Source organism: Gemmatimonadota bacterium (assembly GCA_016704275.1).
GTDB lineage: Bacteria > Gemmatimonadota > Gemmatimonadetes > Gemmatimonadales > GWC2-71-9 > Palsa-1233.
Genome location: JADJAK010000003.1, coordinates 57672 through 171751, shown reverse-complemented (window position 1 = coordinate 171751; position 114080 = coordinate 57672). Strand labels below are relative to the sequence as shown.

Genomic DNA, 114080 nt, shown 5'->3' with positions numbered 1-114080 from the left:
CAGCGGGTTGAGCGTCGTGTTGCCGAGCGGCGAGCAGATCGAGATCTCGCGGACACGGCTCGAGAAGAACACCGTCGGCTACGCCGCCATCCATGACCCGATCGACTGGTTCATCGGCAGCGAAGGAACGCTTGGTGTCGTGGTCGCCGCCGAGCTGTCGCTCCTGCCGCTGCCCGAACGGGTCACGGGCATCGGCTTTCCCTTCCCCGGCGATCGCGAGGCCCTGGCGTTCGTGGTGGCCGCGCGCGAGGCGATGGCGCTCGGTACGATCGCGCCGCGCTGCCTCGAGTTTCTCGACGTCGAGGCGCTGCGGATCATCCGCAACGAGGACGGCGGCCAGGGACACGCTGGCAACGCCTTCGTCTACACCGAGGAGGAATCGCGCGGCGACGCGACCCCCGACTTCGACGAGTGGCTCTCGCTTGCCGAGCTGCACGGGGCGCTGGTCAACGACGTCCTCGTCTTCGACGACGACGCCAAGATCCGCACGGCGCGGCTACTCCGCCACGCCGTGCCCGCCACGATGCTCGAGCGCGGCAACGCCTTCGCCGCGCAGGGTGGCCGGCGCATCGCGACCGACTGGGCCGTCCCCTATCCGCGGCTCGCCGAGGCGATCGGGATCGCTCGCGCCGCGGTGGCCGAGCATGGCGTGACCGTGCCGACGATCTACGGGCACGCCGGCAACGGCCATCCGCACATGGACTTCGTGGCGCGGAACGGCGAGCAGGTGCACGCCATCGAAGAGACCATCGCGGCAATCCTCCGCCCGATCCTCGCGATGGGCGGGACGGTGGCCGCCGAGCATGGCATCGGGAAGATCAAGCATCGCTGGATGGGGATGCAGCTCAGCGCACAACAGCGGGCGGTGATGCAGGGGATCAAGCAGGCGCTGGATCCGCAGGGGTTGATGGCGCCGGGGAATATTTTCTAGTTGTTGGACATGAGTCGTTGGTCGTTAGAGAGTGTCATCCTGAGCGAGGCGCCGTAGGTCGCGAAGTCGAAGGACCTCTTTCCGCAACGCACGGCGAAGGTCCTTCGACTGCGCCCGCTTCGCGGGCTTCGCTCAGGATGACATGCCTAACGACCAACGACTAACGACCTAACGACCCCCAGCAACCTCACCCACTCCTCCACCCCCACCACCTCAGGCCGCACATCCGGCGAGATCCCGGCGGCCTCCAGTTGCGCGGCGGCCGTCTCGGCGTCCACGCCCGTCGCCTCGCGCAGGGCGCGCTGCATCCGCTTCCGCCGGTAGGAGAAGAGCGAAGTCACCAGCCTCCGGAAGGCGGGGACCTGGTCGCCGGCGACAAGCGGGACGGCGCGCGGTATGAGGTGGAGCACCGCCGAGTCCACCTTGGGAGGCGGCGTGAAGGCGCCGCGACCGACGACGAAGCCGCGGTGGGCGGCGGCGACAGCCTGGATGCCGATCGAGAGCGCGCCGAAGTCGTCGTGGCCGGCCGGCGCCACGACACGGTCGGCGACTTCCTTCTGCACCAGGTACGTGACCGACGCGGGAAACGGCGCGGTGAGCGCCTTCTCGAGCAGCGGCGAGGTGATGTAGTACGGGATGTTGCCGACCACACGCCACCGCCGGCCGAGTGCCACCCACGGCGCCACCAGCGCGTGCCAGTCCATCTCGAGCGCATCGCCATTCACGACGATGAAGTCGCGGCCGGCGAACTGCCGCTCGAGGCCGGTGAGCATCCGGGCGTCGCGCTCGATCGCGACCACCGTCGCCCCCGTGTCGAGCAGCGCCGTCGTGAGCGCCCCGGGACCTGGCCCGATTTCGAGCACCACGTCGCCCGCCCCCGACTCACTCGCCGCGGCAATCTTGGCGAGCAGCTCGGGATTGGTGAGGAAGTGCTGCCCCAGTGACTTGTCGGCGCGTACTCTCACATGCGCAACACAAGGAGGGTGCAGTCGTCGGTCGGTGCCCCGCCCCACTCCATGACGTCATCCATCACCGCGCGCACCAACTGCTCCGGCGTCCGGCCACGGCCCTCCTCGAGCTGCGCGATGATCCGCGCCTCGCCGTAGCGTTCCCCCTCGGCGTTGGGCTGATCGATCAAGCCGTCGGTGAAGAGCACCAGCGTGTCGGCGGCGAAGTGCCACGGCACCACGCGCCGACCGAAGCGGGATTCGTCCACCAACCCGAGCGGCGGCGCCGTCGGCGCGAGCCGTTCGGCCGGGCCGAAGCGCGGCAGGCGATACGCGTAGGGATGGCCGGCGTTGGTGTACGTCAGTCGACCCGCGGTCGGATCGAGCACCCCGTAGAAGGTGGTCAGGTACATCTCGGTGGTCGCGAGCTCGTCGGCGAGCGAGTCGCGCAACAGCCCGAGGGTCTCATCGGGCGGCGTCGTCGCGTTAGCGTAGATGCCCGCGGCGGCCATCACCTGCGCCGCGATCAGCGCCGCGGAGAAGCCGTGCGACGAGACGTCGCCGAGCATGACGCCGATGCGCCCGACGCCGAGACGCGAGAAGGTGTAGAAGTCGCCACCGAGCGACTCTGCGGCCCGCGACTCCACGGCGACATCGGCCTCGCCACGCAGCACGGCCGGTGTCGGCATCAGCTTGAGCTGGAGGTCGTGGGCCAGTTCGAGTTCCCGCTCGAGGCGCTGGCGCCCGTGCTCGGAGGCCACGAGGCGTGCATTCTCCAGCGCGGCCCCGATCTGCGTGGCCACGGCGGCGACGAGCTTGGTTTCCTCGCGCGTGAACGCGCCGCCGCCGCTCCGCTCTGCCAGGGCCAGCGTGCCGATGACGCGGCTCGCCTCGCCCGACGTGGCGTAGGTGATCGGCACGGCGAGGACCTCGCCCGGGACCCAGGTCGGTTGCACCCCGGTCTCGATCCGGCCCGAGCGGAACGCGCGGCAGACGATGATGTCCTGCTCGTCCACCGAGACCGCCGGCGGGACGGTCTCGTCCGTCACGCCGAGGGAGGCGACGGTGCTCAACATCCGCGTCTCGGCGTCGTAGATGCGCAGCGCCGCGCGGCGCGCGCCCACGACGGCGGTCACCTCGCGCAGAATCAGCGCGGCCACGTCGTCCACCGACCGCGCACGCCCCAGCAATTCGCCGATGGTGTAGAGGAGGTCAATCTCCTCGTATCGCGCCGCGAGCTCCCCGGTGAGCTCGACGGCATTCCGCTCGGCGTCCAGGATGACCTGGACGATCGGGAGCAGTCGCGCCGGGAGGTCGTCGTCGCGGTGCCCTTCCAGTGGCACCACTTCGAGGAACATCCCCGGCGACTCGGGCAGCGCCAGCCAGGCCGCCGCATCCTGCCCGGCGGTGCGGGGCGCACGCGGGGCCGTGGCGCCGGCGGCGGGACCCGCCAGCAGGCGCCATCGCTCACCGTCGAGTTGCCAGAGTCGCAGGGTGGCACCGGCCAGCGCGCCGAGCGGCGCGAGGGCCCCGCCGAGGTGGTTCAGCAGCGGGGCAGCGTCATCCAGATGGTGTTTCCTCGATCGTTGAAGGCGACGTGATCGGCGAGATGCCGGATCATGTAGAGGCCGCGGCCGGTGGTGCGCTCCAGCGCCTCGGGCGTGGTGGGGTCGGGGAGCGCCTCGGGATCGAAGCCGTCGCCCTCATCGGTGACGCCGATGATGACCTGCGTGGCGTGCAGCTCGATCTCGACGATGACACGGAGCGCGGGGTCGTTGCGGTTGCCGTAGAGCATCGCATTGGCAACGGCCTCGGCGACGACGGTGCAGACGCGAAAGTGTGCGCGGCCCGCCACCGGGTCGGGGCCGAAGCAGCACTCGGCAACGACCTCGACGAGGTGCCCCACCTGCGACACGTCGCTCGGCAGGACGACGCGATACCGCTCGCGATCGTCCGGTTCGGGACTGGGAAGGCGCGCAGCGATCAGCATCGGCCGATCAGAAGCCGACGAGCGCCCCGGCCGGCGTGTCGGCGATGGTGAACAAGGTGTCGAGCTTGGTCAACTCGAAGAGGGCCCGCAGGTCCTCGTTGAGTCCGGCCAGGCGGAGCTCGCCGCCGGCCTCACGCACCTTGCGATTCACCGAGACCAGCGCACCGAGACCGGACGAGTCGATATAGGCCGTGGGGGTGAAGTCGAGCACGAAGCGACGATCGCCGCGATCGAGGGCGTCCTGCAGCAGCTGCTTGAGCTCCTGCCGGTTGGCCACGATCAGCTGTCCCTCCACGGCCACCACCACGACGCCGCCTGCATCACGCGTTTCAGTGAACGCCATCAGTTCCTGCTCCTTGAGTCGAGTGCATCCGCAGGGTGGCCTGCAACACCACCATCGCGGCAACGTCCACAATATCGTCCGGTGTGGCCCCGCGCGACAGGTCGGACATCGGGCGGGCGAGTCCCTGCAGCAGCGGGCCGGCCGCCGACGCACCAGCCAGCCGCTCGGTCAGCTTGTAGGCGATGTTCCCCGCCTCGAGCGAGGGAAAGACCAGGATATTGGCCCGCCCCCCGACCGGCGACGCTGGACACTTCCGGGCGGCCACCGAGGCGTCGAGGGCGGCATCGGCCTGCAGTTCGCCATCGGCCGGCACGTCGGGCGCAATGGCGCGAAAGAGCTCCAGCGCGGCCCGCACCCGGTCGATCTCCGGCCCGGCGGCGCTCCCGAGGGTGCTGTAGGAGAGGAAGGCCACGACCGGCTCGTCGCCCACGAGCGCCCGTCGGTCGGCGGCGGCGGCGACCGCGGCCGCCGCCATCTGCTCGGGGGTAGGCACCGGGATCACCGCGATGTCGGTGTAGGTCAGGACGCGATCGTCCGGAAGGCCGAGGTACATCGCCGAGGTGACGGCCGTGATGCCATCGGCGAGCCCGATCGCCCAGAGCGCGGCGCGGAGGACGTCGGCCGTCGGCGCGAGGGACCCCGCGATGCAGCCGTCGGCCAACCCGAGCCCGACCAGGCCGGCGCCGAAGCGCAGCGGGTCCGCCGCCAGATCCAGCGCGTGCACGCCATCGCGCACCGACGCGGGCCGGCGATGGCGCAGCCAATTGGCGACCTCGGGCAGCCGCTCATCCTGTGCGGGGTCGATCTGGCCCGCGCCCAGCAGGATCGAGTCCGCGATGCCCAGGGCGGCGAGCGTGGCCGCGGCCGCCTGCACGCGCGGGTCCTCGCCCTCGGGAAAGACGAGCGTCGCGCCGGCTCCAGCGGCCCGCGCGCGCAGTGACTCGCGGAAGCTCACCGCCCGAACCGGGTCGCGAGGGCCTTCGCCACCGCCGGATGGATCAGTCCATCGAGATTGCCGCCGAAGCGAGCCGCGGTGCGCACCAGGGAGGACGAGAGGTAGGTCAGGTCGACCGCCGGGACGAGGAAGACGGTCTCGAGCGAGCCGTGCAGCTTGCGATTCATCATCGCCATCTGGAATTCATATTCGAAGTCACTGACGGCGCGCAGGCCGCGCACGACGATCGTGGCGTTCCGCTTGCGCGCAAAGTCGGCCAGCAGTCCCGAGAAGGAGGCATACTCGATCCGCGGATCGCGATCGGTCACTTCCTCGAGCATGGCCAGTCGCTCCTCGACCGTGAAGAGCGGTTCCTTCGCGGGGTTGATGGCGACGGCGACGATGAGGCGGTCGACCATCGTCAGCGCACGGCGGATGAGATCCTCGTGCCCTCGGGTCGGCGGGTCGAACGAGCCAGGGTAGATCGCGATGCGAGTCATGGGGCCCGAAAGAAGGAGACGGCGATGTCGCCCCAGCGGCGCGTGTCGGCACCAGGGAGTGTGACCGTCGGTGGATGTTCGACAGCAAGAATCCGTGCAAAGGGGCGTTCGCGCCAGAGGTCGGCGAGCCGGACGGCATAGTCCACCGAGAAGGGCGGGTCCGCCAACGCCAGATCGAAGGCACCGGGCTCGAGCGCGCCGGCGATGCGCATGGCATCCCCGCGACGAATGGTGGTGACGGTCTCCGCCCCGAGCGCGGCGATGTTGGCCTTGATCGCGGCGAGCGAGGGCGCGTTCAACTCGACGAAGGTGGCGTGGCGCGCCCCGCGTGACAGCGCTTCGAGCCCAAGCGCGCCGCTCCCCGCAAAGAGGTCGAGGACGTTGGCATCGGCGAGCTCCGGGCCGAGGATCGCGAGCCACGCTTCGCGGACGCGTTCGGCGGTCGGACGCACGCGGTCGTCCTTCGGCACCTGGAGTCGGCGTCCGCCCCAGCGTCCACTCACGATGCGCGTCATCCGCCGCGTGCCGGCGCGAGCGAGAGGACCCGCGCCTGCAGCGAGGAGACGCCGCGGAATTCGTTGCGCTCCAGCCGGAAGGCGACGTCCACGAATCCCTCCGCGAGTCCCGCGGCCCGATCGGCCCAGCCAAAGGCGATCGCGTCGACGACACGGCCATCCGCCGCGAGGCTCGCCTTCAGGTGCTTCTCGCCCACGGTGCGGCTGCCCTGCAGGCGGACGTGACGCGCGCCCAACACCGGTGCGGCGTTGCCCATGCCACACGGCTCGAGGTGCCGGCCCATCCGCTCGAGCTCATCGGTGACGTCGGCGAGGGGGAGCTCCAGGTCGACGCGCTGCGAGGGGCCCAGGTCGTCGGGCGTCAACTGGGCACGCGCCACGCTGACGAAGCGCGCACGAAACGCCTCGACCTGCTCGCCGGCGATCGTCAGGCCAGCCGCCATCCGGTGCCCGCCGTAGCGGGTGAGGAGATCGCCGCACGCCGTCAGCGCCGCGTGCAAGTCGAAGCCCTCGATGCTGCGCCCGCTCCCCTTCCCCACGCCGCCCTCGAGACCGATCAGGAAGGTCGGCCGACCGTAGCGCTCGACCACCCGCGAGGCCACGATGCCGATGACACCGGGGTGCCATCCCTCGCCCGCGAGCACGATCGCGGGATGCTCGGCCGCGTCGGCGTAGTGCTGCTCGACCAGCGCCATCGCGTCGTCCTGGATCTGCTGGTCGAGCGCCTGCCGTTCGCGATTCAGCCGTTCCAACTGTGCCGCCAGCGTGGCCGCTTCACGTTCGTCATCGGCGAGCAGCAGACGCACCCCGTCCTTCGCATCGGCGATCCGCCCGACGGCGTTGAGACGCGGCGCCAACGTGAAGCCGACCTGCCCGGCCCGGACCGGCTTCCCCGCCAGGTCACACTGCGCCAGCAACGCCTGCAGCCCCGGCCAGCGCGAGTCCTGGAGCAGCCGGAGGCCGTGCTTGACGAGGATGCGGTTCTCGCCGATCAGGGGCACGACGTCGGCCACGGTGGCGATGGCGACATAGTCCAGCAGGTGCATCGGGAACGAGGCGGGCAACCCCAGCGGTTCGACCAGTGCCTGCACCAGCTTGAAGGCGATGCCGGTCCCGCACATCATCCCGAGCCCGGCCTGGTCGTCGGCGCGCTGCGGGTTCACGATGGCGTCGGCGTCGGGAAGCCTCGGCCCGGGCAAGTGGTGATCGGTGATGATCACCTGGCGGCCAGCGGCCTTGGCGGCGGTGACCGCCTCGAGGGCGTTGGTGCCGCAATCGCAGGTGAGGATCAGCCCCGCCCCGACGCGCGCCGCCTCGGCGAGCCCGGCCGCACCAAAATCGTAGCCATCGGTGGTGCGGTGTGGCACGAAGGGAAAGACCGTCGCACCAGCCTGACGGAGCGCGCGCGTGAGCAGCGCGGTGGCGCATTGGCCATCGACATCGTAGTCGCCGTGCACGAGGATCGGCGTCCTGGCCGCAACCGCGCGCGTGATGATCGCGACGGCGTCGGCCATGCCGGCCAGCGCGTAGGGATCGGCGAGGGCATCAAGGGTGGGGCGCAGGAAGGCGCGGGCCCGCGCCTCCTCAGCAAACCCCCGCTGCACCAGCAATTTGGCGAGCGGGAGCGGGAGAGAGAGCGCCGCCGCCAGCGACGCGGCGGCCTCGGGATCCGGGGCCGGCGCGACGCGCCAGCGGGGCGCCGTGGTCAGACGACGGATTCCTGCAGGTAGATGATCGCCCCGCACATCTCGCACCCTTCCAGCAACAGCCCTTCGGCCTCGAGCCGACCAATGCGCGACGACGGGATCGCCGTATAGCACGCGGTGCAGATCGACTTGGTCGAGGGGACGAGAATCTCCGTCTTCCGCGAGCTGCGCAGGCGATCGTAGCGGACCCGGAGCGTGCGGTCGAGGGCAGAGGCCGACAACTCGCGCTCGGCCTTGGCCGCATCGAGTTCGGCCTGCAGTCCGGCGAGCCGCTCGGCGAACGAAGCGCGCGCCTCGGACTGCTCGGCGTGCAGCGCCGCGAGCCGTGCTTCGATCTCCGTCACCGCGTTGCCGCGGGTCGTGGCATCGTCGGCCAGGCGCATCCACTCGCTCTCTTCCTGCGCCAGAATGCTGCGCGCGAGTTCGACATCGGCCATCAGCTGGGCGGCGAGGCGCGGGTTCCGCTCCTGTTCGAGGCGAACGCGGCGCTTCTCCTGGTTGCTCTTCTGCGTATCGAGTTTCGTCGCGGTTTCGTCGCGGCGCCGCGCGAAGTCGGTGGCGGTGCGCGTCGCCGAGTGGATCTCGTTCTTGATCCGGTCGACGGCGACATCGAGGAGGGCGCGCTCGCTCTCCAGGGCCTCCAGCCGTTCGGCCAGTTCGGCGAGACGGCGATCCTTCGCTTGGACATCGAGCAGCTTCGGCAAGTCAGGATGCATCAGGAATCATTCCTCTGTTGGCGGATCGTCGCGGCTCGCGCGCGAGCGCGGCGCAGTGGCAAGATACATCCGGAATCGGGCCTGTCCCTCTTTGCTGAGCGCACGCCACCGGCGGCTGCGCTCCTGCGAGTCGGGTTCGGCCGCGATTTCGGGGAACTGGTGGATCTCCTCCAGGGCCTCCAGCGCCCCGGCGTACTCCTGATCGACATGGTACCCCTCCCCGGGCGGGGGCGACTCCATGAGGGCCTGCCAGGCCTCCTGGGCGCGCGGATCCAGCCCCAGCAGGGCATCACCGACCGGTGCCCCGTCCGGCAGCGCCACCAACGCCCCATAGATGCGGGCAAAGGTGGGGACCGTGAAGCGGTCGGGCGGCAATTCCCCACTCGCCCGGGCCAGCCAGGCCGGAGACGTCAACAGCAGCCGGAGCAGCTTTCGCTCGATCTCGGCGCCGGGGGTCCGCACTGCCGCCCGCCGTGGCGCGACCCGCTCCCCCCGCCCCTGGGCCTCGCGGTGCCACTCAGGCGGGCCCTCCTGCTCCGGAACGGCCGCCGGGCGAGAGGGCAACATCGCGGCGCGCGGTTTCGCCGCGGCTTCCGTCGCCACCACCTCACGCGGAATCCCCAGACGCTCTGCGACCCGCGAGATATAGAGCTCCCGAGTCACCGGATCGCTCGCGGCCCGCAGCGTCGAGAGCAGTTTGTCGAGCGCCTCGCGCGACTTGCGCACATCGGCGAACCACCCCTTCCGCTCCAGGAGCTGCAGCTTCCGCTCGAGCAGATCGACCGCATCCTCGAGTATCGGCGTCAACGCGCCTGCCCCACCATGCTGCACCACGGTGTCGGGATCGTCGCCCGGCGGCATCGTCGCGACGCGCACGCGGACCCCATGCGCCAGCAGGACGTCGCCGGCCCGGAAGGTCGACTTGAGTCCGGCGGCATCGCTGTCGTAGAGGATCACGACCTCGCTCGTGAAGCGCTTGAGGAGCGTGGCCTGCGCCTCGGTGAAGGCGGTGCCGAGCGGCGCCACGACATGATCAATGCCGGCAAGCGCGAGGCGCTGGGTGTCGAAGTAGCCTTCCACCAGGATCGCGAAACCGCTCTTCCGGATCGCGTGCTTGGCGAGGTGCATGTGATAGAGCTGCTCGCCCTTGTGGAAGATCGGCGTCTCGGGCGAGTTGAGATACTTCGGCTCGCCCCGGCCCAGGATGCGTCCCCCGAAGCCCACGACCCGTCCACGCAGGTCGTGAATCGGAAAGAGCAGCCGACCCCGGAAGCGCGGCGCGAGGGTGCCGTCGTCGCGGCGGACCACCAACGCGGCCTCGAGCATCGCCTCGTCGCCGAGGCCGAGCTGCTTCATCGCGGCCACGAACTCGGCACCGCGTGGGGCGTAGCCGAGGCCGAGCTCCGCGGCGGCGTCGAGGGCGAACTGGCGATCCAGGAGATAGCGGCGCGCGGGCTCGGCTTCGGTCGATTCGCGGAGCTGCGTGGCAAACCACCCCTGCGCCACCTCGCACGCCTGATACAATGGCTCGCGCGGGTCGGGGCCGATGCGCTCCGTGGCATCGGGGATCACGACGCCCACCCGGCGCGCGACCTCGCGCACCGCCGAGGGATAGTCGAGGCCGAAGCGCTTCTGGTACCAGGTGAAGACGTCGCCTGCCTCGTGGCAAACGAAGCAGTAGTAGAGGTTCTTCTTCGGGATGACGGCGAAGTTGCGATTGGTCCCGCCGTGGAACGGACAGGGGCCGCGCCAGTCGCTGCCGTTCCGCTTGAGCTGGATCGACTCCTGCACGATCTCCAGCAAGTCCGCGCTGTCGCGCACCTGCTCGATGAGTTCATCCGGGATCCGCGCCATCAGCGCAGCACCGCGATCGTCACGCCGGTGCCGCCCTGCTGGCGCTGGGCAAAGTCGAACGACGCGATCCGCTTGTCGTGGGTGAGCAGGCGGCGCACCATGTCGCGCAAGGCGCCGGTCCCCATGCCGTGGATGATGGCGAGATGCGGCTGCTCGGCGAGGACGGCACCATCGATCGCCCCGATCACCACCGCCTCCGCTTCGTCGGCGCGCATCCCGCGCAGGTCGAGCTCGTACGCGGCCTCGCGCGTCGGCTCGTCGACCGGGCGCAGCATCGCCTTCGCCTTCGGTGCGGCCTCGGCCTTGTTGAGCGGCGTGAGCGATGCCGCCGTCACCACGAGGCGCATCGTCCCGACCAGCACCACCACCTTGCCGTCGCTCCGCATCTCGGCGACGTCGCCCACCGTCCCGGTGGAGAGCCGCACGCGCCGGCCGACGGCGATCGCGCCGGTGCCGGCAGGTTCGAGCGTGTCGCGCTCATCGAGACGCCGCGACTCGGAGCGCACGCCGTCCTCGACCAGGCGGCGCGCTTCCTTGGCGGATGCCTCGTCGACGGCACCCTTCGCCAACGCGAGCGCGTCCTCGACCAACTTCCGCGCCTGCAGGAGGTACGCCTTGGCCTGCTTGGCGCGCTCGCGTTCGGCCTCCTTCTCCTGCCGCTTCAACTCCGCCTCGCGCGCGGCCTGCAGCTCGGCCGTCATGGCGGCCACGGCTTCGCGCCGTTCAACGTCGCCGACGCGTTCGCGCACGGCCGACTCCTCGGCACGCAACGATTGCTCGCGCGCTTCGACCTGCGCCAGCAATCGGTCGAGATCACGCTCCGCTTCCGGCACCAGCGCCTCGGCGGCCTCGAGCACCGCCGGATCGACGCCGAGGCGCCGCGCGATCGCCAGACCATACGATCGCCCGGGAATCCCCTTGGTGAAGCGATACGTCGGCGAGAGCGTGGCGGCGTCGAATTGCAACGAGCCGTTCACCACGCCCGGCACGCGCGTGGCCAGATCCTTGAGCGCGCCCAGGTGGGTCGTGGCCAGCGTGAGCACGCCGCGCCGCGTGAGCGTCTCGAGGATCGCCATCGCGAGGGCGCCGCCTTCCGCCGGGTCGGTGCCGGACCCGACCTCGTCGAGGATCACGATCGTCCCGGCGTCGGACGATTCGAGGATGCGCCGCAACTCGGCGACGTGCGCCGAGAAGGTGGAGAGATCGGCCGCGAGCGACTGGTGGTCCCCGATGTCGACGAAGAAGCGACGGACGATCGGCAACACGCATTCGGCACCGATCGGCGGGACGACGCCGGCCTGCGCCAGCGCCAGCATCAAGCCGGTCGCCTTGAGCAGCACCGTCTTGCCGCCGGTGTTCGGCCCGGAGATCAGCAGGGTGCGCTCTGCGCCATCGAGGACGAGGTCGAACGGAACGACGGTGATCCCGCGGGCGAGCAACAACGGGTGCCGCGCCCCGAGCAGACGGAGCGGCGTGCCGACCTCGCCGACGGCCGGCACTTCGCCGTTGGTGTCGCGCGCCCAGCGCGCACGTGCGAGGATGGTGTCCACTTCGACGGCGACGGCGTGCAAGGCGGCGATCGTCTCGCGGAGAGGACGCAACTTCTCCGTGAGCTCGCGGAGCACGACGAGCGTCTCGCGCTCCTCGGCGATGATCGCGGCGCGCACGGCGTTGCCGAGTTCGATCGCGGCCGACGGTTCGAGAAAGAGCGTACCGGCCGACCCCGACTCGTCGTGGATGATCCCCTCGGGGCGCGCCCGGGCATCGCGCCGCACCGGGATCACGTAGCGACCGCCGCGCATCGTCACCGTTGCGCCGGCGGGGACGGCGGCCGTGTCGAGATCGCGCAGCAACGATTCGAGGCGACGCACCAGCCGCTCGCGCGCCGCATGCACCTCGCGGCGGGCGGCGGCGAGCGCGGGCGACGCCGTGTCGAGGAGTTCGCCGTCGTCGCCGACGGAGAGTTCGAGCAGCCGTTCGATCGTGCGGTCGGCCGGCGGCGCTCGCAATGCGGCGACCATGGGGCAGGCCTCGGCCAGCCGCTCGAGTTCCTGCGCCACGGTGCGCCCGGCCGCCAGCGTGACCCGGACGGCGGCGAGTTCGTGGATCTCGAGGACGCTCCCTTCCATGCGCAGCCGGCCCAGGGCGCCCTTCAACTCCGGGACCGGCGGCACTTCGAGTCGGTCGCCACGGCGCAACACGGCGAGGAGTTCGCCCACGAGGGCGAGCTCCCAGCGGATCCATCCGGCATCGGCGGTTGGTCGGCGTGCACGCAATTGCCCCGCGCCGAGGGGCCCGGCGGCGTAGCCCGCGACGACGTCGAGCACGGCCTGAAATTCCAACGCCGCGAGCGCATCGGCCGAGGTCGCAGGGTCCAATGGCAACGGGGTGCCGTTCCCCCGATGGGACGGCACCCCGGTCGTTCCTGCTTCTGGTGCGGTCATCCCTGCGACAGCGCCTCGCGGGCGACCTGGTTGATCACCTTCCCGTCGGTGCGTCCCTTGAACTGCCCCATGAGCACCCCCATCAGCTTGCCGAGATCGGTGGTGCCAGCCGCGACAGCAGCACGGGCCGCAATGCGGATCTCTTCCGGATCGATCTCCGGCGGGAGATAGCCCTTCAGGACACCGATCTCGTACTCCTCGCGCGCAGCGAGTTCCGGACGATCGGCCTTGGTGTACTGCTCGAACGAGTCGAGACGCTGCTTGATCTGCTTCCGCAGCACCTCGACCGTCTCGACATCCGTGGGCTCGTGTCCGAGCTCGAGCTCACGGTTCTTCAACGAGGCAAGGACCGTCCCCAGCAACAGGGTCCGGTCCTTGTCGGCAGCCTTGCGCGCCACGATCTGGTCAGCGCGTAGGCGAGCGGTGATCTCAGGCATACGTACGGCCGCGACGCGTCTTGCGCTGGGCGGCATTTTCCTTCCGCTTCCGCTTCTCGCTCGGCTTTTCGTAATGCCGATGCTTCCGCAGATCGGAGAGGATGCCCGCCTTTTCACACTTCTTCTTGAAGCGCTTGAGCGCCCGCTCGAAGCTCTCATCCTCGTGGATGACGACTTCTGACATGAACTAAATCACCCCTCTCGGACCCCCGATCAGGGGGCGGTTAAGACATAGAAGGCCAAAGCTAGTCCCGAGTTGGGGTTGCGGCAACTGGAGGGGGGTGACCTGTGACCTGTGACCTGTGACCTGTGACCTGTGACCTGTGACCTGGGCTGGAGCCCCTGGTCACTGGTTACGGGTCACTGGTCACCTGCCCATCAGCCCGGCGGCCACCGCATCTGCCTCCCCCCCAGCACGTGCAGGTGCAGGTGGTGCACCGTCTGCCCCCCTTCCCGGCCGGTATTCATCACGAACCGGTAGCCGGCCTCCGCCAGGCCCAGCTCGGCGGCGACCCGCACTCCAAGGGCCATGACCTCCCCCAGGAGGGCCGCGCCGGCCTCTCCGTTGGCCTCGGCGGCCGAGGCGAGGTGGCTGGTGGGGATGACCAGGACGTGGGTCGGAGCCTGGGGGGAGAGGTCGCGGAAGGCGACGGCGTGGTCACTGCGGGCCACGATCTGGGCCGGAATCTCGCCGGTGGCGATTCGGCAGAAGATGCAATCGGGGGCGTTCATGGTCCGTCCGGCTGAGGTTGCCGGAATCTCACCCCGCCGACTGCGCCTGTCACCCGCCCGTGGGGACCATCTCGGCCACCAGCGACACCGGGGTCACATGGCAGCGCCCATCCTCGACCCTCACGTCGCTGCGCGTCCACGGCTGGTATCCGGTGGCGACGAGGTCGACGCGATAGGTGCCCGGACGCTCTACCGCGCCGGCGAGGGAATAAATCCGTCCCTCGATGTCGGTGAAGACGTGCAGCGAATCGAGGTACGCGCCATCCCTGAGCGCACCACGCACCCCTTCGGGGATCAGCTGACCCGTGGTGGCATCCTTGACGGAGAGGTTGACGCCGAAGCGAGCCTCGGTGGTGCAGATGATGGACTCGTCGCCATCACAACCGGCGACCAGCATGCACAGCGGGAGGAGGAGCAACGCGGTTCGCATGACAGCCCCGTCAGGTGGAGGGTGGTTCAGTCTCTACGCCGATCGGCGGTCAACACCGCCGCCGCGATCGCTGCGGTTTCGAAGCGAAGGACGTGCGATCCAAGCGTAACACGCACAGGGGCGAGCTCGCGTTCGCAAATCGTCAGGTCCTCCGCGACGAATCCACCCTCCGGGCCGATCAACCACCCGACCGCAGCATCGGCCGCGATGGACGGCAACGCCGCAGCGCCCGCTTCGCCGAGCCACCACTGCCCCGCCGGCAGCCACGACCGCAACGCCTCGATCGGCGTGAGGTCCGCGATCACCGGGGCCCAGCGATTCCCCGACTGTTTGCACGCCTCGCGTGCGCGCCGGCGTCCCTTGTCGATGGTGCCCTCGCGCAGTCGATTCTCGACGTGACGCGACCGCGCCGTTTCGAGCGGCACAAGGGTCGTGACCCCGAGCTCCGCCGACTTCTCGGCGAGCCAGAGAAAACGGTCCTTGTCGCCGCCACCCACGGCGAGGAGCAGCGGCGCCGGGCGGGGGTCCCGGGCGACGTTGTCCACGCGGAAGTACCACCGCTTTCCCTCGCGGTGGATCGTTCCGATGGCCGCGCCGCCCACCCCGTCCAGGCCTTCGACCTCGCTCCCTTCGGCGACACGGCGCACGTCGAGGTGATGGGCCTCATCCTCGTCGAGCCGGATCGACGCACCGACGACCAGGGCGTCGGCCGGGACGAGGAGCCGGATCACCCGAAGCGCGCCGCCACGCCCCACCACCCGGCGTCGTGCACATCATCGACGACGGTCCACCCCTCGCGCGCCAGCACGGGGCGGAAGAGCTCCTCCTCCATGTCTTCCATCCCGGCGAAGATCGCGAGGCCGCCCGGCACCAGCGAGCGCTGGATCGCGGGGAGCAGCAAGGTGTTCACGGTGCGGAGGATGTTCGAGCAGACGACTTCGGCCGGGCCGGCAAGGATGCCGAGGTCGCCGGCATCTCCGACCAGGAAGGTGACCCGATCGCTCACGCCGTTCTTCTCGGCGTTCGCCTCGGCGATCGGATGCGATTCGTCGTCGACCTCGATGCCGATCGCGCTCACCGCGCCGAGCTTCGCCGCGGCGATCGCGAGGATCCCCGAGCCGCTGCCGAAGTCGAGCACCCGATCCCCTGGGACAAGATGCCGCTCGAGCAGCGTCATCGCCGCGCGCGTCGAGCCGTGCTCGCCACTGCCGAACGCCGACTCCGGATCGAGGGACACGACGACTTCGTTCGTCGTGGGCACGACCGGCAGCCACGACGCCGTGACGACGAGCCGACCGAAGCGGCGCGTGATGATCCCGTCGCGCCACTTCACCGACCAGTCGACCGGGTCGAGGGGCGTGACACTCCCCTCGAGTTCGGGGAAGCACGCCACCAACGAGCCGACCAACTGCGCCGCGGCGTCCTCGGACGTCTCGACGGTCAGCAACACGCCGGGCGATGGCTCCTCGACACCCTGTCCCGTCGCTGCGATGAGCATCGCGGCCACGGCGTCGGTGTCGTCGGGCCGGCACTCGATACTGATGCGCCACCAGGTCTTGGTCATGCGCCGAGCGCTTCCTTGAGCTTGGACCAGAAGCCGCCCTTGCGTCCGGGACCCTCGCCCTCGTGCTTCGCGAGCTCGACGAAGAGCTGGCGCTGCTCGTCACTCAGCTCGTCGGGCGTCCAGACATGCAGGCGCACATTGAGGTCGCCGACCCCGGCGCCGCCGAGGCGCGGGATCCCCTTCCCGCGCAGTCGCAGCACGGTGCCCGACTGCGATCCGGCGGGCACGTCCAAAGCCTCGTCCCCGTAGGGCGTCGGGATCGTTGCGACGGTGCCGAGCGCCGCCTGCGAGAACGAGATCGGGAGATCGAGGAGCAGGTCGTCGCCCTGACGCTGGAACCGCTCGTCGTCGACGATCTCGATCATCACCTGCAGGTCGCCCGCCGGGCCGCCTCGCGGACCGGTCGCCCCGACACCACGCATCGTGAGGTAGTTCTGGTCCGACACGCCCGCCGGGATGTCGACCGCGACGGTGCGCTCGCCCTTCATCCGCCCCTCGCCCCGACAGACTTCGCACGGGGTGCGGATCACGTGGCCCTCGCCGCGGCACGCCGGGCACGGCCCGACCTGCACGAACTGGCCGAACATCGAGCGGGCGGCGCGGCGCACCTCGCCCGACCCTTCGCAAGTCCCGCACTTCACCGGCTTGGTGCCCTTCGCCGCACCCGTGCCGCCGCACGGCTCGCACGGCGTGAGCGTCTTGATCTTGATGTTGCGCTTGGCGCCGAGGGCCACCTCCGTCAGTGTGAGCTTGACGGTCACGCGGATGTCCTGGCCCCGATTCGCCTCGCCCTGCGCGCGCCCGCCGCCGAAGAGACTCTCGAGTCCGCCGAACCCGCCGAAGTCGCGCATGAAGATGTTGAGCGCTTCGGAGAGATCGATGTGCTGGAAGCCGGGCCCGCCCCCGAAGCCGCCGCCACCGCCGGGGGCCGCACCGGTGCGATCGTAGTAGGCGCGCTTGTCCGGATCCGAGAGGATCTGGTACGCCTCGGAGATCTCCTTGAACTTGGCCTCGGCATCGGGCGAGGAATTCCGGTCCGGATGGAATTCCATCGCCTGCTTGCGGTAGGCCTTCTTGATCTCATCGTCGGAGGCACCGCGCGCGATGCCCAGCATTTCGTACAGATCGCTCACTGCAAGAGTCCCTCGACCAGTCGTCCGGTATGTTCGACGAGGCCGATGATTTTGTCGTAAGGCATCCGCGTCGGTCCCAGCACGCCGATGACACCGGTCGCGCCGCCGCGCCGGTACGTGGAGGTGACGAGGGTGAACCCGGCCAGGCCGGGATCGCCGTGTTCGCCACCAATGGTAATGGTCATGCCATCCTGCTTCCGCTGCGCCAGCGCCGCCTGCAGCACGTCGCGTCGATCAGTGAGCGAGAGCAGCGAACGCATCCGCTCGCTCGACGCGAACTCGGGCTGGTCGACGAGCACCGACGCGCTGCCCAGCAGCACCGCGCCACCGGCATCCGACGGATCGAAGAGGCCGTCGCCCTCGGCGAGAATGATGTCGAGGAGTTCCGCCGCCTCCGGTGAGGACGCCGCGTCGCGCAGCCGATCGCCGAGGGTCGCACGCACCTCGCGCAGCGTGAGCCCACCGAGCCGCTCGTTCAACAACCGCTGCACCTCGTCCACCTGGTCCCGCGTCAGCGCACTCGGCAGGCGCACGTAGATCGTCCGCACCGTCCCGCTGCGCAGGTTGAGCACCATCAACAGCCGCTCGACCGACACCGCCACGAGGTCGACCCGCTCGAGGACGATCTCATCGAGCGCCGGTCCCACCGCAACGCCAAGCTCCTGCGTCAGGATCCCGAGCACCTGAGCCGCGCGCTTCAGCAGCTCCTCGCTGGCGTTGGCGGCGACCAACTCGACCTCGAGCTGCTCGCGCAGCTGGGCGTCGGGCGGCGTGCCCCGCACCATCCGATCGACATACACCCGATAGGCCTGATCGGTCGGGATCCGGCCGGCCGAGGTGTGGGGGTGAAAGAGGAACCCCTTGGCCTCGAGATCGGACATCGTGCTGCGGATCGACGCGGGCGAAATCCCCAGCGCCGAACGACGGGCCACGGTCTGGCTCCCGGCCGGTTCCGCGGTCGCGATATAGGTCTCGATGACCGCTTCGAGCACCCGGCGCTCGCGGTCGGACAGGGATTCGGGATCGGCCATCCGGGAAAGCTAGGAATCCGAGATCGCGGATACCAGCGCATCGAGCCGGAGCCACCCTTCGGCGGTCAGCCGAATCTGGCCGTTGGCCAGCGCCGCCCACCCCGTGCGAATCCAGTTGGCGCGGGCTCCCTCGGGCACTTCCCACTCGGCCAGCCCCTCGGTGGTCCGGAGGCCAAGGTAGAGGCGTTCGAGGCGCCGGGCGTCCCCGTCAAGCGCCTCGTCACCCGCCATCAGGGGTTCCCCGCGGCTGGCGAGCCGGGCGTACTCGGCCCACTCGCGGACGTTCCAGGAGCGAATGCCATGCAGCAGGGAGTGCGCCGAGGGGCCGAGGCCGATGTAGTCGGCCCCACGCCAATACGCCGAATTGTGCCGCGAGCGGTAGCCGGGCTTGGCGGCGTTCGAGACCTCGTAATGCTCGAAGCCCTGGTTCACCAGGAGGTCGTGCGCCTGGAGGAACTCGGTGGCGTAGCGATCGTCGCCGATGGCGGCGGCCTCTCCGCGCGAGGTCCAGTGCGCCAGCGGCGTGTGCGGCTCCACGGTGAGGCCGTAGAGCGAGATGTGCGTCGGCTCGAGCTCGAGGGTCAAGTCAAAGTCGCGGAGCCAGTCACGACGCAGCGCGACCGGCACCCCGAAGATGAGGTCCATCGAGATGTTGTCGAAGCCGGCATTGCGAAGGATCGAAACGGCGAACGGAACCTGCTGGGCCGTGTGCGTCCGGTGCATCCACTCGAGCACGGCGGGTTCGTGACTCTGCACGCCGAGCGAGATCCGGTTCACGCCCGCCTCGCGCCAGGCGATCGCGCGGTCAGGCGTCACGTCGTCCGGATTGGCCTCCAGTGTCACCTCGGCATCGGAGGCAAGCGGCCGGTCGGCCGTGATCATCTGGATCAGTCGACCGATGGTGTCGCCCTCGAGCCGCGACGGCGTCCCACCGCCGAAGTACAAGGTGCTGATGCTGGGCCAGACATCCCACGCCGCCACGCTGCGGCGCAGGCGCCACTCGGCGCGCAGCGCCTCAAGAAAATCGGCATCGGGAGAGGCCTTCCGCACGGCGATCGCGAAGTCGCAGTAGGAACAGCGGCGCGCGCAGAACGGGACGTGGACATAGACATGCATACCCGAATGGTAACGTCGACATCGACTCCCTGCCCTTCACGCACGGGCGGCCCGTCGATACTGGGCGCCCGGCAGCGACTGCGCCAACCCGCCGATTTCGAGCCCCAGCAGGGTCGCCAGCAACTCCCCCACCGGCAACCCGACAACGAGCGCCAGCTCATCGACGTGCATGCCGACCGGGCCGAGTGCGGCGAAGACCCGCGCCTCCGTGGGCGAGAGGGTGCAGGGCGGCACCTCTCGCGCGGCGGCGGCCGGGGCGGAAACCCTCGCGCCAAAGAGCCTCAGCAGCTCGGTCGGTTCCAGGAGCGGGGTCGCGCCGTCCCGCAGGAGTCGGTTGGTCCCGCGCGAGGTCCGCGAATTCACCGGCCCGGGCACGACCAGCACCTCTCGTCCCTGCTCGAGCGCGGAGTTGACCGTCAGCATCGTCCCCGAACCCTCGGCGGCCTCCACGACCACCGTCACCTGCGCGAGCCCGCTGATGAGACGATTCCGTCGCGGGAAGGCACCGGGGGAATCGGGACGCTGCCCCGGCGAATGTTCGCTGACCAACAATCCCTCGAGGTACATCCGCCGGAAGAGCTCGGCGTTCTGTCGTGGATACATCACGTCAACGCCGCAGCCGAGCACGCCGATGGTCGGTCCGCCGACGTCGAGCGCCCCCTGATGCGCGACGGCATCGAGCCCGCGCGCCATCCCGCTCACGACTGCGATTCCGGCCCGCGCGGCCACAATGGCCAACTCGCGCGCGATCTCCTCGCCGTAGCGCGAATGATCGCGACTCCCGACGATCGCCACGGCCGGCGCGTCGAGGAGATGCAGTGCACCGCGTGCCCAGAGCAGCACGGGCGGATCGGGGATGGAGCGGAGGGCCGCCGGAAAATCTGGTGATGGTGGCACCAGCAACATCTGCCCCGCCGCTGCCGCCTCGTCGAGGAACGCGGGGATGGCCTCGGCGTTGGTGGAACGGATGGCGCTGATGACGGCGGTGGGAATGCCGCCTACGCTCTGCAATTGCGCGGAGGAGGCCGAGAGCACGGCCTGCGCGGAACCGAAATGCGAAAAGAGGGCGGCGAGGCGGTGGGGACCCAACTGCTCGAGGAGCGCCAACGCCAGGTAGGCGTGGCGCTCCGCGAGGTCATTCGTCGTCGGAGGCGGCGGACTCGTCGGTGAAGGGATCGGGAATGTCGGCGGCTTCTGCGGCATCGTCCTCATCGCTTGGTGACCACGGTTCTTCCTCGGCATCCTCGGCGCGAATCTCCTGCACCGCACTCCAGAGCGACTCCTTCAACGGCTCGAGCCCATGGCCCGAGACCGAGGAAATCGTCACCACCATCCGGGCGTCCGGCGCCACCAGCTCCGGGACGGGATCGCCCTCGGGGAGCAGGTCACCCTTGCTGAGGATGACCAGATACGGCTTGGTCGCCAGCACGTCACTGTAGAGCGCGACCTCGCGCCGGAGCTGGTCGAACACCGCCTGCGGATCGGGCGAATCGAGCGGCACGAGGAAGGCGAGCAATCGGGTCCGCTCCACGTGTTGCAGGAAGCGGAGGCCGAGCCCCTTGCCGGCGTGTGCGCCTTCGATGATCCCCGGAATGTCGGCGACGACGAAGGAGCGCGATCCCGAGAGCCCGGCCACGCCGAGGTTCGGTTCCAGTGTCGTGAAGGGATAGTCCGCGATCTTGGGACGCGCGGCACTGATCACCGACAGCAGGGTACTCTTTCCCGCGTTCGGTTCGCCGACCAGACCGACATCGGCGATCAACTTCAGCACGAACGCCAGCCGCCGTTCTTCGCCGGGGGTTCCCTCTTCCCACTCCCGTGGTGCCTGGTGCGTCGCCGAGGTGAAGCGCGCATTGCCGCGGCCGCCGCGACCGCCCTTCGCCACCAGGACCTGATCGCCGGCGCGCATCACTTCACCGAGCGTCTCGCCGGTCGCGTCGTCGATGATGAGGGTACCCGGGGGCACCGGCATGATGACGTCGTCACGGGACGGCCCGGTCATGTTCTTTCCCTTGCCGTGCCCGCCGCGCTCCGCCTTCCACGAGGTCCGATAGCGATAGTCGAGCAGCGTCGCGAAGTTGGCCTCCGCGCGCACATAGACCGAACCGCCGTTGCCGCCGTCGCCGCCGTCGGGGCCACCCTTCGCCTTGAACTTGAAGCGGGCAAAGGACGAGGCACCGTCGCCACCACCACCACCGTGTACTTCCACCACCACGCGATCGACGAAGCTCATGCCAGGGGACTCCAGTTGTCGCGCACCCCTTCCCACAAGTCCTTGACGCGCTTGAAGTCGTCATAGGAGAGGAAGGGATTGACCAGCGTGAGCGCCGCGTCGACCTGCGCGATGGTGGCTCCCGCATTCAGGGCACCGCGCAGGTGCGAATGCAACTGGCGCGGCGTATCGAGGACGGCGGTCTGCGCAATCACGCAGAGTTCCCGCCGCCAGGGTTCAAGACCGGGACGCGAGAGGGTGCGACCATATCCCTCGGTGACCATCCACTGGTCGAGCGCCGGGTGCAGCTTCGCCACGTTCTCGCGGAGCTTGCGATAGTTGTCGCCATAGATCATCCGACAGGTCGCTTCGCCACGGGCCTGCCAGTCGGGGTAGGCGGCGTAATCGAGGTCGGCGGTGTCGTTGGTCGCCGGCGTGCCGATGGCCTGCCGCCAGAGCGTCGCGGCAACCAGCGTGCGTGGCCAGCCCACCATGAGCACGGACTGGAGCAACAGCTCGTCCACCCAGAGCGGGTCGACACCACGCGCGACCGTGTCGGCGACGCGGTCCCGGACGGTCGGTTCCTCACCCTGCGCGATGGCCGCGGCCAGGGTCACAAGGGAACGGGTGGATTCGTCCAGGGCGGAGGTGGTATCAGGGGTCATGGGGAGATCGTCTCAGGCGAAGCGCAGCGTGAGGCGGGGCTCGTAGGACCCCGTGACCACGCCGCGCGTGTTGCGAATCTTTGGCGAGCGCCACCGCGCCAGCTCGTCCATCGGCCAGTCGCCGGAGGGATCGAAGCGCGCCACCACGGCGTCCAGCAAGGCGATCAGCGCGTACCCGGCACAGCGCATGTCGCCGTCGTGCACCTTGAGGCTCAGCCCGAGCCCCAGCGTCGGGAGCGCCGCACTGAACACCCCCTCGGCGCCGATCTTTGCCACGACCCGACCGGGCCAGGCCGCCATCAGGAGCGTATCCAGGCGCTCGCTACCGGCCACCATCATCGGCCAGGCCATCATGGCGTCGCGGAGCACCGCCAGGGCCGGGGTCTCCCCTGCGCCGAGCGCGGCGTAGCCGCGGGCCATGGCGACCAGGGGCAGCGCGACGGCGGCGGCGGTGCAGCCGTCGACGCCCCACACTTGCTGCTCGACCGGCACTCCGGCGTATCGAGCAATCGACTGGGCGACGCGGTCCTGGACCGGGTGGCCCGTCGCCTCATAGCCATCGGTGGGCCAGTCGTGCAGCCGAGCGAGGGCCAACAGCCCGGCATGCTTCCCGGAGCAGTTGCTCCAGAGCGGGGTCGGCGTGACGCCCTCGCGGATCATCCGATCGGCCTGCTCCGGCCAGAGTGATGGGTGTCCGCCGCAGGAGAGTTGGTCCTCAGTCAGCCCAACCGCCTCAAGCCACCGCGCGCCAACCACCCGGTGCTCCGACTCGGCGTTGTGGGAACCACAGGCCAACGCCAGCATCTCCTGATCGAGGCCGAAGCGCTCGATCCCGCCATCCTCGACGAGCGGGGCGAGCTGGAACGGCTTGGAGGCCGATCGCCAGTAGGTGACCAGTTCCGGGTCCCCGGCGTGGGCCACCAGGGTGCCCTCGGTGGTCACCACCGCCGCTGAGACGTGGTGGACCGATTCATCCAGGGGCCGCGGACGGCCACGATCGCAAAGTCCGACATGGGGCCAAGATACCCGCCCTCGCCCGAGATCGGGTAGTTTTCCTCGATGACTCAGACCCTGCATCCGCTCAGTCGCGAGCGCCTCGAGGCGCTCCTCGACGCCATCTCCGAAACGGTGGTCCTGGTGGTCGGGGACGTCATGCTTGACCGCTACCTCATGGGCGATGTGGAAAGAATCTCTCCCGAGGCGCCGGTCCCGATCGTGACCGTCGTGGACGAGCACGCCGTCCCGGGTGGCGCCGCCAACGTCGCGGCCAACCTGGCCGCTCTCGGCGCCTCCCCCATGCTGCATGGCGTGGTGGGCGACGACGCGGCTGGCGAGGCCCTGCTTCAAGCGTTGGCGGACCGCGCCATCCCGACGGACGGCGTCCAGACCCAGAGCGGCCGGCCAACCACGACCAAGACGCGCATTGTGGCCCGCGGCCAGCAGGTGGTGCGGATCGACCTCGAGGTCACCACTCCCCTGCCGGACCGGACCCGCGAGGCGTTGCTCCAGGCTGCCCTTGCCGCGATGCCGGCCTGCGGCGCTGTGGTCCTGGAGGACTACGACAAGGGGGTCATGGACCCCGGGCTGGCGGCCGCCGTGATAGCCGCCGCGACGGCCCAGGGGATCCCGGTCGTCGTCGACCCCAAGCAACGCAACTTCTTCGGCTACGCCGGCGCGACCGTCTTCAAGCCGAACCGCCGCGAGCTGGAGCAAGCCTTGGGCACTCACTTCGCCGGGGACGACCGCGACCTGGCCGATGCCCGAACCCGCCTCGGGGCGGACCACCTCCTCCTCACCCTCGGCGCAGAGGGGATGGTCCTGGTCTCGGCCGACGCCCCGCTCCGGCGGACGCCCTCGATCGCCCGGGAGGTCTTCGACGTCTCGGGGGCAGGTGACACGGTCACGGCGTGGCTCGCGGCCGCCCTCGCGGCCGGGGCGGAGGTCACCGACGCGGTCTGGCTGGCGAACCTCGCCGCCGGAGTCGAGGTCGGGAAGCAAGGGACGGCGACGGTGTCGGCGGATGAGGTGATGGAGGCGTGGGAGGAGGAAGTAGGCGATGATCGATGATCGATGGGCGATGATCGATCATCGATCATCGATCATCGATCATCCTACTGTTCAATGACTTACCCTGTGGAAAACTCAACTTATCAACATCGGCGTTTTCCACATTTGTGATGTTCTGGCATACAAGAACGGCGGCCGCGATCCTGGGATCGCAGCCGCCTTCTTGTTGTCCTGCCGTTCCGAGCCAGCCCGGGAGGCTCCACTCACTGACTGACTCGGCGGTCCTACGCCACCTAGCGAGGTGGTTCGGACCGAGTGGGCGATGAGGGGATCGAACCCCCGACCTCGCGCATGTGAGGCGCGCGCTCTAACCAGCTGAGCTAATCGCCCGAACCGAGCCCGGGGATATTACCACGCTTCGAACGACCTGACAACCCAGTGGCCCCGGGGGGATTCGAACCCCCGACCGTCAGATTATGAGTCCGCTGCTCTAACCACCTGAGCTACGGGGCCGAAAACATTGTGGACAAATAAGTTACAGCGCAGCGTTCACGTGAATTCTTTTCCACGTCCCCTTCCGCCGATACCCCCCACCCCATCCAAAATACGACAGTTGGGCACCGAAAACTGCAAACGAAGGCAGTTATCCACAGGCGAAATGGCCTTCCTGACCTGCCCGCCGGCCCCCCCTGACGCCGCTCCCTACCCCTTCGGTCCCCGCACCCTACGGTACAGCTCAATGTGGGAATCCACCATCCGGGCGACCGTGAAGCGCTCCTGCACCCTTCCCCGCCCCGCGATGCCCATCCGCTCCCGCAGATCATGGTCGTCCACCAGGGTCCGCATCGCCTCGGCCAGCGCCCCGGCGTCCCGGATTGGCACCTCGAGTCCGGTGACCCCCGCCTCGTTGACCTCCCGAACGCCTGAGGGGACCGCGGTGGTAATGACGGGGCGACGGGCCGCCATCGCCTCGAGGAGCACCATCCCGAACATCTCCTCTGTACCGACCGATGGCAGCACCAGGAAGTCGGCGTCCGCCATCCGCCGGGGGAGGTCCTCGTCGGGGTATTCGCCCCACCACTTGACCCGGTCCGAGACGGCCAGGGCCTGCGCCAGCGTCTGGAGGCGGTTCCGCTCGGGGCCGCTGCCGACGATGTCGAGCCGCAGATCGGGGACCATGGCCAGGGCACGAAGGAGGAAATCCACCCCCTTGTAGGCGGCCAGCCGGCCGATGAAGAGTGCCCTCGGCGGGTTCCCCGGCGGCGGCGGCGGGACCAGCTCCCAGCGACGCTCGTCGATTCCGAACGGGATGACGTGGACCTTCTCCTCGAAGCCCCGCAGCTCTCGCGAAAGGGCGATGTGGGCGGTGGACGGGACGACGATCGCCTCGGCGCGGTGCAGCACGTACTTCGACGGCAGCCGGTACTGGAAGGAGGGGTAGTCGGCGTGCTGGGTCACCACGAGCGGCGCGAGCGACGGTCGCAGCGCGTAGGCGACGTCGGCCAGCGAGTTCGGATGGTGCAGGTGGATGATGTCGGCACGCCGCCACGCGGCGGCGAGATAGGTAGGTGCCAGTTCCTGCGACCCCACGGGGGCGAACGACCAGGCGCGCGTCACGGCCGCCCGACGACGCTGGCCGGGCGGCGCATCACCGAACGCCGTCACCGAAATTACCTCGGCTTCGTGGCCGCGTTCGGCCGCGCCTTCGGCCAATCCCTGGACCACGCGTTCCATGCCGCCGGAGCGGGGCCAGTAGTACTTCGCGAGATGGAGAATCCGCATGGGGTGGAAAGTAAGCCCGACTCCCCCATCTTTGTCCCCGTGAGAGTCTTCCTGCTTGCCCCGGAGTCCCCCGCGCGCGATGTCCTGCGCGCCCTCGTCGCCTTGGGGATCGCCCCAGTCGTCGCACGTTCAACCGGTGACACCTCCGCTGACGGGCAGATCCAATACCTGCGCGTGGCGACCCGGGGTGATGTGCGCGACCCGATGGACCTGCGGTGGTCACGCAAGGCACTGCGCGCCGCGGTGCGCGACACCGGCCCGTCGCTGCTGCACATCGTCGGTGACCCGTGGACACCCACCGCCGAGGTCGGCGCGGCCGCCGCGCGCGATCTCAAGGTGCCCTACGTCCTCGTGGGCACCTCGTCCCTCGGCGGACCCACAAGCTTCACGGCCCGGTGGCAGGCGCGCCGCGTCCGCGATGGTGCCGGCGGATTCGCCGGTATCTCGCGTCCGGCGCTCGACCACCTGATCGGGGGAAGCACGCCGTTGCCCACCGCGGTGATTCCGCCGAGTGGATTGGTGATTCCGCCGACCACGCCGCCGCGCCTCGATCCCCCGCCCGTTGTCTTCGGCGTGATCGGGCGGCTGACCCGCGAACGGGGGGTCGACCTCCTGCTCGACGCGCTGGCGGAGACGTACGGCGATTGGCGCCTCCGGATCCTCGGGACCGGACCCGCCCAGGAGGCACTGGAGGCCCAGGCCCAGCGCCTCGGGCTCTCGTCCCGCCTGGAGTGGCTCGGCGCCCTCCCCCGCGAGGAGCTGGCGGCCTTCTTCGCGTCGGTGGACGTCCTGGTTGCCCCATCGCGCTCGACACCGCAGTGGGTGGAGCCGACCGGAATGGTCGTCCTCGAGGGGATGGCCCAGGGGTGCGGGGCGATCGTGACGCGCTGCGGCGCGCTACCGGACGTGGTCGGCGAGGCGGGGATGATCGTGAACGAGGACGACCGCCCTGCCCTCACCCGCGCCCTGCAGGGGCTGGTCAGCGAACCGGCGCGCTGCCGCCCCCTCGGGGCCGCCGCGCGCCAGCGGGCACTCGAACGCTACAGCGACGGACCGATCGCCGAGGCGATGGTGGCGATGTGGCGGCGGGTGGCGAGGTAGCTAGACCCCGTAAAACTCCTTGTACCATTCCACGAATCGCTTGACGCCGACCTCGACGGACGTCCCCGGATGGAAGCCGGTATCGCGGACCAGATCGCTCACGTCGGCGCTGGTCTCGGGGACGTCGCCCATCTGCATCGGCGCGTAGATCTTCTCGGCGGTCATCCCGAGTTCCTTCTCAAGTGCCGAGATGAAGTCCATCAGCGGCGTCGGGTGGTTGTTGCCGATGTTGTAGAGTCGGTACGGCGCCGAGCTCGAGGCCGGATCGGGGTTGGCCGAATCCCAGTCGGGATTTGGCGCGGCCGGTCGATCGGAGACCCGCACCACCCCTTCGACGATGTCACCCACGTAGGTGAAGTCGCGGCGCATCTGGCCGTGGTTGAACACCTCGATCGGGCGTCCCTCGAGGATCGCCTTGGCGAAGAGGAAGAGCGCCATGTCGGGGCGTCCCCACGGACCGTACACCGTGAAGAAGCGAAGCCCCGTACAGGGCAGGCCGTAGAGGTGGGCATAGGAGTGCGCCATCAACTCGTTGGCCTTCTTGGTCGCGGCATAGAGCGAGACGGGGTGGTCGACGCCCTGGTGCACCGAGAACGGCATCGCGGTGTCGAGCCCGTACACCGACGACGTCGACGCGAAGGTGAAGTGCTCCGCGCCGTGGTGCCGAGCGCCCTCGATGGCGTGGAGGAAGCCGGTGATGTTGCTGTCGACGTAGGCGTGCGGATGGGTGACGGAGTAGCGAACCCCCGCCTGCGCGGCGAGGTGGATGATCCGGGGAAAGCGCTCGACGCGAAAGAGCTCTTCCATCGCGGTCCGGTCGGTCAAATCCAGGCGCACAAACCGGAAATTGGGAAAGCGGCGCAGGCGTTCGAGCCGTGCCTCCTTGAGGGTCGGGTCGTAGTAGGCGTTCACATTGTCGAGGCCCACCACCTCATCGCCCCGCTCCAGCAGCTTTTCGCTGACGTGGGAGCCGATGAATCCCGCCGCGCCCGTCACCAAGTGCTTCATGCCCACTCCCCGAAATGTGTTAGCGCACCGTGACGCCGTCGCGCCGCAGCTGCTCGGCCCGCCAGGGCTCGAGGCGGACCATCACCGCCAACTGCCCCTCCTCCAACGACTGCCGCAGGACATCGCCGATCCGGTGCAACTGGCCCAGCCGCTTCCCGTCCGACGGATCCAGCAGGACCCGTACCACGGGGCGGATCGCCTCTGCCCGGCCCCGCAGCGCCGATTTCAGCGACTGGAGGCCGTCAATCCGCATCGTGCTCGTGAAGATCGCGTCGGGGTAACGCTCGTGGGCCAGGGTCGCGAAGGCGTTCGGGTCCGCCAGAGCGTCCAGCTTGTTGAAGACGACCTGGACCGGCTTCTCCTCCAGCCCCAGTTCGGTCAGCACTTCCTCGACGGTGTGCATCTGGTCCTCCCACTCATCGTGGGAGGCATCGACGACGTGGAGGAGGATGTCGGCCTCGCCGGCCTCCTCGAGGGTGGCGCGGAACGACGCGACGAGATGGTGCGGCAGCTTGCGAATGAAGCCGACGGTGTCGCTCAGGCGGACCCGGAGGTTGTCACCGAGGTCGACTTCGCGGGTGAGCGTGTCGAGTGTCGCGAAGAGCCGATCCTCGACGAAGATCTCGTGCTCGCCGGAGAGTCCGCGCAGGATGCTCGACTTGCCCGCGTTGGTGTACCCCACCAGCGCCGCGCCGAGCATCACGCTCCGGCCCGAGCGGATCGTCTCGCGGTGCCGCTGCACGTCGCGCAACTTCTCGCGGAGCAGGGCGATCTTGGTACGGATCATCCGACGGTCCGTCTCGAGCTGCGTCTCGCCCGGACCCCGAAGGCCGATGCCGCCGCGCGTCCGCGACAAGTGCGTCCACATCCGTGTGAGTCGCGGCAGCATGTACTGCAATTGGGCCAGTTCGACCTGCAGCTTCGCCTCGTGGCTGCGTGCCCGCGTCGCGAAGATGTCGAGAATGATCTCGGCGCGGTCCATGACGCGCGTGCGCGTCTGCTCCTCGATCCCCTGCCCCTGCGCCGGCGACAGCTCTTCGTCGAACACCACCAGCGTCGCCTTGGTGTCGAAGACGAGCTTGGCGAGTTCCTCGACCTTGCCCTCGCCGATGAGGGTGGCCGCGGACGCGGAGGCGATCTGCTGTGTCAGCCGACCAACGATCTCCCCGCCGGCGGTATCGACCAGGCGCGACAGTTCGCCGAGGTGTTCCTCGAGCTTCTGCGCGTCGCTGCTCCCCTTGCGGGGGGCGGCAACGAGGATGACACGCTCCCGCGGGGGGACGACTTCAATTGGCGCGCGCATGCTCGACTCCGACAGGGATGATTCTCAAGATAGTGACGCCGTGCCCGGGGTCGGCCGCACTCAGTCCTTCGATGGGGGGCGCGGGGGGTCGGCAGCGCCGCGCTCCTGCCACCACTTCATCCGCTCGGCGATCCGCTGCTCCTGCCCGAACGGTCCCGGCCGATAGAACTCGGCGTCCTTGAGGGCATCGGGGAGGTACTGCTGGGCGACGAAGCCGGAGGGATCATCGAAGGCATACTTGTAGCCCGCCCCGTAGCCGAGCTCCTCCATCAAGCCGGTCGGCGCGTTGCGAATGTGCAGCGGCACCGGGGCGGCGGGCGAGTCGGCGGCGGCCGCCTGTGCGGCGCCCCACGCCACGTAGACGCGGTTGCTCTTCGGCGCCGTCGCGAGATAGACCGCCACCTCCGCCAGGGCCAGCTCGCCTTCGGGGCTGCCAAGAAAATGGAAGGCATCGCGTCCGGCGATGGCGACTTCCAGTGCGCGAGGATCAGCGAGACCGATGTCCTCCGTGGCCATGCGCACCAACCGTCGCGCCAGGAACATCGGGTCCTCACCACCCTGCAGGATCCGGGCGAGCCAGTACAAGGCGCCCTGTGGATCGCTGCCACGCACCGCCTTGTGGAGCGCGGAGATGAGGTCGTAGTGCTGCTCACCCGCCTTGTCATGCGACGCGAGGCGACGGGCCATCGTCGCTTCGATCACTTCGGGGGTGATCGTGCCACCGCTGCCCACATGCTGCGCCGCGGCCTCCAGAATGGTGAGCGCCCGCCGCGCATCGCCATCGGCGACGCGGGCCAGGAGGTCGCGCGCGTCGGCGGGGATCGTCACGCCGTTGCGGAGTCCGTCATCACTGGCCACCGCGCGGTCCACGACCGCGGCGATCTCCTCTGGCGCCAACGGCTGGAGCACCCACACCCGCGCGCGCGACAGCAGCGCGGCGTTCAACTCGAAGGATGGGTTCTCGGTGGTGGCACCAATCAGCGTGACGATCCCCTGCTCCACCGCCGGAAGAAAGGCATCCTGTTGGCCGCGATTGAGACGGTGAATCTCATCGACGAAGAGGATGGTGCCACGGCCGAGGCGGCGGCGCTCCTCCGCTTCCTTGATGATCTCCCGGACACGCGGGATCCCTTCGCTGACCGCCGAGAACGGGACGAAGGCCCGTTCCGTGTGCCGCGCCACCAAGCGGGCCAGTGTGGTCTTGCCGGTGCCGGGCGGCCCCCAGAGCACGATGCTCCCGACATCACCACGACGGATGGCATCGCCAAGCGGCTTGCCGACGGCGAGGAGATGCTGCTGACCGGCGTAGTCATCGAGGGTGCGCGGCCGCATCCGGGCCGCGAGCGGTTCCGGCGGGGCGAAGAGCGAGTCGGTCACCGGTCCAGCTCGTGCGCGAGGTCGCGGGCACGGGCCAGCAGCTGCTCCCGGCTGTTGCGCGCGGGGTCGGTCAACACGGCATCGAGGAGCTGGTCAAGCAGTAGCCCCAGCGCGGGTCCGGGGTTCACAATCCCAGCCGCGATCAGGTCATTGCCGGTGATGGCGAGCTGCCCGCGCGTGGTGGGGTCGCCGCGCAACGTGGTGGCGGCGACCTCATCATCCCAACCATCCGCCACCTCGCCGCCCCACTGCGCCAATCGGACGAGATCGCTGACGGCATCGCCAACGCGGTGCATCCAGCGCCGCACCGACTCGCCGTCGGCCGCCGCCGGCGCCGGTGGCCCGGCGTCGATCGCCGCGGCCCGGCGGATCTCGGCCGTGGAGCCCTTGAGCCGGCGCCAGACGCTCGCTGAGGGCGCGCAGTAGTACGCCGTCAGCAGTGGTGGATCGCGGTCGTCGCTCGTCGGCGCCGGCTGGGCCACGCGCGCGGCATCCAATTCGGGGACCCAGCTTGCGGCCGCCCCGGAACTGAGCCAGAGCCGCAGCAGCGAGGCGGGGTCGCGGGCGGTGCGCAGCCCCTTCACCCATTCGTCCCGTACGCGCTCCGCCGAGAGATGCGCGATGTCGCCCGACTGCGCAACAGCGGCCTCCCACGTGGCGGGGTCGATCGTGAAATCGAGCCGTGCCGCGAAGCGGAGTGCCCGCAGGATCCTCAGGCGATCTTCGCGAAACCGCTGGACCGGATCGCCGACGGCGCGGACCACGCGTCGTTGCAGGTCGGCGCGGCCGTCAAAGGGATCGGCCCACCGGTCGTGGACCGGATGATACGCGATCGCATTGATGGTGAAATCGCGGCGGGCAAGATCCTCTTCCAGCGAGGCGCCGAAGGCCACGACGGCATGCCGTCCATCCGTCACGACGTCGTGCCGGAAGGTGGTCACCTCGTGGAGGATGCCCTGCTCATCGAGGACACCAACGGTGCCGTGCTCGATCCCGACGGCGATCGTCCGCCGGAAGAGCGAGCGCACCACGGTCGGTGGTGCCGCCGTCGCGAGATCGACGTCGCTGCCCGCGCCACCGAGCAACGCGTCGCGAATCGCGCCGCCAACGCACCACGTTTCGTACCCCGCCTCTTCGAGGCGGCGCACGATGCCGATGACCTGCTCGGGAATCCGAATCGCGTCGGGACCTGGCGTGGACGCCTCCGACATCAGCCGCAGAGTACGCTGCCGCCGTTCACGTTGAGGATCTCGCCGGTCAGATGCCGGGCGAGATCGGAGAGCAGAAAGAGCACGGGCCCGGCGATGTCGTCGGCAGTGGCCACGCGGCCCACCGGAATCGTCGCCGCGATGGCGTCGCGCGCCTGCGGATCGCCGAGCGCGGTGGTGGTCATCTCGGTGTCGACCCACCCCGGCGCGACCGCGTTGACGGCAACCCCCGGCGCGCATTCAATCGCGAGGGACTTTACCAGGGCGATCATCGCCCCCTTCGACGCGGCGTAGTCGGCGTGGAACGCTTCGCCGCGCTGCCCCGCCGTCGAGGCAATCATCACGATGCGCCCGCTGCCCCGCATCAAGCCGATGGCGGCGCGCGTGGTGAGGAAGAGAGAATCGAGATTGACACGCAGTGTCTCGCGCCACCGCTCCGGCGCCATCGCGGAAAGAGGCGTCTCGGCCGCCGGCCAGATGCCGTGGTTCGCCACGAAGCCATCCAGCCCGCCGAAGGCGGCCTGCACTTCGGCGAAGCACTGCGCCACGCGCTTCGGATCGCCGAGGTCGCCGCCGCCCACATACGCCCGGCGTCCCATCGCCCGCACCGCCTTGGCCACCGCATCGGCGTCGGCTCGACGGGTGTGGTAGGTGATGCCAACGTCGGCCCCGGCCTTGGCACAGAGCAACGCCGTGGCACGCCCGATCCCTCGCGAGCCACCGGTCACCAGGATGCGCTTCCCCTGCAGCGAGATCATCCGCCGAATTCGGTCGTCAGAATGGCGGCGATCTGGTGCTGCACGGCGAGGTGTACCTCTTGCACGTGGTTCACGCGGCGGTCCGGAACCACGAACGCATGATCCACCAACCCAAGCAGCGCCCCACCGTCGCCGCCGAGCATCGCCACGGTCGTGACCTGCAGCTCGCGGGCCCGCCGTGCCGCCACGAGGCAGTTGGGCGAATTCCCCGACGTGCTGTGCAGCACCAGCACGTCGCCGGGTCGGGCAAGCGCCTCGAGTTGCCGCGCGAAGAGCGCATCGGCGCCGAGGTCGTTGGCGGACGCGGTGAGGATCGACGTGTCGGTGGTGAGCGCCAGGGCGCGCAACGCCTTCCGCTGGGTCGCGTGATACTTCACGACGTATTCCGCCGCGAGGTGCTGCGCGTCGGCGGCGGAACCGCCATTGCCCGCGAAGAAAAGCGTGCCGCCCTCGGCCAGGCAGCGACGCATCGCCGCGACGATGGCGTCGAGACCATCGGGGTGGGCGGCCACGAGCTCGGTGAGGAGGGCGAGCTCGCGGAGGCCGGCGCTGATCCGGGAGGCGTCACTCATCGGAGGCGAACATCCGCTGCATCTTGCGCCAGAGGGAATCGCGCACGGGGAGCGGATCCACCTCGTAGGTCGCCTGGTCATCGAGAATGGCGCGCGGATTGGCATCGAGCAGGAGCAACGCCTGCTCGGCGCCCTCATGCTCGCCCAGCCACTCCAGCGCGGTGGCCACATTGCGTTCGTCGCCGTGATTGTCGGCCGCGAGAATGTCGGCCAGCCCGTGCCGGACGATGTCGCGCGCGCGGTCTCCCCGACTCCGCGGCAGCGTCAGCGTGGTCGCGTCGACCTGCATCACGGCGCCGAGTTCGCGCCAGGCGCGCACACTCGGCACGGTGCACGACGTGTAGCGCTCCGGGTGCGCGAGGATCGGCACCAGCCCGAGCTGAATCACCTCGTACAGGGCGCGCCCGACGATCTCCGCCGGGACCATCCGCGGAAACTCCACCAGCAGGTAACGCGAGTTCCGGATGGTCACCACCCGCTCCGCCGCCGCAGCCGGCACCGGACGGTCCAGCATCACCTCGGCGCCGCGGTGCAGGCGGACCTCGGGCGGGGCCACTGCCGTGAGCGCCGCCCATGCAGCATCGTAGGCGGGCGGAAAGCCGGCGGCGAGCTGCGACGAGAGGAGGTGCGGCGTGCAGGCGACGTCGGTGATGCCCTTCATCGCGAAGGTGCGGAGGACGCGCACCGACTGCTCGACGCTTCGTGATCCGTCGTCGACGCCAGGGAGGACATGCGAGTGGAGGTCGATCATGCCGATGTCACCGCCGCCCGGATGGCGACGGCGCGTTCCCGCAGCGCCATCGGGTCGTCCTCGGCCCCGGCCAGCAGCGCCAAGGTGATGAGGGCATCGGCCGCCAGCAGGTCGAGCGCCGCGTCCCGCGTGGCCCCGGCCGCGATGGCCGCGCCGAGTGCGCGGTGTCCGGCGTCGGTGAGCCGATCGCCCACGGTCGCCCCCGCACTCCCGTGCAACCATCCGGCGCTCGCTGCCACGAGCCGCGCCGGTGCGCCCTCGGTCCGCGCGGCGAACCAGGCCGCCGAGGTATCACTCACGCGCCGATCCACTCCGCCACCAACGGCACGATGCGATCAACGACCACGGCCTCGACGTTGTCGACGCCGAGCGAGCCGCTCGCGAAGGTCGGCCGCCCGCCACCGCGCCCACCAAACGCGCCGGTGAGGAGCTTCATCGCGGCGTTGGCATCCTTGCCGGCGGCGATGAGGTCATCCGACACCGCCAGCGTGATCGCGGCGGGCAAGGTCGGGTTGACCAGCATCAGCATCGCCTGCGCCTTCTCCGCGCCGCGGAAGGCATCGGCCAATTCACCCAGTTGTGCCCGATCCTCCGTGACCGTGCTGCGCAGGTGAATCGTGACCGGACCGGCCGAGAGCAACGTGGCCTCTGCCGTGCCGCCACCCTTGAGCGCCTCGGCGAGTCGGGCCTCGAGCTTCTCGCGCTCGGCGAGCATCGCCTCCAGCTTCCGCTCGATCTGGTCGGGCTGTGCCTTGAGGCTCTGCGCCAAGGCGGCGATCCGCCCCTCGGCCGCACGCACCGCCGCGTAGGCGCCGTGACCGGTGATCGCCTCGATCCGACGCACACCCGCCGCCACGCCACCCTGCGCGGTGAAGCGGAAGAGACCGATCTGCCCGGTGGTCCGCACATGCGTGCCGCCGCAGAGTTCGATCGAGTCGCCCATCGTCACCACCCGCACCACGTCGCCGTACTTGTCGGCGAAGAACGCCATCGCTCCCTTGGCGAGCGCGTCGGGATACGACATCTCGCGGATGTCGACCGGCGCATTGGCAAGCACGAGGTCGTTCACTTCGGCCTCGATGTCGGCGAGCTGCGCTGCGTCGACCGGACCACCGTGCGAGAAGTCGAAACGGAGCCGCGTGGGCTCGACGAGCGACCCCTGCTGCCGCACGTGCCCACCGAGGTGACGGCGGAGCACCATGTGCGCGAGGTGGGTCGCGGAGTGGTTGCGCTCGATCTCCGCGCGACGCGCGGCGTCGACCGTGGCGTGCACCGCGCCGGGCGCGAAGCTCCCCTCGAGCGTGCCCAGCAACCGCTGCCCAAGTTCGGCGTCCTTGACGACGTCGGTCACGCGGAAGCGCCACCCCTCGCCCTCGACGATGCCATGGTCGGCCTGCTGGCCGCCGCTGGTGGCGTAGAAGGGCGACTCGCGCAGGACGAGGATGCCGTTCGCGGCGGCCTCGACATTGCTTAGCACTTCGGTCTCGGCGGCGAGTTCGGTGTAGCCGACGAACTTTGACACTCGCCCGTGAACGAGCGATGCATCGCCACCGACTATCGTGAATGTTCCGGATTCGGCCTGGAGCTTCTGGCCCTTCCCGGCCGCGGCACGACTCCGCTCGCGCTGCTCCGTCATCGCGACGTCGAAGCCGGCGGTGTCGACGCTGATCCCCATCTCCTCGGCGATCAGCACCGTGAGGTCAAGCGGGAAGCCGAAGGTGTCGAACAGCTTGAAGGCCTCGTCGCCGGCGATGCGCGTGGTGCCGGCGGCGCGAATCTCTTCGAGCCGCGAGAGTCCCGCCTCGATCGTCTCGAGGAAGCGGGCTTCTTCCTGACGAATCGTCTCGGCGACGAACGCCTGCTTCTCCACGAGCACCGGATAGGCCTCGCCCATCAGGGCGACGACGGTCGGCACCAGCTCGACCAGCGTCGGCTCGCGGCGGCCGAGCAGCCAGGCATGGCGCACCGCGCGGCGGAGGATGCGGCGCAGCACGTAGCCGCGTCCCTCGTTGCTCGGATAGACACCATCGAGCAGCAGGAACGACACCGCGCGCGCGTGGTCGGCGAGCACGCGGTACGAAATACCGGTCCCCTCGGGCCCACCCGGATACGGCGCGCCGACGAGCCGCTCCACATCGGCGATCAGCGGACGGAAGAGGTCGGTGTGGAAGTTGTCGTCCTGCCCCTGCAGCACGGCGGTGATCCGCTCCAGGCCGGCCCCGGTGTCGACGCTGGGCTTTGGCAGCGGCGTGAGCGTCCCGTCGGCGGAGCGATCGAACTGCATGAAGACCAGGTTCCAGATCTCGAGGAACCGGCCTGCTTCGGCTTCCACTTCGAAATCGGCCTGCGACATCGCGACGGGCGTGCTCCCCGGCGTCCACTTCAGGTCGACGTAGATCTCCGAGCAGGGGCCGCACGGACCGGTATCGCCCATCTGCCAGAAGTTGTCCTTGTCGCCGAGGCCGTAGATCCGGTCGGCGGGGAGCGTCGAGTGCTCGAGCCAGAGCGCGCGCGCCTCGTCATCGGTGTGGTGCACCGTGACGCGCAGGCGATCGGCCGGGATGCCGAGGTACTCGGGCGAGGTGACGAACTCCCAGGCGAACTTGATGGCGTCGCGCTTGAAGTAGTCGCCGAACGAGAAATTGCCGAGCATCTCGAAGAAGGTGTGGTGACGGCGGGTCAGCCCGACCTGTTCGAGGTCGTTGTGCTTCCCGCCAGCGCGCACGCACTTCTGGCAGGTGACCGCGCGGACATAGCTGCGCGGGTCCTGCCCGAGGAAGGTGCGCTTGAACTGCACCATGCCGGCGTTGGTGAAGAGGAGCGTCGGGTCGTCGGCGGGAACGAGGGTCGACGAGGCGACCTCGGTGTGACCCTGGGCGACGAAATAGTCGAGGAATCGGCGGCGAATCTGGGCGGCATTCATGGGGCGGAATCTAACCAACCCCGGCCCGTCAGCCCTCCCCCACCAACCGCCGGACATGGCCGTTGGCCACGGCCCCGGCCCACCCCCGGCGTGCGAAGAAGGCCAGCAACCGACGCCGCTTGGCGTCACGGGTGAGTCCCTTCATGCCGGCCACGCGACGCTCGGCCTGTGCCAGCGTCTTGGCCATCGGGTCGGGGGCTTCCTCGTCCTGGAGCGTGACCAGGGCGGCAGCCACCAGCTCATTCGGGACGCCCAGCCGCGCGAGGTCGTGCCGGATGCGCATCGGGCCGCTGCCCCGACGCGCTCGCACTTCGACATAGCCGCGGGCAAACGCCGCGTCGTCGAGCAACCCCAACGTGGTCAGCCGAGCCACGGCGCCCGCCACCGCGTCGGGGCCATGACTCCGTCGGCCCAACTTCCGGGTCAACTCGACGGTGCCGTGGGCCCGTTGCTCGATCGCCTTGATGGCGGCGCGGAATGCGGCTTCTTCATCGGCCGCGGCATCGAGTGCCGCCACCCCACCGGCCGGGAGCGGCCGAGCCGGGGCGAGCCCGAGGGCTGCCACGACATCGGCCGGCACGGTCCAGGCGGGCCGCCCATCCACGATGACCCGGGTGCTCCCGGGACGCCGTGGATCGGGGACCAGTGCTTCGATGATCACTCGCCGTCTTCCTCATCGGGGACGCCCGGACCCGCGGCGGCCAGCATGCCCAGCGACTCCTTCACCTTGGCCTCGACCTCGGCCATCAGAGCGGCGTTGTCCTTGAGGAAGAGCTTGGCGTTCTCGCGCCCCTGCCCGATGCGCTGCTCGCCGTAGGAGTACCACGCGCCCGACTTCTGGATGATCCCCGCCTCGGAGGCGATGTCGACCAGCAGGCCGGTGTGCGAGATCCCTTCGTCGAACATGACGTCGAACTCCGCCTGCTTGAACGGCGGCGCCACCTTGTTCTTCACCACCTTCACGCGGACGTGCGACCCGATGACGGCCTCGCGTTCCTTGACCGGCCCGATGCGGCGGATGTCCATGCGGAGCGAGGCGTAGAACTTGAGCGCCTTGCCGCCGGTGGTGGTCTCCGGGTTGCCGAACATCACGCCGATCTTCTCGCGCAGCTGGTTGATGAAGACCACCGAGCAGTGGGTCCGGTTGATCGCGCCGGCCAGCTTGCGGAGGGCCTGGCTCATGAGGCGCGCCTGGAGGCCCATGTGGGAATCGCCCATCTCGCCTTCGATTTCGGCCTTCGGCACCAGCGCGGCGACCGAGTCGATCACCACCAGGTCGACAGCGCCGGAGCGGACCAGGATCTCGACGATCTCGAGGGCCTGTTCGCCGGTGTCGGGCTGCGAGACCAGCAGGTTCTCGATGTCGACGCCGAGCTTCTTGGCGTACTCGATGTCGAGGGCGTGTTCGGCGTCGACGTAAGCCGCCACCCCGCCGGACTTCTGCACGTTGGCGACGAGATGCAAGCAGAGCGTCGTCTTGCCTGACGACTCGGGGCCGTAGATCTCGGTGATCCGGCCGCGAGGGACGCCGCCGATGCCGGTGGCCGCATCGAGGTTGATGGCGCCGGTGGAGATGGCGTCGATCTTCACGCGGGGCCGGTCCGCCCCCATCCGCATGATCGAGCCCTTCCCCAGCTGCTTCTCGATCTGGGAGATGGCAAGGTTGAGGGCCTTCTTCTTCTCGGTGTCGACGCGGGATTCGGTGACGGACATGGCGTTGGGATCCTGGCGAATGGTGATTGAAGGGCGACACGGGATGATCGATCATCGATGATCGATCATCGATCATCGCGCAGTGGAGCATTTCACTCCACCAATCTAGCTTCTACCAAGCTACAACCGAAACTACTCCGAAGCAAGAGTCTCAATGTGTAGTATTTTGCGCCATATGTGACATTTCAACGCCAATCGGGACGCCAAGCGTCCTCGATGTGGGTCAGCTGGGCCGCTGGCCCCATCCCGTCGAGGGTCAGGACGTCGAAGCGGTACTGGTCGCCGGTCTGGCCGTGACGGAGGAGCCAGGCCCAGGCGAGGCGCTCGATCGTGGCCCGCTTGCGGGGGCCGACCGCCTCGGCCCCCATGCCGCATGTCGCCGAACGGCGGCACTTGACCTCGACGAAGGCGACCAGCGAACCGCGGCGGGCGACGAGATCGAGGTCGTGGCGGCCGAGGCGGAAGCGGTGGGCCTCGACGCGCCAGCCGTGCTTGGTGAGCCACCGGCCGGCCACGAGCTCCGCCTCCCAGCCATCACGATGGCGGGGGTCAGTCCAGAGGTCGGGAGGGCGGCGGGGAGTGGACACGCGAGGAACATCGCGTGTGCGGAAGGAGCGGCGTGGTACGGGGGAGTGCGGAGCGGTACGAGAAACTGGATGATCGATGATCGATCATCGATGGTCGATCATCGTTTACGTATACTCATCCAACTGATGCATTCCGATCATCACATCTCTTGGCTTGCTGCCGTTCGGCGGGCCGAGGATGCCGGCGTCGTGGAGCTGGTCGATGATCCGCGCGGCGCGGCCGTAGCCGATGCCGAGGCGGCGCTGGAGGAGCGAGGTGCTGCCACCCTGATGCTGCAGGCAGAGTTCGGCGGCCTGCTTGAAGAGCGCGTCGCGGTCACCCTCGTCGACGCCACCGCCGTCCTCCCCTTCCCCGGACTGCGCGCGCACCAGCTCGAGGATGTCGTGCTCCTCACCGCCATGCGCGGCGACGTCGCGCTGGGCCGCATACCACGCCATCGCGCGTTCGGTCTCGTCGGTGCTGATGTAGGCGCCCTGGATCCGCTGCGGTTCGTTGCGCCCCGGCGGCAGGAAGAGCATGTCGCCGTTGCCAAGCAGCGCCTCGGCGCCGTTCTGGTCGAGGATGGTGCGCGAGTCGACCTTGCTCGCCACGCGGAAGGCGATGCGCGACGGGAAGTTCGCCTTGATCAGGCCGGTGAGGACGTTCACGCTCGGTCGCTGCGTCGCGAGGATCAAGTGGATGCCGATCGCGCGCGCCTTCTGCGCCAGCATCGCGAGCGGCCGCTCCACTTCCGCCTGCACCGTCATCATCAGGTCCGCCAGCTCGTCGACGATCAGCACGATCATCGGGAGCTCGCCTTCGCTGTACGTGTCGTTCCAGGGCTCGCCCGGCGGCGTATCGGGCGCTTCCTTCGCGATGGTCGTCAGCGACGGCTTGGCGGACGCCGGATTCTTCAGCGGCTTGCCGTCGCGCACTTTCTTGTTGAAATCGAGCAGCTGGCGCGCGCCATTGGCGTGCAACAGCGCATAGCGACGGTTCATCTCGTACACGGCCCACTTGAGCAAGGTCGCCGCGTCGTTGTTGTCGGTCACGACCCGGTGGCGCAGGTGCGGCAGGTCGTTGTACATCGAGAGCTCGACCATCTTCGGGTCGACCATCAGCAGCCGCAGCTCGCGCGGCGTGTAGCGATAGATCAGCGAGGTGACGATGGTGTTGATCGCCACCGACTTGCCCGAGCCCGTCGCGCCGGCGACCAGCAAGTGCGGCATCTTCGCGAGGTCGGCGACGACCGGCTTCCCCTCGACGTCGCGTCCGATCGCGATCGGCAACAGCGCCGTCGAGCTGCGCCAGGTGTCGCTCGCGAGCAGTTCGCGCAACGTGACCATGCGCGGCTTCGGGTTCGGGATCTCGACGCCGACGGCGCCACGCCCGGGAATCGGGGCGACGCGCAACGACTGCGCGCGCATGGTGATCGCGAGGTCATCGGCAAGCGCCACGATGCGCCCGGCCTTCACACCCGACGCGGGGACCACCTCGAACTGCGAGACCGTCGGCCCGCTGGTGATGCCGGCGAGCGTCCCCTCGACCTTGAACGTCTTCAGCGTGGCGAGCAGCAACTCGCCCAGCCGTTGCAACTCCGCCTCATCGGCCTCGACGTTGCCGCCCTTGGGGAGGTCGAGAAGGTCGAGTGGGGGCAGCGCCTCGTCGACGGGCCGCGGCGGCGGCAGTGGCAGCTCCAGCTCCTCCGCCATCGTGCGCTTTTTCGGCTTCGCCTTCGAGGGTTGGAAGAGTTCCTCCTGCGAGACCTCCTCCTCCTCGTCGGCGGCGACCGGCTCGGGCTCGACGACGCGCTTCACCGGCACGGCACGCCCCACCTTGAGCGGCGCCGGCTCGGCGGGGCGTTCGAGGCGCTGCAGCGGATGCCAGGCGAGGGTGCCGAGCGTGGTGGCCGTCAGGACGACGAAGCCGACCAGCAGCCCGCCGGCGGTGCCGATCGAATCCAGAGCGCTGCGTGCCAGGAAGCCGGGGAACCAGCCCGTCACCCGCGCCGCCCAGCTCCACTCCGCTGGCGGCACGAGATAGAACGACTGCTCGGCCCGCACCAGCACGGCGATGACGTACGGAATCAGGATCGCGCCACCGAGCGTGAGAATCGCGGCGCGCTTCATGTCGAGGCGCGGCAGCCGATCAAAGCCGGCGAGTCCCAGCAACAACCCGAGGAGCGGGGCACCGACGGCACCGAGCCCGAGCGCCTGCCAGAGCGCCGGCCCGATGGCGGAGCCGAGCGGACCGGTGATGTTGAATGGCAGCAGGGCGAGCGCGAGGAACGCGCCGGCCACGAGCGCGAGCACCGCCCAGAGCTTGCGACGATTCTCGCCGCTCATGCGGCTGCCGCCAGCGTGACGCGGCGATCGTGGTAGGTCGGGAGCACCGGATGGGTGTCGATCTGACCGGCAGCCTCGACATCGGCGCCGAAGCCGAGGCGAATCAGCTCGCGGCCCGCGGCCGAGAGCGCCAGGGCGCGGTCGATGCGATGGCCATAGCGGCGCACCAGGTCGACCGAAACGATCGCGGCGTCGTTGAGTCCCTTCCGCGTGCGACGCCCGCCGAGTGCTTCGGTCACGAAGCGGCCGGCGAGGTACGCGTCATCCATGCCGAAGCCCGATTCGCGGCCGGCGCAGAGCACCAACACGTCCCGCCCCGCGGCCACGGCGTCCCGCAGTCGTGCGCCGACGACGCTCAGGTTCACCGCCGCACCCACCAGCACTTCGTGCGCGCCGGCAGTGGCGAGGAGGGCGCGGGTGCCATTGGTGGTGGTCATGACGAGGGTCCTGCCGCGCACGGTCTCGGGCAGCATCTCGCCCGGCGAGTTGCCCAGCTGGAAGCCGGGGATGCGCACGCAGTGGCGCTCGCCGGCGAGGAGGACGTCGGTGCGGTCCAGCGACTGCGCCAGCGTGATCGCCTCGTCCGTCTCGGCCGCGACGATCACGGCGCGCGCACCATGATGGAGCGCCGCCGTCATGGTGGTGGTGGCACGCAGGATGTCGATCACGACGACCGTGCGCCCCGCCACGTCCGCTGTCGGGAGCCCGAGCGGCGTGAAGGCGACGTGGACGGTCATCCCTCGCGCGACTCGCTGGGCGCGGGCTCCGGACGGAGCAGTTGGGCCTCGCGCTCGAGAAACTTGGTGTCGACGTTGCCGGCGACGAAGTCCGGGTGGCGGATGACGCGCGCCAGGAAGGGAATCGTGGTGGTGACCCCTTCGAGGATGAACGAGTCGAGCGCCTGCCCGAGCCGCGCCAGCGCCTCGGTCCGGTCGCGGCCCCAGACGATCAGCTTGGCGAGCAGCGAGTCGTAGTACGGCGGCACGGTGTAGCCGGCGTAGACGTGCGTGTCGACGCGGACGCCGGGGCCGCCGGGCGGATGGTAGGCGGTGATGAGCCCCGGGCACGGCTGGAAGTTCCGGTAGGGATCTTCGGCGTTGATGCGCACCTCGATCGCGTGCCCGACCAGCGGCGTGATCCCGAACGAGAGCGGCTCGCCGGCCGCCACGCGGATCTGTTCCTTCACCAGGTCATGCCCGGTGACCATCTCGGTCACGGGATGCTCGACCTGAATCCGCGTGTTCATCTCCATGAAGTAGAACGAGCCGTCCTCGTCGAGGAGGAACTCGATCGTCCCCGCGCCGGCGTAGTCGATTGCGGAGGCGAGCTGCACCGCCGCCTCGCCCATCCGCGCCCGCAACTCGGGCGTGAGCGCCGGCGACGGCGATTCCTCGATCAGCTTCTGGTGGCGGCGCTGCACCGAGCAGTCACGTTCACCAAGGTGGATCACGGTGCCGTGCAAGTCGCCGAGCACCTGGATCTCGACGTGGCGCGGCCGTGCGAGGTACTTCTCGACGTAGACATCGCCGTTGCCGAAGGCGGAGAGCGCCTCGTTCTGCGCCAGCGAGAAGAGCTGCGGGAACGAGTCGGCATCGTGCGCGATCCGCATCCCCTTCCCGCCGCCGCCGGCCGTCGCCTTGATGATCACGGGGAAGCCGATCCCCTCGGCCACCGGCAGCGCTTCCTCGACGTCGCGCATGATCCCCGGCGAGCCCGGCACCGTCGGCACGCCGGCTTCGGCGGCGAGGCGTCGTGCCGACGCCTTGTCGCCCATCGAGCGGATCTGGTCGCCCGTCGGACCGATGAAGGCGATGTTCGACGCGCGACAGGTGTCGGCGAATTCGGCGTTCTCGGCGAGGAAGCCGTAGCCCGGGTGGATCGCGTCGGCGCCGGTCACTTCGGCGGCGGCGATCAGGTTCGGGATCCGGAGATAGGAGAGCCGCCCCGGCGGCGGCCCGATGCAGACGTCGTCGTCGGCAAACCGCACGTGCAGCGATTCTCGATCGGCCTCGCTGTACACGGCGACGGTCCGGATGCCGAGTTCCCGACAGGCGCGAATCACGCGGAGCGCGATCTCACCGCGATTGGCCACCATCACCTTGCGAAACATCAGCGTCCCAGGTCGTTGAAGGTGCGATCGGAGGCGGCGCTGATGCCCGACACCCGCAGCGCGAATTCGCTCGGGTTGGTGGCGTTCCGCACGGCCTCGTCGTACGCGATGGTCCCCTCCTGCAGCCAGCGCATCAGCGACTGGTCGAAGGACTGCATCCCGTAGGAGACGCCGCCCTCGGCGATCAGGTCGGGGATGTTCAGCGCCTTGTTCATGTCGCGGATGTTGTCGGCGACGGCGGCGGAGTTGACGAGGATTTCGATCGCCGGCACGCGGCCACGACCATCGGCCCGCGGCACCAGGCGCATCGAGATCACCGCGGCGAGCGCGGTGGAGAGGAGCATCCGGATCTCGCCGTGCTGGAACGGCGGATAGAACGACAGGATGCGCGAGATGGTCTGCGTGGCATCCGTGGTGTGAATCGTCGAGAGCACCAGGTGGCCGGTGTCGGCCGCCTTGAGGGCGGTGTCCATCGTCTCGGAGTCGCGGATTTCGCCGATGAGGATGACATCGGGGTCCTGTCGCAGGACGTGGCGGAGCGCGCCGCCGAACGACATCGTGTCGGAACCGACCTCACGCTGCGACACGCTCGAGAGCTGGTCGCGGTGGAGGAACTCGATCGGGTCCTCGACCGTGATGATGTTCACGCGACGGGTGCGATTGATGTGTTCGATCATCGCCGCGAGCGTGGTCGACTTGCCGGAGCCGGTGACGCCGGTGACGAGCACCAGGCCGCGCGGACGCGACGCCAGCGCCTCGATGACCGCGGGAAGCTGCAGCTCGCTGATGGTGCGCACTTCGTACGGAATGGCGCGCAACGCGAACGCGACGGTGCCCCGCTGATTGTACAGGTTGGTCCGGAAACGACCGATGCCGGGCACGCCGATGCCGAAGTCCATTTCCTTGGTCTCGGCGAACTCGCGCGCCTGCCGCGGCGTCATCAACTGCTCGCCCAGCTGCTTCAAGTCTTCGGGCTTGAGTGGCGGCATCGGCAAGGCTTCGAGGTTGCCGTTGACGCGGACCGTCGGCGGCCGCCCCGCCTTGAGGAGCAGGTCGGACGCGCCCCGCTGGACCATCTGCACGATGGCCTGGCGGAACTGGAAGCCCCCGCCCGGTGCATCGGTGGCGACGGGGCCGACGCCGACGACTTCCGCCGGGGCCTCGTCAGCCATTCGGGTCCACGCGGAAGAGCACCTGGCCGTATTCCACCGGCGAGGAATCCTCGACGCCGATTTCGCGCACGATGCCCGACACTTCGGCCTCGATCTCGTTCATGATCTTCATCGCCTCGATGATGCAGACGGTCTGCCCCGCCGTCACGCGCGACCCGATGCGGACGTAGGGCTCCGCACCCGGCTCTGGCTGGAGATAGAGAGTCCCCACCATCGGCGAGCGGACCTCCTTGAGTGTCGACGGCAACGCCGCCGGCGCGGAGTCCGACCCGGCGGGTGGCAGCGCGGCCATGGGCGCCGGAGCAGCCACGGGGAGCTGATACATCGGGGCCGCCGGCGCGCTGGACGCGACGCCGTGCGAGGTCCGGGTAATCACCACCCCGGTGCCGAAGAGGCCCTTCAGTTCGATCGAGCCGATCTCGGGCTGCTCCCGGAGGAGCGCGGCGAGCCGACGGACGTCGCGAAGGTCGATCCCCTTGAGACCGGGCATCTTTTCCATCGCGCGGGCGAGTTCCTGCATGTCGTCAGGTGTCATACGCGGGTCAGGTACTTGTCCTCGCGCCGGTCGACGCGAATGAGTGTCCCGGGTTCGATGAAGAGCGGCACCTGCACCACCGCGCCGGTCTCCAGGCGGGCCGGCTTGGTCCCCCCGGTGGCGGTGTCGCCGCGGATCCCCGGGTCGGTCTCCACAATTTGCAGTTCGACGAACATCGGCAGCTCGAGCAGGATCACCTGCTCGTCATGCACCAGCCCGATGCATTCCATCCCTTCCTTCAGGTACTTCAACTGGTCGTCGCCGATCAACGCCGCCGTGAGCGGGATGTCGTCGTACGATTGCAGATCCATGAAATGGAACGAATCGCCATCCTTGTAGGAATAGGTCATCGGCCGACGGTTGAGCTCGACTTCGGTGAAGCGCTCGCCCGACGGGAAGGTCCGCTCGACGACCAGACCGGTCCGGACATTCCGGAGCTTGGTCCGCACGAAGGCGCTTCCCTTCCCCGGCTTCACGTGCTGGAAGTAGACCACCTGCAGCAGCTTGCCGTCCTGCTCCATCACTATCCCGTTGCGGATGTCCGCGGTACTTGCCACGCCGTCTCCTGCCCCTGGCTCTCAGATCGTGAGTAAATCGGTGTGGCCGTTGCTCAGGAGGACCGGACCGTCGGCGGAGAGCCAGACGTCGTCCTCGAGGCGGACCCCACCCCAACCGGGAAGATAGATCCCCGGTTCAATCGTGACCACCGCCCCGACCGGGAGGAGCCCGTCGGAGGTGGCGGCAAGTCGTGGTGATTCATGGACTTCCAATCCGATCCCGTGCCCCAGCGAATGGCCGAACGCCTCGCCGTAGCCCGCTTCGGCGAGTGGCGTCCGGGCCAGGGCATCGGCCTCCCGACCGGTCATCCCGGCCCGGACCGCCTCCCGGGCGATCCGCTGCGCGGACTGCACCAAGCCGTAAATCCGCTGCTGACGCTCATCCGGCGCGGCCCCGACCACCACCGTCCGCGTGATGTCTGAACAGTAGCCGTCGACGATCGCCCCGTAGTCGATCAGGAGGAACTCCCCCCGCCCGATGACCCGCTCCGACGTCCCCGCATGCGGGAGCGCCGAGCGCGGTCCGGAGGCGACGATCGTCTGGAACGGATGCCACTCGCTGCCGCGAACCCGCAGCGCCGCCTCGAGTCGCGCGGCGACGTCGATCTCGCGGTCACCGACCCGGATCGTCGGAAGCACGGCGTCCAGCGCCTCGTGGGCCAGCGCAGCCGCCGCCCGAATCGCCGCGAGCTCCTCGTCGTCCTTCACCTGGCGCTGCCCCTCGACCAACTCGCTGACCGGGCGGAAGCGGCCCCGGGCGGCGCCCTCGAGGCGTTCGGCGTCACGCACCGTGAGGCTGGTGGCCTCGAAGCCGATCGCCTCCAGCTTGCGCCGCTCGACCTCGCGGCGGATCCGCTCCCAGACCGAAGCCCGCTCAATGACGACATCGGCCGCACTCCCCGCTTCCTGCGGCGCCTGCGTGGCGTACCGGAAGTCGGTGAGCAGCAGCGCATGCTCGGCGGTCAGGAGGAGTTGCGCCGCGGAGCCGGTGAAGCCGGTGAGCCATCGGATGTTGGGGAGGTGACTCACCAGCAACGCGTCGAGTCCCTCGGCGACCAGCGCCCGACGCACCGCAGCCTGCCTCGCCTGGCGGCGGTCAACCATCCCGCAGGATGCCGGCGAGTGCGTCGAGGGCGAGCAGGTACCCGCGCGCGCCCAGTCCGCTGATCATCCCGATCGCCTGGTCGGCGGTGAGCGAATGATGCCGCGCGGCTTCGCGACGATAGAGATTGGAGAGGTGCACTTCGATGAACGGGATCGGCGCCGCGAGGAATGCGTCGCGGAGCGCGAGCGAGGTGTGGGTGTAGGCACCGAGGTTGACGATCGCGCCATCGGCATGGGCGCGCAGCCCCTGCACCACGTCCACCAACTCCCCTTCGTGGTTCGATTGGATCCACTCGATGGCCACGTCGAGGGTCGCGGCGCGGGCGCGGACCTGTGCCTCGAGCTCCGCGAGCGTCGTGGCGCCGTAGATCGTCGGCTCGCGCTGGCCGAGGAGATTGAGATTCGGTCCGTTGAGGACAGTGATCCGGATCATCGGCCGAGCCCCTTGAGCCAGTCCTGAAACGCCGTGAAGTCTGCCGTGTCCCGGGCGGCCGGCAGCGGCGCCTCGTAGAAGGCGTCGAAACCCTCGTCCCGCGCGGACACGGCCGGGGCGGCGGCGGCCACCCGGGCGAGCCACTCGCCGAGCGGGGTGCCGCCGCTGACGGCCGAGTCGAAGGGACGCGGGCGACGGGCCTGCAGGTCGCGCTCGATTGCCTCGGCCCGGCTGGCGAACTCGGTGTGCTCGGGGTGACGATCCGCCAGCGTCCGGAAGGCCGCCGCCGCGCGATCGAGGTGTCCCTGGTGGAAGAAGAGGTTGGCCAGCGATTCGGTCACCAGCTCCGGCGCCTCGCTTTCGGCATCGGCCGCATCGTCCTCGGACCAGAGGCCGCCCTCGTTCCAGTCGTCGTCGGCCGCCACCTCCGCCTCGAAGGCCGCAATCGCCTCCGTCTCGACCGTCGACTCGACGAGGTCGGGCGCCGGGAAGACCTCGGGGTCGTCCTCGGCGGCCTCGGCGGCCTCGGCGACCACCAACCACGCCCGGGAGCCCTCGGGGTCGCCGGAGGCCGCTGCGAGGCCGGCGAGGGCCTCCAGCACCACCGGGTGGCTGGGATCCGCCCCGAGGGCGCGCTGGAGGGTCGCGGCGGCCCCGGCGAGGTCCCCTTGGGCTTCGCGGACCTTGGCCAGGGCAATCAGGCCCGGGACCAGTTCGGGGTGCCGCGACAGTCCGACCAGCGCCACGGCCTCCGCCTCGGCGAGCGCCCCGGCCTTGCGGAGCCCATCGGCGAGCGCGGCGAATGCCGTCCCGTCGGGGGCTTCCGCCCAGCGGGCGGCGAGGTGGTCGAGTTCGGGGCTGTGTGACATCCGGTCCTGAGCAACGAGAGGACAAGGGGTGGGAGGCCAACTCTAGCGTCCCCGGTGGCGGTGTCAAGGCGACCCCCGGCTTGAGGTTCCCCCCTCGCCACCCTAGCTTTGCGGGCTGTTTCCTTCTCAGTCCGGAGCTGGTTGACCGCCTATGATGCAAGCCTTCCGCAACGCCGCCAAGCCGGTCGTCCTGCTGATCACGATCACCTTCCTCGTCTGGATGATCGTCGACCTCAGCGGCATCACCGGGTCGGGCGGGTTCATGACGAACACCTCCGTCGGCTCGGTCAACGGCCAGAAGATCGATTCGCGCCTCTACTCCGCCGCGGTCCAGAACGCCGTCACCCAGAAGGGTGGCAGCCTCGGCATGGACGACCTCGAGCAGGTCCGCAACGACGTCTGGGAGCAGCTGATCCAGAACGTCTCGCTGACCAGCGAGATCAAGCGCCGCAACATCACCGTGACCGCCGACGAGGTGGCCGATGTCCTGCGCAACGTCCCGCCGGATGAGGTGCAGACGGCACCGGACTTCCAGACCAACGGCAAGTTCGACATGTCGAAGTACCAGCGGTGGCTGGCGTCGCCGGTCGGGCAGCAGTTCATCCCGCAGCTCGAGGCGCAGTATCGCGAAGAGCTGATGCGGCGGAAGCTGCTGGTGGCGATCACGGCCGATGCCTATCTCTCGGATGCCGCCCTCTGGGAGCGCTACCGGGACCAGAAGGAACTCGCCAAGATCTCGCTCACGGCCATCATCGGCCAGAGCCTGATCTCGGACACGGCGGTCAGCGTCACGCCCGCCGAAGTCGAGGCCTACTACGCCGCGCACAAGAAGGAATTCGAGCGTCCGCGCTCCTCCTTCATGAGCTTCGTGTCGGTGCCGCGCGGCCTGGACGCGTCGGACTCGGCGGCCGCGCTCGCGCGAGTCACCGCGGTCCGCGCCGAGCTGGTCGGCGGCGCGCCGTTCGCCGAAGTGGCGCGACGCGAGTCGAGCGATGGCAGCGCGGCCAATGGCGGCGAGCTGGGCACCTTTGCGAAGGGCGCGATGGTGGCGCCGTTCGACACCGCCGCCTTCTCGTTGCCGCTCAACACGCTGAGCCAGCCGGTCAAGACGTCGTTCGGGTACCACCTGATCGAGGTCACCAAGCGCACCGCCGATTCGGCGACCGCGCGTCACGTCCTGATTCCCTTCGAGCTGGCCGGCACGCACCGCGACCAGGTCGACGCCATGGCCGATTCGCTGGAGCGCCTCGGCGCCGAGCACCTCGATCCGGCCGCGCTCGACACGGTGGCTCGGGTGCTCCGCCTCCCGATCGGGCAGACCGGCGCCGTGCAGCAGGGGGGCCGCGTGCTCCTCGGGCCGTACGTGATTCCGGATGCCGGGGCGTGGTCGATGCGCGCCAAGCAGGGCGAGACCTCTCCGGTCATCGAAGGTGAGACGGCGTTCTACGTCTTCCGCCTCGACTCGATCGCCGAGGCCGGGACGCCGACGCTGCAGCAGATTCGCGGCACGGTGGAGCGGCAGGCCCGCGAGGAGAAGAAGGACGAGAAGGCCAAGGCGATCGCGAACGAGTTGATCGGTCGGGTCAAGGCAGGCACGCCGCTGCCCGAGGCGTCGAAGGCCCTGGGCCTCTCGAATCGCGAGTTCCCGGCCTTCGCCCGCGTCGCACCGCCGATCAGCAACGCCAAGCTCGTCGGCGCCATCTTCGGGCTGCGGGACGGCCAGACCTCCGACGTCATCCAGACCGAGGAAGGCCTCTACGTCGTGCAGATGATCCAGCGTCTGCCGGCGGACTCCCTCGCCTTCGTGACCGGCAAGGACCAGCTGCGCGCCGATGCGATCCAGGGGATGCGCCAGGAGCGGATTCGCCAGTACCTGGCGTCGATCCGCAAGGCGGCGAAGGTCGTCGACAAGCGTGATGCGCTCTTCAAGACCAACGCGCAGATCGAAGCCACGGCGCCGATCGCGCAGCCCGGCGCAACCGGTCCCTGATCGACCGCCTCGCTGAAGGAAACTGAAACGGGCCCCCGAGTCATCGACTCGGGGGCCCGTTTCATTGCTGGGAGTTGCGGCGCTTACTGCGACAGCCGCTTCGGCTCGCCACCAGCGGGGATGTCGTCGGCGGCGTCGATCATCCGCTTCGGGGTCCGGTCGTCGGAGGCGGGCGGCACGTTCAACACCGCGTCCTGCGTGTCCTTGAACGAGCGCTGGAACTCCCGGATGCCGCGTCCCATGGACGACCCGATCTCGGGGAGGCGCTTCGCCCCGAAGAACAGGAGCACGACGCCCATGATGATCATGATCTCCATGAAGCCAAGATTGCCGAACATCGCCTACTCCGGGTCAGAAGAGGGATCGAGCTCCGTAGTACGCCATCGCGACGCCAATCAGGCTCAGAACCGTCACATGCAGCCCCATGGGGCCAATGGTGAACGATACCACGAGGAGATCCACGGACACAGGCCCCAGGGAGGGCGTGACGGCCGTGGTGAAAAAGCTGCGGGCGGCGCTTTCCGGCAGGAACCGCTCCAGCAGCGCCGAAAGCAGGCCGCCGGTGATGAAACCGGCCGCAAGCACACCGAGATAGAACCGAGGCCGACGAGGTCCGGACGCCATCAGCGCCTCCGCTCGAGAACGTAGCCGAGCGAGGCTCGGAGGATGTCGCGCGCGGGCGTATCAGGAAGCAACGCGAGCTCCTCCTCGGCCTCGAGGATGAGTCGCTGGGCGCGATCCCGCGCGTAGTCGAGCCCGCCATGGGCGCGCACCGAGGCCACGACGCTGGCGATCGCGTCCTCGCTGGGGGTCGGATCGCGCATGAGCGCTTCCAATTCGGCCCGCTCGACCGGCGAGAGCCTGGGAATCGCATAGATGAGCGGGAGCGTGACCTTGTGCTCGTGCAGGTCGAGCCCCGACGGCTTGCCGGTCGTGGTCTCGTCGGCGGTGTAGTCGAGCAGGTCGTCGGTGATCTGGAAGATCATCCCGAGCTTCTCCCCGAAGGAGGCCAGCGCACGACGCTGGGCCAGCGGCGCCTCGAGGGCGCCGACTTCGCACGCCCCGGACATGAGCGAGGCGGTCTTTGCCTTGATCAGGAGGTCGTACTCCGGCTCGCCGAACGAGAGCGGGTCGTCTGCCAGCAGCTGCCGCATCTCGCCGACCGTCATCGCGGTGGTGACACGCGAGAGGATCCGCAGGGCGTCGAGGTTCCCCAACCGCACCAGCTCCACGACCGCGCGCGAGTAGAGGAAGTCGCCCATGATCACCGACACCTGATGCGAGAACAGGGCGTTGATCGTCGGCATGCCGCGGCGCAGCGTGGAGTGGTCGACCGAGTCGTCGTGCACCAGCGTCGCGAGGTGGATCACCTCGATCACGGCGGCGAAGGTGGCCGCCCGTTCGGTCGGCCCACCAGTGGCCTGGTCGGCGAGCAGCACCAGCGTCGGGCGGAACATCTTCCCGCGCATCTGCAGCAGGTGCTGGTTGACTTCGCTGATGAGCGGAAAGTCCTCCTCGATCATCCGGCGCATCTCGGCCGAGACGTCGTCGAGGCGACTCCGTACCGACGCCTGCAGATCGGTGAGCGAGGTGGGCCCCAGCTGCGGGATGGTCACGCGGAATGCTCCGCCGCAATCCGGATGATCCGCTCCGTCGCATCCATGAAGCTCACTTCGACCGCGAGCACGCGCTCGTAGAAGCCCCGCGCCACCTCGCCCTTCCCTTGCGCCTCGAGCGCGCGCCCCAGCCAGTAGAGCACGCCGATCTTCTCGGCGTCGTCCTCCGGACCGCGCTCGACGCTGCGCAGCACGGCCTCCGCCACCGGCGGCATCCCCTTCTCGAGGAAGGTGGCGCCCAGGGCTTCCGCCGTGCGCAGCCGCCCCTCGTTGGAGCGCATCGCCTTCTGGAACTCGCCGATGGCCTCCTCGAGCAACCCCATCTCCTTGAAGGCGATGCCGAGGTCGTAGTGCGCCTGATGATCTTCCATCGGGAGGTTCTGGTCGAGCGCGCGCTTGAACTCGGCCAGCGCCTCGCGGAACGTCTCATCCTCGTCGGCGGAGATCCCGGTCGTCTCGGTGCGCATCCGGGTGCTGCGCGGCCCGGCGTCATCGATCACCATCGCGCCGAAGTCGACGAACCCTTCGGGCACCACCGGCGTGCTCCCCTCGGGGACCATGGCGCGCAGTGCGGCGCGTGCGGCCGGGTTCAACTCATCGAGCTCGAGCAGGCGGCGATAGACGGCGATCGCCTTCTCCTCGCTGCCGGCGCGGACGAGGGCTTCGCCGAGCGCCTGGTAAGCCTCGCACAGCTTCGGCGTGTCCTTCATCTTCGCCGCCACTTCGACGCGCGCCTGATAGCGGTTGATCGACTGCGGTTCGGCCTGGATGAGCTCGCCGGACACCTGCCACGCGTGCAGCGGTTCGTCGCGCTCGATGTAGAGCTCAAGCGCGCGCTCGAGTGCCGCGATGCCGCGCGCCCGATCGCCGTACTCGAACAGCGCCGCCGCGGTGACCCGTTGGCCGAGGGGATCATTCGGGTCGGCGTCCGACGGCTCCATCAGCGCGGGGGCGGCAGCCTCGGCGTCCGACGCCGGCACCGCACCCACCCCGCCGATGTCGATGAAGACCACGTCGCTGAGCGCCGCCGCATCGGGCGACGGCGCAATCGCCTCCGTCGGCGCGACGAACTCGCTCTGCTCCAGCCCATCGAGGCGCACGGCGTTGTCCGGCGTGGTCGCGGATTCGGGACGACCGCCGTCGAATCCCTCCACCTGCGCCTGATCCCCCATCTCCGCGGCCATCCGATCGACGTCGAGCAGCCCCGCGATCGCCCCTTCGGGGCCGGGGCGGTGGTCGGCCGCGTCGGCGCTGCTGGACTCGAGGCCATCGAGCACCACACCGTCGCTCGGACGTTCGATCTCCACACCACCGAGCACCGTCGACTCGAGCTGGAGCGGGGTGGTGGGCGCCACCTCGGATGCCCGCTCGAATTCCACCGGTCCGGTATCGATGAAGATCAGGCCCTGGCCACCTTCGCTCCCGCCAGAGGTCCCGGTCCCCTCATCGCCATCCGCCGCGTCGCGTCCGAGCAACTCGTCCATCACCTTGCGCAGTTCGCGCCAGCCACCAAACGTTGCCCCGAAGCGCTCGAGCGCCTCGCGGGATTCATCGCCCTGTCCGACCGTCGTCATCCGATCGCGATACGCCGTCAGGTTGGCGCGCACGTCGAACAGCATCCGCTTCCGCGCCTGATAGGTCGCCAGGTCAAGGTAGGTGCGGATCCGGCTCGGCTCGAGCCGCAGGATCTTGTTGCAGAGGGCGATGGCGTTGTTGGTGAGGCCGTGCTCGCCGTACCGCGAGGCCGCCTGGTCCCACGCCTGACACGCGGCGGCGATGTTGCCGAGGCGATGTTCGAGATCGCCGATGCGATTGAACAGCGACGGGTCCTCGCCCTCGGACTCGCCGGCACCCTCCCGGGCAGCCTGACGGTACAGCTCGATCGCCTCGCGCCATTCCTCGCGCTGTTCGTGCTGGCGCGCAGCGACTTTGAGCTTGTCAAGCGTCATGGTCGACCGGGGTGAGGGAATGGGCCAAGTGGCGACGGGACTTACGCTTGAAGAGTAGGCCCCGCATGGGCTCTGGGCAAGCGCCACGGGCCGCAATCGGGCCGTCCACGGGCTCCGAGGCAGTATCGGTTGCGACGCCCCGAGCGGTAGCGCGCCCGGGGTGCCTCACGGCCGGAGGGTCGTCTGGTTGTAGTCGAACTTCAGGTCCGGCAGGGAGAGCAGGAAGACCGAGAAATAGAGGGCGTAATTCCCGTTGGCGTTCTTCACGAAGTTGAACTGGGCGCGCCAGTCGTGGAGGTCTCGGGTCAACTGGACCTGTTGCGACTCGAACCGCCCCAGGGTGGCGTTGTACTGCGTCGACCAGGTGACGCTCCAAAAGGGGGTCGGCGAGAACGACGTGTTGAGCCCGATGCTGCTCTGGGTCGTGGAGAGCCCCGGCAGAAAGATCGGGATGCTCCCGAAGGGATCGTTCGGATTGACCGGGTCGACGACCGTGGCGCCACCGTTGGGCCGCTGCCGCGAGAGCGACCAGGTGAGCGACGCGGTCAGTCCACGCCCGCCCGTCGGTGCCGCTGCGTCGAAGGAGGAGAACGCCCCGGGCCGGAACCGCCGCGGGCCGGCCGGGGTGAGCGGGGGCGGCGCGTTGGTTCGCGTCGGCTCCCTCGAGGCGAGGCCGAACAGCGCCCCGATCGACCGGAAGGTGGACGACGACAGCGACAGGTTGGCCTGCACGTTCGAGAGGAAGGGTTCGAAGCTCGACGTGTCGTAGCCGACCCGTCCCTTCCAGAGATCGTGCGTCAGCGAAAGCTGGAAGCCCGGCACCAACTGACTCTGCAGCGAGTTCGTCAGCGCCTGCGTGACATAGCCAGTCCGGCCGGGCTCTTTGTTCTGCTCGAAGTCGAAGCCGAACGACGAGGTGGTCAGCGACAGCACCGAGACCGGCTGCCGCTCCGGCGTGGCCGAGGCCGACGGCAGCCTCCCCCCGGTCGTGTCGGCCGCGGCCGAGTCGGCGGCCGACTGCTTCAGCTTCACTTCGATGTTCTGCGACAGCGAGAACGAGGCGAGCGTCGTCGCGGGGGTCTTGGCCCGAAGCCCCGCGATGCCGGCCCCGGTCATCGCATCGATGAACTCCTGCGACAGGTTGGCGGCCGGCGAGTACTGCACCTGGAAGGTTGGCGCGAACTTGTAGCGCGTACGCGCTACCGGCCCGATGCCCTTGTTCAGGAAGCCATAGAAGACCGGGATCGACTGCAAGGCGAACTGCAGCTTCTTCCCCTGCATCACCCACTGGCCGTTGCTTCCCGGCGTCCGCACCAGCAGCGGCCCGGCGGCGATGTTGGTGATGCCAATAGTGGGCGTCAACTTCCACGTGCTCTGGAACAGCGTCTTCAGGTCAATGCCGGTGTCCCAGTCGATGGTCCCGAAGTAATCGCCGCCGCGGATCGTGGTGATCCGAGTCGAGTCGTTCGGGTCGGCCGTCTCGAGGTCGGGCACCAGGACGCTGATGACGCGCCGCGCGCGCGTCACCTTGTCGGAGACCTTGATCGTGTTGCGCCAGTTGAAACCGGCGATGTTGAACGGCGTGGCGATCTGCAAGTCGGTGCTGCGCCCGCTGCTGGTCCGCACCAGCGAATCGAGATTCCCCGGACCGAGCAGTGGCACCGTTGCGATCGGCTGCTTGAAGGTCGTCGCATTCGTGAACGACAGCGTCGGCGACCAGGTCGCCGGCCCCAATCGCAGCTGCGCCGGCGTGATCGCGAGGCTCGGCAGCGTCATCGAGCCGCTGCCGTCGCTGACCGTCTGCCGCCGGGTGGCGCCGATGTTCACGGTGCCCCAGCGAAAGCGGCGGGTGAAGTTCGCATCGCTGCTGATCTGCTGCGTGCTGAGGAGCGGATCGACCGAGTTGTTCTGCAGCACCCGCGAGTCGCTGACGTAGTTGGCGCTCAGATTGAGCGAGGTCGCGGCGCTGAAGTTCTGCTGGTGATCCCAGTGCACCGAGAGCGAGGTCGCGCCATCGCTTTCCCGCTGCTGGTCGAGGCCGAGGCCGCCACGCAAGAAACGATCGAGCCAGCGATAGCTCATCTGACCGCCGTAGCGGATGTACCGATTGGCATACCAGTCGAGCCGCGCCGTGACATCGAGGTAGTCGTTCGGCGCCCAGTAGTAGCCGATGTTGGTGACTTGTCGGTTGTAGCTGCGCGACGGCCGCACGATATCGTTGAGCCCGAATTGCGGAATCAGGATGCCTGAGCGGCGGCCTGCCTTGGTGTCCTGGAAGAGGAACGGCAACCACATCACCGGGACGTCGCGGATGTAGAGCACGGCCGGCCGGGCCACCAGCACCGACTGCGCCACCCACTTCACCTGGCGCGCCTCGAAGTGGTAGTGCGCGATCGGCAGGTCGCAGGTCGTGAACTCGCTACTGCCGGCCCACAATCGTTTCGCCGTGGAGTCGACCTGCAGGTTGCCGCGCACGAACCAGTTGGCGCCAAGTTCATCGAACGACGTCAGCGCATCGCTGAGGATCGCCTTTTCGGCGCCTGTCTCGGTATCGAAAGTGATGGTGCGTCCGATCAGGATGTCGGTGCCCTGGAAGAGCTTCGGCTCCCCCTTCGCGAACACCATCCCCTTCCCATCGTCGTAGCGGATCTCCTCGGCCTCGAGCGTGGCGGAGTCGCGTACCGTCGCCGCCCGGCCGCGCAGGTCGATCCAGTTCGAGTCCGCGACCATCCGGGCCGAGTCGGAGAGATAGCGCGTCACGGCAAAGCCCTCCCGATCGAGGAGGGCCTGCATCAATGAGTCCGGCTCCGGGAACTTGCGCACCGGCCCCGTCGGGAGGCCGAGCCGCTTGGCCGTGGCGGAGTCGACGACTCGACCGCCCGGCGCCCGGCCGCGTGGGATGGTGTCGGGCGGCCGCGCATCGAGCACGCTGCCGCCGATCGGTCGCGGCACCTGCCCGGCGGCCCGCGCCGGCGTCGCCAGCAACCCACCCAACACCAGCAGGAACATCGCCGCCTCGGCGACGCGCTTCCGTCCTTTCCGCTGCGCCACGTACGAGCCGAGCACACCGACTTCATACAGGATCAGGAGCGGCGCGGTGTAGAGCAGCATCGTCAGGACGTCAGCGCCCGGCGAGAGGAACGCCCCGGCGATGAACGCGACCACGACCGCATAGCGCCGCATCGCGTGGTACTTCTTGGCATCCATCACGCCGAAGGCGGCGAGCAGGATCATCACCAGCGGCAACTCGAAGCAGAGCCCGAGCGCCAGCGTCGACTGGACCAGGAAGGAGAAGTAGTAGTCGAAGGTGATCTGGTTGTTGAACGCGTCGTTACCGAGCCAGGTCAGCAGGAACTTGAGCGTCATCGGCACGGCGTAGCGCCAACCGAGCCAGGCGCCGCAGAGGAAGAGGCCCAATCCCGCCACCAGCGTCGGGATGATCGCCTTCTTTTCCTTCTGGTACAGCGCGGGCGAGAGGAATCCCCAGAGCTGCCAGATGATGACCGGCGAGGCGAGCACCAGGCCCAGCGCGATGGCGAGCTTCATCACCACCATCACCGACTCGGTCGGCGAGTGCAGCGTCAGCTTGCCGCCCGGGATGTAGGGGGCGATCGGCTCGGCGAGCTTGATCACCAACTCGAAATGGAGCACCAGCCAGAGGCCGATGCCGACACCGACGACGATCGCGCCGAGCACCCAGAAGATGCGCTGGCGCAGCTCCTCGAGGTGGTCGAGGAACGGCATCTCGCCGGTGGAAGTGGCCATGGTCGGAGTCGGGGGCTGCGGGGCGGCTAGAGCGGCAGGGTCTTGAGACGATCCTGCGCCAGCTCGTACTCGTCGGCCGCCCGGTACCGCGGCGAGACGACTTGCTGGAAGTAGCCGCGGGCCGCGGCCAGGTCGCCGCGGTCCTGCGCCATCACGCCGAGCTTGTAGAGCGCGGCGGCGGCCCGCATCGACGTCGGGTACTCGCGCACCACTCGGCCGAACGAGACCTGCGCCGAGTCGGACCGCTGCTCGCGAAGAAAGGCGTCACCGATGTGGAACGCCGCGTCCGGAGCGTAGCTCGAGGCCGGATACGACTTCAACAACTCGCGGAAGGCGTTCCGAGCCGTCCCGAAGGCGTTGATCCGAAGCGACTGCTGCCCATTGGCGTAGAGCACCGCCGCGCTCGGCGCGCCGGCAACCGGCGTGGTGGTCGGGGCGGTCGTGGCCGGCGTGACAACGGGTGCGGCCGTCGTGTCACCAATGCTGATCGCGGCGGCAGCCATCTCACTGCGTGCGTCGAGCTGGGCGCGCAGTTCGCGCAGGCCCTGCTGACTCTGGTCGATCCGCTGCTGGATCGCGAGGATCTGCTTGCGCGCCTCGAGCAACTCGGCGGTCTGCTCGCGGCTGCCGCGATCGACGCGGTCGAGGGTGCGGGTCAGCGCGACCAGCGAGTCCATGGCCCGGGTCTGCATCGCGATGATGCGGGCAAGCTCCGCGGCGCGCGCCGAATCGGCGCGCTCCTGGTTGCGCTGCATCACGGCGACCTGCGTCTCGACACGCCGCACCTGGCCGGGCGTGGCGCAGGCCGCGGCTCCGAGGAGGCAGAGGGCGGCGTATCGAGTGCGCATCAGTTCGGCTTCACGAGTGACTGGCCACCGGCGGTGATCTCGAATTCATCGCGCCGGTTGCGCGCCCACGCAGCCTCCGTGGAGCCCGCATCGATCGGAACTTCGCGGCCGAGCGACGCGACCTCGACGCGACCCGCGTCGATCCCCTTCCCCGTCAGATACGCCTTGGCCGCCACCGCGCGGCGCATGCCGAGGGCGATGTTGTACTCATCCGAGCCGCGCTCGTCGGCGTGGCCGGTGACGCGGAGCTTGAGCGCCGGGTTGGCGCGGAGAATCGCGGCCTTGCGATCGAGGCGCGCCTGATCGTCGGTCGAGATGACGTCCATGTTGTAGTCGAAGTGGATCGTCTCGGCGATCTCGTTGACCAGCGAGGCGCGCAGCCGCTCGGCCTCGGCAGCGGCGACGCGGAGCTTCTCGGCGGCAGCCGTCTGGGCGGCACGGATCGAGTCGGCGATCTGGCGGGCCCGCGCATCCGAATCGACGGCGGTCGTCGGACGGGTGACCGGCTGCGGCGTCGTGACCGGTTCGGCCTTCTTGCCGCACGCGGTGGTCAGGAGCACCAGGCCCATGAGGGCGGAGACGAAAGTACGCTGAGACATGCGGTCCTCGAGGGTCAGGGAGTCGTCGCGCGGAGCGACGGCGACCAGGCGGGGACGCGGGCGCCCCCTGGGGTGGAAATCTGTCGGGACGCGGAGGTCTCGGTGTCGAGCACCCAGAGTCGATCCCGTCCACTGCGACTGGACTTGAAGACCACGTGGCGCGAATCGGGCGCCCAGCTCGGGTCCTCATTGCGTCCGGTGCTGGTCAGTGCGCGCACGGTGCCGCGCGCCACATCCAGCACGTTGATCTGTCGGCCACCGGCCAGGTCACGGTGGAAGACGATCTTGGTCCCGTCCGGGGACCACTCCGGGGCCTGCGACTCGGCGGTATCGTCGGTGTCGAAGATCAGCGCCTGCTGCCCTGACCCATCCGCGTCCATCACATACAACCCCGGCCGGCCGCCCCGTTGCGAGATGAAGGCGATCCGTTTCCCGTCGGGAGAATAGGTGGGTGAGAGGTTGATCGCCAGCCTCCCGACCGTCGTCAAACGGTGCACGCAGCACATCTGCGCCAGATTGACCTCGTAGATGTCCGACCCCTCCTCACCGCTCCGGGTGAAGGCCATCCGGGAGCCGTCCGGCGAGATCGCCGCGGTGTAGTTCTGGGCGGTGGTCGTGGTCGGAATCGTGACCCGGCTCCCCGATGCCAGCGACTGCAAAATGATGGTCCCGACGTGGTCGCGCATCTCGGTATAGGCCACCCGGGTCGCATCCGGATGCCAGACCGGCGACTGGGTGATGCCTCCCGCCCGCGAGACGCGCACCATGTTCTGCCCGTCGCTGTCGATGCGGAAGATCCCGTCGTCGGTGCCGTCGGCCTTGGCCAGCTTGAAGAGAATCCGTGTCGCCGCGATCCCCTTGGCCCCGGTAATCCACTCCACGACCTCGTCGCTGACCCGGTGGATCGCCATGCGGGACTCCCCGACCCCACCCCGATCCAGCGGCCGGACACCCTGCTGGGTCACCGTGCCGGTTGATGCATCGTACAGCTTGATCTCGATTCCCCCGGGGGCCAACTGCAGTTCCACCACCGCCGCCGCGCCGAGGAGCTTGTAGATCCCCACCTGCAGCGCCCCGGTGATCCGGGTGCTGCTGTCGGGCAGGGCGATGACCTCGAAGCGATCGGAGAAGGTCAGGTCCCGCTCGATGATGACACGCACCGAGTCGAGGCCAGCCGCGGCCGCGACCACGATCCCGGGACGGACGCCCGGCGGGCCGTAGGAAATCCCGGTGCGCACGCCATCCTGCGCGGCGAGGGGCAGCGCGAGCAACGGCACGAGCACAGCCAAGCGGAACGATCGGGTCACTGCGGCCCCTTCGGGGTGAAGAAGAAGGTCACGGGGAGCGCGTCCCCGGGGAAATTCGCGGGCAGCGGCCCGAATGCCTTGGCATTGCCTGCCGCCTCGATCGCGGCCATCGCCGCCGCATCGAAGCCGTAGCTGCCAGACTTCACCACGAGCTCGATCCCGGCGACCGAGCCGTCCTTGAGAATCGTGAAGGCGACTTCGGTCTTGAGCGGGCGCGGCGAGGTCGGTTGCGCCCAGCGGACGCGCACCTGCTCGACGATGTTGTTGACGTACCCCGGGAACGCCCCCTGAAAGCCGGCCTGCTTCACGGTCACCTGGTCGCGCCCGGTGCTCGGCGTCTCGCCCGGTGCCGGCGTGTTGGTCGACCGCACCGGGAGGGGCTTTTCCTCCTTCACGCCGGGCGTCGGCTTCGGTTTCGGCTTCTCGGGCTCGGGCTTCACCTTCTTTGGCGGCTTGACCGATGGGGCCACGTCGGGATCGTTGGTGGGTGTCGCCTCGGTGGCCGCGCGGCGCGGGGCATTAGACGGCAACGGCGCCGCCAGCAGATCCACCGCATAGACGAGCGGCGCGTCCTCGGTTGCACGGCCCACGGTGACGAAGACCAGGCCTGCGAGCAGACCGTGCGCCATCAGCGTGCCCACGAGGCCGGCGCGCTGCGACCCCATCATCGGCCGTCAGGCTCCGCGACGATCCCCACCGAGCTGATGCCGGTCTTCCGGACCAGTCCGAGGACGGTCACAATGTCGCCGCCCCGGCTGTCGACATCGGCGCGAATGTAGATCGCCTTCGGCGCCTTGCGCTGCACGATGCCGGGAATCATCTGCCGGAAGTCGGCCATCGAGAGCACCTGATCCTCGACGGCCACTCGACCATCGCGGGTGATCGACACGGTGAGCGCGTCGCGATTGGCGATCGGCGTGGTGGCCGCCTTCGGCAGGCGCACTTCGATGCCGCCCTGCATCATCGGGGCGGTGACCATGAAGATGATCAGCAGCACCAGCACGACGTCGACGAGGTTGATGATGTTCACCTCGGCGTTGAGCGTGCGGCGCCTGCGCCGGCGCCCGAGGCCACCCAGCCCCGCCATGCTAGAGGAGCCCCTCGCGACCGAGCGCGCCGATGGTCTCCTGCGCCGTCCGCTCGAGCTCACCTTCGACACGCTCGAGGCGCGCCGTGAAGATGTTGTAGAACACCACCGCCGGAATTGCGGCGCCGAGGCCCGCGGCCGTCGCCACGAGCGCGTCGGCGATGCCCGGGCCGACCGAGGCGATGGTGCTCGAGCCGCCAGCCGAGATGCCCTGGAAGGCGTTGATGATGCCGAGGACGGTACCGAAGAGGCCGAGTAGCGGTGCCGTGGCGCCGATGATGGCGAGCCACGGAATGAGCCGGCCTGCACGCTCCGCGGCGCGACGCACCACGCCGTCGAGCGCCATGGTGAGCGCCTCGAGCTGCGTGAGCGAGAGACCACTGCGGGTGACATTGGTGCGGGCCATCGCCGCCTGGAGGTCGGCCACGTACGACCCGGCCGTGTGCACCACCTCGGCGTAGGGCGAGCGCCCGAGCGCCGTCGCGGCCTGCTCACGATCGGCGACGGTGCGCGCCCGGGCGATCGCATCATCGAAGGCCACGCGCTGTGCACCCAGCCGACGGAACTCCCACCACTTGGCACCGATGACGTACCACGAGACGATCGAGCAGATGCCGCAGATGATCAGCACCACCGTCGTCTCGGGGCTGGCGCTGAGCACCAGATCGAGCAGGCCGCCGGCGGCCGGGGCTGCCTGATCTCCCATCAGCGGACGGTCCCTTCGAACCAGCCGGCCAGTGCCTTCATCCCTTCGTCGAAGGAGACCTGCGGTGTCCAGCCGAGGACGTGCTCCGCCTTCGAGACGTCGAGGCAGGAGCGTGCCAGCTCGCCCAGGCGCGGATCGGCGTATTCGATCACGGGCGTCACGCCGATGGCGTTGCCGACGAAGTGTGCGAGGTCGTTCACGGAGGTCTCCCGGCCAGTGGCGATGTTGTAGGCGGGGACGTCGAGGCGGTCACCACGGGACACAGGGGCCGACCCCGACCCGGCGAGATAGTTGGCGCGCGCCACGTCGCGAACGAAGACATAGTCGCGGGTCTGCGTGCCGTCGCCGAAGATCGTCAGCGGCTGGCCGGCCAGCAGGCGCGAGACGAAGATCGAGACGACACCGGCCTCGGACTTCGGGTCCTGACGCGGGCCGTAGACGTTGGCATAGCGGAGCGCGACGCCCTCGAAGCCGTGCAGCGTGCCGAGGACGCGGAGGTAGTGCTCACCGGCGAGCTTGCTGACGCCATAGGGGGAAATCGGCAGGTTGGCCGTCGGCTCCGGCGTCGGAATCACCGCCGGGTCGCCGTACACCACGCCACCGCTCGACGCGAACACCACGCGCTTGACCTTCCCCGCGGCAACGCCGGCGAGGATGTTCGCGAAGCCGACGAGATTGATCGAGGCGTCGAGTGCCGGCTCGTGCACCGAGACGCGCACATCGATCTGCGCGGCCTGGTGAATCACGACATCGAAGCCGCCATCGGCGACAAGCTGGAAGGCCTCGGGGGAGCGCACGTCGGCCTTGATGAAGCGTGCTCCGCTCGGCACCTGCTCCTGCTTGCCGCGCGAGAGGTCATCAAGACAGGTGACCGACCACCCGCCAGCGAGATACGCCTCGGCGATGTGGGAGCCGATGAAGCCTGCGCCGCCAGTGATCAGGACTGAACCGCTCATGGAACGCCTCCGCGGCGGGCGCGAAGTGCGCCCGCCGTTGGGGTGGGAAGAATTGACGGGGAAAGATAGCCGTGGCCGGGGGCCACGGCTCAGTTGGGAAGGGTGGCGACCCGCACGACCGGCGTACCCGGGGCAATGCCCGGGGCGACGACGCGGAGCAGCTTGATCGTGCTGCTGCGGGCGTTGACGCGGAGCACCTGGCCGGTGGCCATCAGCTCGTCGATCGTGTCGCTGGTGTTCTGCCGCGGCGCAGGCCGGCGGCGGACTTCGACGAAGTCCCCGGGCCGAAGGCCCGACTCGCGGCCGAGGTCGGAGAACATGATGCCGCCCGGCTGCTCCAGCTCACGGGTCGACGCGCCCCCGATGATCGTGCCGGCGGGACCGCTCGCCTTGACCGGCTGCACGCGGCCCGGATTCTTGACCGGCTCGATCGGCAGCGTCACCTGACCATCGCGGATCGGGCCGTAGGTGGTGATCACCGTGGCCAAGGTCTGCCGGTCGTTCGAGGTACCCACCCGGGCCAGCCCGGTCGGCGTGATGATCTCTCCCCACCCCTTCGGACCCTGCGAGACGATCGCCAGGACGACGGTGTCGCCCGGAGCGTAGGTGGCGCCCGCCGGTGGCCGGATCCCGATCAGGGTCCCGGTCAGGGCCAGGGAAGCGGTCGAGGAGGAGCGGACCTGCGTCGGGGAGACCGGGCCGAGGACCTTCCCGAAGGGGAGCGCCTGGCCCTCGGTCAGGAAGGCGGACTGGCGCACCTCACCAGGCCGAACCGGCTGGTAGGGCTGCTCCTTGTAAATCGTCAACGCCGCGTCCTGTTCGGCCGCACCGCTCTTCCGCAGGAACGACAGGGGCTGCTGCTGGGCAGCGAGCGGGGTCGAGGCAATCAGGAGCAGCAGGGCGAGCTGTGACCGCATGAAGGTCCTCCGCGTGGGCTGGTAGAGATGCCGCCTATGCACCACGAAGCGTGCCAAACGGTTCCGGAACAAGGAGATGAGTGGAGTATCGTACGATACCTGCCTTGCGGGGAGGGGGGACCGGGGATTCCCCCCGGCCCCCCCTCGCATTGTGCCCGTCTAGAAGGGCAGATCGTCATCCTCGGCGTCCAGCGCCTCGGGGACCTCATCGAAGGAATCGTCCTTCTTGGCGGCCCCCCCGCCCTTCGCCGGCGCCGAGCTGCCGGAGCCCGCGGCCCGGCCGCTCCACCCGCCACCGCCGCCACCACCGCCCCCCTCGCCCTCACCCTTCCCGGAGAGCATGATCAGCTCGCGGACGGTGATCTCGGTGGTGTAGCGCTTGGTGCCGTCCTTGTCGTCCCAGGAGCGGTAGTCGATCTCGCCCTCGATGTAGAGCTTGTCGCCCTTCTTGCAATAGCGCTCGCAGATGTCGGCGAGCTGCTGGCCGTTCTTGTTGTTCCAGGCGATCAGCCGGTGCCAGGCGGTCTTCTCCTGCTTCTGGCCGCTGGCATCCTTCCACTGCCGGCCCGTGGCGAGGGAGAGGGTCGCGACGCGACCACCACCCGTCGTGGATCGGAGCTCGGGCTCAGCGCCGAGATTGCCGATCAGGATCACCTTGTTGAGACTCTTGCTCATGCGTCGCTCCAGCGTCGGACGGAAAGGATTGCACTCCGGTGAACGGTCGCAGGATAGGCGACCAATCCCCGGTCGAAGGTACCGGTCACGGCAGTGGGGGACCGGGTGATGCAGAAAGGGGGAGGTCGCGCCGCAACACGAGGGCGTCCTCCACCGGCTCACGATAATAGCCTCGCCGACGTCCCGCCGGGGTAAAGCCATGTTCACGGTAGAGCGCCTGTGCGGCCTCGTTGGAGGCGCGCACCTCCAGCCAGAGCCGGCCGACCCCCCGCCCCGCCATGATCGTCATCGCCTCGACCAGGAGCCGCGCCGCAATCCCGCGCCGACGCCGCTCTGGCGCCACGGCCAAGGTGAGGATCTCCCCCTCGTCCACGACGGTCCGGCCAATCAGGTGACCGACGATGATGTCGTCGTCTTCCTGCGCCACGAGGCCGACCGCACCCGAGGCCGAGAGTGACTCGACCAACTGCGCTTCGGTCCACGCATCGGTGAAGGCGCGGAGCTCGAGCCGGGCGATCGCCGCGACGTCAGCGAGCGATGCTGGGCGGAGACGGCAGGGGCCGTCCATGCTTCTTCTCCCAGACCGCCTGCGCCTCGGCGGGGCGGCCATACTCCGGCTCCCATCCCGCCACGTCCACCACGCGTTCCGTGCCGCCGGCGAGCATGTCGAGCGCGAGCAGCGCCCGCGCGCTCGGCAGCGACGCCTCGCCTCCGATCAGCGCCCGGCCCGTGGCCGCCTCAACGGCCGCCCGCAACGGCTCCGGCACACTGCCCACCACCACGTCCACCGTGCCGAACTCGGCCAGCGACGCCGGCGTCCGCGCGCGCGGTGGATCGCCCACGCGCTCGACGCGCCCTTCGGCAAACCGCCAGCAACCCGCGTAGAGATCACCACGCAGGGCATCGCTCAGGGCCAGCACCACGCCACCGTTCGCAGGCGCATGGGCCGCCGCGCGCACCAGCAGCGAGGGCGCGGTGTGCCACTCGACCTGCCCTGCCCAGGCGATTCCTTTCGCCACGGAGGCCGCGACGCGCAATCCAGTGAACGACCCCGGCCCGTCGGCGGTCAGGATCCGGTCGATGTCCCGCGGCGCCACACCCAGCTCGGCGAGCAGTTCATCGATCAGTCCGAGCACCGACCGCGCATGCTGCCGTGCGCCGTCGATATGCCGCTCGACCACGCGAGTCTCGTCGGTCGCGGCGACAGTGCAGCGGTCCGTCGCAGTATCCAGCGCGAGGGTGATCAGATGACCTCCAGGGAGCGCGTGTCCTCATCCACATGCGCGAGGTGGATGCGATGCGTCGGCGGCGGCGCCCAGGCGCCCGCCCGCTCGGGCCATTCGATCAGCAGCAGGTCGGCCGTGGCGAGCGATTCCCAGTCGAGGTCGGCCGCCTGATCGGGGTGGCGCAGTCGATAGCAGTCCAGATGATACACCGAGCCGTGCGGTCCCTCGTGATGATGGACCAGCGCGTACGTAGGCGAGGCGCCCGGCGTGGTGACGCCGCGGCCCTCGAGGATCGCGCGGGTGAGTGTGGTCTTGCCGCTACCGAGTTCTCCTTCGAGCCAGACCACGCTCCCGCTCGGCAGCGACGCGCCGAGCGCCGCACCGGCCGCCTGCAGCGCGGCGAGGTCGAGCACCGGTGCTGTCATCGCCGCCCGCCGCGGAAACCGCTGCGCTTGACGTTGGGAGCATCCGCCGCGCGGAGGTCGTTGAGCTGGTCGCGCAGCATCGCCGCGAGTTCAAACTCGAGGTTCGCCGCCGCCTGCCGCATCTGCTGCTCCAGCGCGGCGATCGCCACCGCGCGCTGCGCCGGATCGTGCAGGTCGAGCGGCTCGGCCGGCGCGCCCTTCCGGGCCGCACGCGTGTCGGCGCGGTCGGTGCGCTCGTTCCGCTGATCGGCGACGTGGGTCGAGAGGCGCACCTCGTCGAGCGACTTCACGATCCCCATCGGCGTGATGTTGTGCGCGATGTTGTGGGCGCGCTGGATCTCGCGGCGGCGGCTCATTTCGTTGAGCGCCCGCTCCATCGACCCGGTGATGCGGTCGGCGTAGAGGATCGCCCGGCCGTTGATGTTCCGTGCGGCGCGGCCACAGGTCTGGATCAGCGAGCGGTCGGAGCGGAGGAAGCCCTCCTGGTCGGCGTCGAGAATCGCCACCAGCGAGACTTCGGGGAGGTCGAGCCCTTCGCGGAGCAGGTTGATGCCGATCAGGACGTCGAAGTCGCCGAGGCGGAGGCCGCGCAGGATCTCGACGCGCTCGATGGCGTCGATGTCGGAGTGGAGATAGCGGACGCGCACGCCGGCCTGTTGCAGGTAGTCGGCGAGGTCCTCCGACATCCGCTTGGTGAGCGTGGTGACGAGGACGCGTTCGCCCGCGGCCTCGCGCTTCCGGATCTCGCCGAGGAGGTCGTCGACCTGGCCGCGCACGGGGCGGATGTCGATCTCTGGGTCGATCAGCCCGGTGGGCCGAATGATCTGCTCGACGATCGTGCCGCCGCTCATCTTCAGCTCGAGGTCGCCTGGTGTCGCGGAGACGTTGATGATCTGCGGCGAGAGCGCGAGGAACTCGTCGAACATCAGCGGCCGGTTGTCGAGTGCCGACGGAAGGCGGAAACCGTATTCCACCAGCGTCGTCTTGCGGGCGCGGTCGCCGTTGAACATTCCGTTGATCTGCGACAGCGAGACGTGCGACTCGTCGACCACCACCAGGAACTCGGGCGGGAAGTAGTCGAAGAGGCAGGCGGGGCGCTCGCCGGGCATGCGGCCGGAGAGGAAGCGCGAGTAGTTCTCGATGCCGGCGCAGGTGCCGACTTCGAGCAGCATCTCGATGTCGAAGGTGGTGCGCGACTCGAGCCGCTGGGCCTCGAGCAGCTTCCCTGCCGAGCGGAGTTCCAGCAGCCGCCCCTGCAGTTCGGCGCGGATCAGGCCGACGGCCTTCTCAACCGTGGGTCGCTGGGTCACGAAGTGCTTGGCGGGATAGATGGCGCAGCGGTCGAGCTGGGCAATCGCGTTGCCCGAGATCGGGTGGAAGCGGGTGATCTTCTCGACCTGGTCGCCCCACAGCTCGATCCGCACCGCCTGCTCGTCGTAGGCCGGGAAGATCTCGACGGTGTCGCCGCGCACCCGGAAGGTGCCGGGCTCGAACGAGGCATCGTTGCGCTGGTACTGGATGCCGACCAGGTCGGTGAGGATGGCATCGCGGCCGCGTTCCTCGCCGACACCGATGCTCACCATCAGCGCGCGATACGCCGCCGGGTCGCCGAGGCCGTAGATCGCCGAGACGGTCGAGACGATCACCACGTCCTCGCGCTCCATCAGCGACGACGTGGCACGGAGCCGCAGCGCCTCGAGGTCCTGGTTGATCGAGGCGTCCTTCTCGATGTAGACGTCGGTCGAGGGGACGTACGCTTCCGGCTGGTAGTAGTCGTAGTACGAGACGAAGTACTCCACCGCGTTGCCGGGGAGGAACTGCTTCATCTCGCCGTAGAGCTGCGCGGCGAGCGTCTTGTTGTGCGAGAGGATCAGCGTCGGCTTCCGATAGGCCGCGATCACGTTCGCCAGCGTCATCGTTTTGCCGCTGCCGGTCACCCCCAGCAGGGTCTGGTATTTGTCCCCCCGCACGAGCCCCGCCGTGAGCTCGGCGATGGCGCGCGGCTGGTCGCCGGCAGGCTGGAAGGGGGCTTGGACCTCGAAATCGGGCATGAGACTAATATAACATCGGTTTCGGGGAATGTTCGGGGGAGAAGCCGATGATCGATGATCGATGGTCGATGATCGATCGGGCCCGGGCCCGGTTGATGGGGACGGTGCTGCGAGTTGAGAATCGATCATCGATCATCGATCATCGATCATCGATCATCGGACTCCGAGCCCCCGCAGCAGGGATCGATGTTCCCGACTCACGGACATGCAGCTCAGTCGACTCTGCCTCACCAGCGCCAGGTCGGCCAGCCCCGGGACCGCCTTGATGTCGGCCAGGGTGACCGGGGTCTGGAGCGCCTTCACGGGGGCGATCTCGATCACCAGCCGCTTCGGGTCGGCGAGCTTCGGGTCGGGATAGGCCTTCTTGGTGACCTTGGCGAGGCCGACGATCGCCTTGCCGTCGTTCGAGTGATAGATCAGGACCTCGTCGCCGACCTTGGCGCCGGCGAGGACGATGAGGGCCTGCGCATTGGCGACTCCGTCCCAGACGGCGTGGCCGTCGCGCAGGAGGTCGTCGAAGGAGTAGACGGAGGGTTCGGACTTGAGCAGGAGGGTTGGCATGCCCCGAATATATTCGGGGCGTTGGTTCCCCTCCCCGAGGCCTCGATGACGCTCTCCCGCCGCGACTTCCTCACCGCTGCCGGCGCCGCCGTGCCGCTGCTCTCCGTGCGGCTTCCCGTCGGCGCAGCCCCGCGCGCCGGCGCTCGGCTCGCGCTGATCACCGATCTCCATCACGGCCTCGCCCCCGATGCGCTCGCGCGCTTCGACGCCTTCCTCGCGGCGATTGCCCAGCACCAGGATCTCGACGCCGTCTGGCAGCTCGGCGACTTCTGCTACTCCGACGCCGGCGCCGAGGAGTTGCTGACGAAGTGGAGGAGTATCACGCTGCCCCGCTTCTCCGTCCTCGGCAACCACGACATGGACAAGGTCGACAAGGCGGCGGCGATGGCGGCGTGGGGAATGGCATCACGCTATCACGCCACCGTCATCGGCGGCTGGCGATTCGTGGCGCTCGACCTGAACAACTTCCGAAAGGACGGCAAGGTCCTCCCCTACGCCAACGGGAACTACTTCAATGCCGGCAGCGAGCTCAATCGCGCCGACCCCGAACAGCTCGCCTGGCTCGACCGGCAGCTGCGCACCTCGCGCGAGCCCGTGGTCCTGATCGGGCACCAGCCGCTCGGCATCGGCGGCGCCGACAACGCGCTTCCCGATGAACAGCGCGAGATCTTTGACCTGATCCGTGCCGCGGCACGCGCCAATCCGCGGGGCCGAGTCGCCTGCTGCCTCAGCGGCCACCTCCACGTCGATCGCCTCGAACGCGTCGACGGCATTCCCTGCCTCACGATCAACTCAGCCAGCTACTTCTGGTCAGGCGGGATGCATCCCTACACCAATCCGCTCTTCGCCTTCCTGGACTTCGGCGCCGACGGGATCCTGCGGATCACTGGCCGCGACGGGGGCTTCGTGAAGGCACCGCCGGCGAGTTCGGATGGGGTGGTGGGGAGGAGTGCGGGGATCAGTAGTCGGAGGATGGTGTTAAGGTGAGGGGTGTTGAGGTGAGGGGTGTTGAGGTGAGGGGTGAGGGGTGAGGGGAGCCATCGGGTGTCATCCTGAGCGTAGCAGCCCGAAGGGCTGCGCAGTCGAAGGACCTCTAACCGTGCGCACCGGAAAGAGGTCCTTCGACTTCGCCCGCTGCGCGGGCTTCGCTCAGGATGACAACTTCCCCCTCACTCCTCACCCCTCACCATTCCCCTACGGCCCTTGAGCCTCCCGCCTCTCGACGGTGCTGACCCCCTTCACCCTTCGGATCGCCTTCAGCACCTTCGCCAGGTGCGGCAGGTTGTCGACTTCGACGAAGATCGTGCCGAAGACCGAGCCGTCCTTCGAGTGGAGGTCGGCGCCACGAATGTTGGTGCCGGTCTGCGAGATCGCCTGCATCACGTCGGCGTAGAGGCCGCGACGGTCCTCGCCGGTGACGACGAGCCGCACCGCGAAGGTCTCGCCGCTCTGCTCCTGCCAGTCGATCTCGACCCGGCGTCCCTCGCCGCCCAGCGTGAGGAGGTTGGGGCAGTCGGCGCGGTGGATCGAGATGCCGCGGCCCTGCGTGACGTACCCCACCACTTCGTCGCCCGGGACCGGTTGGCAGCACTGGGCGTAGCGGATCATCAGGCCGTCGACGCCCTGGATCTTGATGCCGCGGCCAAGGCGGAAACGATCGACGACGCGGCCGAAGATCGTCGCCGGCTTCTCCTGCAAGGCATCGGGCGCCAGGTCCGGGAAGAGCGCGCGCATCACCTGACCAATCGCGAGATCGCCGCGACCGAGTGAGACCTCGAGTGCGGTGCCATCCATCAGGTTGAGGGTGATCCCCGCCTGATGCATCGCCTCGGCCGACGGCGCCTCGAGTCGGCGGCGCTTCAGCTCACGCGTGAGGATCTCGCGGCCGAGCTGCGACGACACCGCCTCCTCTTCCTGCCGGATCCACTGCTTGATCTTGCTGCGCGCTCGGCCAGTGCGGACGTGCGCGAGCCAGTCGCGCGACGGCTTGGCCTGCGGCGAGGTGAGGATCTCGACGGTGTCGCCGTTCTTGAGCTCGCGGTGGAGCGGCGCGATCCGGCCGTTGACCTTGGCGCCCTGGGTGCGGAAGCCGACGTCGGTGTGGACGTGGAAGGCGAAGTCGATCGCGGTGGCGCCCTTCGGCAGCTGCTTCACGTCGCCCTGCGGCGTGAAGATGAAGATCTCGTCGTGGTAGAGGTCGACCTTGAGGAACTCGAGGAAGTCCTCGGCCGACGCGCTCTCCTGCTGGAGCTCCATCAGCTGCCGGAACCACCCGAGCTGCTGGTCCAATTCCTCGCCGCTGTTGAGCGTCTTGTAGAGCCAGTGCGCCGCGATGCCGTACTCGGCGGTGCGGTGCATCTCCTGCGTGCGGATCTGGATCTCGAACAGCTGGCCGTTCGGCCCGAAGATGGTGGTGTGCAGCGACTGGTAGCCGTTCGACTTGGGACTCGCGATGTAGTCCTTGATCCGTTCCTGGAGCGGCGTCCAGCGGTGGTGGATCACGCCGAGGACGTGATAGCACTCGGGGACGGTCTGGACGGTGACGCGCATCGCCATGAGGTCGTAGATCTCCTCGAACGGCTTGCCGCGCTTCTTCATCTTCTGGTAAATGGACCAGAGGTGCTTCGGCCGGCCGGAGACGTCGGACCATTGGATCCCGGCGCGGCGGAGTTCCTGTTCGAGCGGGGTGCGGAGGCCGGCGATCATCTCCTCGCGCTGCGCGCGCTTGGCGGCGACCTGCACGGCGAGCGCCTGATATTCGTCGGGCTCGAGGAACTTGAACGCCAGGTCTTCGAGTTCCGCCTTGACGTTCGCCATGCCGAAGCGGTGGGCCAGCGGCGCGTAGATCTCGCGCGTCTCGGTGGCGATCCGTTCGCGACGCGCCTGCTGCAGGTGCTCGAGCGTCCGCATGTTGTGGAGGCGGTCGGCGAGCTTGATGATGATGACGCGCGCGTCCTTCGCCACCGAGAGCAGCAGCTTGCGGTAGTTCTCGGACTGCTCCTCGACGGATGACCTGAACGAGAGCGAGGAGATCTTGGTGAGGCCATCGACCAGGCCGGCGACTTCGGGGCCGAACTCGCGTGCGATGTCATCGGTGCTGATGTCGGAGTCTTCGACGACGTCGTGGAGCAGCGCGGCGCAGATCGAGGTGGTGTCGACCAGGAGGCTGGCGAGGATCGACGCGACGGCGATCGAGTGCTCGACGAAGTCTTCGCCGCTCATCCGCTTCTGTCCCCGGTGGGCGGCGGCCGAATACCGGAGGGCGCGGTCGATCAGGGCAATGTCGAGCCGGTCGGCGTGCTTCTCCAGGGTGGCGAAGAAGCCCGGCGAGAGGTCGGAGAGGTCGGCCGCGGGAGTCGGGGACATGCCTGACAATGGCGGGGCCCGGGCGTGGCGTCAACAACCGTAGCTGTCATCCTGAGCGGAGCCCGCGTAGCGGGCGCAGTCGAAGGACCTCTCGATTCGCCTCTCCCCGCCCCCGCAGGGCGGCGGGGCCTCCGAACTCGCTGTCCTCGGTACCCCAACGGATTGTCATCCTGAGCGGAGCGACGGCGTAGCCGGCCGGAGTCCAGCGTTCGCCGGGTGACCATCCGGTCTCGCCACCGGCCGGCGCGCCCCGGCGTGCGAGGTCGGCCCCAGGGCGTCAGCGGCCCGGAGGGCCCGGGGGGCGCACGGGTCGGGGCTCGCTGACGCTGCGGTCCGACGTCGCACGCCGGTGGGTCGCCGCCCCGTTGGACAGATGGTCGCCCGGCGAGCGACTGGACGGTCCTCGCGTCAACGACCCCGACTCCGCGCGCCCCTTCGATCGATCATCGATCATCGACCATCGATCATCGATCATCGTCCCCTATAGCAATCCCGCCGTCGCAAAGCTCGTAAACCGATCCCCCGCAATGATCACATGGTCATACACCGGCAGGTCGAGCAGCTGCCCCGCCGCCACCAGCTGCCGCGTCACCGCCCGATCCTCGGGGGACGGCGTCGGGTCGCCACTCGGATGGTTGTGCACCAGGATGATCCCTGCCGCCGCCTCGGCGATCGCCGCGCGGAAGACCTCGCGCGGATGCACCAGCGACGAGTCAATCAGTCCACGGGTGACCAGCACGTCGCGGAGCACGCGCGACCGGGTGTCGAGCGCCAGCAGGTGGAACTCCTCGACGGGGAGGTCGCGAAGTCGGTCACCAACGAAGCGGGCAACGTCGGCCGGTTCGCGGATGCGTGGCGCAGCGGGGCGTGCCTCGCGTGCGAGTCGACCGGCGAGTTCAAACGCGGCGAGGAGGCGGGCGGCCTTCGCCTCGCCCACGCCGGCGGTCTTCATCAGTTCGGCGCCGGGCCGTGCTGCGAGTCGGCGCAGCCCGCCATCGGCGGCGTGCAACAACTGTTCGGCGGTGGCGAGCGCGTCCTGTTCACCGGAGCCGGTGCCGAGGAGGATGGCGAGGAGTTCGCGGACATTGAGGGCGGCGGGGCCGAGGCGCCAGAGGCGTTCGCGGGGGCGGTCATGATCGGCGAGGAGGGTGGGCATGCCGCAAGGTGGCGGCGTGGGTGTGCGGGGAACGGCGCGAACGAGCGCACGGGGTGGCGGGATGGGGCGTTAGCGGCGCCCGTCGTTCTTCATGCGACGAAGCTGAGCGTCGGTCAACGGTGGAACATGAAGCTTCGCGCGATGCTCCCGGAGCCGCGATATGAGTGCAGTCGTCTCCACCCACTGCTCGAGGGCGGCGACAGCCTCCTCGCTCAAGCTGCGATTGTTCTCGACAGCGAGGGCGGTCAGTCGTTCGATCAGGGATTCAGGGACTCCGACCAACTCCAGGGTGGCCATCACTCCTCCTCGGGTCGTCGCCGTGGTGTTCGAGTGGCTCGTCACAACGAACGGTAGTTGGCGCTGTTGGATGCCGAGGATTGTGATTCGAGATGCGCGCCCATGCAAGGGATCTGGACGATGGGCCCAGGAATCCCCAGGATCCACGGCGCGGTGCGGTACCGACTAATGCGACCAAGTGCGGTCTGACCAATGCCAACACCGAGTGTCGACCGCCCTGCCCGCCTGCTACCGCCGCAACGCTGCCCGGTGCAGCACCAGGAAGCGATCGCCATCTGGGGTCGACTGCTTTGATGCGATCATGTTGCGCCCCAGCGCGTAGGAGACCTGTTGGGGCACCTGTTGCGAGACGAGCAACTGGCGCTTCTTAAGATCGATCACCTCGATCACGCCTTCGAGGTAGAGCCCAGGGTTGTCTAGGCGGCGCACCTTGCGCCCCCCTTCCCCGGCGGTCGCTTCCTTGCTGAACGCCTGTGCCCATGTTGGCGCGGCGCGCTGGATCAGCAGCCAGAGCAGGTCCTGGTCATCGACCCAGGCATCGTACACGAGTGGCGTTGGCGGCGTGTCGGGAATGCCGGCCACATAACTCTCATAGGGGGAGAACCACTTCGCGACCCGTTCGAATCGCGTGGTAAGCTGGTCGCGACGATCATAGATCTCAGCTGCGAGCTGATAGACGCGCGGAATCACGATCGCGCCGCCCTTGTACGGCAGCACAATGCGATCGAAGCGGAACGGATCCCCGGGATCCTTGGTGGCGTTCGCGCTGCCAAAGCTGCTGAGCACAGAGTCAAGCCGCACGCGGTGCACCGGAAGCGGCGGTGTCTTGCTCCCTGGCGCCGGCTTGACGAGCCTCCCCAGCGCGAAGCCTCCGGTGCCGGAGGTCGGGACGAAAATCGGTACCCCGGCGATCACACGTTCGCTGCGGACGAGGCGGCCGCCTTTGGTCAGCAGCGTCAGCCGGGCGAGTTCCTGATCCCAGATCACGATCGAGTCGCCAGGGAGCACGCCGATCCGATCGGCCCGCTGGAACTCCCCAGGCCCGGACCCTTGCCGCCCGCTCCGCCAGATGATCCGCCCGGAGGGGTGCACACCCCAGACGCCGAGCGGCTTCGCGGGAGTCACGACGATCAGGGTGTCGCTGATCGCCCTGAGCTCGCCGAATCCTTTCGCGTCGTCGAGCGGTCCGCCGTCGCCGCCGAGCTTCCCGACCGAGGTGAGTTCGACGCGGCAGGTGGCGCAGGTGGGGGCGGTGAGGATGACGGGGCGTGGGGCAGTCCCCTGGCCGACCACGGGAGGCGCGGCGAGGAGCGTGACCATCAACCATGAGATTCCGAGAGGGGCGGTGCGCATTGTTGATCCTCAGGGGTACGGTGGATTCGGCACGAAACAATTGAGAAAGGGTGACCTTCGGGCAGCAACACTTGGTGCCTCATGGCCGCGATCGACGTCGCTACCGCACCACCAACCGCGCACTCCGCCGGTCACTCGCGCCCGTGGCGGCGTGCCGCACGGCGACCTCCAGCACGTACTCGCCGGGATCCAGGCGCGAAATGTCGACCTCCTGTTGGAGCTCGTTGAGCCCGGCCGCAAGCGCGCGCTTGAAGCCGACGGTGAGTTCGACCTTTCGCTCCTTTCCGGGAGTTGAGGGCCGGGCAATGACGACCTCAACGGCCACGCCATCGGCTCGGGACACGGCCGACCGCGCCTGGACGTAGAGCGCCACCGGTTCCTTCTGGTTGAATCCCTGCAGTGGCACCAATGGGAGCACGAGTTCCCCATCCTCCCAATTCAGCTTCTGCGACGGGGCGCCGAGGACGACGTCGCTGAGCACCAGCGGCCCTGTCGCGAGCGGGGCGTGCTGCTCCTCGTAGTAGCGGCCGCCGCGATCCGGCCCCTGGGAGAGGACAATGCTCCATGCCGACAATGCTGATGTCCCGGGCAATGCCATCACCCCGGTCAGGTACACATCCCTGCCCGCACCGGAGGGCTTCCGGACTCGACGGGTGATGGTGGAGTCGAAGCGCACCGCGGCAGTGCCGTCCCAGCTCTGCGCCGCCACGCGGAGCGGCTGCAGCAACGAATCGCCCGGCAGCGTCGCCATGTCCGACAACCGGACCGCATACGGGATGACGGTGACGGGTTGCCCGGTGCTCGGCCGCCAGAGCGCATACGCGTTCGCCATCACCCGGAGCTGGTTCGCCGGCTGACTCGAGTTGTTGTCCTTGGTCGTGGCGGTCGCGAGGAACTCGCGGTCCTGACCCCGGATGGTCTCGAGGTTCTCCGGCTTGAGCCTCCCATGCACCGCCTCCGCCGTTTCCTGACAGCGCCGCACATCCACGTCGCAGAGGTAGTCCCCGAGGACGCCGGTGACGAGACGGGTCGCCTCGAGGGTCCCGGTAAAGGCCTCGCTCTCGAAGTGCACCAGCAGTTTCTTGTCATCGATCACGTACAACCACACCTCTCGCATCGTGAACTTCCCGATCCGCGGAATGCGCTGGACCGGCTGCCCATAGCGGAGGTAGACGACCCCACGATCATCGAGATCGACCTGCCACCGTGGGAACTCGCGTAGCGGGCGCGCCGGGACGCTGTGGGGAAACGAATCATTCGGGTTGTACACATCGCCGGGGAGACCATCCTTGATCCGCGCGCCACGCAAGCGGTCGGCGATGCTATCCGGGATGATGACCGTGGCGGGCAGGGTCCGGATGCGCTCGCGTTGGGACTTCGGCATCTGCATCGCGAAGTGCGCCGTGGCATAGTCCAGCCGACGAAAATGCTCCACGGCCCTGGCGCCCGATCGACGACCATCGCGGACATCCCGACTGGCGATCAAATCGGCAACCATTTGCGTCCGCCGATCCCCAGCCGCCGAGTCCACGCGTGCCTGCTCGACGGGCGAGAGGAACCACTGCAACTGCCATCTGAGCAGCTCCCAGTCCTCGGCAGTGCGCACCGCGCGTACGGCCGCACCGAATGCGCGGCTGGTGGTCACGGTGTCTCCTGCCCCGGCGGCGGCACGTGCCACCGCGAGCTGGTGGAAGGTGGAATCCCGACCACTCGCGAGGCCCGCCTCGCCGCAACCGCGAGCCGTCGGCAGATCACCGACCCAAAACGCGGCCGTGCTGCACCCCCTAAGCGCATCACGGTCGAGCACGCCGCCCTCGGCACCCCGCAGCAGCGCCCGGCCGACCGCGCCGAGTGAGTCGGCGTACCAGTCGTCGAGGACGATCTGGCCCAGGAGCGTCAGCGTGAGAGAATCCGTTGGTCCGGTGCGCAGCGCCTGGAGGTAGGCATTGATTGCGCCCTGGTGCCAGCTCGTGCCGGCGATCATCAGCGCCCCTTCGCGACCCTTGTGGCCCAAGAGGTCGAGCGCCTGACGAATGCACCCGAGCTCGCGCCAGAACCCCGCCGTCGATTCGCGCTGCCGGCGGTCGAAGGTGGCGAGGCGTTCGCGCTCGAGCAGTTCGCTCGACGAGAGCGACACGATCGCGGCACAACCCGCCGACGGCGAGGGCGTGAGCGCCTGGGAGGCGAGCGGCCGGGCCGCCCCGACGGCCAAGGCGACGAGGAGCGGCAGCGCGCGCTGGAGGGCGTGACACAGGCTCGTCAGGGGGAGCTCCCGGGTCGGAGGCGAAGCGGACTACCCTCCCAGTATCACCCCATTCCCTGCGTTGCGGAAGCTGGCGGCGCCACGCAACGGATCAGCGCACCCTCCACCGCACCAGCGTCTCCTGACCGTCCGGCGCCACCGCAATCCCCCACGCGAACGCCCCCGCAAAGACATGCATCCTGGAGTGCAGCGGGAGTTGCGCCTCGCCAAGGAAGGTCCCGTCGACCAGGAACGCCGCAAAGACCGGCGACTCGAACCACTCGCGAATCGGCGAGGGTGGGTCTTTGACCCCCGGAAATGCCTCGCGGGGTGTATCGCGCACGGCCGCGACATGGAGCCGCAGCCAGATCGTCCCGTCGTGCGCACGCGCGACAGCAAAGAAGGCTGACTTGGTATTCGCGAAACTCGGCGCCGGCGGAGGAACGGAACCCTGGTACCAGCCTCTGATGGCGGTCCACTCCTTCCGCTCCGCCGCGGTCACCGGGACAGGGTCAGTCGGATGCTCGACAAGCACATCTCGGCCCACGCGCGATCGCAGCAGAAATGCGAGACGGTCGGCACCGGAGATGAAGAGGGTCCCATCCTCGAACGGTAACGTGACATCCCATGGATCGAATTCCCGCGGCACCTGGTAGTCACGCCATGTGCGTTGCGCGTGAACCGTGTCCAACACCGCGCCGGATGGACTCAGGTGCAGGAAACCGAAGGCCGAAAAGTCCGTGTGCCACGGAACGAACTGCCGCCGCGGACGACCCAGGCCGGCGCGGACGTAGATCGACCCGTTCGCGCCCGCGAGAAGGTTCGGCTCCGGGCCGACCGGGATCGCGGAGAGTGGGATGGCGGGCAGCACCTCGCCCTTTGCACCCCAGCGATCGATCCGCGAGTTCCCCGTGTCAAGAAAGAGGATCGTGCCGTCCGCCTGCACAGCGAGACACGTCGTGAGTTGCGTCGCTCGATATTCACCTGGCCCCGCACCAAGGCGGCCCAGCGTGCGTCGGGTGGTCCCGTCCGCATTGATCACGAATAGTGTCGGACCATCGAGACCCTTCGCGTCGTAGACGACCACGCCGCCATCAGGCAACGCGCTGATGCAATCGATGCGACCGAACTCCTCTTGGTCACGTGGGCCCGAGAGCCGTCGGAGCTCGACGGCTCGCTTCGGTGGCCCCCAGCGGCCAGGCCCAGTGGTGCGGAGGACCAACGTGTCGCCGCGCTGAAGCCTGACGACGCCCTGAGCCCAGGAAACACCCGGCAAGAGGGCGATGAGGCTGACTGCCCGGATCCAGACCAAAACGCTCATGGGACCGCCGGCATGAGGAGGCGTGGGTGGACGATCTCGGATAATACCCACAATCGGATTGCGACAACCGGTGGCGGCGCCACTCCCGGAATGCAGCGAAGCCGCCTTGCGGCGGCTTCATTCAGGATCTTTGCGGATGGCGCGGATTGACATCCGCGCCTGAGAACCGCGCCTGAAGACGGCGCCTGAAAGGCTACGCCCCCGCCCCATGACACTTCTTGTACTTCTTCCCGCTCCCGCACGGGCACGGATCGTTCCGGCCGATCGCGGGGTCCGGCGCACCACCCGTCTGATCGCCAAACGCGTGCGACAACCCCTGCCCGCCCGGCGTCGTGATCTTCGGCACCACCGTCGGACCGACGGTCCGCGTGACCGGCCCGTTGAACAAGTCATCCGTCGACGGCGCGTTGAGTACCGGCGGCGCCATCACCGGCGGCGGTGGCGGCGGCGGTCCATCGGCGCTCACCTGGATCTTCAGGTAACGCTCCGAGAAGGTCGCCTGGATGTCGCGGAGGAGATCCTCGAACATGTCGAAGGCCTCCTTCTTGTACTCGACCAGCGGATCCTTCTGGCCGTATGCCCGATACTGAATGGCGTTGCGCAGCTGGTCCAGATCGTACAAGTGGTCCTTCCACTTCTCGTCGAGCACCGAGAGCGTCACCTGCGACAAGACCTGCAGGTCCACTTCCGGAATCCCGATCTTGCCACCGAACTCCTGCAGATAGTCGACCTTCCGCTGGAAGGCCTCCTCGCCCGCCGCCACCGCCGCCTCGATCACCGCCTCGCGCGTCGGCGTCGCGTCGGCATCCTTCACCGCATCGGCCGGCACCAGGAACTGGAGCAGCAACGACTCGTGCAGCCCCACCCGGTCGAACTCCTCCGGACGCTCCGCGTCGGCGAGGTAGTTCTCCGCCGCCTTGGTCAGCGCCGCACGGATCATCTTGAGCGCCTCGGCCTGCAGCTCCGCCCCACGCTCCAGCGCGAAGAGCCGCGTCGAGTAGATCACCTCGCGCTGCTGGTTCATCACGTCGTCGTAGTCGAGCAGCCGCTTCCGCTGCTGGAAGTTCTGCAACTCGACCCGCTTCTGCGCCGACTCGATCGCCGCGGTGATCAGCTTGCCCGTGATCACCTCGCCCTCTTCGGCGCCACCCTTGTCCATCATCCGGGCAATGCGGTCCGACCCGAAGAGCCGCATCAGGTCGTCTTCGAGCGAGAGGAAGAAGAGCGAGACACCGGGGTCGCCCTGACGGCCCGACCGACCACGCAACTGCCGGTCAATACGCCGCGACTCGTGCCGCTCGGTGCCGATGATGTGCAGCCCCGCTTCCGACGCGGTGAGGTCGAGCGCCGGATCGAGTTTGATGTCGGTACCGCGGCCGGCCATGTTGGTCGCGATCGTGATCGCCCCCTTCATGCCTGCCTTCGCGACGATCTCGGCTTCGCGCTGGTGATACTTGGCGTTGAGCACCTCGTGCACCAGCCCGCGCCGCTGCAACTGCCGCGACAACGTCTCCGAGATGTCCACCGACGTGGTGCCGATCAGCACCGGCATCCCCGTCTTGTGGATCCGCTCGACTTCCTCCGCCACCGCGTTGAACTTCTCGCGCCGCGTCTTGTAGATCTGGTCGACATGGTCGGTCCGGCGAATCGGCCGGTTGGTCGGGATCACCGACACCTCGAGGCCGTAGATCGAGTAGAACTCGGTCTCCTCGGTCTCGGCGGTACCAGTCATGCCCGCCAGCTTCTCGAACATCCGGAAGTAGTTCTGGATCGTGATCGTCGCGAAGGTCTGCGTCTCGCCCTTCACCACGACGCCTTCCTTCGCCTCGACGGCCTGGTGCAGCCCGTCCGACCAGCGCCGGCCATGCATGATGCGGCCGGTGAACTCGTCGACGATGAGGACCTGCCCCTCCTGCACGATGTACTCGGTCTCGCGCTCGTAGAGGGCGTGCGCCTGCAGCAGCTTGTGGATCACGTGCAGCTGCTCGCTCTTGGCCGCGTAGTCCGCTTCCATCTGGCGGCGCAGCTCGGCGCGCTCCTCGAGGCTCTTCGACTCATCGTGCTCGAGCTGGTGGATCTCGAGCGAGAGGTCGGGAACGAGGAAGAGATCGGGGTCGTTCGGCGACAACGCCGCCGCGCCGCGATCGGTGAGGTGCACCGAGTGCCCCTTCTCGTCAAGGACGAAGAAAAGCGACTCCTCGATGTTCCGCATCGACTGCTGCTTGGTCGGCAGCTTGCGGTCCGCCAGGTAGTCCAGCTCGGCACGCTGCACCAACTGCTTCACGCCAGTCTCATTCAGCAGCTTGGCGAGCTTCTTGTTCTTCGGGCCACCCATCTGCGCCTGATAGAGGATGACGCCCGCGTCGTGCTTCTTTTTCTCGTCCTCCAGCAGCTTCTCGCCTTCGGCCACCAGCCCCGAGACAACCTCGTTCTGGCGGCGCACCATCTCGGCGACCTTCGGATTGAAGCCGCGGTAGTGCACCGAGTCTTCGTCACCCACCGGCCCGGAGATGATCAGCGGCGTCCGCGCTTCGTCGATGAGGATCGAGTCGACCTCGTCGATCATCGCGTAGACGTACTCGCGCTGCACCCGCTGCTCGAGCGAGAAGACCATGTTGTCGCGCAGGTAGTCGAAGCCGAACTCGTTGTTCGTGCCGTAGGTGATGTCGGCGAGGTAGGCGTCGCGACGCTGCTGCGACGACGGCTCGGTGTCATCGAGGCAGGCGACGGTCAGGCCGAGCCAGCGGTAGAGGTGCCCCATCCACTGCGAGTCGCGGCGGGCGAGGTAGTTGTTGACGGTGACGAGGTGCGCGCCGCGCCCGGTGAGGGCGTTCAGGTAGAGCGGCAGCGTGGCGACGAGCGTCTTGCCTTCGCCGGTCGCCATTTCGGCGATCCGCCCCTGGTGCAGCGCGATGCCGCCGATGAGCTGCACGTCGTACGGCACCATGTTCCACTGGATCGGCTGACCGGTCACGTCGACGGTGGTCCCCACCAGTCGGCGACACGCCTCGCGCACCGCGGCGAACGCCTCGGGGAGGAGATCGTCGAGGGTCTGGTTGACCTCGTTCTTCCAGGTGACTTCGGCCTTCTGCAGCAGCTGGTCGAGCGCGTCGCGCTCCACCGGATCGGGGCAGCCGTGCTTCTCGGCCCGCAGCCGCTCGACCTCGGCGCGCAGGGCGTCGGTCCGCTCGGCGAGGATCGCACGGAAGCGCTGCGTTTCAGCCTGCACCCCGGCATCGTCCAGCGCCTTGAGCCGATCCTCATGACTCTTGATCTGATTGAGGATAGGCTGCAGGCGCTTGACCTCACGCGCCTGCCGCGTGCCGAATACCGATTCCACGAGCCGCTTGATCATCCAGCACTACTCCCCGTGACTGACATAGAGCCCAAACCTTGAAATATAGTCGGCCACCCGGTCAGGGACCCATCCGACCAGCGACAAACCAGCTGCAGCACGGGTACGAACCGCAGTGGAGGAGAGTTCCAATGCCGGGACGGCCACTTCGGCAGAGAAGCCTGCCGGAACGGCCGCGTCACCCCGCCGGAAGACCACCACCCGCGCCAGCGCACGAATGGCCTCGGGCTCACGCCACTCGGCGAAGTGGCTGGCGGTGTCGGCACCGAGGAGCAAAGTGAACTCCGTCCCGGGCGATTCGGCGTGCAGCTCACGGAGGGTATCGACGGTATATGAGGGGCCGCTGCGCCGGAGCTCGCGCCAATCGGCCACCAGCCCTGGGAGGCCGGCGACGGCGAGCTCGACCATCTCCGCGCGTTGTTCGGCGGTGGCTTCATGGCCACCGAGCTTGTGAGGCTGCTGGGCCGCGACCATCAGGCGCACGACATCCAGCCCGAGGGATTCCCGGGCCAGCTGCGCAGCGATCAGGTGGGCGTTGTGGATCGGGTCGAAGGAACCACCGAGGATCCCCACCCGCACGTCAGGGACCCTTCTTGATCTCGGCGGCCGGGGCGGCAACAGAGTCCTTCGACTCCGGGCAGCTCACGGCGAGCTTCGGCGAATCGGGCCACTGCCGGCGGAAGTACGCGCAGGTCTCGTTGGTGTCCTCGACGTAGCCGAGGGTGCGATACGCGGTGACGAGCTTGTCGAGCGCGTCCGGCACCGTTTCCGCGCGCGGCCAGGTGGCGATGATGTTCCGGAGGTAGAGGATCGCCGAGTCGAGGGCCTTGAAGCGGATGTAATAGAGCGCCGCCTTGTACTCCTTGATGGCAAAGCGGTTCTCGATGTCCTTGATGCGCAGGTCGGCGGTCTTGGCCGACTCGGTGCCGGGATAGCGGCTCAGCACTTCCTGGTACGTCGCGTAGGCACTCTGCCCGTAGGTCGGGTCGAGTTCGGGACGGCGCCACATCTTGAGATACGCATCGCCAGCGCGCACGAGCGCGGGGGCGGCGAGGGTGTCGTTCGGGAATTCGTCGGAGACGCGGCGGAATTCGCGGACCGCCTGCAGGTTGCTCTTCTCGCCGAGGCGCGACTCCGCCAGATAGAAACGGGCGACCGGAATGCGCTTGTCGGTGACCGGCATTTCGAGCTGGGCCCGCTCCAGCGCCGTACCGGCCTTCCGCCAATCCCGCTTCTGGTACAGCGCGAGCGCCTGATTCCACATCGAATCGATTTCTTGCGAGGTCAGACGAAGCCGAGCGGCACCCGGCGTGACCGCCGGCGCGCGGTTGCAGCCGGCAAGGGCGACGATGGCAGCAGCGAGCGATGGCAACAGCGTACGACGCATCAGGGACGTCCCGGGACGACGGAAGAGTCTGACTTGCTCCCGAACACCCCCGGATCCCGGAGCCGTTCGAGCGCCATTACTGTAATCGAATCGGGCGAAACTGGCGCGGTCAGGACCTGTTGCCAGAGGAGATTGGCCCCGGCGAGGTCACCCTCGGCGAGCCGCGCATCGCCCAAGGCGACGAGCGCCCGTCGACCAGATGCACCGAGTGGATCGGCCGTCGCGGCCTGCAGCAACCAGAAATCGGCCTCCCCCGGCCGCCCGGCCCCAAGGGCGGCCAGGCCAACGGTAAGCTGACACGACGCCAACTCGGCCCCGGCGGTGTCAGCGGCCGGCCCGCGCTCGCGGCGGCGCAGGGTCTCGAGCGCGGCAATCGCCTCCGGGCAGCGTTTGGCGGCGCGATAGCCGCGGCCCAGCGCCAGCAACCATCGCTCCCCTCCCCCGGCCGAGGCGAGCCCGGCAGGGCCGATGGCACTGACCAGCGACGGATCCCACGGTGCATCGGGGGGAAGCCGAAGTGCCAACCGCCCGAGGGGCCATCCTGGTGCAACCTCGGCAAGCCCGGCAATGCAGGCGGCCACCGCGTGCACATCCCCCACCCGCTGAGCCACTTCTGCCACGCGGACCAGTCCGGCGGCGGCCTCACCGGTCCGGGTCGGGTCCGCCGCGCCCAGTTGCCGGTAGAGCATCGCCGCGCCCATCAACTCTCCACCGAGCAGCGCCGCGTCGGCGCGCTTGGCCAACAGGCGGGGGATGTTGCCCTCGAGTCGGTACTGGGCGGTGGCGACGGCCCACTGCCCGCGATGCCACGCCTCGTCGCCGAGCCGTTCGGGGGTGTTCCGCGCACCACCGCAGCCGAGCAACACGGCCACGAGGAGCACGCGCTTCATTCGGGGATCCGATCCACCATGGCGAGGTAGGCCGCGACGCGATCGAGGCCAGGCGCGTCCTCGAGGCAACGCCGCCACGTCTCCCGCGCCCCGGCGGTGTCGCCGGCAAGATGCCTCGACAGGCCAAGCTGCACCCGAGCCTCGACCCAGTCGGGCCGGGTCACCAGGATGGCGCTCAGTTCGTCGCGCGCCTCCAGCGGATTCCCCGACTCCATCAGCAACCGCGCGAGACGAAGCCGCAGGTCGAGGTATGCCGGGCCAAGTTCGGAGGCGCGCCGGTATTCGCGCACGGCATCCTGCACCGCACCCGCCTCGGCGTAGAGCTCGCCCAGTTTGGCATGCTCATTGGCGAGGCGCGCGGCGATCGGTGCGGAGAGGCCGGCCACATCGGGTCCGACCGATTCACGCGCCGCCGCAAAGGCGGTGGCGGCATCGGCCTCGCGCCCTAACGCCGTGAGCGCCAAGGCACGATGCAGGTGTGCCTCGAGGTAGCGCGGATTGATCGCGATCGCGCGGTCGAAGGCGGCCACCGCTTCGAGATGGCGATCGAGCAGCGAGAAGCAGACGCCGCGGAGGTGAAAGACGTCGGCCCAGCCGTGCTCGCCCGCGGCCTCATCATCGAGGCAGAGCAGCGCCCCGTAATAGTCGCGGTTGGCGAAGCGCTCGCGCGCGCCTTCGAGCAGAGCCGAGGCGCCGCGACTCATCCCGCGACCTCGCCCTGGAAGTACGGCAGCGACTTCTCGAGCCCTTCCCGCAGCGGCACCTTCGGCTCCCAGCCGAGGACCGTGCGCGCGACCGTGATGTCCGGCTGGCGCACCTTCGGGTCATCGCCCGGCAACGGCAGGAACTCGATCTTCGACGACGAGCCGGTCACGGCCAGCACCTGCTGCGCCAGCTCGAGCATCGTGAACTCGATCGGATTGCCGATGTTGGTCGGCAGGGTGCGGTCGGAGTGGAAGAGGCGGAAGATCCCCTCGACTTCATCACTCACGTAGCAGAAGGAGCGCGTCTGCGAGCCGTCACCGTACATGGTCAGCGGCTTCCCTTGCAGCGCCTGCACCAGGAAGTTCGAGACGACGCGGCCGTCCTCGGGCCGCATCCGCGGGCCGTAGGTATTGAAGATCCGGACGATGCGGGTGTCCACGCCGTGCGTGCGGTGATACGCCATCACCATCGCCTCGGCGAAACGCTTCGCCTCATCGTACATGGAGCGCGGACCGATCGAGTTGACGTAACCCCAGTAGGTCTCGGGCTGCGGGTGCACCTGCGGATCGCCGTAGACTTCCGAGGTCGAGGCGAGGAAGAAGCGGGCACCCTTCCGCTTGGCGAGCTCGAGGCCGTAGCGCGTCCCCTCGGAGCCAACCAGCAGCGTCTCGATCGGATACTCCTGGTAGTCCGGCGGCGAGGCGGCCGAGGCGAAGTGGAGCACCCCGTCCACCGGGCCGTCGACATCGTACGGCGTCGAGACATCGTGTTCGATGAATTCGAACTTCGGGTTGCCGGCCAGGTGGGCCAGGTTCTCCGGCCGTCCGGTCAGGAAGTTGTCGATCCCCACGACCGCATCCCCGTTCGCCAGGAAGCGATCGGTCAGGTGCGAGGCGAGGAAGCCGGCGGCCCCCGTGATCACGACGCGCATCAGCTCGTCCTCCGGCCAATGCCGGCATACTGGAAGCCGAGTCGCGCCATGCGCGCAGGCTCGTAGAGATTGCGGCCGTCCACGAGGATCGGACGCCGAAGCGCCGCCTTGATCCGGTCGAAATCTGGCGTGCGGTACACCAGCCATTCGGTCACCACGGCGAGCGCATCGGCACCCTCGAGCGCCTCCCACGGATCGCCGGCGAAGGTGACCCGGTCGCCCCAGATGCCGCGCGCCACCGTCATCGCCTCCGGGTCGTGCGCCCGCACGTTGGCCCCGGCGTCCAGCAGTGCATCGATCAGGGCGCTCGCGGGGCTCTCACGCATGTCGTCGGTGCCGGCCTTGAAGGCCAGCCCCCACACGGCGACGGTCGTCCCGCGCACGTCGCCCAGCAAGGCCTGCAGCTTGGTGAACATCACCTGCTTCTGGCGCGCGTTCACCGCTTCCACCGCCTCGAGCAGGTCCGGCGCCATACCGACGCCGCGCGCCGTGTGTACCAGCGCCTTCACGTCCTTCGGAAAGCAGGAGCCACCGTACCCCGGACCCGGGAAGAGAAACGCCTTGCCAATCCGCGAGTCGCTGCCGATGCCGTTCCGCACCGCGAAGACATCGGCGCCGACGCGTTCGCAGAGGTCGGCGATCTGATTCATGAAGGAGATGCGGGTGGCGAGCATCGCGTTGGCGGCGTACTTGGTCACTTCGGCCGACGGGATGTCCATGAAGAGGATCGGCGCGCCGCTCCGCACGAACGGGGCGTACAACTCGCGCAGCATCTCCTCAGCGCGCGGATCGTCGGTGCCGAGCACCACGCGATCCGGCTTCATGAAGTCGTCGATCGCCGCCCCTTCCTTGAGGAACTCGGGGTTCGACGCCACGGCAAAGTCCTTCGCCCCGGTGGCGGTCAGCGCGCCGCGCACCTTCTCGGCGGTACCGACCGGCACGGTGGACTTCGTCACCACGACCTTGAAGCGGTCGCAGTGGTTGCCGATGGTCGTGGCCACCGCCAGGACGTGCTGCAGGTCGGCGCTGCCGTCCTCGCCGGGGGGCGTGCCGACCGCAATGAAGACGATGTCGCCGTGCCGCACCGCCTCGCCGATCTCGGTGGTGAAGCGGAGCCGCCCCTCGGCGGCATTTCGGACCACCAGCGCATCGAGCCCCGGTTCGTAGATCGGGAGGATGCCGTTCCGCAACCCGTCGATCTTCCTCGCGTCGACGTCGGCGCAGACCACCTCATTGCCGGTCTCCGCGAGACACGCCCCGGCCACGAGCCCGACATACCCCGAGCCGATCACCGTGACCTTCATGCGTCGATCTTTGCCAGCACGTGGCGAGTGTCGACGGCCAGCCGCGCGTTCTGCTTGACCATCTTCCAGTCGATCGAGGTGTGGTCGGTGACCACCAGCACCACGTCGGCCGCGGCGACGGTCGCCGCCGTCAGCGGCACCGACTTGTAGTCATGCCCGGCCTCGGAGAAGCCGGCGACGTACGGATCGTGGTAGCTCACGTCGGCACCGTACTGGTGCAGCAGGCCGAGGATGTCGAGCGCCGGCGACTCGCGGAGGTCGTCGATGTCCTTCTTGTACGCCACCCCGAGCACCAGGACCTTGGCGCCCTTGATCGCCTTGCTGTGACCGTTGAGCTCTTCCATCGTCTTGCGCACCCAGAAGAGCGGCATCTCGCTGTTGAGCTCGCCGGCGAGGTCGATGAAGCGGGTCTTGTAGTTCAGGCCGCGCATCTTCCAGGCGAGGTAGTGCGGGTCGATCGGGATGCAGTGCCCGCCGAGGCCCGGCCCCGGCGTGAACTTCATGAAGCCGAACGGCTTGGTCGCGGCCGCGTCGATCACTTCCCAGACGTCGACGCCGAGCTTGTCACAGACGATCGCCATCTCGTTGACGAGGCCGATGTTGACGCTGCGGAAGGTGTTCTCCAGCAGCTTCACGAGTTCGGCCGCCTCGGTGGTGCTCACCGGGACGAGGGTATCGACCGCCGGGGCGTAGCAGGCGCAGGCGACGCGGTGACAGTCGCGCGTGATGCCGCCGACGACCTTCGGCGTGTTGCGGGTGCCGTACGTCGGATTGCCCGGATCGACCCGCTCCGGCGAGAAGGCGAGGAAGAAGTCCTCGCCGACCTTGAGGCCGGTGCTCTCGAGCGCCGGGAGCATGATCTCGCGGGTGGTGCCCGGGTAAGTGGTGCTCTCGAGGATGATCACCTGGCCGCGCCGCAGCGTCGCCTTGATCGACTCGGTGGCCGCGACGATGAAGGAGACGTCAGGATCCTTGTACTTGGAGAGCGGCGTCGGGACGCAGATCGAGATCGCGTCGGCGAGACCAAGCTCCGAGGCGTCGGTGGTCGCGTGGAAGCGGCCATCCTTGCGCAGCTCGGCGACGTCGGCGTCGGTGATGTCCTTGATGTGCGACTTCCCGGCGTTGAGGGCGTCGCAGACCCGTTCCGAGATGTCGTAACCGATCACCTTGAAGCCGGCACGGCCGAGCTCGACGGCGAGCGGAAGGCCGACGTAGCCGCACCCGACGATGCCGAAGGTGAGGTCGCGGGAGGCCGCGCGGGCAATGAGATCGTTCGCAAGCGACATCGGTCAGTACTCCAGAGGCAGGGCGACTCGCCGGCCATCACGGGCCGCGAGATAGGTGGCGATCAACAACTCCAGCGAATGCAGTCCTTCGCGGCCGTCGGTGTCGGCGTGGGCCGTGCCGCGCAGCGTGGCGAAGACGTTCTCGTAGTATCCCTTGTGGCCGTGGCCGTACACCGACGTCGTGGCGTAGCTCGCCTCGGTGATCTTGCTGTCGTCCGGATGCGGCTCGGCAAATTCCCAATGGTCGATCTGGTTCACCGCGACGCCGCCGAGGCGCACGGTGCCGTGCTCACCCAGGATGGTGATCGATCCCTCGAAGTTCTTCGGATGCGCCAGCATCGTGACGGCCATCGTGCCGAGCGCACCGTTGCGCCAGCGGATCGCCAACACGCCGGAGTCCTCGACCTCGATGGTCCGGGCCAGGGTGGCGGTGTAGGCCTGCACGCTCTCGACGGGGCCGATGAGCCAGTCGAGCAGGTCGACGTAATGACTGGCCTGGTTCATGAACGCGCCGCCGTCGAACTCCCAGGTGCCGCGCCACGCCGCCGAGTCGTAGTACGACTGCGGCCGCTGCCAGAAGACGTTGACCGAGACCATGTAGATCCGGCCGAAGCGGCCGGCCTCGACCGCGCGCTTCACCGCCTGCACGGTGGCATTGCGGCGGTTCTGCTTGACGACGAAGAGGTGGACGTCGGCGCGGTCGCACGCGGTGACCATCGCCTTGCCGTCCTGCCAGCGCGTCGCCATCGGCTTCTCGGTCACCACATGCCGACCCGCTTCGGCGCAGGCGATCGCCTGCGCCGCGTGCAGGCCGCTCGGCGTGGCCAGCACGACCACGTCGGCATCACTGCCGGCGAGGAGCGCGTCGAGGTGGGTGAAGCCGCGGGCGCCAGTGCGCGCGACCGCCTTGGCCAGCGCCTCCGGCTCCGAATCGCAGACCGCGACCACCTCGCACTCGGCGGCGTGCGCCTCGAACGCCTCGAAGTGATTGGCCGAGATGCGGCCGCAGCCGACCAGGGCCACGCGGATCTTCCGCCCGATGATCGGGTCGGCGGAGACGAAGGCCGGTCGGGTGCCGAGACTCACGCGTAGAACTCCCGGACGCCGCCGGCCACTTCGTCGAGCTGGGCCGGCGTCAGTTCCGCGAAGATCGGCAGCGAGAGGACGGAGTCCATCGCCGCCTCGGTCACCGGCAGCGAACCGCGCGTGTAGCCGAGGTGCGCGAAGCAGGGCTGCAGATGGAGCGGCAGCGGGTAGTACACGGCGCAGCCGATGCCGCGCGACTTCAGGTGCGCCATCAGGGCATCGCGGCGCTCGGCGCGGATGGTGTACTGGTGCCAGATATGCTCGTTCGCCGGATCGGTGCGCGGCGGACAGACGCCGGCCAGGCCGGCGAACGCGGCCTCGTAATGCGCCGCGTGCGACTGGCGCTGCGCGTTCCAGGTGGCCAGGTGCGGCAGCTTGGCGAGGAGCACCGCCGCCTGCAGCGAATCGAGGCGCGAGTTGTAGCCGATCTCGTCATGGTGGTACTGCTTGGCGCCACCGTGCAACCGGAGCCGGGCGAGCCGCTCACCGAGCGCCTCGTCATTCGTCAGCATCATGCCGCCGTCGCCCCACGCCCCGAGGTTCTTGGTCGGGAAGAAGGAAAGGGTGGCGACGGTGCCGAGCTGGCCGGGATGCTTCCACTGCCCATCCACCAGGCGACGCGCGCCGATCGTTTGCGCGCCGTCCTCGATGATCGCGAGGCCGTGCTTGGCGGCGACCTGGACGATGCGCTCCATTGGGGCCATCTGCCCGAAGAGGTGCACCACCACGATCGCGCGGGTGCGCGGGGTGATGGCGGCCTCGATCGCTTCCGGGGTGATGTTGAAGGTCACCGGGTCGATGTCGGCGAAGACCGGCACGCCGCCGGCATTGTGGATTGCCCCGGCCGTCGCAAAGAAGGTGAAGGCGGGCGCGATCACTTCGTCGCCCGGCGCCAGGTCCAGCGCGCGGATCGGGAGAAGGAGGGCGTCGGTGCCGCTGGCGCAGCCGATACCCCGGCGCACCCCGGTCAGGGTCGCAATGGCCTGCTCAAGGGCCGGAATCTCGGGCCCCATGATGAATGCTTGACGATCAATGACCGATTGGACTGCCGCTTGGACCTCGTTGCCGATGATTCGGTGCTGGGCAACCAGGTCGAGCATGGGAACAGGCATCGCTGACTCGCGTCAAAGTGGCGTAAGTGACAACAGGAAAGGAAGTTAGCCCGGCGCCACGGGCGGGACAATCGGCCGAAGCCGGTCGCCGTCTTCCTGATAGCTCGAACCGCAGGCCTTGCACGTCGCGTGCCCTGCGTCCAGCGCCAACCGCTCCCCGCACTGGCACATCCATCCGATCCGCCGGGCCGGGACCCCGACCATCAGGGCAAAATCGGGGACGGTACCGGTGACGACGGCCCCGGCACCGATAAATGCGTATTCGCCGAGGGTTGCCCCGCAGACGATGGTGGCATTGGCCCCAATCGAGGCGCCCCGCCGCACCAGGGTGCGCCGGTACTCCTCCTTCCGGGAGACGTGGCTGCGGGGGTTGATCACGTTCGTGAAGACGCAGGAGGGGCCGCAGAAGACGTCGTCTTCGAGCTCCACGCCTTCGTAGATCGAGACGTTGTTCTGGATCTTCACGTTGTGGCCAATCCGGGTCCCCGGCATGACCACGACATTCTGCCCCAGGGAGCAGCGCTCCCCGATGACCGCACCACCCATGACATGGCAGAAATGCCAGATCTTGGTCCCGCTGCCGATTACCGCCCCGGCGTCCACGTAGGAGGATTCGTGGACGAAGAAATCTGCCATCTCCCGGCTCCCTTCACGGAGGAGCCGAAAGATAGTGCGGACCGAGCCCGCGGCGTGCCTGCCTTACTGCCAGGAAATCCGTCGGATTTCGCCCCGTGGCCGCCCCTCGGCGGGGCCGAGGCGCCCCGCCCCGTCGTAGAACGGCCAGAGGGAGCCCGCCACGAAGAGCAGCCCCTCCGGGGTGAGGACACCGAGGGTCGGCTCGCCCTCCCCCGGCGGGTGGTCGAGCGGCCGCAGGGCTCGCACCGCCATCCCGCCGGCGTCCAACTCCAGGGCGACGATCCGGTGCGGCGCGATGCCGTTCTGGATACCGATCAGCTGCCCCGGCCCGCGTCGGTACAGCCCATCGATCCCGAGGAGCGTGCCACCGGAAGGGGCGGCAACCGGCGTGACGACGCCGCGCACGAGGTCGAGGTGGTAGAGGCCGGTGGTCCAGTCGGCGATCCAGGCCTGCAGGCCGTCCGCGCTGAAGGCGAGCCCCTGCAACGACACCCAGTCGCGATGCGAGAACGCCAGCGGCTCGAGTCGCGCGGCCGCTGCGGAAATCGGCACGCGGTAGAGCGCCGGATGCTCGCTGTCGGTGCCCCACACGGTGCCGTCGGGTGCCAGGACCAACTCGCCGATGAGATGCTGATGGCCGTCTTCCGGAAAGCCCCATTGCCGCACGAGCGCGCCGCTGGTGAGCGAGAAGGCGAGGACACTCGACGCCGCGCGCGGTGACGCCACGCCACCATCACGCTCGGGCACATCGGCGCTGCTGACGAAGAGCAGGTTGCGAGCGGTGTCGGCCAGCACGCCCAGGACCGCGCGCATCCCAGCGGTACCCGCCGGCACAAAGGTGGTCACTGTGCTGTCTGCCCCGATCACCACGACGCTCCCGCGATGCACGCTGCCGACGAAGAGGCGTTTCGTGCGCGCGTCCCACGCCACCCCTTCGGGATGGAAGTCGGCGTCGGGCAGGGTGACCACCACCCGGCTCCGCACTTCCGCCGATGGTGGCTGCAGCGCCGCATAGCGTGCCTCGCGCGCGAGCGACGCCAGGCGTGGGTCGTCACGTTGCCACCCCGCACCCAAACCGACGAGGGTGGTCAGTGCATCGAGCGCCACCTCGGGTCGATGCGCCACGGCATTCCAACGCGCGGCCGCAAGCCAGTAACTGCTTTGCGCGGGCCACGCGCGCGCGGCGGCGAGGACGGAATCGGCGGCGGCCGTCGTGTCGCCGCGTTGCAGTACCGCCGCCGCGCCGCGCATGAGACGACGCGCGGTGGCCGCGGAATCGGCCCGTTGGGCGGGGACGGCGTGCACCGTCGTGAACACCAGGAGGAGGGCAAGGATTGATCGCATGCGACAAGCAAACGCCCCGACGCGCTCGGCGCACGGGCCGCACGTCAGCAGGACGTCAGCACTGCCCGAACCGGTTGCATACCGTCCCCTTACACGACCCCCCTGTTCCCGATTCCTCCGCGGGGCCATTCTGATTGCGGAGGGAAGGGCCACGCAGCCTGACCTCCATGTGCGTGCATGTATCCGGTCGTCGGTTCCACTCCCCAGGGGTTGCCGCTCCTTCGGTGGTTCCGGCGGCCGGACGCCGCCCTCACCGGGCGGCGTCAGCGCCGCAGCGGAAGTTCCCCTCCCCAGCCGGAGTCCCCAATGTCGGCCACCACGGTGCTGGCCATCTTGCGCCGAGTGGTGGCCTGCCTCATGGCGGCGCACGGAGCGTATCGCGCGGCGTCGCCAGAGCGCGTGCGCGGCTTCGGGCAATGGCTCGCCTCGCTCCACCTCCCCGTCGGTGAGTTGCTTGCGGCCGCGATCACTGGCGCCGAACTCGCCGGGGCCGTGGCTCTCTGGTTCGGCTGGCGACGACGCCTGGTCTCGCTGCTCTTCGTGGCAGAACTCGCCACCGGCATCGTCCTGATTCACGCGACGGAAGGATGGTTCGTGGTGGGGGGCGGCCGGAACGGGATGGAGTACAGCGTGTTGCTGATCGCGGTCCTCCTCGCCGTCGCCGCCGAGTCTCGGCCACACCGCGACACCGCATGACCCGACCGGCCCGGGAGGCTGGTCAGAGCCCTGTCAGGCCGCCCCCGGAGAGCGGGCCTGGGGAGTACCTTTGACGGGATGCCTTTCTCTCCCCGCTCGCTGCGCGACTGGCGCCGCCGTCCTGAATTCCTGGTCGGCGGCGCCTCGTTGCTGGCTGTCCTGATCATCGGCTGGGGGGCGTGGTTTCTCTGGACGACGATGATGCGCCACCGCGCCACCGCCGACGAGACGCTCCGCGACCACGCCGCCTACCTCGCCGACTCGTACGCCGGTAGCGTGCAGAGCCGGACCTTCATCGACCTGCGCACGCTGCTGCGCGGCGCACAGCGGGCCCTGGTGGCGAAGGGACAGCTGACGTCCGACTCGATTGCCACACTGACCGGTGCCGAGGCGTTCTCACCGTACGTGCTCGAGCTGGCGCCGCATCGCTACTTCGTCTTCGACAGCGTCGCGGCGATCGCCACCTCCAAGGGCGACACCGCCGATGCGATCCTCTCCACGTCGCTGCGCACCCGCCTTGGCAAGCCGCGCGCCAGGGATGCCACCTATTTCGGCACGGTCATCGCACGCGGCGCTGACACGTCGATCGCCTTCGTTGAACGTGAGCGCGGCGGGAAACGCTGGGTCGGGCTCGAGATCCCACTCGCCCGCTTTCGCGACAAGGTGCTCCGCCTGCCGATCACCCCGACGCTGAACGCCTTCATGCGGCTGCGCGACTCGCTGCGCATGGCGCCGACCGACAGCAACTCGCAGCCGATCGCGGTCCGGGTGTTCGGCGATCATGGTGAGGTGCTGCTCGAGTCGGGCAATGTCGCCAACGGCAACTGGAAGAGTGACCGTCTGGTCCTCGGACCGTTGATGGCGCGCATCACCTACGCCATCCTGCCGAGTGCAGTGCCGGTCCTGATGCCGGGAGGATATCCACCGCTGCCCGGTGCGCGGGTCGCGCTGGCCGTCGCGCTGGCCCTGCTGCTGGTGAGCGCCGCCGCCGTCACGGCGTGGCGCGCCGTGGCGCTCAGTCGACTGCGCGAAGAGTTCACATCGAGCATCTCGCACGAGCTCCGCACGCCGCTGGCCAACATCCAGCTCTTCGCCGAGACCCTGCTGCTGGAACGGGCCGGTGGCGAGGCGGCCCAACGCGGTGCACTGGACACGATCGTGCGCGAGACGCGTCACCTGGGGCAGATGGTCGAGAACGTGCTGGCGCTGTCGCGCGTGGGGCGCCCGGCGCATCGACTCTCACCGCGCCCGGAGGATGTCGACCGCCTGGTGCGCGAAGTCGCCGCCCTCTTCGAACCCTTGGCGCGGGCGCATCGGATCGTGCTCGAAACGACCATCACGCCGGGGCCGATGGCGACCCTCGACGGGGATGCGGTTCGCCGCATCCTGATCAACCTGCTCGACAACGCGATCCGTCACGGTGGCAGTGGCGGCACCGTCCACGTGAGTTCACGGCACGACACCACCGTCCTCGAGTTCGCCGTGGCGGATCAGGGACCGGGCATCCCGCCGCAGGATCGGGAGCGGATCTGGGAGCCGTTCGAGCGTGGCGAAGGCAGCGGCAGCGGCATCGGGCTCGCCGTCGTCCGCCAACTGGTCCTGCTGCACCACGGCTCGGTGCAGATCGAGGAGGTGGCTCCACACGGTGCGTGCTTCCGGGTCACGCTCCCCCTGATGGCAGGAGAATGACGATGCGCAGAATCTTGGTGGTCGAGGACAATCCGGGACTGGCCGAAGGGCTGCGACTCAATCTGACCCATGACGGTCATGAGGTACGGATCGCGACCAACGGACTGGAAGGGTTGTCGCAGGCGCGGCGGTGGGACCCCGAGCTGATCCTGCTCGACCTGATGCTGCCGCACATGGACGGCTTCACCGTGCTGCGCACCCTCCGCGAGGAGGGACACGATGTCGCCGTGCTGGTGCTGTCGGCCCGGGCCGCCGAGACCGACCGGTTGCGCGGCTTCCGCCTCGGCGCCGACGACTACGTCATCAAGCCGTTCTCGTTGCCGGAACTGCTGGCCCGGGTCAACGCGATGCTCCGACGCCGCCCAGTGCACCCCAGCGAGCCGAGGGCGGCGAGCGAACGGTGGCAGTTCGGCACGGTCAGCGTCGACACCGGGACGCACGTGGTGCTGCGCGACGGCGAGGCAGTCGCACTGCGGCCCCGCGAATACGACCTGCTGGTCGCGCTGCTGCGCCGGGAAGGACGCGTGGCCACCCGCGCCGAGTTGCTCGACGCGGTGTGGCAGTACGAACCCGACATCGTCTCGCGCACCGTCGACGTTCACATCCTCGAGTTGCGCCGGAAGCTCGAAGCGGACCCCGCCAATCCGGTGCACATCCTGACGGTGCGGAAGACGGGGTATCGGGTGAAGACGGACTGATGGATGATGGATGATGGATTGGGGCGTCCTGCCTGAACTGTTGTCATCCTGAGCGAAGCAGCCCACCGGGCTGCGCAGTCGAAGGACCTCTCTCCGCACGCCGGGAAAGAGGTCCTTCGACTACGCCCGCTTCGCGGGCTCCGCTCAGGATGACAACCACAATCCATCCTCCATCATCCATCCTCCATCATCCGCTACGGCGTCCTCACATCAAACGCCCCATTCGCCACCGTCATCGTCCCGGTCGTCTGGGCATTGGGTGCCAGCGTGCCGGAGAAGGTGCCGGCGATTCGGGTCGGCGTCAGCGTGGTGATGGTGAGCGTCCCGGTATCATTGCCCACGCCGCCCCATGACTGCGCGGTCCCCACCCGGGTGATCATGATCCGCCGCGTCGGCACCGTGAAGCCGGTGAGCGCGCCCGATCCCGTCGCGGTGACCGGACCGACCGTGATGCTGATCGAATAGTCCAGGTTCATCGCGCCCACGACCCGCGTCGTCGAGTTGCCGCCGATGCCGCTCAACGTGGCACCCACCTGCGGCGTGCCGTTGATCGTCGCGGTCATCGTGCTGCCGGCGAGGTCGGCCGTCGGCACGACGTAGCCGGTGGAGAGCGGAACATCGAAGACGCCGTTGGTCACCGTGGTGGTGGCCGAGCCGGTGGTCGCCGTGGCCGTGAAGGTGAACGTCCCCACCACGCGGGTCGATGTGAGTGAGGTGATGGTGACGCTGCCGGCGGCACCCGAGAGCGGGGTCGTGAAGGAACTCACGCCGCTCGTCACCGAGACCGTCCCGCCCGGGGAGGTGCCGATGTTCATCCCCAACGGATAGGTCCCAGGGCCGGGGATGAAGGCGAGGTACACCGCGATCGTCCGAGCCGTGCTGCCGACCACCTGGGTCGCCTGGAAGCCAAGACTCCCCGGCACGGTCGACACCGGCACCGCCAGCACCGTCCCCCCCGTAAAGGCCTGCCCGTCGATCGAGGCGGTGACCTTGTCGGTCCCGTTGCCGCCCCCGCCGGGGCCGGTGGGGGAGCCGCCGCCACAGGCGGTGAGGATGGCCAGGGAGAGCGAGAGAACGAGACGGCGCATGGGGACCTCCATTGGGGAAAAGCTCAGGCTTACTCTCCTTTGCGCTGGAACCCCCGCGATTCCGTCACGATCCGCCCGCCGCCTCTCCCCCGCCCCGCCGGCAGGCGGTAGATTCGGAAGGTCTCCAACCCCAGTCCATCCGACCTTCCCCAGCGCCTCCCCCTTGAGGACGCCCCTGCATGTCCCGAGTCGATCGCGACACCCTCGACGTCCTCTTCACTGCCGCCTACGCCGAATTGCGGGCGCTGGCGGCGCAGGTGCGCCGCGACCATCCCACCGCCACGCTCAATCCGACCGCGCTGGTGCACGAGGCGTGGGCCAAGCTCGCCCGCTCGCCCGGATTCGAAGTCACCTCCGCACTGCACTTTCGCCGCATCGCCGCCCGGGCGATGCGCCAGGTGCTGGTCGAAGCGGCGCGCCAACGCCACGCCGTGAAGCGCGGCGGCCCCGACGCCATCCTGGTCACCTTCGACGAGGAGCTGACCAACCACCTCGGCACGGCCGGCAGTCTGCTCGCGCTCGACGCGTCGCTGGCGGACCTCGCCAAGTTGTCGCCGCGCCAGGCGGCCGTGGTGGAGGCGCGTTACTTCGGCGGACTCAGTGTCGAGGAAATCGCCGAGCTGCTGACCATTTCCGAGGCCACGGTGCTGCGCGACTGGCGCGCGGCCCGGGCGTGGCTCGCCACCGAACTCGGTGCCGCGCCCGCATGACCTCACCGGCGGCACGCCATGCACGCGCCATGGCCCTCTTCCACCGGGCCCTCGAGCTACCCGCCGACCAACGCGAGGCAATGCTCCACACCTGGGCCGGCGACGACCCGGAGGTTGCGACCCGGGTGCGTGCGATGCTCGTCGCCGATGCGGCCGAAGGCGACCTGCTCGGCGTCGGCATCGGCGCGATGGCAGCCGATCTGCTGGCGGCGCCCACCACTCCTGCCGGCGGCTCCTTCGGGCCATACCGCATCGTGCGCCAGCTCGGCGAGGGTGGGATGGGGATCGTCTATCTCGTCACCCGCGATGACCTCGGCACCGAGGCTGCGCTGAAGATCCTCCGCGATGCCTGGCTCTCACCAGCGCGCCGAGCGCGCTTTCGACGGGAGCAGCGGACGTTGGCGCGCCTGGTGCACCCGGGCATCGCGCAGTTGCACGACGCCGGCGCGCTCGAGGATGGGACACCGTGGTTCGTGATGGAGTATGTCGAGGGCGAGCATCTGACGGATTACTGCGAGCGCCGCCAGCTGTCGATCACGGAGCGGCTCCAGCTGTTGCGGGCCGCGTGCGAGGCGGTGCAGTATGCCCACGCGCGGGCCGTCATCCACCGCGACCTGAAGCCGTCCAACATTCTCGTGGGCGCTGATGGGCGCGTGGCCCTTCTCGATTTCGGCATCGCCAAGCAACTCGAGGACACCGAGGACCCGGTGCAGACGCAGACCGGTGCCGGCCTACTCACTCCCGCCTACGCCGCGCCGGAACAGATCGCCGAAGGGATTGTCAGCGCGCAGACTGACGTCCATGCCCTCGGGGTGATCCTCTACGAGTTGCTTGCCGGGCAGCGCCCGTTCGGGGGCGCCGATACCATTGCGCGTCGCCTGACCGAGCCCCCGGTTCGACCCTCCCTTGCCGCCGCACGGCATGGCCGCCGGACCGGGAACGACGCCACCTGGCGCGACCTCGACATCCTCACGCTCACCGCGATCCAGCGCGACCCGATGCTGCGCTATGGCACGGTCGAGGCGTTCGCGCGGGACATTGACCATTTCCTCGCAGGCGAACCACTCGAGGCCCATCCGGCGCGCTGGCGGTATCGCACCGGCAAGTTGCTCCGGCGCCGGTGGCGCGAGGTCTCGGCCGCCACGGCCGTGGCCATCGCGGCGATCGGCATGGTGACCTACTACACGATGCGCCTCGCGGACGCCCGCGACGCGGCGCAACTCGAGGCGCGCCGAGCCGAGCGGATTCAGCGCTTCACGATGGGGCTCTTCTCTGGCGGCAGTGACGACGCCGGCCCGGCAGACTCGCTCTCGGTGCGCAGCTTGCTCGAGCGCGGCGAACAGGAAGCCGCGGTGCTCGATCGGGACCCCGAGGGCCAGGCCGAGCTGTACGCGACGCTGGGCACGATCCACCAGCATCTCGGTGACTACGACCGCGCCGACTCGTTGCTCACCCGCTCCCTGGCTCGGCAACGCGCCTTGCACGGCCCGATCCATCGCGACGTCGCCGCGGGATTGGTGGCGCTCGGCCTCCTCCGCGTCGATCAGGCACAACTGGCGCCCGCGGAGTCGCTGGTGCGCGCAGGCCTGGCGATGGCGCGCACGACCTACCCCGCCGATGACCCCGCGATTGTCGAGGCGATGGCGGCGCTCGGCGCGGTGCTGCAGGAACGTGGCGAGTACCCCGCGGCCCGAGCGATCCAGGACTCGGTGCTCGTGGCTCGTCGGACCGCCGACCCGCTGCTCCGCGCCACCGCGATGGTGCACCTCGCCGCCACCTATTTCTACGCCGGCGAGTACGCGCGCGCCGACTCGCTGCATCGTGAGGCGCTCCCCTTGCTGCTCGCCACCCGTGGGCCACGCCATCCCTCGGTGGCAGAGATCCACACCAACCTTGGCGCCAGCGCCTTCCAGCGCGGCGACTACGCGCTCTCCGAGCAGGAGCAACGCCAGGCATTGGACATCATCCGCGCCTGGTACGGTACCGACAATCCCACGACGGCTTCGGCGATCACGCAGGTCGGGCGCGCGGTCAGCCGGCTCGAGCGTCCCGACGAAGCACGCGCGCTGCTGAGCGAAGCGCTCGCGATCCAGCTGCGCACGGCGGGTCCGAATCACCCGCGCGTGGCATCGGCCCTCAACGAACTGGCGTCGCTCGACCTGGCCGCCAAACAGTTCGATGAGGCCGAGGCGTCGTACCGACGGGTCCGTGCGATCTACCAGCAGGTGCACGGGCCCGACGACTGGCGCACCGGCATCGCCATCTCGAACCTTGGCGCCGTCGCCAATGGCCGCGAAGACTATCGTGCCGCCGAAGCGCAGTTCCGCGAGGCGAAGCGGATCTTCACCGCATCGCAGGGCGCCACCCACGTCAACACTGCGATCGCCCGGCTCAAGCTCGGGCGCTCGTTGCTGCGGCAGACGCGATACCAGGAAGCGCTGGACGAAACGAAGGCGGGGTTCGACATCCTGGTCACGCAAGCGGAGCCGTCGGTGTCCTACCTGAAGGCAGCGCGAACGGATCTGGCGGCGGAGTATGAGGCGCTGGGGAGGAAGGGCGAGGCGGAGCGGATCAGGGCGGATACGGTGGCAAAGAAGTCGTAAGTCGTAGGTCGTAAGTCGTAAGTCATCCCGAGCAACGTGAGGGATCTGCGTACCCGCCGGAACGCAGGTCCCTCGCTGCGCTCGGGATGACAGCCTTGGAGGACCTACGACCTACGACTTACGACCTACGACCTACGACAGCCCCACAACACTCCCATCGACCCCAATCAGCTTCACCTCCGGCACCAACTCCACTCCCCACCGAGCCTGCACCCGCGCCCGCACCTCACCCATCAATGCGATCACGTCGGCGGCGGTGCCTTCACCGGTATTGACGAAGTAGTTGGCGTGCATCGGCGAGACCTCGACGCCGCCGACGCGGAGTCCCTTGAGGCCCGTCGCGTCGATGCACTGCCCGCTGGTGCGCGGGTTGCCCTCGGCCCACACGGCTGGCAGTACCGGATTCTGGAAGACCGAGCCGCAGCAGGGCTGGTTGAACGGGGTGCCGTCGCGGCGCCACTTGTACAGCTCTTCCGTCTCGGCCTCGAGGTGGGTCGGGTCCGCGGCAACAAGCGCGCACGTCGTCTCGAGCACGACGACGTGTCCAAGCTGGCTGCGCCGATAGGAGAAGCCGGCCTCCGCCGCCGAGACAACGCGGTCCTGCCCATCGGCGTCCATGACCAGGACCGAGACCACGGTGTCGCGCCACTCGGCCCCGTGGCAGCCGGCGTTCATCACGATCCCCCCGCCGACACTCCCTGGCACGCCCACCATCTTGTGGATGCCGGCCCACCCCGCCGCTGCGGTCCGCTTGGCGGCGAGTGGCGCCGGCAGCCCGGCTCCCAGGGTCCAGCGATCGCCCTCCTGACGGAGCGCATCGAGCCCCTTCCCCATGCGAATCACCAGCGCATCGAGGCCGGCGTCGGGAAAGAGGAGGTTGGAGCCGAGTCCGAGGGCGAACCAGGGCACGCCTGCCTCAGCCGCCATCCGCACGGCGATCGCAACGTCTTCCGCATTGGCCGGCATGAGCACGGTGGCCGGGCCACCGATACGATAGGTGGACCAGCGCGAGAGCGGCTCGCCCTCGCGCAGGTCACCCTGGACGCGTGCGCGCAACGCGGCGGCGAAGCCTGGGTCGCGCGCGGTGGTCACGCCGGTGTCGCCTCGCGAGCCAACTGATGCCACTCCTGCAGCGAGCGCACCTCGAGCGGACGGCTCTTCATCGCGATGATCGCGTCGACTGCCGCCGAGGCGGCCGAGAGCGTCGTGGTGTACGGCACGTGCTGCTGCAGTGCCGCGCGCCGCATCGAGTGGTCGTCCATCTGCGTCAGCTTGCCAAGCGGCGTGTTGACCAGCAGCTGGATCTCACCCGAGACCATCAAGTCGATGGCGTTCGGCCGCCCCTCGTAGACCTTGAGCACGCGTTCCGCCGGGATGCCGCGCGCCCGGAGATACGTCGCCGTGCCGGTCGTCGCGAGGATGCGGAAGCCGAGCTCGTGGAAGCGCCGGGCGATCGGCACGACCGACCCCTTGTCGTGGTCGTTCACCGTCACGAAGACGGTGCCGCTGAGCGGGAGCGCGCCGTCGGCAGATGCCTGCGCCTTGGCGAACGCCATCCCGAACGAGTCGGCGATGCCCATGACCTCGCCGGTCGACTTCATCTCGGGGCCGAGGCGGACATCGACGCCGGCGAACTTGGTGAACGGGAACACCGCTTCCTTCACGGCGACGTACGGCTGCAGCGGATCGTCGCGGAGGCCGAGGTCGACCAGCTTCTTTCCGATCATCACCGCCGCCGCAAGCGACGCCAGCGGGACACCGGTGGTCTTCGAGACGAACGGAATGGTGCGCGAGGCGCGCGGATTGACCTCGATCACGTAGACCACGCCGTTCTTCACGGCGTACTGCACGTTGATCAGCCCGACGACGCCGAGCGCGAGCGCGAACGCCCGGGTGTGGGCGCGCATCTGTTCGACCTGGTCCTCGGTGATCAGGTACGGCGGCATCACGCAGGCCGAGTCGCCCGAGTGAATCCCCGCTTCCTCGATGTGCTGCATCACGCCGCCGATGATCACCGACTCGCCGTCACAGATGGCGTCGACGTCGGCCTCGAAGGCGTCCTCGAGGAAGGAGTCGATCAGCACCGGGTGGCCGGGGGCGACCGCCGCCGCCTCGTCGAAGAAGCCGCGGAGTTCCGGCGCGTCGTAGATGATCCGCATCGCGCGGCCACCGAGCACGTAGCTCGGCCGCACCAGAACGGGATAGCCGATCCGCTCGGCGACTTCGAGCGCGGTCTCGATCGTGCGGGCCGTGCCGGCAGGCGGCTGGCGGACGCCGAGCGAGTTCACCAGCGCCTCGAAGCGCTGGCGGTCCTCGGCGGCATCGATCGCGTCGGGGGAGGTGCCGAGGATCGGCACGCCCGCCGCCTCGAGCCCCTTGGCGAGCTTGAGCGGCGTCTGGCCGCCGAGCTGCACGACCACGCCGAGCGGCTTCTCGAGGTGGACGATCTCCAGCACATCCTCGAGCGTCAGCGGCTCGAAGTAGAGGGCGTCGGAGATGTCGAAGTCGGTGGAGACGGTCTCAGGATTCGAGTTCACCATCACCGTGCGATAGCCGAGCTCGCGGAAGGCCAGCGTCGCCCGGACGCAGCAGTAGTCGAACTCGACGCCCTGGCCGATGCGATTCGGCCCCGAACCGAGGATGATCACCGTCTTCCGGGTTTCCTCCGGGCGCGGCCCGCCCTCGTTCTCCTCGTCCCAGCAGGAGTAGAGATACGGCGTGCTCGACGGGAATTCGCCGGCGCAGGTGTCCACCGTCTTGTAGACCGGACGGAGGCCGAGGCGATGCCGCGTGGTGCGGATGTCGGCTTCGACCAGCGACTTGAGGTCGGCGAGCTGCCAGTCGGAGAAGCCGGACCGCTTCATCCGGAGGATGATGGCGCGGTCGGCTTCGTCGTTGGCGCCGTACGGATGCGCGATCCACTCGTCTTCCATCGCAACCAGCTCGGCGAGCTGATGCAGGAACCACGGGTCGATCCCCGAGGCCTCATGGAGATCCTCGACCGAGACCTTCGCGATCAGCGCGCGCTTCACCTGGAAGAGGCGCTCGGGCGTCGGCCGGCGGATCGCGGCGAGCAGCGTCTCGCGATCGATCGCGTCGAGGCGGTCGTCGACCGGACCGGCGCCGATGACCCAGCCGGCGCGCCCCGTCTCGAGGCCACGGAATCCCTTCTGCAGCGCTTCCTTGAAGGTGCGACCGATCGCCATCGCCTCGCCGACCGACTTCATCTGCGTGGTGAGGGTCGGCTCGGCGGCCGGGAACTTCTCGAAGGCGAAGCGCGGGATCTTGACGACGACGTAGTCGAGCACCGGCTCGAACGAGGCCGGCGTGACCTTGGTGATGTCGTTCGGCAACTCGTCGAGCGTGTACCCGACGGCGACCTTGGCGCCGATGCGGGCGATCGGGAAGCCGGTCGCCTTGGAGGCGAGCGCCGAGGAGCGCGAGACGCGCGGATTCATCTCGATCACCAGCTGCTCACCGTCGGCGGGGTTCACCGCGAACTGGATGTTGCAGCCGCCGGCGGCGACGCCGACCTCGCGGATGATCTTGATCGAGGCATCGCGCATCGCCTGATACTCGCGGTCCGTCAGCGTCATCGCCGGCGCGCAGGTGATCGAGTCGCCCGTGTGGACGCCCATCGGATCGAGATTCTCGATCGAGCAGACGATCACCACGTTGTCGGCGCCGTCGCGCATCACCTCGAGCTCGTACTCCTTCCAGCCGATGATGCTGCGCTCGACCAGCACCGAAGTGACCGGCGAGAGTTCCAGACCACGCGCGAGCATGGTGACGAACTCGTCGCGATTGTACGCGATGCCGCCGCCGGTGCCGCCGAGCGTGAACGAGGGCCGCAGGATGGCCGGGTAGCCGGTCTGCTCGACCGCGGCGAGGCCTTCCTCCAGCGTGCGCACGACGCTGCCGCGCGGCGTGGCGAGGCCGATCCGCACCATGGCGTCGGCGAACTCCGAGCGGTCCTCGGCCACGCGGATGGCGCGCTCGTTGGCGCCGATCAACTCGACGCCGTACTTCTCGAGGGTGCCGTCCTTCACCAGCGCCATCGCGACGTTGAGTGCGGTCTGCCCGCCCATCGTCGGCAGCAGCGCATCGGGGCGTTCGCGCTCGATCACCTTCGCTACCCACTCGGGGGTCACCGGCTCGATGTAGGTCGCGTCGGCGAGTTCCGGGTCCGTCATGATGGTCGCCGGATTCGAGTTCACCAGGATGACCCGGTAGCCCTCTTCCTTCAGCGCGCGCACCGCCTGGGTGCCGGAGTAGTCGAACTCGGCGCCCTGCCCGATGACGATCGGGCCGGAGCCAAGGAGGAGAATCGAGGAGATATCAGTCCGCTTGGGCATGTACGAGGTCCTGCAAGGTGCGGTCAAGGGAAATCTGGGGAGCCCAGCCGGTCGTGGTGCGCAGCCGGGTCGGGTCCCCGATCAAGGTCGGCAAATCGGCCGCGCGCAACAGCGCGGCATCCTGCACCGGACGCGCCGTGGTCCCGGCGAGTCGGGCGAGCATCTCGAAACACTCGGTCAGTCGGTGGCCGGTTCCGCTGGCCACGTTGTAGGCCTCACCGGGGACACCCTTCGTCAACAGCGCAAGATAGGCCGTGACGACGTCACGCACATCGAGGAGGTCGCGCACGGGGGCCAGATTGCCCACGGCGATCTCGGTGGCGCCGGTGCGCGCGGCCTCGCGGAGCCGCGCGGCGAGGGCCGGCAGCACGTAGATCGGCGCCTGCCCCGGACCGGTGTGCGGGAATGGACGCGCAATCACGACCGGGAGACCGGTGCGGCGGCGCACTTCGAGCACTGCCACCTCGGCGCCGACCTTGCTCGCGGCATAGGGCGAGCATGGGGCCAGCGACGCGGTCTCGGGAATCGGCCCGCTGTGGTCGCGACCGTACACCTCGCCCGTCGAGACCAGCAGAAAGGTCGGCCGCCCCACCTGCACGAGCCCGTCGGCGAGCGCCGCAGTCGCGCCGGCATTCAGCGCCCACGCGGCGGCGGGATCGAGGCGTGCCGCTGCCCCCGATGCCATCGCGGCAAGGTGAATCACCGCACTCGGGGCCGTGGCCACGAGGGCCGCGATGCCCGCCGGCTCGCGCAGGTCGGCGCGAACCGTCTCACAGCCCGCCAGCTCCTCGCTGGTGAGCCACGTGGCGGGTGCGACCCCGTCGGGCGCCACGGCGGCGATGACGTGATGCCCGGCGGCACGCGCCGCCCGCACCAGCCATCGGCCGACGAAGCCGTCGGCGCCGGTCACCAGCAGCCGACTCACGCCGGGCGCAACCGCGCGAGGTCGGCGTCAACCATCATGTGCACCAGTCCCTCGAAGGAGACGGTGGGCGACCAGCCGAGCTCCTCCTTCGCCCTGCGCGGATCGGCCAGGAGGAGATCCACTTCCGCCGGGCGATAGAAGCGCGGATCGATGGTCACGTACTTTCGCCAATCGAGACCGACGCGCTCGAAGGCCACGCGCACGAGGTCTTCCACCGAATGCGTCTGGCCGGTGCCAATGACGAAGTCCGCGGGCTGATCCTGCTGCAGCATGCGCCACATCGCATCGACGTAGTCGCCGGCGTAGCCCCAATCGCGACGCGCCTCGAGGTTCCCCATCTTGAGTTCCGTCGCGAGGCCGAGCGCGATGCGCGCGACGCCGTCCGTCACCTTGCGCGTGACGAACTCGATGCCCCGCCGCGGCGATTCGTGGTTGAAGAGAATCCCGCTGACCGCGTACAGGCCGTACGACTCGCGGTAGTTCACCGTGATCCAGTGGCCGTAGAGCTTCGCGACACCGTAGGGCGAGCGCGGATAGAAGGGCGTCCCCTCGTGCTGCGGCGTCTCCTGCACCTTGCCGAACATCTCCGACGACGACGCCTGGTAGAAGCGCGCCTTCGGCGCGGCGAGGCGCACCGCCTCGAGGATGCGGGTGACGCCGAGCGCGGTGAACTCGCCGGTCAACACCGGCTGCGTGAACGACGTCGGCACGAAGGACTGTGCCGCGAGGTTGTAGACCTCGTCCGGCTGGACCTCCTGCATGACCATCGTCAGCGAGTGCTGGTCGAGCAGGTCGGCCGCCACGATCTGCACCCGGGGGATCAGGTGGTCGATCCGCTCGTACGAGTGATGGGAGGTCCGCCGGACCACGCCATACACCTCATATCCTTTGGCCAAGAGGAACTCGGCGAGGTAGGACCCATCCTGGCCGGTGATGCCCGTAATCAGGGCCTTTGGCATTGTATGCTCCGGGGAGTTGTCAGACCGGCCCCCATCCCATAGATTTGGGGGCTATTGGAGTTCCGTCTTTCTGGACCGCCGCAAACGAGGATATCATGGCGCGCGTCTGCACCATCTGCGACAAGGGGCCGACTACCGGCAACCATGTCAGCCATGCGAACAACCGGCGGAAGCGCCGCTGGTACCCGAACCTCCAGACGGTCCGCGTCCTGGTGGACGGCTCGCCCCGCCGGGTGAAGGTCTGCACCAAGTGCATGAAGAGCGGGAAGGTGGCCAAGGCCACCAAGGTCGCTGTCGCGGCCTGACCGTTCTGCTCCCGGAGTGATCAACGGGTGGCGCCCTTCACGGGTGCCACCCGTTTGGCTTGCCTGGACGGCCGCGGACGGAAAAAAAGGGGACCCGAGGGTCCCCTTTCGTCCAACCGTCGGAGCAGGGCACGGAGCCATCACTCGCCGACGAGCTCGATCCGCGCCATCTCGGCGCCGTCGCCGGGGCGATGCCCGAGCTTGAGGATGCGGGTGTAACCGCCCGGACGCGCCGCGAAGCGCGGACCGATTTCCTTGAACAGCTTGGTGAGCAGCGTCTTGTTCGGGATCTTCTGCTCGACCTGCCGGATGGCGTGGAGGTCGCCACGGCGCGCCAGGGTGATGAGCTTCTCGGCGTACGGCCGGATCTCCTTCGCCTTGGCAACGGTCGTGGTGATGCCCTCGTGTTCGAAGAGGGAGGCCGCCATGTTGCGCATCATCGCCCGCTTGTGGCTGGACGACCGCGACAGCGCCCGTCCCTTCGTGTTGTGCCGCATTGCTTACGCTTCCTCGCCGCTGGCGGCCGGAATGGCCGGGAGCGAACCGTGATCGGTGATCCGGAGGTCGCCGTCGACCTCGTCGAACTTCATGCCGAACTTGAGCCCTTCCTTCTGCAACATCTCGGCGATCTCGTGGATCGCCTTGTCGCCGATGTTCTTCACATCGTCCAGGGTCTTCGGCGTCTGCTCGACCAGCTCCTTGAGGGTGCGGATCGAGGAATTCTTGAGCGAGTTGAGCGACCGGACCGAGAGGCCGAGGTCATCGATCGAGCGCGCCAGCGAGGCGGCCAGACCGGTCGGCGCCGGCGAGCTGGCCGGGGCCGGGGTGTCGGAGGCCGGCGCCACGTGCACCGGGACCTTGCCGAACTCGACGAAGTAGCGGAAATGCTCCTGGGCGAGGGCGGCGGCGTAGGCCAGCGCGTCTTCCGGGGAGATGGTGCCGTTGGTCTCGACCGAGAGGGTCAAGCGGTCGTAGTCGGTGCGCTGCCCGACGCGGGTTTCCGCGACGGTGAAGTTGGCACGACGGACCGGGTTGTAGATCGCGTCGATGCGGACGAGGTCGACCGGGAACGACCGATCGCTCGGGTGCATCTCGGACTCGACGTAGCCGCGGCCCTTGTTCACGTAGAGCTCGCAGGAGATCTCGCGATCCTCCTGCACCGTGAAGAGCAGCTGGTCCGGGTGGTGAATCGTCGCGTGGCCGGTCGACTGAATGTCGCGGGCGTAGACCGGGCCGGGGCCCTGCGCGACGATGCGCAGGATCGACTCGTCGACGGACGGATCGAGGACCAGGGTGAGCGCCTTGAGGCGCTGCACGATCTGGTGCACGTCTTCCAGGACACCCTGCACCGTCTGATGCTCGTGCACGACGCCGTCGAGGCGGAAGCCCCAGACCGCGCTGCCCCGCAGCGACGACAGCAGGAGCCGCCGCAGCGAGTTGCCGATCGTGTGCCCGAAGCCGCGCTCGAGCGGCTGGAGGCGGAACTCCGCCACGTTCGGGTTGTCCTCGCGCTTCGTCATCTCGACGACGTGCGGGCGGACCAAACCAGTCAGGTCAATGCTCATCGGCCGCGTGTTCCCCTTCTTACTTCGAGTAGAGCTCGACGATCAACTGCTCCGTCGCGTTCACCGGAATGGCGTCGCGGGTGGGCAGTTCGAGGAGTCGGCCGGCGGCCTTCTCGGCATCCACCGAGAGCCAGGAAACCATGGCGCCACGCGACGCGGCATCCTGGGCCACCTTGACCGCGAGCAGCTCGCGATCGGCCGGCGCGACACGGACTTCCTGGCCGGGCAGCACCTTGTAGCTCGGGATGTCGAGCTTGCGCCCGTTCACTTCCACATGGCCGTGCCGGACGAGCTGACGCGCCGCGCGACGGGACGAGGCGAAGCCCATCCGGTACACGATGTTGTCCAGGCGAGTCTCGAGCGCCACCAGCAGGTTGGTGCCCTTGACGCCCGGCAGGTGCGAGGCGCGCGTGTAGATGGTGCGGAACTGGGTCTCCGTGAGCCCATACATCCGCTTCACCTTCTGCTTCTCACGCAGCTGCTTGGCGTACTCGGACGTCTTGCGGCCACGCCCGGCGTTCTGGCCATGCTGGCCCGGCGGATACGCCCGGCGCTCGACGGCGCACTTCTCGGTGAGGCAGCGGGTCCCCTTGAGGAACAGCTTGGTCCCTTCGCGACGGCACAGACGGCAGGCCGGTCCAGTATATCGTGCCATGGCTCAGACCCGCCGCTTCTTGGGGGGACGGCACCCATTGTGAGGAATCGGGGTCACGTCGCGGATCGACGCCACCTTGAGACCGACCGACGCGAGGGCCTGAATGGCCGACTCGCGACCGCTCCCGGGACCCTGGACGCGGACGTGCACCTTGCGGAGCCCGAGATTCAGCGCCTCGCGGGCGCAGTTCTCGGAGGCCACCGTGGCGGCGAACGGGGTGGACTTCTTCGAGCCCTTGAACCCCGCCTTGCCGGCGGTGCCCCACGCGATCGTGTTGCCGCGCAGGTCCGTGATGGTGATCAACACGTTGTTGAAGGTCGCGGAGATGTGCACCATCCCCTCCGACTCGACAATCTTCTTCGAGCGCTTGGCGCCCGACCGAGGTGCAGTAGTGGGTGCGGTCATTTACTTCTTCGTCGCCTTCTTCTTGCCGGCGATGGCCCGACGCGGGCCCTTCTTCGTCCGGGCGTTGGTATGGGTGCGCTGACCGCGAACCGGCAGCCCCCGCCGGTGGCGGATGCCCCGGTAACTGCCGATGTCCATCAGCCGCTTGATGTTCATCGCGACCTCGGTGCGCAGCGCGCCCTCGGTCTTCACGGTCCGTTCGATGATCTGCCGGAGACGGCCGACTTCGACCTCCGTCAGGTCACGCACACGGGTGTCAGGCGAGATCCCGGTCTCGGCGAGGAGCTTCTTGCTCGTCACCTTGCCGATCCCGAAGATGTACGTCAGACCGATTTCGACGCGCTTCTCGCGCGGAAGGTCTACACCAGCAATACGCGCCATGTTATCCCTGCCGCTGCTTGTGCTTGGGGGTGCGCTTGCAGATGATGCGCGTCACGCCCCGACGCTTCACCACCCGACAGCTCTCGCAAATCGGCTTCACGCTCGAACGAACCTTCACGATTGAACTCCGGACCCTAGGGTTGCGGGACAGCACGACAAGATACCGGCGGGGTCAGCGACACGCAACCCCGTGCACCATTTTCACGCAAACACTTGTCGAAAGGCAAGATACGCGGCCGCCGGGTCCGCCGCCGAGGTGATCGGGCGCCCCACCACCAGGTCGGTCGCCCCCCCGGCCAGCGCGGCCTCAGGGGTCGCCACCCGGGCCTGGTCGCCCACGGCGTCCTCGGCCCGGCGGATCCCCGGGACCACCACCCGGCCACCCCGCACCGCCGGCACCACGGCCGCCAGCTCCTCGGCCGAGCAGACCACGCCATCCGCCCCGGCCGCCATCGCCATGGTGGCCAGCCGGGCCGCCTCATCGCCCGCGACAACCCCCGAGCGCCCCGTCACGGCCGCGAACTCCGCCGGGGTGTGCGAGGTCAGGACCGTCACCGCGACGACCCTGAGCCGGTCGCCAGCGGCCTTGGCGGCCGCCTCGATCATCGCCGGCCCGCCGAGCGCATGCACGGTGACCATCGAGACGCCGAGGTCCAGGGCGGCCTCGACGGCGCCGCGCACCGTGTTGGGGATGTCGTGCCACTTGAGGTCGAGGAAGACGGGATGACCGTTCGCCACCAGCGAGCGCACGAAGCCGCTCCCCGCCCGCGTCATCAGCACCGACCCCACCTTGACCGGACAGCGATCCGGCAGGAGATCGAGGAGCGCCACCGCCGTGGGAGCGTCCGGAAGATCCAACGCCACAAAGAGCTCAGCCACCGTGCTGCTCCAATGCTCTGACGATCCGTTCCGGGCACCGAGGGTCGGCAAGCCCGGCCGTGCCGATGGCGACCAGCGTCGCCCCGGCCCGCAAGTAGTCCCGCACGTCGGCGGCCGATCGAATGCCACCGACGCCGATGATCGGCACCCCGGGAAGTCGGGCGGCGGTGCGCTTGACCGCCAGCACACCGGTCGGCAACAGCGCGGGGCCGCTGACGCCACCGAAGCCGTTGCCCAGTCGCGGCGCATCGCCATCGAACAGGTAGCCCGGCATCGTGTTCACCAACGTGAGGCCATCCGCACCCGCGTCGTGCGCCACCGCCGCAATCGCGGGGATGTCGGGCAACGCCGGTGAGAGCTTCGCGAAGAGCGGACGCGTCGTCGCCGCGCGGCAGCGGGAGACCACCGCACGCACCGAGTCGGGATCGGCACCGAACTCGACGCCACCTGCCGAGGTGTTGGGACAGGAGAGGTTGAGTTCATACCCGGCGTGCCCACTCACCGACTCAAGCCGTGCGATCACCTCGGCGTATTCCTCGATCGTGAAGCCGACGACGTTCACCAGCACCTGCGGCCCGCGCACGTTGGCGAGGAGCCACGGCAGCTCGTCGCGCGCAACCTGATCGGCGCCGGGATTGGCGAGCCCGATCGAGTTGAGCATCCCCCCGTGGAACTCGGCGACGCGTGGCGCGGCATTGCCCGCCCGCGGCGCGAGCGACACCGCCTTGGTGACCAGCCCGCCAAGGCACGACAGGTCGGCAACGCCCAACAACTCGCGGCCGTATCCCGCGGTCCCGGAGGCCAGCAGCACAGGATTGGCGAAGCGGATGCCCGCCACCTCGCGCGCGAGTCCGCTCACTCCTTGTCCACCTGGGCGGCGGCCGCAGCAGCGGTGAGTCGTCGTGCCCGCGCGGTGATGAAGCCGCCGAGCGAGTCTTCGAGTTGCACGAAGCGCGGGTCGTTCTCACCGCGCGCAAAGGCCAGGTAGGGACTCGTCGTCATCGCGACCAGCCGGACGCGCAGGCTCTCGGCCGAGTCGGGCACGATCGCCATCCGCGCCATCAGTGCCTTCGGCACGAAGGGCGACGCCGGCCACCCCTGCTCGAGCTGCCACCAGAGGAACGACGCCAGCGCCGGTGCGCGCAACGAATCGCGGGCGACCTCCGCCAGCGCGAAGAGCGTGAGGTCGCCAGTGCCCTTCCCCACCACCAGCGAGTCGTGCTCCGCGACCATCTGCCCCCCGATACGCTGCAGCTCCGCAATGCGTGCGGCGGCGAGCCCACCACCGGTGCCGAGATTGCCCAAGGCGTCGAGCGCCGAGCGCAGTCCGCCCATCGAGGTGGCCTGGCCGACGCGATACTCGGCGATCCGGAGCCGACCCTCGTTGACACTGCGCGACGCGGGCAACTGCACCAGCGACTGGAAGCGCCGCTCGGCGGCGACCGGGTCGGCGGGCAACCCCGCATCGATCGCGGCGAAGAGCCAGGCGCTGCGGCGCGCGTCATTGGCGGTGGGTTGCGCCGCGAGTCGATCGAGGAAGCGGTCGGCATCGGCCGTGTTGCGCGCGGCGAAGTACCGGACCAGCGGTTCCCAGGCGACGGTGCTGTCGGCCGCGAGGAGGAGCGGCGCGACGACCTGCAGGGCCTCGTCCGTCCGGCCCAGGGCGCTCAGTGCGACGGCCCGATCCACCAGGGCCGATGCCGTGTCCTCGCTCGCCAGCAGGGTGAGTGCGTCGTCCCACCGCTGCTCCTGCACGGCGAGGTGGCCGGCACGGAGGTGCGCCTCGCGACGTCGGGCGGGGTCACGGCTCTCGAGCAGCGCCGCGAAGTGCGCCGCCGCCGTCGGGTCACCCATCGCCGCTCGGCAGCGACCGAGCTCCAGCAGCAGCCCCTCACGCCACGGGGCATCCGGGTACGCGATCAGCGCCTGATCGAGCGTCGCGATCGCCGCCGGGCAATCGGGCCGCCGCGCCTCGGAGCGGCCGCGCACCCAGAGCGCCTCGGCTGCGCCACGCCCGACGCCGCGCGCCCGCGCGAATGCCGAGTCGGCCTTCACGCCCGCCAGATCCCATGCGCGCTGTGCCTCGAACGGCTGCCCGCTGCGCGCGGCGGCCTCGCCTTCGGCCGCAAGGCGACGCGCCTGGTAGAGCGAGTTCGACCAGGTGCACCCACTGAGCAGCACTACGCCGACCAGGAGGCGGCGCATCACTTTTCCATCCCCCGCTGCGCGTCACCGGTGCGACGATCGTACTCGCGGAGGTACGCCACGATCGCGTCGGCGATCCGGTCGGCCAGCGCCGCCTGCCCGTTCGGCGAGGACATCAACCGACCATCCTCCGGGTTGGTGCTGTAGCCGAGCTCGATCAGGATCGCGGGGCGTCGCGCCGAGGCGAGCACCGCGAAGCCGGCCTGCTTCACGCCGCGATCGGGGCCGGTGTGCACCTCGCGAATGTGCGACTGCACCAGCTCCGATGCGCGTGCCGACTCGCGCAGGAACTCGTTGGTCTGCAGGTCCTTGAGGATGAAGTCGAGCTTGCCGAGCGCGGGGGCATCGGTATCGGGAAGGTCGAAGCGGATCGCTTCGTTTTCCATCCGCGCCACGCGCGCCGCGTCGGCGGTCTTCGCGTCGGCAAGGAAGTAGGTCTCGAAGCCGCGGACGCGGTCATACCCCGGGCGCTTGTCGAGCGAGTTCACGTGCACCGACACGAACAGGTCGCAGCTGCCGCCACAGTAGCGCGGTGCGCGATGGTTGAGGTTGATCAGCGTGTCGGTGGTGCGCGTCATCGTCACGCGCACGCCGCGCCGCTCGAGCTCGGCGCGCAGCTTGAGCGACACGGCGAGCGTGACATCCTTTTCGTGGATCCCGCGCGGGAACTGCAACCCCGGGTTGCCGGCGTCGGTGCCGCCGTGGCCCGCGTCGACGGTGACGTGATGACCGGGACGCAATCCGTCGGGGAGGCGAGCACGCTCTTCGGCACCGGTCGTGGTGCGGGCGGGGCGGGTCACGATCGGCGTGCCGGCCGGGAGCTCCGCCAAGGTGGTCGTGAGCGGCGAGTAGGTCCACGCGCGCCGCGCGGGGTCGGCCAGCACATCGGCGACAAAGGCCAGCGGCACGAAGATGGTGTCGTTCCGCCGGCGCGATGCTGCGGGAAGGTTGCGCAGCGCGGTCCCATCTTGCACGACGGTCGTCCCCACCAAGAAGCGGTAGCTCGCGCGCCCCGCCGTGAGGGTGACCCAATCGCGCCCTTCGACGGTGCCTGCCAGGGCCGACGCGAGCGCGGCGAGCGGCACCAACGGCCCCTCACCGGCGACCTGCGTCAACGG

At 68.8% G+C, this 114080-nt stretch carries 108 protein-coding genes and 2 tRNA genes (2 of these 110 cut by a window edge); 11 read left to right on the top strand and 99 right to left on the bottom strand.

The window, feature by feature from the left end; all coding sequences use genetic code 11:
• Positions 1-931, top strand: partial view of an FAD-binding oxidoreductase gene (locus IPG05_08370; GenBank protein ID MBK6495103.1) — the 3' portion only. The gene continues 452 nt to the left of window position 1, outside the view; only the last 931 of its 1383 coding nucleotides appear in the window; its start codon lies off the left edge, out of view; the stop codon is at positions 929-931.
• Positions 932-1077: 146 nt separating this feature from the next.
• Here the strand turns inward: IPG05_08370 and rsmA are convergent, their stop codons facing one another.
• The 24 genes from rsmA to IPG05_08250 form a co-directional block, all read right to left on the bottom strand.
• Positions 1078-1896 (bottom strand): ribosomal RNA small subunit methyltransferase A, encoded by an 819-nt coding sequence (gene rsmA, locus IPG05_08365; protein MBK6495102.1) that lies wholly within the window; start codon positions 1894-1896, stop codon positions 1078-1080.
• Complete coding sequence (locus IPG05_08360) at positions 1893-3236, bottom strand: SpoIIE family protein phosphatase (protein MBK6495101.1); 1344 nt, start codon at positions 3234-3236, stop codon at positions 1893-1895. The genes rsmA and IPG05_08360 overlap by 4 nt, the downstream gene beginning before the upstream one ends.
• A gap of 185 nt (positions 3237-3421) precedes the next feature.
• Entirely contained in the window at positions 3422-3868 is a 447-nt protein-coding gene (locus tag IPG05_08355) for an ATP-binding protein (GenBank protein ID MBK6495100.1), read from the bottom strand.
• A gap of 7 nt (positions 3869-3875) precedes the next feature.
• A complete protein-coding gene (locus IPG05_08350; GenBank protein ID MBK6495099.1) occupies positions 3876-4211 on the bottom strand; it encodes an STAS domain-containing protein in 336 nt (111 codons plus the stop codon).
• Positions 4198-5166, bottom strand: coding sequence for a hypothetical protein (locus IPG05_08345; GenBank protein MBK6495098.1), 969 nt, complete (start codon positions 5164-5166; stop codon positions 4198-4200). The genes IPG05_08350 and IPG05_08345 overlap by 14 nt, the downstream gene beginning before the upstream one ends.
• Complete coding sequence (gene coaD / locus IPG05_08340; GenBank protein ID MBK6495097.1) at positions 5163-5645, bottom strand: pantetheine-phosphate adenylyltransferase; 483 nt, start codon at positions 5643-5645, stop codon at positions 5163-5165. The genes IPG05_08345 and coaD overlap by 4 nt, the downstream gene beginning before the upstream one ends.
• Positions 5642-6160, bottom strand: coding sequence for a 16S rRNA (guanine(966)-N(2))-methyltransferase RsmD (rsmD, locus tag IPG05_08335; protein MBK6495096.1), 519 nt, complete (start codon positions 6158-6160; stop codon positions 5642-5644). Before rsmD ends, coaD begins: the two co-directional genes overlap by 4 nt.
• On the bottom strand, positions 6157-7914 hold the full coding sequence (gene recJ / locus IPG05_08330; protein ID MBK6495095.1) for a single-stranded-DNA-specific exonuclease RecJ: 1758 nt from the start codon (positions 7912-7914) through the stop codon (positions 6157-6159). The genes rsmD and recJ overlap by 4 nt, the downstream gene beginning before the upstream one ends.
• Positions 7866-8582 (bottom strand): hypothetical protein, encoded by a 717-nt coding sequence (locus IPG05_08325; protein ID MBK6495094.1) that lies wholly within the window; start codon positions 8580-8582, stop codon positions 7866-7868. The genes recJ and IPG05_08325 overlap by 49 nt, the downstream gene beginning before the upstream one ends.
• Before the next feature lie 6 nt (positions 8583-8588).
• Positions 8589-10436, bottom strand: a complete 1848-nt coding sequence (locus tag IPG05_08320; protein ID MBK6495093.1) for a DNA primase — start codon at positions 10434-10436, stop codon at positions 8589-8591.
• Complete coding sequence (locus tag IPG05_08315) at positions 10436-12820, bottom strand: Smr/MutS family protein (protein ID MBK6495092.1); 2385 nt, start codon at positions 12818-12820, stop codon at positions 10436-10438. The genes IPG05_08320 and IPG05_08315 overlap by 1 nt, the downstream gene beginning before the upstream one ends.
• A gap of 56 nt (positions 12821-12876) precedes the next feature.
• Positions 12877-13278, bottom strand: a complete 402-nt coding sequence (locus tag IPG05_08310) for a GatB/YqeY domain-containing protein (protein ID MBK6495091.1) — start codon at positions 13276-13278, stop codon at positions 12877-12879.
• 31 nt (positions 13279-13309) lie between these two features.
• The gene (locus IPG05_08305) at positions 13310-13501 is read right to left on the bottom strand and encodes a 30S ribosomal protein S21 (GenBank protein MBK6495090.1); all 192 of its coding nucleotides are present in this window, start codon (positions 13499-13501) and stop codon (positions 13310-13312) included.
• Between the two features lie 194 nt (positions 13502-13695).
• A complete protein-coding gene (locus tag IPG05_08300) occupies positions 13696-14049 on the bottom strand; it encodes a histidine triad nucleotide-binding protein (protein MBK6495089.1) in 354 nt (117 codons plus the stop codon).
• Between the two features lie 49 nt (positions 14050-14098).
• Positions 14099-14479, bottom strand: a complete 381-nt coding sequence (locus IPG05_08295) for a carboxypeptidase regulatory-like domain-containing protein (protein ID MBK6495088.1) — start codon at positions 14477-14479, stop codon at positions 14099-14101.
• A 26-nt stretch (positions 14480-14505) separates the two neighbouring features.
• Entirely contained in the window at positions 14506-15210 is a 705-nt protein-coding gene (locus IPG05_08290; protein MBK6495087.1) for an RsmE family RNA methyltransferase, read from the bottom strand.
• Positions 15207-16043, bottom strand: coding sequence for a 50S ribosomal protein L11 methyltransferase (locus IPG05_08285; protein MBK6495086.1), 837 nt, complete (start codon positions 16041-16043; stop codon positions 15207-15209). The genes IPG05_08290 and IPG05_08285 overlap by 4 nt, the downstream gene beginning before the upstream one ends.
• Positions 16040-17176 carry a molecular chaperone DnaJ gene (gene dnaJ / locus IPG05_08280; protein ID MBK6495085.1) on the bottom strand — a complete coding sequence of 379 codons (1137 nt, stop codon included), beginning with the start codon at positions 17174-17176 and terminating at the stop codon, positions 16040-16042. The genes IPG05_08285 and dnaJ overlap by 4 nt, the downstream gene beginning before the upstream one ends.
• Positions 17173-18207, bottom strand: coding sequence for a heat-inducible transcription repressor HrcA (gene hrcA, locus IPG05_08275; GenBank protein MBK6495084.1), 1035 nt, complete (start codon positions 18205-18207; stop codon positions 17173-17175). Before hrcA ends, dnaJ begins: the two co-directional genes overlap by 4 nt.
• A gap of 9 nt (positions 18208-18216) precedes the next feature.
• Entirely contained in the window at positions 18217-19323 is a 1107-nt protein-coding gene (hemW, locus tag IPG05_08270) for a radical SAM family heme chaperone HemW (protein ID MBK6495083.1), read from the bottom strand.
• Positions 19324-19359: 36 nt separating this feature from the next.
• Positions 19360-20526, bottom strand: coding sequence for a DNA-protecting protein DprA (gene dprA, locus IPG05_08265; GenBank protein MBK6495082.1), 1167 nt, complete (start codon positions 20524-20526; stop codon positions 19360-19362).
• Positions 20459-21556 carry a GTPase ObgE gene (gene obgE, locus IPG05_08260; protein ID MBK6495081.1) on the bottom strand — a complete coding sequence of 366 codons (1098 nt, stop codon included), beginning with the start codon at positions 21554-21556 and terminating at the stop codon, positions 20459-20461. The genes dprA and obgE overlap by 68 nt, the downstream gene beginning before the upstream one ends.
• Positions 21553-22200, bottom strand: a complete 648-nt coding sequence (locus IPG05_08255; GenBank protein ID MBK6495080.1) for a carboxymuconolactone decarboxylase family protein — start codon at positions 22198-22200, stop codon at positions 21553-21555. Before IPG05_08255 ends, obgE begins: the two co-directional genes overlap by 4 nt.
• Before the next feature lie 12 nt (positions 22201-22212).
• Entirely contained in the window at positions 22213-23142 is a 930-nt protein-coding gene (locus IPG05_08250) for an asparaginase (GenBank protein ID MBK6495079.1), read from the bottom strand.
• 117 nt (positions 23143-23259) lie between these two features.
• On the opposite strand from IPG05_08250, the gene rfaE1 reads away from it, so the two are divergent.
• The gene (gene rfaE1, locus IPG05_08245; GenBank protein ID MBK6495078.1) at positions 23260-24267 is read left to right on the top strand and encodes a D-glycero-beta-D-manno-heptose-7-phosphate kinase; all 1008 of its coding nucleotides are present in this window, start codon (positions 23260-23262) and stop codon (positions 24265-24267) included.
• A 256-nt stretch (positions 24268-24523) separates the two neighbouring features.
• Here rfaE1 and IPG05_08240 read toward each other — a convergent pair.
• The 3 genes from IPG05_08240 to IPG05_08230 form a co-directional block, all read right to left on the bottom strand.
• Positions 24524-24597, bottom strand: a tRNA-Val gene (locus tag IPG05_08240).
• A 49-nt stretch (positions 24598-24646) separates the two neighbouring features.
• Positions 24647-24720, bottom strand: a tRNA-Ile gene (locus tag IPG05_08235).
• Between the two features lie 189 nt (positions 24721-24909).
• Entirely contained in the window at positions 24910-25989 is a 1080-nt protein-coding gene (locus IPG05_08230; GenBank protein MBK6495077.1) for a glycosyltransferase, read from the bottom strand.
• Positions 25990-26028: 39 nt separating this feature from the next.
• Here IPG05_08230 and IPG05_08225 point away from each other — a divergent pair, with 39 nt between their 5' ends.
• A complete protein-coding gene (locus IPG05_08225; GenBank protein MBK6495076.1) occupies positions 26029-27090 on the top strand; it encodes a glycosyltransferase family 4 protein in 1062 nt (353 codons plus the stop codon).
• Here IPG05_08225 and IPG05_08220 read toward each other — a convergent pair whose 3' ends face one another.
• The 21 genes from IPG05_08220 to IPG05_08120 form a co-directional block, all read right to left on the bottom strand.
• A complete protein-coding gene (locus tag IPG05_08220; protein ID MBK6495075.1) occupies positions 27091-28098 on the bottom strand; it encodes an NAD-dependent epimerase in 1008 nt (335 codons plus the stop codon).
• Between the two features lie 19 nt (positions 28099-28117).
• Positions 28118-29401 (bottom strand): GTPase HflX, encoded by a 1284-nt coding sequence (hflX, locus tag IPG05_08215; GenBank protein ID MBK6495074.1) that lies wholly within the window; start codon positions 29399-29401, stop codon positions 28118-28120.
• A 60-nt stretch (positions 29402-29461) separates the two neighbouring features.
• Positions 29462-30733, bottom strand: coding sequence for a replication-associated recombination protein A (locus IPG05_08210; protein MBK6495073.1), 1272 nt, complete (start codon positions 30731-30733; stop codon positions 29462-29464).
• A gap of 41 nt (positions 30734-30774) precedes the next feature.
• Complete coding sequence (locus IPG05_08205; GenBank protein MBK6495072.1) at positions 30775-31989, bottom strand: CCA tRNA nucleotidyltransferase; 1215 nt, start codon at positions 31987-31989, stop codon at positions 30775-30777.
• Positions 31989-32744 (bottom strand): SDR family oxidoreductase, encoded by a 756-nt coding sequence (locus IPG05_08200; GenBank protein MBK6495071.1) that lies wholly within the window; start codon positions 32742-32744, stop codon positions 31989-31991. Before IPG05_08200 ends, IPG05_08205 begins: the two co-directional genes overlap by 1 nt.
• Positions 32741-33316, bottom strand: a complete 576-nt coding sequence (locus IPG05_08195; protein MBK6495070.1) for an SIS domain-containing protein — start codon at positions 33314-33316, stop codon at positions 32741-32743. Before IPG05_08195 ends, IPG05_08200 begins: the two co-directional genes overlap by 4 nt.
• Entirely contained in the window at positions 33309-34067 is a 759-nt protein-coding gene (locus IPG05_08190; protein MBK6495069.1) for a hypothetical protein, read from the bottom strand. Before IPG05_08190 ends, IPG05_08195 begins: the two co-directional genes overlap by 8 nt.
• Positions 34064-34366 carry a hypothetical protein gene (locus tag IPG05_08185; protein MBK6495068.1) on the bottom strand — a complete coding sequence of 101 codons (303 nt, stop codon included), beginning with the start codon at positions 34364-34366 and terminating at the stop codon, positions 34064-34066. Before IPG05_08185 ends, IPG05_08190 begins: the two co-directional genes overlap by 4 nt.
• Positions 34363-37047 carry an alanine--tRNA ligase gene (gene alaS / locus IPG05_08180; GenBank protein ID MBK6495067.1) on the bottom strand — a complete coding sequence of 895 codons (2685 nt, stop codon included), beginning with the start codon at positions 37045-37047 and terminating at the stop codon, positions 34363-34365. The genes IPG05_08185 and alaS overlap by 4 nt, the downstream gene beginning before the upstream one ends.
• Positions 37019-37651, bottom strand: coding sequence for a regulatory protein RecX (locus tag IPG05_08175; protein MBK6495066.1), 633 nt, complete (start codon positions 37649-37651; stop codon positions 37019-37021). The genes alaS and IPG05_08175 overlap by 29 nt, the downstream gene beginning before the upstream one ends.
• Positions 37648-38703, bottom strand: coding sequence for a recombinase RecA (gene recA, locus IPG05_08170; protein ID MBK6495065.1), 1056 nt, complete (start codon positions 38701-38703; stop codon positions 37648-37650). Before recA ends, IPG05_08175 begins: the two co-directional genes overlap by 4 nt.
• Before the next feature lie 185 nt (positions 38704-38888).
• Positions 38889-39290 (bottom strand): YraN family protein, encoded by a 402-nt coding sequence (locus IPG05_08165; GenBank protein ID MBK6495064.1) that lies wholly within the window; start codon positions 39288-39290, stop codon positions 38889-38891.
• Positions 39291-39395: 105 nt separating this feature from the next.
• Positions 39396-41615, bottom strand: a complete 2220-nt coding sequence (locus IPG05_08160; protein MBK6495063.1) for a DNA translocase FtsK — start codon at positions 41613-41615, stop codon at positions 39396-39398.
• Entirely contained in the window at positions 41612-42352 is a 741-nt protein-coding gene (locus IPG05_08155; GenBank protein MBK6495062.1) for a 2-phosphosulfolactate phosphatase, read from the bottom strand. Before IPG05_08155 ends, IPG05_08160 begins: the two co-directional genes overlap by 4 nt.
• Positions 42349-43725: an acetyl-CoA carboxylase biotin carboxylase subunit gene (gene accC / locus IPG05_08150; protein MBK6495061.1), complete on the bottom strand. Its 1377-nt coding sequence runs from the start codon at positions 43723-43725 to the stop codon at positions 42349-42351. Before accC ends, IPG05_08155 begins: the two co-directional genes overlap by 4 nt.
• Positions 43725-44897: a PilT/PilU family type 4a pilus ATPase gene (locus IPG05_08145; protein MBK6495060.1), complete on the bottom strand. Its 1173-nt coding sequence runs from the start codon at positions 44895-44897 to the stop codon at positions 43725-43727. The genes accC and IPG05_08145 overlap by 1 nt, the downstream gene beginning before the upstream one ends.
• A complete protein-coding gene (gene accB / locus IPG05_08140) occupies positions 44890-45369 on the bottom strand; it encodes an acetyl-CoA carboxylase biotin carboxyl carrier protein (protein MBK6495059.1) in 480 nt (159 codons plus the stop codon). Before accB ends, IPG05_08145 begins: the two co-directional genes overlap by 8 nt.
• Before the next feature lie 59 nt (positions 45370-45428).
• Positions 45429-45989 carry an elongation factor P gene (efp, locus tag IPG05_08135; GenBank protein ID MBK6495058.1) on the bottom strand — a complete coding sequence of 187 codons (561 nt, stop codon included), beginning with the start codon at positions 45987-45989 and terminating at the stop codon, positions 45429-45431.
• A 21-nt stretch (positions 45990-46010) separates the two neighbouring features.
• Entirely contained in the window at positions 46011-47093 is a 1083-nt protein-coding gene (locus IPG05_08130) for an aminopeptidase P family protein (GenBank protein ID MBK6495057.1), read from the bottom strand.
• A complete protein-coding gene (gene aroQ, locus IPG05_08125) occupies positions 47086-47526 on the bottom strand; it encodes a type II 3-dehydroquinate dehydratase (GenBank protein ID MBK6495056.1) in 441 nt (146 codons plus the stop codon). Before aroQ ends, IPG05_08130 begins: the two co-directional genes overlap by 8 nt.
• Positions 47523-48395: a hypothetical protein gene (locus tag IPG05_08120; GenBank protein MBK6495055.1), complete on the bottom strand. Its 873-nt coding sequence runs from the start codon at positions 48393-48395 to the stop codon at positions 47523-47525. Before IPG05_08120 ends, aroQ begins: the two co-directional genes overlap by 4 nt.
• A gap of 151 nt (positions 48396-48546) precedes the next feature.
• Between IPG05_08120 and IPG05_08115 the strand changes: the two genes are divergently transcribed.
• Complete coding sequence (locus tag IPG05_08115; GenBank protein ID MBK6495054.1) at positions 48547-50385, top strand: peptidyl-prolyl cis-trans isomerase; 1839 nt, start codon at positions 48547-48549, stop codon at positions 50383-50385.
• Positions 50386-50468: 83 nt separating this feature from the next.
• On the opposite strand, the gene IPG05_08110 is transcribed toward IPG05_08115, so the two are convergent.
• From IPG05_08110 to IPG05_08020, 19 genes are all read right to left on the bottom strand, one after another.
• Positions 50469-50723, bottom strand: coding sequence for a twin-arginine translocase TatA/TatE family subunit (locus IPG05_08110; protein ID MBK6495053.1), 255 nt, complete (start codon positions 50721-50723; stop codon positions 50469-50471).
• Positions 50724-50736: 13 nt separating this feature from the next.
• Complete coding sequence (locus IPG05_08105) at positions 50737-51009, bottom strand: DUF4321 domain-containing protein (protein ID MBK6495052.1); 273 nt, start codon at positions 51007-51009, stop codon at positions 50737-50739.
• Positions 51009-52001, bottom strand: coding sequence for a polyprenyl synthetase family protein (locus IPG05_08100; GenBank protein MBK6495051.1), 993 nt, complete (start codon positions 51999-52001; stop codon positions 51009-51011). Before IPG05_08100 ends, IPG05_08105 begins: the two co-directional genes overlap by 1 nt.
• Positions 51998-53950, bottom strand: a complete 1953-nt coding sequence (locus IPG05_08095) for a tetratricopeptide repeat protein (GenBank protein MBK6495050.1) — start codon at positions 53948-53950, stop codon at positions 51998-52000. Before IPG05_08095 ends, IPG05_08100 begins: the two co-directional genes overlap by 4 nt.
• A gap of 165 nt (positions 53951-54115) precedes the next feature.
• Positions 54116-57715 carry a twin-arginine translocase subunit TatC gene (gene tatC, locus IPG05_08090; GenBank protein ID MBK6495049.1) on the bottom strand — a complete coding sequence of 1200 codons (3600 nt, stop codon included), beginning with the start codon at positions 57713-57715 and terminating at the stop codon, positions 54116-54118.
• A 26-nt stretch (positions 57716-57741) separates the two neighbouring features.
• Entirely contained in the window at positions 57742-58563 is an 822-nt protein-coding gene (gene bamD / locus IPG05_08085; GenBank protein ID MBK6495048.1) for an outer membrane protein assembly factor BamD, read from the bottom strand.
• Positions 58563-59162 (bottom strand): OmpA family protein, encoded by a 600-nt coding sequence (locus tag IPG05_08080; GenBank protein ID MBK6495047.1) that lies wholly within the window; start codon positions 59160-59162, stop codon positions 58563-58565. Before IPG05_08080 ends, bamD (IPG05_08085) begins: the two co-directional genes overlap by 1 nt.
• Positions 59163-59176: 14 nt before the next feature.
• Positions 59177-60451, bottom strand: a complete 1275-nt coding sequence (locus tag IPG05_08075; GenBank protein MBK6495046.1) for a PD40 domain-containing protein — start codon at positions 60449-60451, stop codon at positions 59177-59179.
• Between the two features lie 14 nt (positions 60452-60465).
• Complete coding sequence (locus IPG05_08070; GenBank protein MBK6495045.1) at positions 60466-61137, bottom strand: TonB C-terminal domain-containing protein; 672 nt, start codon at positions 61135-61137, stop codon at positions 60466-60468.
• Positions 61134-61556 (bottom strand): biopolymer transporter ExbD, encoded by a 423-nt coding sequence (locus IPG05_08065; protein ID MBK6495044.1) that lies wholly within the window; start codon positions 61554-61556, stop codon positions 61134-61136. The genes IPG05_08070 and IPG05_08065 overlap by 4 nt, the downstream gene beginning before the upstream one ends.
• Before the next feature lies 1 nt (position 61557).
• The gene (locus IPG05_08060; GenBank protein ID MBK6495043.1) at positions 61558-61962 is read right to left on the bottom strand and encodes a MotA/TolQ/ExbB proton channel family protein; all 405 of its coding nucleotides are present in this window, start codon (positions 61960-61962) and stop codon (positions 61558-61560) included.
• Positions 61963-62261: 299 nt separating this feature from the next.
• On the bottom strand, positions 62262-63218 hold the full coding sequence (locus IPG05_08055) for an NAD-dependent epimerase/dehydratase family protein (GenBank protein MBK6495042.1): 957 nt from the start codon (positions 63216-63218) through the stop codon (positions 62262-62264).
• Between the two features lie 89 nt (positions 63219-63307).
• Positions 63308-64135 (bottom strand): hypothetical protein, encoded by an 828-nt coding sequence (locus tag IPG05_08050; protein ID MBK6495041.1) that lies wholly within the window; start codon positions 64133-64135, stop codon positions 63308-63310.
• Positions 64136-64294: 159 nt separating this feature from the next.
• The gene (gene ssb, locus IPG05_08045; protein ID MBK6495040.1) at positions 64295-64810 is read right to left on the bottom strand and encodes a single-stranded DNA-binding protein; all 516 of its coding nucleotides are present in this window, start codon (positions 64808-64810) and stop codon (positions 64295-64297) included.
• 85 nt (positions 64811-64895) lie between these two features.
• On the bottom strand, positions 64896-65378 hold the full coding sequence (gene rimI / locus IPG05_08040) for a ribosomal protein S18-alanine N-acetyltransferase (protein MBK6495039.1): 483 nt from the start codon (positions 65376-65378) through the stop codon (positions 64896-64898).
• Positions 65338-66057 (bottom strand): tRNA (adenosine(37)-N6)-threonylcarbamoyltransferase complex dimerization subunit type 1 TsaB, encoded by a 720-nt coding sequence (gene tsaB, locus IPG05_08035; protein ID MBK6495038.1) that lies wholly within the window; start codon positions 66055-66057, stop codon positions 65338-65340. The genes rimI and tsaB overlap by 41 nt, the downstream gene beginning before the upstream one ends.
• The gene (gene tsaE / locus IPG05_08030) at positions 66054-66461 is read right to left on the bottom strand and encodes a tRNA (adenosine(37)-N6)-threonylcarbamoyltransferase complex ATPase subunit type 1 TsaE (GenBank protein ID MBK6495037.1); all 408 of its coding nucleotides are present in this window, start codon (positions 66459-66461) and stop codon (positions 66054-66056) included. The genes tsaB and tsaE overlap by 4 nt, the downstream gene beginning before the upstream one ends.
• Positions 66458-68512, bottom strand: coding sequence for an excinuclease ABC subunit UvrB (gene uvrB / locus IPG05_08025; protein MBK6495036.1), 2055 nt, complete (start codon positions 68510-68512; stop codon positions 66458-66460). Before uvrB ends, tsaE begins: the two co-directional genes overlap by 4 nt.
• A 153-nt stretch (positions 68513-68665) precedes the next feature.
• Positions 68666-69073: an EVE domain-containing protein gene (locus IPG05_08020; protein ID MBK6495035.1), complete on the bottom strand. Its 408-nt coding sequence runs from the start codon at positions 69071-69073 to the stop codon at positions 68666-68668.
• Positions 69074-69118: 45 nt separating this feature from the next.
• Between IPG05_08020 and IPG05_08015 the strand changes: the two genes are divergently transcribed.
• The gene (locus IPG05_08015; GenBank protein ID MBK6495034.1) at positions 69119-70060 is read left to right on the top strand and encodes a metallophosphoesterase; all 942 of its coding nucleotides are present in this window, start codon (positions 69119-69121) and stop codon (positions 70058-70060) included.
• Positions 70061-70267: 207 nt separating this feature from the next.
• Here IPG05_08015 and IPG05_08010 read toward each other — a convergent pair whose 3' ends face one another.
• The 18 genes from IPG05_08010 to IPG05_07925 all read right to left on the bottom strand — a co-directional run bounded on the left by IPG05_08010 (position 70268) and on the right by IPG05_07925 (position 92844).
• Positions 70268-72439, bottom strand: a complete 2172-nt coding sequence (locus IPG05_08010; GenBank protein ID MBK6495033.1) for a bifunctional (p)ppGpp synthetase/guanosine-3',5'-bis(diphosphate) 3'-pyrophosphohydrolase — start codon at positions 72437-72439, stop codon at positions 70268-70270.
• 481 nt (positions 72440-72920) lie between these two features.
• A complete protein-coding gene (radC, locus tag IPG05_08005; protein MBK6495032.1) occupies positions 72921-73595 on the bottom strand; it encodes a DNA repair protein RadC in 675 nt (224 codons plus the stop codon).
• Between the two features lie 69 nt (positions 73596-73664).
• Complete coding sequence (locus IPG05_08000; GenBank protein MBK6495031.1) at positions 73665-73892, bottom strand: hypothetical protein; 228 nt, start codon at positions 73890-73892, stop codon at positions 73665-73667.
• Positions 73893-74120: 228 nt separating this feature from the next.
• Entirely contained in the window at positions 74121-75212 is a 1092-nt protein-coding gene (locus tag IPG05_07995; protein ID MBK6495030.1) for a hypothetical protein, read from the bottom strand.
• A gap of 133 nt (positions 75213-75345) precedes the next feature.
• Positions 75346-77457 (bottom strand): hypothetical protein, encoded by a 2112-nt coding sequence (locus IPG05_07990; protein MBK6495029.1) that lies wholly within the window; start codon positions 77455-77457, stop codon positions 75346-75348.
• Positions 77458-77599: 142 nt separating this feature from the next.
• The gene (locus IPG05_07985; GenBank protein ID MBK6495028.1) at positions 77600-78589 is read right to left on the bottom strand and encodes a hypothetical protein; all 990 of its coding nucleotides are present in this window, start codon (positions 78587-78589) and stop codon (positions 77600-77602) included.
• 412 nt (positions 78590-79001) lie between these two features.
• A complete protein-coding gene (gene secA, locus IPG05_07980; GenBank protein MBK6495027.1) occupies positions 79002-82163 on the bottom strand; it encodes a preprotein translocase subunit SecA in 3162 nt (1053 codons plus the stop codon).
• 6 nt (positions 82164-82169) lie between these two features.
• Positions 82170-82742 carry a nicotinate (nicotinamide) nucleotide adenylyltransferase gene (gene nadD, locus IPG05_07975; GenBank protein MBK6495026.1) on the bottom strand — a complete coding sequence of 191 codons (573 nt, stop codon included), beginning with the start codon at positions 82740-82742 and terminating at the stop codon, positions 82170-82172.
• Between the two features lies 1 nt (position 82743).
• On the bottom strand, positions 82744-83550 hold the full coding sequence (gene bamD, locus IPG05_07970) for an outer membrane protein assembly factor BamD (GenBank protein MBK6495025.1): 807 nt from the start codon (positions 83548-83550) through the stop codon (positions 82744-82746).
• Positions 83550-84440, bottom strand: coding sequence for a hypothetical protein (locus tag IPG05_07965; protein ID MBK6495024.1), 891 nt, complete (start codon positions 84438-84440; stop codon positions 83550-83552). Before IPG05_07965 ends, bamD (IPG05_07970) begins: the two co-directional genes overlap by 1 nt.
• A complete protein-coding gene (locus IPG05_07960; GenBank protein MBK6495023.1) occupies positions 84437-85144 on the bottom strand; it encodes a tetratricopeptide repeat protein in 708 nt (235 codons plus the stop codon). The genes IPG05_07965 and IPG05_07960 overlap by 4 nt, the downstream gene beginning before the upstream one ends.
• A complete protein-coding gene (locus IPG05_07955; protein ID MBK6495022.1) occupies positions 85141-86076 on the bottom strand; it encodes an SDR family oxidoreductase in 936 nt (311 codons plus the stop codon). Before IPG05_07955 ends, IPG05_07960 begins: the two co-directional genes overlap by 4 nt.
• Positions 86076-87380: a UDP-glucose/GDP-mannose dehydrogenase family protein gene (locus tag IPG05_07950; protein ID MBK6495021.1), complete on the bottom strand. Its 1305-nt coding sequence runs from the start codon at positions 87378-87380 to the stop codon at positions 86076-86078. Before IPG05_07950 ends, IPG05_07955 begins: the two co-directional genes overlap by 1 nt.
• A complete protein-coding gene (locus IPG05_07945) occupies positions 87377-88666 on the bottom strand; it encodes a nucleotide sugar dehydrogenase (protein ID MBK6495020.1) in 1290 nt (429 codons plus the stop codon). Before IPG05_07945 ends, IPG05_07950 begins: the two co-directional genes overlap by 4 nt.
• Positions 88667-88669: 3 nt before the next feature.
• Entirely contained in the window at positions 88670-89752 is a 1083-nt protein-coding gene (locus tag IPG05_07940; protein ID MBK6495019.1) for a Gfo/Idh/MocA family oxidoreductase, read from the bottom strand.
• Complete coding sequence (locus IPG05_07935) at positions 89749-90864, bottom strand: DegT/DnrJ/EryC1/StrS family aminotransferase (GenBank protein MBK6495018.1); 1116 nt, start codon at positions 90862-90864, stop codon at positions 89749-89751. Before IPG05_07935 ends, IPG05_07940 begins: the two co-directional genes overlap by 4 nt.
• A 45-nt stretch (positions 90865-90909) precedes the next feature.
• Positions 90910-91500, bottom strand: a complete 591-nt coding sequence (locus tag IPG05_07930) for an N-acetyltransferase (GenBank protein ID MBK6495017.1) — start codon at positions 91498-91500, stop codon at positions 90910-90912.
• A gap of 63 nt (positions 91501-91563) precedes the next feature.
• Entirely contained in the window at positions 91564-92844 is a 1281-nt protein-coding gene (locus IPG05_07925; protein MBK6495016.1) for a hypothetical protein, read from the bottom strand.
• Between the two features lie 306 nt (positions 92845-93150).
• Between IPG05_07925 and IPG05_07920 the strand changes: the two genes are divergently transcribed.
• The 3 genes from IPG05_07920 to IPG05_07910 all read left to right on the top strand — a co-directional run bounded on the left by IPG05_07920 (position 93151) and on the right by IPG05_07910 (position 95927).
• Positions 93151-93540: a DoxX family protein gene (locus IPG05_07920; protein MBK6495015.1), complete on the top strand. Its 390-nt coding sequence runs from the start codon at positions 93151-93153 to the stop codon at positions 93538-93540.
• Positions 93541-93618: 78 nt separating this feature from the next.
• Entirely contained in the window at positions 93619-95229 is a 1611-nt protein-coding gene (locus tag IPG05_07915; GenBank protein ID MBK6495014.1) for a HAMP domain-containing histidine kinase, read from the top strand.
• Positions 95226-95927, top strand: coding sequence for a response regulator transcription factor (locus IPG05_07910; protein ID MBK6495013.1), 702 nt, complete (start codon positions 95226-95228; stop codon positions 95925-95927). The genes IPG05_07915 and IPG05_07910 overlap by 4 nt, the downstream gene beginning before the upstream one ends.
• A 194-nt stretch (positions 95928-96121) precedes the next feature.
• Here IPG05_07910 and IPG05_07905 read toward each other — a convergent pair whose 3' ends face one another.
• A complete protein-coding gene (locus IPG05_07905; GenBank protein ID MBK6495012.1) occupies positions 96122-97015 on the bottom strand; it encodes a hypothetical protein in 894 nt (297 codons plus the stop codon).
• A 179-nt stretch (positions 97016-97194) separates the two neighbouring features.
• Here IPG05_07905 and IPG05_07900 point away from each other — a divergent pair, with 179 nt between their 5' ends.
• Together IPG05_07900 and IPG05_07895 are read left to right on the top strand one after the other, a co-directional pair.
• On the top strand, positions 97195-97725 hold the full coding sequence (locus tag IPG05_07900; protein MBK6495011.1) for a sigma-70 family RNA polymerase sigma factor: 531 nt from the start codon (positions 97195-97197) through the stop codon (positions 97723-97725).
• A 29-nt stretch (positions 97726-97754) separates the two neighbouring features.
• Positions 97755-100328, top strand: coding sequence for a tetratricopeptide repeat protein (locus tag IPG05_07895; protein ID MBK6495010.1), 2574 nt, complete (start codon positions 97755-97757; stop codon positions 100326-100328).
• A 132-nt stretch (positions 100329-100460) separates the two neighbouring features.
• Here IPG05_07895 and murB read toward each other — a convergent pair whose 3' ends face one another.
• Genes murB through gmd form a run of 4 tightly spaced genes read right to left on the bottom strand, consistent with a single transcriptional unit; the run spans position 100461 to position 106567 of the window.
• Complete coding sequence (gene murB / locus IPG05_07890; protein MBK6495009.1) at positions 100461-101420, bottom strand: UDP-N-acetylmuramate dehydrogenase; 960 nt, start codon at positions 101418-101420, stop codon at positions 100461-100463.
• A complete protein-coding gene (carB, locus tag IPG05_07885; GenBank protein ID MBK6495008.1) occupies positions 101417-104683 on the bottom strand; it encodes a carbamoyl-phosphate synthase large subunit in 3267 nt (1088 codons plus the stop codon). Before carB ends, murB begins: the two co-directional genes overlap by 4 nt.
• On the bottom strand, positions 104667-105608 hold the full coding sequence (locus IPG05_07880; protein MBK6495007.1) for a GDP-mannose 4,6-dehydratase: 942 nt from the start codon (positions 105606-105608) through the stop codon (positions 104667-104669). Before IPG05_07880 ends, carB begins: the two co-directional genes overlap by 17 nt.
• The gene (gene gmd, locus IPG05_07875) at positions 105605-106567 is read right to left on the bottom strand and encodes a GDP-mannose 4,6-dehydratase (protein ID MBK6495006.1); all 963 of its coding nucleotides are present in this window, start codon (positions 106565-106567) and stop codon (positions 105605-105607) included. Before gmd ends, IPG05_07880 begins: the two co-directional genes overlap by 4 nt.
• Positions 106568-106662: 95 nt before the next feature.
• Here gmd and IPG05_07870 point away from each other — a divergent pair, with 95 nt between their 5' ends.
• Positions 106663-106872 carry a 50S ribosomal protein L28 gene (locus IPG05_07870; GenBank protein MBK6495005.1) on the top strand — a complete coding sequence of 70 codons (210 nt, stop codon included), beginning with the start codon at positions 106663-106665 and terminating at the stop codon, positions 106870-106872.
• A 140-nt stretch (positions 106873-107012) separates the two neighbouring features.
• On the opposite strand, the gene rplQ is transcribed toward IPG05_07870, so the two are convergent.
• From rplQ to IPG05_07825, 9 genes are all read right to left on the bottom strand, one after another.
• Positions 107013-107369, bottom strand: a complete 357-nt coding sequence (rplQ, locus tag IPG05_07865) for a 50S ribosomal protein L17 (protein ID MBK6495004.1) — start codon at positions 107367-107369, stop codon at positions 107013-107015.
• Positions 107370-107372: 3 nt separating this feature from the next.
• Entirely contained in the window at positions 107373-108437 is a 1065-nt protein-coding gene (locus IPG05_07860; GenBank protein MBK6495003.1) for a DNA-directed RNA polymerase subunit alpha, read from the bottom strand.
• A gap of 19 nt (positions 108438-108456) precedes the next feature.
• Entirely contained in the window at positions 108457-109092 is a 636-nt protein-coding gene (rpsD, locus tag IPG05_07855) for a 30S ribosomal protein S4 (protein ID MBK6495002.1), read from the bottom strand.
• Positions 109093-109095: 3 nt separating this feature from the next.
• The gene (gene rpsK, locus IPG05_07850) at positions 109096-109497 is read right to left on the bottom strand and encodes a 30S ribosomal protein S11 (GenBank protein ID MBK6495001.1); all 402 of its coding nucleotides are present in this window, start codon (positions 109495-109497) and stop codon (positions 109096-109098) included.
• The gene (gene rpsM / locus IPG05_07845; protein MBK6495000.1) at positions 109498-109878 is read right to left on the bottom strand and encodes a 30S ribosomal protein S13; all 381 of its coding nucleotides are present in this window, start codon (positions 109876-109878) and stop codon (positions 109498-109500) included.
• A 1-nt stretch (position 109879) separates the two neighbouring features.
• The gene (gene rpmJ, locus IPG05_07840) at positions 109880-109996 is read right to left on the bottom strand and encodes a 50S ribosomal protein L36 (protein ID MBK6494999.1); all 117 of its coding nucleotides are present in this window, start codon (positions 109994-109996) and stop codon (positions 109880-109882) included.
• 83 nt (positions 109997-110079) lie between these two features.
• A complete protein-coding gene (pyrF, locus tag IPG05_07835) occupies positions 110080-111006 on the bottom strand; it encodes an orotidine-5'-phosphate decarboxylase (protein ID MBK6494998.1) in 927 nt (308 codons plus the stop codon).
• Between the two features lie 606 nt (positions 111007-111612).
• Positions 111613-112962, bottom strand: a complete 1350-nt coding sequence (locus IPG05_07830) for a hypothetical protein (protein MBK6494997.1) — start codon at positions 112960-112962, stop codon at positions 111613-111615.
• On the bottom strand, positions 112962-114080 hold the 3' portion of the coding sequence (locus IPG05_07825) for an N-acetylmuramoyl-L-alanine amidase (protein ID MBK6494996.1). 102 nt of this gene lie beyond the right edge of the window; only the last 1119 of its 1221 coding nucleotides appear in the window; its start codon lies beyond the right edge, outside the window; the stop codon is at positions 112962-112964. The genes IPG05_07830 and IPG05_07825 overlap by 1 nt, the downstream gene beginning before the upstream one ends.

Coding starts and splice junctions, on each gene's coding strand:
- IPG05_08360 (MBK6495101.1), bottom strand. CDS start 3,236: ATGTTCCTCGAAGTGGTGCCACTGGAAGGGCACCGCGACGACGACCTC.
- IPG05_08355 (MBK6495100.1), bottom strand. CDS start 3,868: ATGCTGATCGCTGCGCGCCTTCCCAGTCCCGAACCGGACGATCGCGAG.
- IPG05_08350 (MBK6495099.1), bottom strand. CDS start 4,211: ATGGCGTTCACTGAAACGCGTGATGCAGGCGGCGTCGTGGTGGTGGCC.
- coaD (MBK6495097.1), bottom strand. CDS start 5,645: ATGACTCGCATCGCGATCTACCCTGGCTCGTTCGACCCGCCGACCCGA.
- rsmD (MBK6495096.1), bottom strand. CDS start 6,160: ATGACGCGCATCGTGAGTGGACGCTGGGGCGGACGCCGACTCCAGGTG.
- IPG05_08325 (MBK6495094.1), bottom strand. CDS start 8,582: ATGCATCCTGACTTGCCGAAGCTGCTCGATGTCCAAGCGAAGGATCGC.
- IPG05_08320 (MBK6495093.1), bottom strand. CDS start 10,436: ATGGCGCGGATCCCGGATGAACTCATCGAGCAGGTGCGCGACAGCGCG.
- IPG05_08305 (MBK6495090.1), bottom strand. CDS start 13,501: ATGTCAGAAGTCGTCATCCACGAGGATGAGAGCTTCGAGCGGGCGCTC.
- IPG05_08300 (MBK6495089.1), bottom strand. CDS start 14,049: ATGAACGCCCCCGATTGCATCTTCTGCCGAATCGCCACCGGCGAGATT.
- IPG05_08295 (MBK6495088.1), bottom strand. CDS start 14,479: ATGCGAACCGCGTTGCTCCTCCTCCCGCTGTGCATGCTGGTCGCCGGT.
- IPG05_08285 (MBK6495086.1), bottom strand. CDS start 16,043: ATGACCAAGACCTGGTGGCGCATCAGTATCGAGTGCCGGCCCGACGAC.
- hrcA (MBK6495084.1), bottom strand. CDS start 18,207: ATGGCCGATCCCGAATCCCTGTCCGACCGCGAGCGCCGGGTGCTCGAA.
- hemW (MBK6495083.1), bottom strand. CDS start 19,323: ATGCATGTCTATGTCCACGTCCCGTTCTGCGCGCGCCGCTGTTCCTAC.
- dprA (MBK6495082.1), bottom strand. CDS start 20,526: ATGCCGCAGAAGCCGCCGACATTCCCGATCCCTTCACCGACGAGTCCG.
- obgE (MBK6495081.1), bottom strand. CDS start 21,556: ATGAGCTTCGTCGATCGCGTGGTGGTGGAAGTACACGGTGGTGGTGGT.
- IPG05_08255 (MBK6495080.1), bottom strand. CDS start 22,200: ATGACCCCTGATACCACCTCCGCCCTGGACGAATCCACCCGTTCCCTT.
- rfaE1 (MBK6495078.1), top strand. CDS start 23,260: ATGACTCAGACCCTGCATCCGCTCAGTCGCGAGCGCCTCGAGGCGCTC.
- IPG05_08230 (MBK6495077.1), bottom strand. CDS start 25,989: ATGCGGATTCTCCATCTCGCGAAGTACTACTGGCCCCGCTCCGGCGGC.
- IPG05_08220 (MBK6495075.1), bottom strand. CDS start 28,098: ATGAAGCACTTGGTGACGGGCGCGGCGGGATTCATCGGCTCCCACGTC.
- hflX (MBK6495074.1), bottom strand. CDS start 29,401: ATGCGCGCGCCAATTGAAGTCGTCCCCCCGCGGGAGCGTGTCATCCTC.
- IPG05_08210 (MBK6495073.1), bottom strand. CDS start 30,733: ATGCGGCCGCGCACCCTCGATGACTACGCCGGTCAGCAGCATCTCCTC.
- IPG05_08205 (MBK6495072.1), bottom strand. CDS start 31,989: ATGTCGGAGGCGTCCACGCCAGGTCCCGACGCGATTCGGATTCCCGAG.
- IPG05_08200 (MBK6495071.1), bottom strand. CDS start 32,744: ATGATCTCGCTGCAGGGGAAGCGCATCCTGGTGACCGGTGGCTCGCGA.
- IPG05_08195 (MBK6495070.1), bottom strand. CDS start 33,316: ATGAGTGACGCCTCCCGGATCAGCGCCGGCCTCCGCGAGCTCGCCCTC.
- IPG05_08190 (MBK6495069.1), bottom strand. CDS start 34,067: ATGATCGACCTCCACTCGCATGTCCTCCCTGGCGTCGACGACGGATCA.
- alaS (MBK6495067.1), bottom strand. CDS start 37,047: ATGTCCGGCGGTTGGTGGGGGAGGGCTGACGGGCCGGGGTTGGTTAGA.
- recA (MBK6495065.1), bottom strand. CDS start 38,703: ATGTCCGTCACCGAATCCCGCGTCGACACCGAGAAGAAGAAGGCCCTC.
- IPG05_08160 (MBK6495063.1), bottom strand. CDS start 41,615: ATGAGCGGCGAGAATCGTCGCAAGCTCTGGGCGGTGCTCGCGCTCGTG.
- IPG05_08155 (MBK6495062.1), bottom strand. CDS start 42,352: ATGACCGTCCACGTCGCCTTCACGCCGCTCGGGCTCCCGACAGCGGAC.
- accC (MBK6495061.1), bottom strand. CDS start 43,725: ATGTTTCGCAAGGTGATGGTGGCCAATCGCGGTGAGATCGCGCTCCGC.
- IPG05_08145 (MBK6495060.1), bottom strand. CDS start 44,897: ATGGCTGACGAGGCCCCGGCGGAAGTCGTCGGCGTCGGCCCCGTCGCC.
- IPG05_08130 (MBK6495057.1), bottom strand. CDS start 47,093: ATGGTTGACCGCCGCCAGGCGAGGCAGGCTGCGGTGCGTCGGGCGCTG.
- aroQ (MBK6495056.1), bottom strand. CDS start 47,526: ATGATCCGGATCACTGTCCTCAACGGACCGAATCTCAATCTCCTCGGC.
- IPG05_08120 (MBK6495055.1), bottom strand. CDS start 48,395: ATGTCACACAGCCCCGAACTCGACCACCTCGCCGCCCGCTGGGCGGAA.
- IPG05_08115 (MBK6495054.1), top strand. CDS start 48,547: ATGATGCAAGCCTTCCGCAACGCCGCCAAGCCGGTCGTCCTGCTGATC.
- IPG05_08110 (MBK6495053.1), bottom strand. CDS start 50,723: ATGTTCGGCAATCTTGGCTTCATGGAGATCATGATCATCATGGGCGTC.
- IPG05_08105 (MBK6495052.1), bottom strand. CDS start 51,009: ATGGCGTCCGGACCTCGTCGGCCTCGGTTCTATCTCGGTGTGCTTGCG.
- IPG05_08095 (MBK6495050.1), bottom strand. CDS start 53,950: ATGACGCTTGACAAGCTCAAAGTCGCTGCGCGCCAGCACGAACAGCGC.
- tatC (MBK6495049.1), bottom strand. CDS start 57,715: ATGGCCACTTCCACCGGCGAGATGCCGTTCCTCGACCACCTCGAGGAG.
- bamD (MBK6495048.1), bottom strand. CDS start 58,563: ATGCGCACTCGATACGCCGCCCTCTGCCTCCTCGGAGCCGCGGCCTGC.
- IPG05_08080 (MBK6495047.1), bottom strand. CDS start 59,162: ATGTCTCAGCGTACTTTCGTCTCCGCCCTCATGGGCCTGGTGCTCCTG.
- IPG05_08070 (MBK6495045.1), bottom strand. CDS start 61,137: ATGATGGGGTCGCAGCGCGCCGGCCTCGTGGGCACGCTGATGGCGCAC.
- IPG05_08065 (MBK6495044.1), bottom strand. CDS start 61,556: ATGGCGGGGCTGGGTGGCCTCGGGCGCCGGCGCAGGCGCCGCACGCTC.
- IPG05_08060 (MBK6495043.1), bottom strand. CDS start 61,962: ATGGCCCGCACCAATGTCACCCGCAGTGGTCTCTCGCTCACGCAGCTC.
- IPG05_08055 (MBK6495042.1), bottom strand. CDS start 63,218: ATGAGCGGTTCAGTCCTGATCACTGGCGGCGCAGGCTTCATCGGCTCC.
- IPG05_08050 (MBK6495041.1), bottom strand. CDS start 64,135: ATGCGGTCACAGCTCGCCCTGCTGCTCCTGATTGCCTCGACCCCGCTC.
- ssb (MBK6495040.1), bottom strand. CDS start 64,810: ATGAGCAAGAGTCTCAACAAGGTGATCCTGATCGGCAATCTCGGCGCT.
- rimI (MBK6495039.1), bottom strand. CDS start 65,378: ATGGACGGCCCCTGCCGTCTCCGCCCAGCATCGCTCGCTGACGTCGCG.
- tsaE (MBK6495037.1), bottom strand. CDS start 66,461: ATGACAGCACCGGTGCTCGACCTCGCCGCGCTGCAGGCGGCCGGTGCG.
- uvrB (MBK6495036.1), bottom strand. CDS start 68,512: ATGCCCGATTTCGAGGTCCAAGCCCCCTTCCAGCCTGCCGGCGACCAG.
- IPG05_08020 (MBK6495035.1), bottom strand. CDS start 69,073: ATGCCAACCCTCCTGCTCAAGTCCGAACCCTCCGTCTACTCCTTCGAC.
- IPG05_08015 (MBK6495034.1), top strand. CDS start 69,119: ATGACGCTCTCCCGCCGCGACTTCCTCACCGCTGCCGGCGCCGCCGTG.
- IPG05_08010 (MBK6495033.1), bottom strand. CDS start 72,439: ATGTCCCCGACTCCCGCGGCCGACCTCTCCGACCTCTCGCCGGGCTTC.
- radC (MBK6495032.1), bottom strand. CDS start 73,595: ATGCCCACCCTCCTCGCCGATCATGACCGCCCCCGCGAACGCCTCTGG.
- IPG05_08000 (MBK6495031.1), bottom strand. CDS start 73,892: ATGGCCACCCTGGAGTTGGTCGGAGTCCCTGAATCCCTGATCGAACGA.
- IPG05_07995 (MBK6495030.1), bottom strand. CDS start 75,212: ATGGTCACGCTCCTCGCCGCGCCTCCCGTGGTCGGCCAGGGGACTGCC.
- secA (MBK6495027.1), bottom strand. CDS start 82,163: ATGATCAAGCGGCTCGTGGAATCGGTATTCGGCACGCGGCAGGCGCGT.
- bamD (MBK6495025.1), bottom strand. CDS start 83,550: ATGCGTCGTACGCTGTTGCCATCGCTCGCTGCTGCCATCGTCGCCCTT.
- IPG05_07965 (MBK6495024.1), bottom strand. CDS start 84,440: ATGAAGCGCGTGCTCCTCGTGGCCGTGTTGCTCGGCTGCGGTGGTGCG.
- IPG05_07960 (MBK6495023.1), bottom strand. CDS start 85,144: ATGAGTCGCGGCGCCTCGGCTCTGCTCGAAGGCGCGCGCGAGCGCTTC.
- IPG05_07955 (MBK6495022.1), bottom strand. CDS start 86,076: ATGCGCGTCGTGATCACGGGGGCCGCCGGCTTCCTCGCCTCGCACCTG.
- IPG05_07950 (MBK6495021.1), bottom strand. CDS start 87,380: ATGAAGGTCACGGTGATCGGCTCGGGGTATGTCGGGCTCGTGGCCGGG.
- IPG05_07945 (MBK6495020.1), bottom strand. CDS start 88,666: ATGTCGCTTGCGAACGATCTCATTGCCCGCGCGGCCTCCCGCGACCTC.
- IPG05_07935 (MBK6495018.1), bottom strand. CDS start 90,864: ATGCCTGTTCCCATGCTCGACCTGGTTGCCCAGCACCGAATCATCGGC.
- IPG05_07930 (MBK6495017.1), bottom strand. CDS start 91,500: ATGGCAGATTTCTTCGTCCACGAATCCTCCTACGTGGACGCCGGGGCG.
- IPG05_07925 (MBK6495016.1), bottom strand. CDS start 92,844: ATGCGATCAATCCTTGCCCTCCTCCTGGTGTTCACGACGGTGCACGCC.
- IPG05_07920 (MBK6495015.1), top strand. CDS start 93,151: ATGTCGGCCACCACGGTGCTGGCCATCTTGCGCCGAGTGGTGGCCTGC.
- IPG05_07915 (MBK6495014.1), top strand. CDS start 93,619: ATGCCTTTCTCTCCCCGCTCGCTGCGCGACTGGCGCCGCCGTCCTGAA.
- IPG05_07910 (MBK6495013.1), top strand. CDS start 95,226: ATGACGATGCGCAGAATCTTGGTGGTCGAGGACAATCCGGGACTGGCC.
- IPG05_07905 (MBK6495012.1), bottom strand. CDS start 97,015: ATGCGCCGTCTCGTTCTCTCGCTCTCCCTGGCCATCCTCACCGCCTGT.
- IPG05_07900 (MBK6495011.1), top strand. CDS start 97,195: ATGTCCCGAGTCGATCGCGACACCCTCGACGTCCTCTTCACTGCCGCC.
- IPG05_07895 (MBK6495010.1), top strand. CDS start 97,755: ATGGCCCTCTTCCACCGGGCCCTCGAGCTACCCGCCGACCAACGCGAG.
- carB (MBK6495008.1), bottom strand. CDS start 104,683: ATGCCCAAGCGGACTGATATCTCCTCGATTCTCCTCCTTGGCTCCGGC.
- gmd (MBK6495006.1), bottom strand. CDS start 106,567: ATGCCAAAGGCCCTGATTACGGGCATCACCGGCCAGGATGGGTCCTAC.
- IPG05_07870 (MBK6495005.1), top strand. CDS start 106,663: ATGGCGCGCGTCTGCACCATCTGCGACAAGGGGCCGACTACCGGCAAC.
- rplQ (MBK6495004.1), bottom strand. CDS start 107,369: ATGCGGCACAACACGAAGGGACGGGCGCTGTCGCGGTCGTCCAGCCAC.
- IPG05_07860 (MBK6495003.1), bottom strand. CDS start 108,437: ATGAGCATTGACCTGACTGGTTTGGTCCGCCCGCACGTCGTCGAGATG.
- rpsD (MBK6495002.1), bottom strand. CDS start 109,092: ATGGCACGATATACTGGACCGGCCTGCCGTCTGTGCCGTCGCGAAGGG.
- rpsK (MBK6495001.1), bottom strand. CDS start 109,497: ATGACCGCACCCACTACTGCACCTCGGTCGGGCGCCAAGCGCTCGAAG.
- rpsM (MBK6495000.1), bottom strand. CDS start 109,878: ATGGCGCGTATTGCTGGTGTAGACCTTCCGCGCGAGAAGCGCGTCGAA.
- pyrF (MBK6494998.1), bottom strand. CDS start 111,006: ATGCGCCGCGACTGGGCAACGGCTTCGGTGGCGTCAGCGGCCCCGCGC.
- IPG05_07830 (MBK6494997.1), bottom strand. CDS start 112,962: ATGCGCCGCCTCCTGGTCGGCGTAGTGCTGCTCAGTGGGTGCACCTGG.